98 protein-coding genes and 6 tRNA genes (2 of these 104 only partly in view) are annotated in these 115343 nt (G+C 35.9%); 78 read left to right on the top strand and 26 right to left on the bottom strand.

The window, feature by feature from the left end:
- The 8 genes in view from D1094_RS04830 to D1094_RS04795 are tightly spaced (at most 30 nt apart) and all read left to right on the top strand, a layout consistent with a single transcriptional unit that may run on beyond the window.
- Positions 1-89 carry the 3' end of a DUF4266 domain-containing protein gene (locus D1094_RS04830; protein WP_118958959.1) on the top strand. Its footprint begins 151 nt before the window's first position, so 89 of the gene's 240 nt are visible here — the last part of the coding sequence; its start codon lies off the left edge, out of view; its stop codon occupies positions 87-89.
- Complete coding sequence (locus D1094_RS04825; RefSeq protein ID WP_118958958.1) at positions 80-1363, top strand: DUF3570 domain-containing protein; 1284 nt, start codon at positions 80-82, stop codon at positions 1361-1363. Before D1094_RS04830 ends, D1094_RS04825 begins: the two co-directional genes overlap by 10 nt.
- Before the next feature lie 17 nt (positions 1364-1380).
- On the top strand, positions 1381-2280 hold the full coding sequence (locus D1094_RS04820; protein ID WP_118958957.1) for an FAD:protein FMN transferase: 900 nt from the start codon (positions 1381-1383) through the stop codon (positions 2278-2280).
- Positions 2281-2310: 30 nt separating this feature from the next.
- Positions 2311-2970 carry a response regulator transcription factor gene (locus D1094_RS04815; protein ID WP_118958956.1) on the top strand — a complete coding sequence of 220 codons (660 nt, stop codon included), beginning with the start codon at positions 2311-2313 and terminating at the stop codon, positions 2968-2970.
- Complete coding sequence (locus tag D1094_RS04810; RefSeq protein WP_118958955.1) at positions 2971-4284, top strand: ATP-binding protein; 1314 nt, start codon at positions 2971-2973, stop codon at positions 4282-4284.
- Entirely contained in the window at positions 4277-4630 is a 354-nt protein-coding gene (locus D1094_RS04805) for a cupredoxin domain-containing protein (RefSeq protein WP_118958954.1), read from the top strand. The genes D1094_RS04810 and D1094_RS04805 overlap by 8 nt, the downstream gene beginning before the upstream one ends.
- Complete coding sequence (locus D1094_RS04800; protein WP_118958953.1) at positions 4620-5426, top strand: hypothetical protein; 807 nt, start codon at positions 4620-4622, stop codon at positions 5424-5426. The genes D1094_RS04805 and D1094_RS04800 overlap by 11 nt, the downstream gene beginning before the upstream one ends.
- Positions 5416-6111: a hypothetical protein gene (locus D1094_RS04795; protein ID WP_118958952.1), complete on the top strand. Its 696-nt coding sequence runs from the start codon at positions 5416-5418 to the stop codon at positions 6109-6111. The genes D1094_RS04800 and D1094_RS04795 overlap by 11 nt, the downstream gene beginning before the upstream one ends.
- A gap of 21 nt (positions 6112-6132) precedes the next feature.
- Here the strand turns inward: D1094_RS04795 and D1094_RS04790 are convergent, their stop codons facing one another.
- The 4 genes from D1094_RS04790 to metG all read right to left on the bottom strand — a co-directional run bounded on the left by D1094_RS04790 (position 6133) and on the right by metG (position 10326).
- Positions 6133-6777: a carbohydrate-binding family 9-like protein gene (locus tag D1094_RS04790; protein ID WP_118958951.1), complete on the bottom strand. Its 645-nt coding sequence runs from the start codon at positions 6775-6777 to the stop codon at positions 6133-6135.
- Positions 6778-6826: 49 nt separating this feature from the next.
- Entirely contained in the window at positions 6827-7576 is a 750-nt protein-coding gene (gene tsaA / locus D1094_RS04785) for a tRNA (N6-threonylcarbamoyladenosine(37)-N6)-methyltransferase TrmO (RefSeq protein ID WP_118958950.1), read from the bottom strand.
- 30 nt (positions 7577-7606) lie between these two features.
- On the bottom strand, positions 7607-8026 hold the full coding sequence (gene rcsF / locus D1094_RS04780) for an Rcs stress response system protein RcsF (RefSeq protein ID WP_118958949.1): 420 nt from the start codon (positions 8024-8026) through the stop codon (positions 7607-7609).
- Between the two features lie 185 nt (positions 8027-8211).
- Complete coding sequence (gene metG / locus D1094_RS04775) at positions 8212-10326, bottom strand: methionine--tRNA ligase (RefSeq protein WP_118958948.1); 2115 nt, start codon at positions 10324-10326, stop codon at positions 8212-8214.
- A 90-nt stretch (positions 10327-10416) separates the two neighbouring features.
- Between metG and apbC the strand changes: the two genes are divergently transcribed.
- Entirely contained in the window at positions 10417-11604 is a 1188-nt protein-coding gene (gene apbC, locus D1094_RS04770) for an iron-sulfur cluster carrier protein ApbC (protein WP_259337819.1), read from the top strand.
- 52 nt (positions 11605-11656) lie between these two features.
- Positions 11657-12247 (top strand): dCTP deaminase, encoded by a 591-nt coding sequence (gene dcd, locus D1094_RS04765; protein WP_118958947.1) that lies wholly within the window; start codon positions 11657-11659, stop codon positions 12245-12247.
- A gap of 78 nt (positions 12248-12325) precedes the next feature.
- Here dcd and yvcK read toward each other — a convergent pair whose 3' ends face one another.
- A complete protein-coding gene (gene yvcK / locus D1094_RS04760; RefSeq protein ID WP_118958946.1) occupies positions 12326-13240 on the bottom strand; it encodes a uridine diphosphate-N-acetylglucosamine-binding protein YvcK in 915 nt (304 codons plus the stop codon).
- A gap of 398 nt (positions 13241-13638) precedes the next feature.
- Between yvcK and D1094_RS04755 the strand changes: the two genes are divergently transcribed.
- The 26 genes from D1094_RS04755 to D1094_RS04630 all read left to right on the top strand — a co-directional run bounded on the left by D1094_RS04755 (position 13639) and on the right by D1094_RS04630 (position 46592).
- Positions 13639-13714, top strand: a tRNA-Ala gene (locus tag D1094_RS04755).
- A 55-nt stretch (positions 13715-13769) separates the two neighbouring features.
- A tRNA-Glu gene (locus tag D1094_RS04750) sits at positions 13770-13845 on the top strand.
- Positions 13846-13983: 138 nt separating this feature from the next.
- Positions 13984-14059, top strand: a tRNA-Glu gene (locus D1094_RS04745).
- Between the two features lie 163 nt (positions 14060-14222).
- A tRNA-Glu gene (locus D1094_RS04740) sits at positions 14223-14298 on the top strand.
- A 167-nt stretch (positions 14299-14465) separates the two neighbouring features.
- A tRNA-Glu gene (locus tag D1094_RS04735) sits at positions 14466-14541 on the top strand.
- A gap of 250 nt (positions 14542-14791) precedes the next feature.
- A complete protein-coding gene (locus tag D1094_RS04730) occupies positions 14792-15481 on the top strand; it encodes a GntR family transcriptional regulator (RefSeq protein WP_118958945.1) in 690 nt (229 codons plus the stop codon).
- 27 nt (positions 15482-15508) lie between these two features.
- Positions 15509-16399 (top strand): methylisocitrate lyase, encoded by an 891-nt coding sequence (gene prpB, locus D1094_RS04725; protein WP_118958944.1) that lies wholly within the window; start codon positions 15509-15511, stop codon positions 16397-16399.
- A 97-nt stretch (positions 16400-16496) separates the two neighbouring features.
- Entirely contained in the window at positions 16497-17621 is a 1125-nt protein-coding gene (gene prpC / locus D1094_RS04720) for a 2-methylcitrate synthase (protein WP_118958943.1), read from the top strand.
- A 150-nt stretch (positions 17622-17771) separates the two neighbouring features.
- The gene (acnD, locus tag D1094_RS04715) at positions 17772-20375 is read left to right on the top strand and encodes a Fe/S-dependent 2-methylisocitrate dehydratase AcnD (protein ID WP_118958942.1); all 2604 of its coding nucleotides are present in this window, start codon (positions 17772-17774) and stop codon (positions 20373-20375) included.
- 109 nt (positions 20376-20484) lie between these two features.
- Positions 20485-21663, top strand: coding sequence for a 2-methylaconitate cis-trans isomerase PrpF (prpF, locus tag D1094_RS04710; RefSeq protein ID WP_118958941.1), 1179 nt, complete (start codon positions 20485-20487; stop codon positions 21661-21663).
- Positions 21664-21812: 149 nt separating this feature from the next.
- Positions 21813-22532, top strand: a complete 720-nt coding sequence (locus tag D1094_RS04705) for a DUF2057 family protein (RefSeq protein WP_118958940.1) — start codon at positions 21813-21815, stop codon at positions 22530-22532.
- Between the two features lie 25 nt (positions 22533-22557).
- Positions 22558-23373 carry an SIMPL domain-containing protein gene (locus D1094_RS04700; RefSeq protein WP_118958939.1) on the top strand — a complete coding sequence of 272 codons (816 nt, stop codon included), beginning with the start codon at positions 22558-22560 and terminating at the stop codon, positions 23371-23373.
- A gap of 219 nt (positions 23374-23592) precedes the next feature.
- Positions 23593-24033 (top strand): GAF domain-containing protein, encoded by a 441-nt coding sequence (locus tag D1094_RS04695; RefSeq protein ID WP_118958938.1) that lies wholly within the window; start codon positions 23593-23595, stop codon positions 24031-24033.
- 4 nt (positions 24034-24037) lie between these two features.
- Entirely contained in the window at positions 24038-24322 is a 285-nt protein-coding gene (locus tag D1094_RS04690) for a hypothetical protein (protein ID WP_118958937.1), read from the top strand.
- A 66-nt stretch (positions 24323-24388) separates the two neighbouring features.
- Entirely contained in the window at positions 24389-25060 is a 672-nt protein-coding gene (proQ, locus tag D1094_RS04685) for an RNA chaperone ProQ (RefSeq protein ID WP_118958936.1), read from the top strand.
- 48 nt (positions 25061-25108) lie between these two features.
- A complete protein-coding gene (gene prc, locus D1094_RS04680) occupies positions 25109-27154 on the top strand; it encodes a carboxy terminal-processing peptidase (protein ID WP_118958935.1) in 2046 nt (681 codons plus the stop codon).
- Positions 27155-27296: 142 nt separating this feature from the next.
- Complete coding sequence (gene nhaC / locus D1094_RS04675; RefSeq protein WP_118958934.1) at positions 27297-28754, top strand: Na+/H+ antiporter NhaC; 1458 nt, start codon at positions 27297-27299, stop codon at positions 28752-28754.
- A 92-nt stretch (positions 28755-28846) separates the two neighbouring features.
- Positions 28847-31456 (top strand): aminopeptidase N, encoded by a 2610-nt coding sequence (gene pepN, locus D1094_RS04670; RefSeq protein ID WP_118958933.1) that lies wholly within the window; start codon positions 28847-28849, stop codon positions 31454-31456.
- Between the two features lie 23 nt (positions 31457-31479).
- Positions 31480-31731: a DUF2835 domain-containing protein gene (locus tag D1094_RS04665; RefSeq protein ID WP_259337818.1), complete on the top strand. Its 252-nt coding sequence runs from the start codon at positions 31480-31482 to the stop codon at positions 31729-31731.
- A 424-nt stretch (positions 31732-32155) separates the two neighbouring features.
- Positions 32156-34240: a DUF1302 domain-containing protein gene (locus D1094_RS04660; protein WP_118958932.1), complete on the top strand. Its 2085-nt coding sequence runs from the start codon at positions 32156-32158 to the stop codon at positions 34238-34240.
- A 26-nt stretch (positions 34241-34266) separates the two neighbouring features.
- Positions 34267-35628 carry a DUF1329 domain-containing protein gene (locus tag D1094_RS04655; protein WP_118959117.1) on the top strand — a complete coding sequence of 454 codons (1362 nt, stop codon included), beginning with the start codon at positions 34267-34269 and terminating at the stop codon, positions 35626-35628.
- Positions 35629-35730: 102 nt separating this feature from the next.
- Positions 35731-36750, top strand: coding sequence for a YCF48-related protein (locus tag D1094_RS04650; RefSeq protein WP_118958931.1), 1020 nt, complete (start codon positions 35731-35733; stop codon positions 36748-36750).
- Positions 36751-36817: 67 nt separating this feature from the next.
- Positions 36818-39175 (top strand): RND family transporter, encoded by a 2358-nt coding sequence (locus D1094_RS04645; RefSeq protein WP_118958930.1) that lies wholly within the window; start codon positions 36818-36820, stop codon positions 39173-39175.
- Positions 39176-39568: 393 nt separating this feature from the next.
- Positions 39569-44434 carry an NAD-glutamate dehydrogenase gene (locus tag D1094_RS04640; RefSeq protein ID WP_118958929.1) on the top strand — a complete coding sequence of 1622 codons (4866 nt, stop codon included), beginning with the start codon at positions 39569-39571 and terminating at the stop codon, positions 44432-44434.
- A 123-nt stretch (positions 44435-44557) separates the two neighbouring features.
- Positions 44558-45568, top strand: a complete 1011-nt coding sequence (gene pyrD / locus D1094_RS04635) for a quinone-dependent dihydroorotate dehydrogenase (RefSeq protein ID WP_118958928.1) — start codon at positions 44558-44560, stop codon at positions 45566-45568.
- A 172-nt stretch (positions 45569-45740) separates the two neighbouring features.
- Positions 45741-46592 carry a transporter substrate-binding domain-containing protein gene (locus tag D1094_RS04630; protein WP_118958927.1) on the top strand — a complete coding sequence of 284 codons (852 nt, stop codon included), beginning with the start codon at positions 45741-45743 and terminating at the stop codon, positions 46590-46592.
- A gap of 113 nt (positions 46593-46705) precedes the next feature.
- Here D1094_RS04630 and asnB read toward each other — a convergent pair whose 3' ends face one another.
- Together asnB and D1094_RS04620 are read right to left on the bottom strand one after the other, a co-directional pair.
- Positions 46706-48370, bottom strand: coding sequence for an asparagine synthase B (gene asnB / locus D1094_RS04625; RefSeq protein ID WP_118958926.1), 1665 nt, complete (start codon positions 48368-48370; stop codon positions 46706-46708).
- 500 nt (positions 48371-48870) lie between these two features.
- Positions 48871-49989 (bottom strand): DUF3083 family protein, encoded by a 1119-nt coding sequence (locus tag D1094_RS04620; RefSeq protein ID WP_118958925.1) that lies wholly within the window; start codon positions 49987-49989, stop codon positions 48871-48873.
- A 203-nt stretch (positions 49990-50192) separates the two neighbouring features.
- Here D1094_RS04620 and D1094_RS04615 point away from each other — a divergent pair, with 203 nt between their 5' ends.
- From D1094_RS04615 to recD, 9 genes are all read left to right on the top strand, one after another.
- The gene (locus D1094_RS04615) at positions 50193-50453 is read left to right on the top strand and encodes a DUF5062 family protein (protein ID WP_118958924.1); all 261 of its coding nucleotides are present in this window, start codon (positions 50193-50195) and stop codon (positions 50451-50453) included.
- 197 nt (positions 50454-50650) lie between these two features.
- Entirely contained in the window at positions 50651-51709 is a 1059-nt protein-coding gene (gene aroG, locus D1094_RS04610) for a 3-deoxy-7-phosphoheptulonate synthase AroG (RefSeq protein WP_118958923.1), read from the top strand.
- Between the two features lie 103 nt (positions 51710-51812).
- Positions 51813-52790 (top strand): MoxR family ATPase, encoded by a 978-nt coding sequence (locus tag D1094_RS04605; RefSeq protein WP_118958922.1) that lies wholly within the window; start codon positions 51813-51815, stop codon positions 52788-52790.
- 9 nt (positions 52791-52799) lie between these two features.
- Positions 52800-53798, top strand: coding sequence for a DUF58 domain-containing protein (locus tag D1094_RS04600; protein WP_118958921.1), 999 nt, complete (start codon positions 52800-52802; stop codon positions 53796-53798).
- Positions 53799-53837: 39 nt separating this feature from the next.
- Positions 53838-55994 (top strand): DUF3488 and transglutaminase-like domain-containing protein, encoded by a 2157-nt coding sequence (locus D1094_RS04595; RefSeq protein ID WP_118958920.1) that lies wholly within the window; start codon positions 53838-53840, stop codon positions 55992-55994.
- Positions 55995-56338: 344 nt separating this feature from the next.
- Positions 56339-56725, top strand: coding sequence for a DUF4870 domain-containing protein (locus D1094_RS04590; RefSeq protein WP_118958919.1), 387 nt, complete (start codon positions 56339-56341; stop codon positions 56723-56725).
- Positions 56726-56872: 147 nt separating this feature from the next.
- Positions 56873-60328: an exodeoxyribonuclease V subunit gamma gene (gene recC, locus D1094_RS04585; RefSeq protein WP_118958918.1), complete on the top strand. Its 3456-nt coding sequence runs from the start codon at positions 56873-56875 to the stop codon at positions 60326-60328.
- Positions 60328-63966, top strand: a complete 3639-nt coding sequence (recB, locus tag D1094_RS04580; protein ID WP_118958917.1) for an exodeoxyribonuclease V subunit beta — start codon at positions 60328-60330, stop codon at positions 63964-63966. Before recC ends, recB begins: the two co-directional genes overlap by 1 nt.
- Positions 63966-65912 (top strand): exodeoxyribonuclease V subunit alpha, encoded by a 1947-nt coding sequence (gene recD, locus D1094_RS04575; RefSeq protein ID WP_118958916.1) that lies wholly within the window; start codon positions 63966-63968, stop codon positions 65910-65912. Before recB ends, recD begins: the two co-directional genes overlap by 1 nt.
- 119 nt (positions 65913-66031) lie before the next feature.
- On the opposite strand, the gene D1094_RS04570 is transcribed toward recD, so the two are convergent.
- Positions 66032-66772: an ABC transporter substrate-binding protein gene (locus D1094_RS04570; RefSeq protein ID WP_118958915.1), complete on the bottom strand. Its 741-nt coding sequence runs from the start codon at positions 66770-66772 to the stop codon at positions 66032-66034.
- A gap of 387 nt (positions 66773-67159) precedes the next feature.
- Here D1094_RS04570 and D1094_RS04565 point away from each other — a divergent pair, with 387 nt between their 5' ends.
- The 3 genes from D1094_RS04565 (at position 67160) to D1094_RS04555 (ending at position 68518) form a co-directional block, all read left to right on the top strand.
- Positions 67160-67423, top strand: coding sequence for a hypothetical protein (locus D1094_RS04565; protein ID WP_118958914.1), 264 nt, complete (start codon positions 67160-67162; stop codon positions 67421-67423).
- 88 nt (positions 67424-67511) lie between these two features.
- Complete coding sequence (locus D1094_RS04560) at positions 67512-68093, top strand: DUF3087 family protein (RefSeq protein WP_118958913.1); 582 nt, start codon at positions 67512-67514, stop codon at positions 68091-68093.
- 41 nt (positions 68094-68134) lie between these two features.
- Entirely contained in the window at positions 68135-68518 is a 384-nt protein-coding gene (locus tag D1094_RS04555) for a VOC family protein (protein ID WP_118958912.1), read from the top strand.
- A 135-nt stretch (positions 68519-68653) separates the two neighbouring features.
- Here the strand turns inward: D1094_RS04555 and infA are convergent, their stop codons facing one another.
- The 5 genes from infA to ald form a co-directional block, all read right to left on the bottom strand.
- Positions 68654-68872 carry a translation initiation factor IF-1 gene (infA, locus tag D1094_RS04550; protein WP_011043571.1) on the bottom strand — a complete coding sequence of 73 codons (219 nt, stop codon included), beginning with the start codon at positions 68870-68872 and terminating at the stop codon, positions 68654-68656.
- Positions 68873-69008: 136 nt separating this feature from the next.
- On the bottom strand, positions 69009-69746 hold the full coding sequence (locus D1094_RS04545) for an arginyltransferase (protein WP_118958911.1): 738 nt from the start codon (positions 69744-69746) through the stop codon (positions 69009-69011).
- Entirely contained in the window at positions 69746-70459 is a 714-nt protein-coding gene (gene aat, locus D1094_RS04540; RefSeq protein ID WP_118958910.1) for a leucyl/phenylalanyl-tRNA--protein transferase, read from the bottom strand. The genes D1094_RS04545 and aat overlap by 1 nt, the downstream gene beginning before the upstream one ends.
- A 21-nt stretch (positions 70460-70480) precedes the next feature.
- The gene (gene trxB, locus D1094_RS04535) at positions 70481-71428 is read right to left on the bottom strand and encodes a thioredoxin-disulfide reductase (protein ID WP_118958909.1); all 948 of its coding nucleotides are present in this window, start codon (positions 71426-71428) and stop codon (positions 70481-70483) included.
- A gap of 232 nt (positions 71429-71660) precedes the next feature.
- Positions 71661-72779 (bottom strand): alanine dehydrogenase, encoded by a 1119-nt coding sequence (ald, locus tag D1094_RS04530; RefSeq protein ID WP_118958908.1) that lies wholly within the window; start codon positions 72777-72779, stop codon positions 71661-71663.
- Between the two features lie 156 nt (positions 72780-72935).
- Between ald and lrp the strand changes: the two genes are divergently transcribed.
- On the top strand, positions 72936-73418 hold the full coding sequence (gene lrp, locus D1094_RS04525) for a leucine-responsive transcriptional regulator Lrp (RefSeq protein WP_118958907.1): 483 nt from the start codon (positions 72936-72938) through the stop codon (positions 73416-73418).
- 49 nt (positions 73419-73467) lie between these two features.
- Here the strand turns inward: lrp and D1094_RS04520 are convergent, their stop codons facing one another.
- Positions 73468-74013 carry a YkvA family protein gene (locus D1094_RS04520; protein ID WP_118958906.1) on the bottom strand — a complete coding sequence of 182 codons (546 nt, stop codon included), beginning with the start codon at positions 74011-74013 and terminating at the stop codon, positions 73468-73470.
- Positions 74014-74253: 240 nt separating this feature from the next.
- Between D1094_RS04520 and D1094_RS04515 the strand changes: the two genes are divergently transcribed.
- The 11 genes from D1094_RS04515 (at position 74254) to D1094_RS04465 (ending at position 88101) form a co-directional block, all read left to right on the top strand.
- Positions 74254-76782 carry a DNA translocase FtsK gene (locus D1094_RS04515; RefSeq protein WP_118958905.1) on the top strand — a complete coding sequence of 843 codons (2529 nt, stop codon included), beginning with the start codon at positions 74254-74256 and terminating at the stop codon, positions 76780-76782.
- 110 nt (positions 76783-76892) lie between these two features.
- Entirely contained in the window at positions 76893-77576 is a 684-nt protein-coding gene (gene lolA, locus D1094_RS04510; protein WP_118958904.1) for an outer membrane lipoprotein chaperone LolA, read from the top strand.
- A 79-nt stretch (positions 77577-77655) separates the two neighbouring features.
- On the top strand, positions 77656-79044 hold the full coding sequence (locus tag D1094_RS04505) for a replication-associated recombination protein A (protein WP_118959116.1): 1389 nt from the start codon (positions 77656-77658) through the stop codon (positions 79042-79044).
- A complete protein-coding gene (crcB, locus tag D1094_RS04500; RefSeq protein ID WP_118958903.1) occupies positions 79025-79426 on the top strand; it encodes a fluoride efflux transporter CrcB in 402 nt (133 codons plus the stop codon). The genes D1094_RS04505 and crcB overlap by 20 nt, the downstream gene beginning before the upstream one ends.
- Positions 79427-79461: 35 nt before the next feature.
- Complete coding sequence (serS, locus tag D1094_RS04495; RefSeq protein ID WP_118958902.1) at positions 79462-80742, top strand: serine--tRNA ligase; 1281 nt, start codon at positions 79462-79464, stop codon at positions 80740-80742.
- Between the two features lie 123 nt (positions 80743-80865).
- Positions 80866-81369 (top strand): redoxin domain-containing protein, encoded by a 504-nt coding sequence (locus D1094_RS04490; RefSeq protein ID WP_259337817.1) that lies wholly within the window; start codon positions 80866-80868, stop codon positions 81367-81369.
- Between the two features lie 137 nt (positions 81370-81506).
- Positions 81507-82649 (top strand): M14-type cytosolic carboxypeptidase, encoded by a 1143-nt coding sequence (locus D1094_RS04485; RefSeq protein ID WP_118958901.1) that lies wholly within the window; start codon positions 81507-81509, stop codon positions 82647-82649.
- A 154-nt stretch (positions 82650-82803) separates the two neighbouring features.
- Positions 82804-84309 (top strand): sodium:alanine symporter family protein, encoded by a 1506-nt coding sequence (locus tag D1094_RS04480; RefSeq protein WP_118958900.1) that lies wholly within the window; start codon positions 82804-82806, stop codon positions 84307-84309.
- 190 nt (positions 84310-84499) lie between these two features.
- Entirely contained in the window at positions 84500-84829 is a 330-nt protein-coding gene (locus D1094_RS04475; protein WP_118958899.1) for a hypothetical protein, read from the top strand.
- A gap of 2 nt (positions 84830-84831) precedes the next feature.
- The gene (locus D1094_RS04470; protein ID WP_118958898.1) at positions 84832-85176 is read left to right on the top strand and encodes a YeaC family protein; all 345 of its coding nucleotides are present in this window, start codon (positions 84832-84834) and stop codon (positions 85174-85176) included.
- A 39-nt stretch (positions 85177-85215) separates the two neighbouring features.
- Positions 85216-88101: a DUF349 domain-containing protein gene (locus D1094_RS04465; protein ID WP_118958897.1), complete on the top strand. Its 2886-nt coding sequence runs from the start codon at positions 85216-85218 to the stop codon at positions 88099-88101.
- 56 nt (positions 88102-88157) lie between these two features.
- Here D1094_RS04465 and ansA read toward each other — a convergent pair whose 3' ends face one another.
- Entirely contained in the window at positions 88158-89171 is a 1014-nt protein-coding gene (gene ansA / locus D1094_RS04460; RefSeq protein ID WP_118958896.1) for an asparaginase, read from the bottom strand.
- Positions 89172-89355: 184 nt separating this feature from the next.
- Positions 89356-91254: a signal peptide peptidase SppA gene (gene sppA / locus D1094_RS04455; RefSeq protein ID WP_118958895.1), complete on the bottom strand. Its 1899-nt coding sequence runs from the start codon at positions 91252-91254 to the stop codon at positions 89356-89358.
- 209 nt (positions 91255-91463) lie between these two features.
- Here sppA and D1094_RS04450 point away from each other — a divergent pair, with 209 nt between their 5' ends.
- Entirely contained in the window at positions 91464-92162 is a 699-nt protein-coding gene (locus D1094_RS04450) for a DoxX family protein (RefSeq protein WP_118958894.1), read from the top strand.
- A gap of 78 nt (positions 92163-92240) precedes the next feature.
- Here the strand turns inward: D1094_RS04450 and D1094_RS04445 are convergent, their stop codons facing one another.
- Entirely contained in the window at positions 92241-93161 is a 921-nt protein-coding gene (locus tag D1094_RS04445; RefSeq protein ID WP_118958893.1) for a DMT family transporter, read from the bottom strand.
- A 415-nt stretch (positions 93162-93576) separates the two neighbouring features.
- On the opposite strand from D1094_RS04445, the gene D1094_RS04440 reads away from it, so the two are divergent.
- Positions 93577-94170: a nitroreductase family protein gene (locus tag D1094_RS04440; RefSeq protein ID WP_118958892.1), complete on the top strand. Its 594-nt coding sequence runs from the start codon at positions 93577-93579 to the stop codon at positions 94168-94170.
- 95 nt (positions 94171-94265) lie between these two features.
- Here the strand turns inward: D1094_RS04440 and asnS are convergent, their stop codons facing one another.
- Entirely contained in the window at positions 94266-95666 is a 1401-nt protein-coding gene (asnS, locus tag D1094_RS04435) for an asparagine--tRNA ligase (RefSeq protein WP_118958891.1), read from the bottom strand.
- Positions 95667-95838: 172 nt separating this feature from the next.
- Here asnS and D1094_RS04430 point away from each other — a divergent pair, with 172 nt between their 5' ends.
- Positions 95839-96228: a hypothetical protein gene (locus tag D1094_RS04430; protein WP_118958890.1), complete on the top strand. Its 390-nt coding sequence runs from the start codon at positions 95839-95841 to the stop codon at positions 96226-96228.
- 239 nt (positions 96229-96467) lie between these two features.
- On the opposite strand, the gene bioA is transcribed toward D1094_RS04430, so the two are convergent.
- A complete protein-coding gene (bioA, locus tag D1094_RS04425) occupies positions 96468-97805 on the bottom strand; it encodes an adenosylmethionine--8-amino-7-oxononanoate transaminase (RefSeq protein ID WP_118958889.1) in 1338 nt (445 codons plus the stop codon).
- An 88-nt stretch (positions 97806-97893) separates the two neighbouring features.
- Here bioA and bioB point away from each other — a divergent pair, with 88 nt between their 5' ends.
- The 4 genes from bioB to bioD are packed head-to-tail and all read left to right on the top strand — an operon-like array spanning position 97894 to position 101643.
- Positions 97894-98961 carry a biotin synthase BioB gene (bioB, locus tag D1094_RS04420; RefSeq protein WP_118958888.1) on the top strand — a complete coding sequence of 356 codons (1068 nt, stop codon included), beginning with the start codon at positions 97894-97896 and terminating at the stop codon, positions 98959-98961.
- Positions 98962-98969: 8 nt separating this feature from the next.
- Positions 98970-100136 (top strand): 8-amino-7-oxononanoate synthase, encoded by a 1167-nt coding sequence (locus D1094_RS04415; RefSeq protein WP_118958887.1) that lies wholly within the window; start codon positions 98970-98972, stop codon positions 100134-100136.
- Between the two features lie 2 nt (positions 100137-100138).
- The gene (gene bioC / locus D1094_RS04410; RefSeq protein ID WP_118958886.1) at positions 100139-100933 is read left to right on the top strand and encodes a malonyl-ACP O-methyltransferase BioC; all 795 of its coding nucleotides are present in this window, start codon (positions 100139-100141) and stop codon (positions 100931-100933) included.
- Between the two features lie 5 nt (positions 100934-100938).
- Complete coding sequence (bioD, locus tag D1094_RS04405) at positions 100939-101643, top strand: dethiobiotin synthase (RefSeq protein WP_118958885.1); 705 nt, start codon at positions 100939-100941, stop codon at positions 101641-101643.
- A gap of 54 nt (positions 101644-101697) precedes the next feature.
- On the opposite strand, the gene D1094_RS04400 is transcribed toward bioD, so the two are convergent.
- Positions 101698-102144, bottom strand: coding sequence for a type II toxin-antitoxin system HicB family antitoxin (locus D1094_RS04400; RefSeq protein ID WP_118958884.1), 447 nt, complete (start codon positions 102142-102144; stop codon positions 101698-101700).
- 443 nt (positions 102145-102587) lie between these two features.
- Between D1094_RS04400 and D1094_RS04395 the strand changes: the two genes are divergently transcribed.
- The 7 genes from D1094_RS04395 (at position 102588) to D1094_RS04365 (ending at position 106490) form a co-directional block, all read left to right on the top strand.
- Positions 102588-103472, top strand: coding sequence for an alpha/beta fold hydrolase (locus D1094_RS04395; RefSeq protein WP_220452525.1), 885 nt, complete (start codon positions 102588-102590; stop codon positions 103470-103472).
- An 11-nt stretch (positions 103473-103483) separates the two neighbouring features.
- The gene (locus D1094_RS04390; RefSeq protein WP_118958883.1) at positions 103484-103957 is read left to right on the top strand and encodes a CreA family protein; all 474 of its coding nucleotides are present in this window, start codon (positions 103484-103486) and stop codon (positions 103955-103957) included.
- 2 nt (positions 103958-103959) lie between these two features.
- On the top strand, positions 103960-104757 hold the full coding sequence (locus D1094_RS04385; RefSeq protein ID WP_118958882.1) for a hypothetical protein: 798 nt from the start codon (positions 103960-103962) through the stop codon (positions 104755-104757).
- Between the two features lie 49 nt (positions 104758-104806).
- Positions 104807-105409, top strand: coding sequence for a CAP domain-containing protein (locus D1094_RS04380; RefSeq protein ID WP_118958881.1), 603 nt, complete (start codon positions 104807-104809; stop codon positions 105407-105409).
- 18 nt (positions 105410-105427) lie between these two features.
- Complete coding sequence (locus D1094_RS04375) at positions 105428-105796, top strand: hypothetical protein (protein ID WP_118958880.1); 369 nt, start codon at positions 105428-105430, stop codon at positions 105794-105796.
- A gap of 40 nt (positions 105797-105836) precedes the next feature.
- Positions 105837-106088 (top strand): hypothetical protein, encoded by a 252-nt coding sequence (locus D1094_RS04370; protein WP_118958879.1) that lies wholly within the window; start codon positions 105837-105839, stop codon positions 106086-106088.
- A 114-nt stretch (positions 106089-106202) separates the two neighbouring features.
- Positions 106203-106490 (top strand): hypothetical protein, encoded by a 288-nt coding sequence (locus D1094_RS04365; protein ID WP_118958878.1) that lies wholly within the window; start codon positions 106203-106205, stop codon positions 106488-106490.
- Positions 106491-106543: 53 nt separating this feature from the next.
- On the opposite strand, the gene D1094_RS04360 is transcribed toward D1094_RS04365, so the two are convergent.
- The 3 genes from D1094_RS04360 to D1094_RS04350 all read right to left on the bottom strand — a co-directional run bounded on the left by D1094_RS04360 (position 106544) and on the right by D1094_RS04350 (position 108743).
- Positions 106544-106620 (bottom strand) — tRNA-Pro (locus D1094_RS04360).
- Positions 106621-106757: 137 nt separating this feature from the next.
- Entirely contained in the window at positions 106758-108491 is a 1734-nt protein-coding gene (locus tag D1094_RS04355; RefSeq protein WP_118958877.1) for a DUF3413 domain-containing protein, read from the bottom strand.
- Positions 108492-108536: 45 nt separating this feature from the next.
- A complete protein-coding gene (locus D1094_RS04350; RefSeq protein WP_118958876.1) occupies positions 108537-108743 on the bottom strand; it encodes a DUF1414 domain-containing protein in 207 nt (68 codons plus the stop codon).
- An 88-nt stretch (positions 108744-108831) separates the two neighbouring features.
- On the opposite strand from D1094_RS04350, the gene yejK reads away from it, so the two are divergent.
- The 4 genes from yejK (at position 108832) to D1094_RS04330 (ending at position 112784) form a co-directional block, all read left to right on the top strand.
- Positions 108832-109881: a nucleoid-associated protein YejK gene (gene yejK, locus D1094_RS04345; protein ID WP_118958875.1), complete on the top strand. Its 1050-nt coding sequence runs from the start codon at positions 108832-108834 to the stop codon at positions 109879-109881.
- Between the two features lie 107 nt (positions 109882-109988).
- Positions 109989-111035, top strand: a complete 1047-nt coding sequence (gene pyrC / locus D1094_RS04340) for a dihydroorotase (protein ID WP_220452524.1) — start codon at positions 109989-109991, stop codon at positions 111033-111035.
- Positions 111036-111055: 20 nt separating this feature from the next.
- Complete coding sequence (locus D1094_RS04335) at positions 111056-111943, top strand: 6-carboxytetrahydropterin synthase (protein ID WP_118959112.1); 888 nt, start codon at positions 111056-111058, stop codon at positions 111941-111943.
- Positions 111936-112784: a M23 family metallopeptidase gene (locus tag D1094_RS04330; RefSeq protein WP_118958874.1), complete on the top strand. Its 849-nt coding sequence runs from the start codon at positions 111936-111938 to the stop codon at positions 112782-112784. The genes D1094_RS04335 and D1094_RS04330 overlap by 8 nt, the downstream gene beginning before the upstream one ends.
- Positions 112785-112831: 47 nt before the next feature.
- On the opposite strand, the gene D1094_RS04325 is transcribed toward D1094_RS04330, so the two are convergent.
- The 3 genes from D1094_RS04325 to D1094_RS04315 all read right to left on the bottom strand — a co-directional run.
- Positions 112832-113740, bottom strand: a complete 909-nt coding sequence (locus D1094_RS04325; protein WP_147361052.1) for a tyrosine-type recombinase/integrase — start codon at positions 113738-113740, stop codon at positions 112832-112834.
- A 262-nt stretch (positions 113741-114002) separates the two neighbouring features.
- The gene (locus D1094_RS04320; RefSeq protein ID WP_118958872.1) at positions 114003-114956 is read right to left on the bottom strand and encodes a M20/M25/M40 family metallo-hydrolase; all 954 of its coding nucleotides are present in this window, start codon (positions 114954-114956) and stop codon (positions 114003-114005) included.
- Positions 114957-115002: 46 nt separating this feature from the next.
- Positions 115003-115343: the 3' portion of a tetratricopeptide repeat protein gene (locus D1094_RS04315; RefSeq protein WP_118958871.1), read on the bottom strand. The gene runs 844 nt beyond the window's last position; only the last 341 of its 1185 coding nucleotides appear in the window; its start codon lies beyond the right edge, outside the window — the gene reads right to left on this strand; it ends in the stop codon at positions 115003-115005.

The raw sequence follows: 115343 nt of genomic DNA, 5'->3' as shown, positions 1-115343 counted from the left end.
ATGCATCGTTAGATGACCATATTTATTTTAGTAAAGAAGCGACTAGCGGCGGTCGTAGTTTTGGTGGTGGAGGTTGCGGATGCAATTAAAAGTCAATAAAACTAATCTAAAAGCGATGCTAACTACGGCAAGCTGTGCTTTATTAGGAAGTACGGCGAACGCCTCTACTGAAGAATCTTGGCAGTTTGATACCGCAATAATGCATTATGCAGAAGTGGATCGTGTTTCGGCCACAGAAGCGATTATCGCAGGGACAAAAACATTCAATAATGATGAAGTACTTAACTTAAAAGTAACCATTGATGCCTTAACGGGAGCATCACCCAATGGCGCTACTGCTCAACCAACCCCACAAACATTTACAAGGCCGTCAGGCAATGGTCAATATACAGTTAACGCGGGTGATACACCGTTAGATGATACCTTTCATGATACGCGGGTTCAGTTAACGGGACAATGGACGCAACCTTTGTTAAAAGACTATATCGTGAGTGTAGGGGGGAATTTTTCTAAAGAATATGATTATATGTCAGCGTCATTAAATGGCAATGTAGCAAGAGATTTCAATAAAAAGAATACAACGTTATCTGCGGGAATGTCTTTCGCTTATGATGTCATCGAACCAGAAGGTGGTATTCCAAAACCTTTATCTGCGATGGTTGTGGGTGATGCTGATGATCCAAACTTTGAAGATGACTTTAATAAAACACGAATAGGCAGTGACGAGTCAAAATCTACCATTGATTTATTATTTGGTGTAACCCAAGTTATTAATCGACAAATGATAGTGCAATTAAATTATTCCTATTCAACGGTAAGTGGTTACATGACTGATCCGTTCAAAATAATCAGTTCTGTTAATCATAACGGGGAAGCTCAGGCCTACTTGTATGAGAATAGACCTGATGAAAGAACCAAGCATGCTTTTTTTGGGCAAACTAAATATCACTTCGACAGCGGCATACTTGATGCTAGTTATCGCTTTATGACTGATAATTGGCAGATAGATTCTCATACGTTTGATTTTAGGTATTTGATCCCCTTTACTAATGGACATTTTATCGAACCGCATTTTCGTATGTATACGCAAAGTGCAGCAGAGTTTTATCAGCCCTTCATAGCACAAGATGAAGCAAAACCGAATTTTGTTAGTGCTGATTATCGCATTGGAGAACTAGACACCTACACAGTAGGTCTAAAATACGGCATGCCAATGGGAGATGGAAATAATTTATCTTTTAGGTTGGAGTATTATCACCAAACCCCTAAGAGTAATGGAATTCAAGCTATTGGTGTATTAAAAGAAGTTGAATTATATGAAGAAGTTGATGCTATAATTGCACAAGTAACTTATTCATTTTAATTGGTTTTATGTCAAATATGGACAAAGCGACCAGGGTTGTTAACTGCTTGGCTAGGGAAGGAGGGTTTACACTTTCCTTCTTTGCTATGGCAAGTTTGTGTGAAGTCTTAATCGATACAGATAACGAAGCATTAGCCATAGAAGTAGGGCGTATTGCGGCTAATGAAGCGTGGCGTATTGAAGATAAGTATTCTCGATACGACAGCAAGAGCCTTTGTTCTGAAATTAATAACAAAGCAGGGCAAGTTATTGAAATTGATAAGGAGACTTTTAACTTATTTGAATTTGCCAACCAATGCTATGACATGAGTGAAGGGGCTTTTGATATAACTTCGGGAATATTACGAAAAGCATGGCCCTTCGATGGAAGTGACAACGTACCGAGTAAAAAAAGTGTTCAGGCCGCTCTTCAGTTTGTTGGATGGGATAAAGTCAGTTACTCTGCGAACTCATTTGTGATGAAAAAGGGTATGGAAATTGATTTTGGTGGTTTAGGTAAAGAATACGCGGTTGATCGTGCAGTATTATTGATAAGTCAAAAAACTAATGCCCCTTTTCTAGTGAATTATGGTGGAGATTTAGCTGTGTACGGCACCAGAGAATATGATGCCCCTTGGCAAGTTGGCATTGAACATCCATCTTTCGATTCAAGCCAATCTACCCTTGTTACATTAAGAACAGGGGCCGTTGCGACAAGTGGTGACGCAAATAGATTTTTGTTGAAAAATAACCATCGGTATAGTCACATACTTAATGTAAAAACAGGCTGGCCAGTGATTAACCCACCTAATTCTATCACGGTAGCTGCACCACAATGTATTCAAGCAGGATTTTTAGCAACATTAGCGCTTATTCAAGGTGTAAATGCTGAAAACTTTCTTAAAGAGCAGAATATATTGCATTGGTCAATTAGATAGATGATTCACGATAAAAAGGCTTTTTAAATTATGAGGTTATTACTTATAGAAGATGATGTACACCTTGCTAATGGTTTAAAAGAATCTTTAAGAAATGAGGGGTATAGTACAGATGGTGTGTTAACAGGTAAAGATGGCGTTTCTGCAATTAGAACAGGTGATTTTGATTTAGTTATCCTTGATTTAGGTTTGCCAGATATTGATGGATTAGATGTATTAAAGCACATTAAAAAGATAAAGAACTCGCTTCCCGTGTTGATTTTAACGGCACGAGACGGTATTGAAAACAAAGTAAAAGGACTAGATTTAGGTGCTGATGATTATTTAGCAAAACCGTTCAATATTGAGGAACTGTTAGCAAGGTTAAGAGTAATAGAAAGAAGGCTAGGTACTCATACTTCGTCTGTCATAAAGCATAATCATGTAGAACTAGACACGCAAGGCCACACTATTTTTGTTAACGAAATTGAAAAAAAATTTTCTCGAAGAGAATATATGATCGTTAAGTCATTACTTGAAAATGTAGGAAGAATTCAATCTAAAGAACAACTGGAAAGTAAGCTCTATGAATGGGGTGAAGAAGTTGCCTCAAATACAATTGAAGTACACATTAGTAATATAAGAAAAAAACTCCCTAAAAACTTTATTAAAAATGTTAGGGGTGTAGGTTATGTTGTGAGTAAAACATAAATGAGCATACAACGATATTTGCTCATTGTTATACTATCGGTCGTTACATTGGCATCATTCGGAGCAGCTCTACAAGGGTATAAGGCAAGTAAAACCAAACTCAATCAAGTGTTTGATGAAGAAATGCGATCCTTTGCTATTGCCTTATTGCATAGCCCAATTAAAGAAGCATCAACCAATGTTGTATTACACTCTGTTTTTGCCTATCAAATATGGCTAAAAGATAAGTTACGTTTAAAAAGTGATAACTCCCCAGAAGCAATTATTACCAATACCGAGCATGGGTTTAGTGATAGCAGTTTTTTAGGGAAAAGGTGGAGGGTGTTTGTTTTGGTTGAAAATGAAACCAAGGTAATTATTGCACAACCCATCAATCAGCGATTTGAATCAGTTGAACAAGTGTTACTAGAAGCCATACTCCCGATTGTTTATGCTATTCCTCTCATCGGTTTATTAGTTTTTTTTGCGATAAAAAAAAGCTTAAAGCCATTAACCATCTTATCAAACCAACTCACCAAAAAAAATGCTAGAGACTTAACGCCTATTACCGTTAAAGAAAATTCTGAAGAACTAAAACCTATCGAACAAACACTCAATAACTTACTTGAACGATTAAATAATGCTTTTGAGCGAGAAAAACGTTTATCAGGTGATGCTGCGCATGAGCTAAGAACCCCTATCAGTGTGTTAAAAATTACTGCGCATAACTTAATGATTGCCTTTGAAAGCAATCGAATTGAACGTTACCATATTGATGAACTCAATGAAAATACAGTAAGAATGGCTCATGTCATTGAGCAGATAATTGCGCTCAACAGAACAACACCGGAAAATTTTGAACAAAACAAAGTTGAATTAGATTTAAGAGCGTTGTTACAGGACGTTATTTCCGATAACTTTGAAAAAATTGAGCAATCACAACAAACTATTTCATTGAATGCAAAGCCAGTACACATATTAGGGGATAAATTTTCGCTTGAAATATTATTCGATAATCTGATTAAAAACGCGAATAAATACAGTGGAAAAAATACAAATATCCTTATTTCTGTTGAAGATTATGTAGATAATGTACAAGTGGTCGTAGAGGATTCAGGTGCTGGTATACCTAGTGAGCAGTTAGAAAAAGTATTTCATCGGTTTTATCGAGGTAAACAGCATACTGAAACAGGAAGTGGTTTAGGGCTATCTATCGTGAAGCATATAGTTGATTTACATAATGCCGAAATACAATTAATGATCTCTGAATTGGGTGGATTAAAGGTTGTTATCAACTTAGCTAAAACGAATACTGTGGCGCTTAATAATGACTAAGTTTTTTCGTCTAAGGTTGATTTTTGCTATGTTTTGGCTGTTTGTATCACACAGTTCAAAAGCGCAGACAAAAGAGTTTTATCTAACTTTAGAGAATCATGTTTTCACTCCATCTGAATTAAAAGTTCCGGCAGATAAAAAAGTAAAATTAATCATTTTTAATAAAGATATGGTAGCAGAAGAGTTTGATAGCTTTGATTTAAATAGAGAGAAAGTTTTATTTCCTAAAAGAAAAAGTACGATTTTTATCGGCCCATTAAAGCCAGGTAATTATGAATATTTTGGAGAGTATCACCCAAACTCTGCAAGGGGAGTGATAGTAGTTGAGGTGAAAGATGCTAATTAATACGGTGATTTTATTTATTAAAGATTTATTGCCTATTTTTGTCTTACTTTGCTTAATTAGCACTTGTATTGCGCCAAATAGAGTAACTAATAAAAAACGACTTTATGTTTGTTTATCAAGTGTCGTTGGTATCTTTGCCACATTTTATTATTTACCCATGATGGGAGAGCTATTTGATGGAATGGGTATAGAAATTATAAAAACACTTGAGTTGGGCGTGGTCTATTTTTTCCTTTTAATTGGTTGTTCTTCTTTATTGAGTCAAAACACTATAGCAGCACATCAAAGTAATTTAACTATTGTTGGACTGATTATTTTTACTGTTATTAATGCAAGTGAGTTTATTACCTTTCTCGATAGTTATTTGACAAGTCGCCAATCTATTAAGGATGTTGTAGCGGGGTTATCTATTGGGCTAGGTATTTGCTTGAGTTTTAGCGCCTTACTCTATTTATCATTACATTGGTTTATCAAAAAAGAATTTTTCATCTTTGTTTACATTGCATGGGCATTATTTTTATCCGGACAAATAAGCCAAGTGGTAAATCTTCTCCAACAAGTAGATATTCTTAAAAGCAGCGGAGCGCTTTGGGATAGCACTAAATTCGTAAAAGATAGTTCTGAGTATGGTCATCTTCTAAAAACACTCTTTGGTTATGAAGCCAGCCCTTCATTGCAGTTTATTCTGTTATACACAGCAAGTTTATTACTATTTATAGTGATTTTTTTTATCAAATCATCAAAAAAACATCACTGTGATAATGATAGTTTTTTGGAGAACCAAAATGTGGTCTAGATTATTAGCTGTAATGTTACTTATTTCTTCTAGTGCTGCAATTGCAGATGGTATGGTCGTTGATAAAGTTTACCATCCTTATGTGCTTCCTAATGAACAAGAATTTGAATGGCGATTAATGTCTAGGCAAACAGATAGTAATACCTTAATTGGCCAGAGGATAGCTTACGGCCAATCATTAAGTGAAACGGTCATGGTAGAAGGGTATCTAATAGGTGAGAAAACTAAAACTGAGGATTTTGGTTTACAAGCTTATGAAATTGAAGTCCGCTGGATGATGACAGAACAAGGTGAATTTTGGGCTGATTGGGGAATGTTATTTGAAGTAGAAAAGCAACACAAACAAAATGATTGGGAGGTCACTACAGGCATAATTTTTGAGAAAGAATTTGGTCGAACTAGCCTTACCATGAATTTGTTTGGGATCTATGAGTGGGGTGAAACGATTCAAGATGAAATTGAAGTAGAATTTAGGCTTAAATATCGCTACCGATGGATGCCACAAATTCAACCTGCAATTGAAATCTATACTGGTGAGGATTATATTGGTTTAGGTCCTGCTTTTATGGGGATTCAGCGTTTTGATGGACAAAAACAACTTAAATGGGAAGCAGGATTTATAACGGAAATTTCTAACTCAGGTAAAGATCATAGTCTAAGAGTTGCTTTAGAGTATGAGTTTTAACTTTTAGGTTCGGTCTGTTTTTTAGTCTTCAAATACTAATTTGCCAAAGTACTCTGGTCGATGATAATCAGGTTGTGGCACGTCAATAGTATTCCACACTGCATATTGCGGTTCAATCCTACCACCACAACGATAAAAATTTCCAAACCAAGTTTTCAGGTTTACTGCTTTAGATGTTAGTTCTTCAATAACTTTAAACGGAATAACTAGTTCAACTTGCCAACTGTTATCCTGTGCTTGCTCAAGCTTTATCGGTGAAGAGATACTCGTTAGGCAGGAGATTTTGCTAGCTGATTCAAGGGAAATAAACGCACGTTTATCTCGATTTGGACCATAAGCAATATGCAAAGTGCCACAACAATTCACTTCGATATTGATATAGTCACTATCAAGCTCTCCGCTTGGACTAAAGAAAAACTCGACGCATGAATCTTCACAAATAAGCATATGGTTTAATTGTGTTTGTATGGCATAGCTATGGTTATCTTGTGCGACGATTTGCATATATAAGTGCGTAGGACTTGCTGCAAGCTTCACCACCGTTGTTTGTTTTGAGCCTTGCTCAAACCACGGGTAAGTATCTATATGTAGTGCAGGTATATGGTGCCAATCTATTTCATTTTGTTTTATCTTATTTGACAGAGAGGAGATTGTGTAGTGCTTCATTAAAGGCTCTTTCATCTTATTTATGGCATTAAGTTATACGTTTTATGTGTTAATTCTGTGAAATGTTAAACACTTCAATCATAGATAAATCTATCATTTTCCACTGAATATTTAAATTGTATAAGGACATACCATATTCTTTTGCATCTAACTTACTTTGCTTGTACGCAGGTCTTGGATCTTGACAAAGTACTTGCTCTATCAGTAGTTCTAGTTTGGGATATTGAGCACAATAATGTTTTAATTGTTCTGCTGCTTGTTTACTAAACTGAATTTTACTCGTTCGAGTAGGCTCTGCTTGGGCAAAGCCTGCTTCTGCCTGAGTAACGGCATCAGAGTACGGTATATAAGGTTTAATATCGATTATAGGAGTGTTATTAACGATATCAACGCCAGATATATGTAGAATTACTTGTGATTTACCTGCTATTTTTGTTAACTCAACACGTTCAAGTTTTACGACAGACATACCGATGGGGTTAGGTCTAAATGTTGAACGTGTGGCTAAAACCCCCATTTTTTCGTTACCACCCAACCGAGGTGGTCTAACTAAAGGTTTCCAACCTTGTGCTAGTGTTTCATGAAAGACAAAAATAACCCATAAATGTGAATATTGCTCAATACCTTTTATTAAATCCTGATGATTGTATTTGTTTGTTAACAATATCTTTGCATCAGCAGCTGAAACTAAGCCGGGTTGTCTCGGTACAGCAAATTTTTCTTGATAGGGCGATTCAACAACACCAATAGGGGTAAACTCAAATAGAGTATTTGGGCTGTGTTTGTTGATTTTAGACATATTATAAGGAGCTCTATTACTACTAAAATTTTATTTAAGATCGTTTATTTTAAAAGCTCTCGCATAACAAATGATTATAGCGTGGCATTGCTTTGCATCGTTACTAGCATTTATTTTTGCTAACTTTTCATTATCAAGTAATGCACAACCAGAAAACACAACGGCATTTGCATCAAGTTGATGCGCTTGCTGTCTCGCTTGTGTTCTTGCATTAATTTTATCTGGTTCAGCTTGATGAGGCATTGATTGACAATCTTGACCTTCGACTAAGCTGACAAACTTATAAGGGCCTGGTAAATCACCCTCTTTGTTATATATCTCAACGTTACTTGCTGAAAAGTATTGGTCAATATTTTCTTTGTCAAAGTTAGTTGAAACAACATAGTTTGATGAACAACTTGTGAGAAAGGTGGTTATAGTTAAAACGGCTAAGGCTATGTGATATTTCATTATTTTCTGCTTGGTTCTGATGTTTTTGCTTATGTTTATGTTTTTTTTGCTTATTAATTATCTTGAGGTTTAGGCTTAATCCCCGCTATCAATAATCAATAATCAATAATCCATAATCAATAAATGAAAAAGGCATCGAACAATCGATACCTTTTCTGGGTAGTTAATCTAGTACAGCAACTAAACTATTTAACTCGCATGCCTGCTTTAGCACCGTCATCAGGATTTAAAATCCAAAGATCTTCTCCACCAGGGCCGGCAGCTAAAACCATCCCTTCAGACATACCAAAACGCATCTTTCTTGGTGCTAAGTTCGCAACCATAACAGTATGCTTTCCTATTAAGTCTTCTGGTTGGTATGCTGATTTTATGCCAGCAAAGACTTGTCGTGTTTCACTGCCATCTTCATCAAGGCCAAGGGTTAATTTTAATAATTTATCTGCTTTTTCAACGTGCTCTGCGTTAATGATTTTAGCTATTCTTAAGTCTATTTTTGCAAAATCATCAAATTGAATTTCTTCAGAGATAGGATCTGCCGCAAGCGGATTTGCCAATGCTGCGCTATTATCAACATCATTTTTAGCTTCCGTTTTTTTGTTATCTTTATCACTTGTTAGGCTTTCTTTTGAGGCCTCTGTCATGGCATTCACTTTATCCATGTCAACCCGTTGTAATAACGCTTTAAACTTATTAATTTTGTGGTTGGTAAGTAACGTTTTGTGTCCTTCCCATATAAGTTCATCATTTAAAAATGTTGCGGTACTATCGGCAAGTACTGGCAGTACTGGCTTTAAGTAAATCATTAACGTACGGAACATGTTAATGCCTAATGAACAAATATCTTGCACTTCCTGCTGCTTGCTCTCGTCTTTAACTAATTGCCACGGTTCTTTGACTGCGATGTATTCATTTACTTTATCGGCAAGTGCCATGATTTCACGCATACCGCGACCAAAATCACGTGATTCATAATGCGCGGCTATACTATCACCTGCATTCATTACTTCGTCAGCTAATGCTTGATCATCAATATTTGTTGATAACATGCCATCAAAACGTTTGGTGATAAAACTTGCACAACGTGAAGCGATGTTAACTACTTTACCCACTAAATCTGAATTTACTCGTTGAGCAAAATCTTCAAGGTTCAAATCTAAGTCATCAATGCGATGGGTTAATTTTGCGGCGTAGTAGTAACGTAAATATTCAGGGTTTAAGTGTTCTAGATAAGTACGACCTTTAATGAAAGTGCCTTTTGATTTAGACATTTTCGCGCCATTAACGGTCACAAAGCCGTGTGCGTAAACAGAAGTAGGTTTTCTAAAACCAGCACCTTCGAGCATTGCTGGCCAGAAAAGACTATGGAAATAAATGATATCTTTGCCAATAAAGTGATAAAGCTCGGCTTCAGAGTCTTCTGACCAAAAGCTATCAAAATCAATCTCTGGCTTTTTATCGCATAGGTTTTTAAAGCTACCCATATAACCAATAGGTGCATCTAACCAAACATAAAAGAACTTACCTGGTGCATTCGGAATTTCAAAGCCAAAATAAGGTGCATCACGGCTAATATCCCATTGCTGCAACCCTGATTCAAACCATTCAGCTAATTTGTTGGCCATTTCTTCTTGTAAAGCGCCACTGCGAGTCCAGTCTTTTAACATTTGCTCAAAAGCAGGTAAATCAAAGAAGTAATGCTCAGAATCTCTTAAAACGGGTGTTGCACCAGAAACAACAGAACGAGGGTTTAAAACTTCAGTAGGTGAGTATGTAGCACCGCAATCATCACAGCTATCGCCGTTTTGATCTTCGCTTTTACACTTAGGGCAAGTTCCTTTGACAAAGCGATCAGGTAAAAACATGCCTTTTTCTGGATCATATAATTGCGAGATAGTACGCGTTTTAATATGTCCACTTGCATGTAATTTATTATAAATCTCTTCTGCAAAGGTTTTGTTCTCTTCACTATGCGTTGAATGATAGTTATCAAAGCTAATATGAAAGTCTGCAAAGTCTGCCATATGCTCATCACGAACTGCATTGATCATTTCTTCTGGAGAGACACCCATTTCTTGTGCTTTAAGCATGATAGGTGTGCCATGTGCATCATCAGCACAAACAAAGTAAGTTTCGTTGCCGCGCATACGCTGAAATCTTACCCAAATATCCGTTTGGATATGTTCGAGTAAATGACCTAAGTGTATTGAACCATTTGCATATGGCAGAGCACAAGTGACTAAAATTTTACGCTTTTTATTGTTCGCGTTTGATGAAGTTTCAGATAAAATAGGATCAGACATGAATAATTAATGTTTATGATGGTAATAATGGCTGCAATAGTACAGAATTTACCGCTTATACTCAAATGATTAATAGCCTAGGTAGTTGCTATGTTTGGTAAATTTTTTTTCCGAGAAACTTCAAGTAAATCTAACCGTGAGGCAAATGAAAGTTTGACTCAAACAACAATGGATAATCAACAAAGTGCATTATCAGATAAAAATGATGATATTTCTGTTTTAAAAAATACGTTATCACAGTATCGTTCACAAATTTTTCCGCAAGGCGTGCTAGATAAAGAATCGAATTTGACGGTGAAACAACATTCAAGTGATATGTTGCAGGTAAATTTATTTGTACCATTTCCGTGTCAAGGTGAATTAAATGAGATTGCAACCAGTTTGTCTAATGCTTTATCGAAAACGGTCATTATTAATGGCGAACTTAATATAAAACCTGTACGACAATTTGAGTTAACGGGTAGTGGCAACAACATAAAAAATATTATTGCAATAGCCTCTGGTAAAGGCGGTGTTGGTAAATCAACCACCACCGTTAACTTAGCTTATGCGCTTATGTGTGAGGGGGCAAAAGTGGGCATTCTTGACGCTGATATATATGGACCGTCTATGCCAACGATGCTGGGTTTAACAGACAAAAAACCAACCTCAACTGACGGAAAGTATATGACTCCGTTAAATACCCATGGCCTTGAAGCTATGTCGATAGGTTTTCTTGTCGATAAAGATGATGCCACGGTTTGGCGCGGCCCCATGGCTAGTTCAGCCTTTAATCAACTACTTAATGAAACCGCTTGGTCAGAGCTTGATTATTTACTCATAGATATGCCACCGGGTACCGGCGATATTCAGTTAACATTGGCGCAAAAAGTCCCTGTTGCGGCTGCTGTTATTGTTACGACACCTCAAGACATTGCTTTAGTAGATGCAGGGAAGGGGGTGGCAATGTTTGATAAAGTTAAGGTGCCAGTTTTAGGTATTGTAGAAAATATGAGTTATCACACCTGTGAAAACTGCGGCCACAAAAGCCATATTTTTGGTCACGCTGGGGGTGAAAAAATGGCAACTAACTTTGATACACCTTTACTTGGTCAATTACCTTTAAATATTAATATTCGTCATGATGCCGATTCTGGTAAATCTGATATTATAGAAAATAGCACTGGTGAAATAGCACAACAATATCGTAAGATAGCGCGAAATATTGCAGGGCAGTTATATTTACAATGTGATAATAACAGTTCGCAAACGCCTAATATCGACATATCACTTGATTGATAGCCTCAGGCGGTATAGGCGTAGTCATTAACTAACCATAAGAAAAATTATCATGAGACTTTGCGATAAAGACATAGAACAATATATAAAAGACGGGCAAATAGTGATAACTCCTGCGCCTGATAGCTCGATGATATCAGGAGTGAGTGTTGATATTCGTTTAGGCAATGAGTTTAGAGTTTTCAAAGATCATACCGCACCCTATATTGATTTAAGTGGTCCAAAAGTTGAAGTACAACAAGCAATGAACTCTGTAATGAGTGAAGAAATTTTTATTGAGGATGGCGAAGCATTTTTTCTTCATCCCGGTGAACTTGCCTTAGCTGTAACTTATGAGTCAGTGACATTACCAGATAACATTGTAGGGTGGTTAGATGGTCGTTCGTCGTTAGCGCGTCTTGGTTTAATGGTACATGTTACGGCACATAGAATAGATCCTGGTTGGTCAGGCCAAATTGTTTTGGAATTTTATAACAGTGGGAAGTTACCCTTAGCGCTGCGACCTAAGATGAAAATAGCTGCATTAAATTTTGAAACAATGTCTTCAAGTGCATTACGACCTTATAATAAGCGTGGTGACGCTAAGTACAAAGATCAAAAAGGTGCTGTCGCTAGTCGAATTAGCCAAGATGAAAATAGTTAACGATTAAGGCGTGTTGATATAGCAAACTAAAAAGCATAGCTATCGCTATGCTTTTTTGATCCTAGGTTGTAAATGCCGTTATTCTTTTTCGCTGGCGACTTTCGGACTAGCAAATTTATTAAAACAATTTTCTAACGCGTTAATCAGTTTTTCTTTATCATGATGATGCGCCACTTCGTTATGTACTAAGTCTTGATGAAGTATGTTTACTCGTTCTGATTTAGCTTGTTTATCATGAGTGATAGCACTATCTATAGGTAAACTACCGATATTGTCTTCAATCCAATTGAATTTCTCATCTAGCGACAAATTAGCTGCTGGGCTTTGTTCAGGTACAATATTGTCGATAAATACGCAATGGCCTTTGCGCTCAATTATCGCATTGCTTATATCTCTAACTAATAAAGGTGGTATAACGCTAGTTAAGAAACTACCAGGGCCAAGAATTATCAAATCTGCATTTTTGATCGCGTCAAGACAGGAAGGGCTTGCTTTAACTAAAGGCGCTAACATTAAGTTTTTTGGCATAATAGGCATATCATCAACAGATAACTCTCCTAATCGACATCGCCCTTCAGGATAAAATGCCATAAGATCGGTGGGGGTCTCAGACATAGGCAGTAATTGCGTTTTTACACGGAGAATCCGACGAACTAAATTGATAGAATCAAGCGGTGACGATTGTAAGTTTTCTAATGCATAGAGCATTAAGTTTCCAAGGTTATGACCACCTAGGTCATCTTCACCATCAAACCTAAAATCAAATAATTGGCTACCAATAGCATTTTTATCTGCTAACTGGGTAAGGCAGTTTCTTAGGTCACCCCAAGCAATAGTGCTTTTTCTTTTTCTTAATCGACCCGTAGAACCACCATTATCTGTTGTGGTTACAATACCGGTGAGTTTGTTTCCCATAAAAGATAAGGTAAGAAGTACACGACCTAAACCGTGTCCGCCACCTATAGCCACAATGTTTAATTTTCTTAACTGCATATGTATTTTGAGTATTTTACTAATGACTTATCAGTAGCGTTAAAGCACCATACCGATAATGCCAAATTAAATTAATGAATATAATAATATTGTAACATTAACATTGATTGATGATATGTATAAATAAAGGTGACATTTTTAAACTGTTAAGATAATTGAAAGTGGTTATATTTTCGTTTAGTGATGGAATTACTATGCAATAAATAAACAAGTTGCTGTTTAAGTAATCAGAATGTCAATTTATTGAAAAAAACAGTAAAAATTTTAAAATAACAGTTGACAGTTTAAGGGGTGCTGCTTAGAATGCGCCTCGTTTTCAGCAAGTGTTAGGTCCACTTGAAGAGAACGATTTATTTAATTGCTATTAGGCCAGTGATTAAATATACCGTTTATAAAACGGGGCTATAGCTCAGCTGGGAGAGCGCTTCGCTGGCAGCGAAGAGGTCTGCGGTTCGATCCCGCATAGCTCCACCATAGAGTTTGCATCTATGATGCAAAATTTGGAGTAATCCAAACGATAGTATAATGTGTCCCTATCGTCTAGAGGCCTAGGACACCGCCCTTTCACGGCGGTAACAGGGGTTCGAATCCCCTTAGGGATGCCACTATTGATGGTTTGTTTTAAGCTACTGCGTATTGTTTACAGTGCGGGGTGGTGATTTAGAGCTTTAATGGTTTTTATTTACTTTAAAGCATCGAACGTATTACGTTTGATAGATAGTACTCTGGTGTAACCAGCTTGTGTCCCTATCGTCTAGAGGCCTAGGACACCGCCCTTTCACGGCGGTAACAGGGGTTCGAATCCCCTTAGGGATGCCACTTATTATATTGTGTTTTTGATCTAATAGGTAAACAGTTGTTAACTACTGTGAGTAATACTTGAAAGTTAATTAGACTGCTAATTTATTAAGGATTTAATAATACTTATTAAATTAGTAATACCTGTAACAGGGTAGATAGTTACTGGAAATATCCAGCATGTGTCCCTATCGTCTAGAGGCCTAGGACACCGCCCTTTCACGGCGGTAACAGGGGTTCGAATCCCCTTAGGGATGCCAATTTATTGATTAAGTGATTAATTAATAATGATAGTTATTATTCTATTTAAAAATATGTACTAGAGTTTTAATTTTTATTGAGATATTTAGTTAGTTTAACTATATTGAACCATATAAAATTAATCCTTTGAGTTAATCGCTCAAAAGATAGTTAGATTTATATCTGTGTCCCTATCGTCTAGAGGCCTAGGACACCGCCCTTTCACGGCGGTAACAGGGGTTCGAATCCCCTTAGGGATGCCACTCTTTACTGATGAATAATTATAGTAATAGAGTGAACATAAGTGATAAATAGAAAACCTACGTAATAGATACACTATTACGTAGGTTTTTTTTTGCCTAAAATTTATTTATATTCATAAAAACACCATTATTGTCGACAATTATACTTAGGTCTACTTGTTATATCTTTTAAATAAGATATTATTAGCTTTATAATTTTAATGTGTCGACAATTTAATGTGTCGACAATTTAATGTGACTGTTTTTTCTTATGTATATAGATAATCCAACCAAACAAGCCATAGTGACTACCGCTGATAAAGTATTTGAAAGAATGCAGCATGCCATCGTTGAAGGTGAAATTCCTGCAGGTAGTAAAATTAGCGAGCCAGAGCTGGCTAAAAGTTATCAAATTAGCCGTTCTACCTTACGAGAAGCCTTAAACCGTCTAGAAAAATGTCATCTCATTGAGCGTAAAGCCAATATAGGTTCAAGAGTTGTCGATTGTACAATTGAAGGCCTATTAGAGCTTTACATTACGCGCGAAGCACTCGAAGGTATGGCTTGTCGACATGCCGCTATTAATATGACAGATGAAGAAATATCTTCGATGAAGCAAATGTTGGTAAGTCACAGTCAAGAAAAAGCATTGCAAGAAGGTGTTGCCTATTATCAAGAAGAGGGTGATTTAGATTTTCACTACAAGATTATCCTGGGTAGTCATAACCAACAACTAATCAATCTTATTTGTGGCCAGCTTTATCACTTAGTACGCATGTACCGATTTCAATTTGGTATGCAGAGTGCGAGGGCAAGTCGGGCTTATGATGAGCATTTACATATTTTACAAGCAATCAGTGATAGAGATGGCGAGTTAGCTGAAATACTTATGCGTCGTCATATAGCCGCATCAAGAAAAAATATTGAACAAAAAATTGCAGAACAAACGCTTAAACCTTAAGCAGAAATATAAACAGGGGAACAAAACATGTCGAAACCATTATCACCAGGCGCTAAATTTAGACAAGCGTTAGCAAACAATAAGCCATTACAAGTTGTCGGTACTATCAATGCATATTGCGCAATGATGGCTGAGCAACTTGGACATCAAGCGATTTATTTATCGGGTGGCGGTGTCGCTAATGCATCATATGGTTTACCTGATTTAGGCATGACATCACTTAATGATGTTATTGCAGATGTTCAACGTATTACTTCTGCATCGAGTCTGCCTTTACTGGTAGATATTGATACGGGTTGGGGTGGGGCATTTAATATTGCAAAGACTATTCGTGATATGGAAAAAGCTGGGGCAGCAGCGGTTCATATTGAAGATCAGGTTGCACAGAAAAGATGTGGTCATCGTCCAAACAAAGAAATTGTTTCAACTCAAGAAATGGTCGATCGAATAAAATCTGCTGTTGATGCTAGAACAGACAGTGACTTTTTTATTATGGCCAGAACCGATGCGTTTGCACAAGAAGGTTTAGAAGCAGCGCTAGAGCGCGCTAAGGCTTATGTTGCTGCTGGCGCTGATGGTATTTTTGCTGAAGCGGTTAAAACTGAAGAGCATTACAGAGCATTCACTGAAGCACTAGATGTACCTGTATTAGCGAATATCACAGAGTTTGGTCAAACAGAGCTTTGGAATAAAGAGCAATTAGGAGAGTGGGGATGTGCCATGGTGCTTTATCCTTTATCAGCGTTTAGAGCAATGAACAAAGCTGCTGAATCGGTCTATAAAACGTTATTAGCCGATGGTGATCAAAAAGCTGAAATTGACAACATGCAAACCAGAATGGATTTATACGATTACCTTGGTTATCACGATTATGAGCAAAAATTAGATTCATTATTTGCTGAAGGTAAAAACAAGTAATCAACAGTGACAGTATTGTTAGATATTGTCATCGAATAGTCATGTAGACATAGTAAAAGACATAAACATAATAAATACAGAATATGAGGATTGAGAGATGGTTGATAAAAAATTAAGTGGTGCAGGGCTTCGTGGTCAAAGTGCAGGTGAAACGTCTTTATGTACAGTAGGAAAATCAGGCAGTGGTTTAACTTATTGTGGTTATGATGTTTCAGACTTAGCTGATAATGCAACATTTGAAGAAGTTGCTTATTTACTTTTTAATGGTGAATTACCAACCGTTGACCAATTAGCTAGCTATAAAGCAGAACTTAATGGTATGCGTGATTTACCGCAAGCATTAAAAGAAGTATTACAAAAAATTCCAGCCGATGCTCACCCAATGGACGTTATGCGTACCGGTTGTTCTTTTTTAGGTAACCTGGAGCCAGAAGTTGATTTTTCACAGCAAAATAAAGCCGCTAATCGTTTACTTGCCGCTTTTCCTGCCATCATGTGTTATTGGTATAATTTCTCTCATGAAGGTAAAGAGATTGATTGTGTAACGGATGAAGATTCACTCGGTGGGCACTTTTTAAAATTATTAAATGGTGAAACACCGTCAGAGCAACATCGACGAGTTATGGATGTTTCGTTAATTCTTTATGCTGAGCATGAATTTAATGCCTCAACTTTTACTGCAAGAGTTTGTGCATCAACATTATCAGACATGTATTCATGTATCACGGGAGCTATTGGTACTTTACGTGGTCCTTTGCATGGCGGTGCTAATGAAGCAGCTATGGATATGATTGAGCGTTTTACGTCACCTGAAGATGCTAAAATACAAATGGCGGGAATGTTAGAGCGTAAAGAGAAAATCATGGGGTTTGGTCATGCTATCTACCGTACTTCAGACCCACGTAATGTCATTATTAAAGCATGGTCTGAAAAATTAGCTCAAGAGAATGGAAATACGTCGTTATATGATATCTCTGTGGCGTGTGAAGAATACATGTGGGATACCAAGAAACTTTTCTGTAACGCAGACTTTTTCCATGCATCAACATACAACTATATGGGAATTCCTACCAAGTTATTTACCCCTATTTTTGTCTGTTCACGTTTAACGGGTTGGGCTGCACATGTTATGGAGCAACGCTCTAATAACCGCATTATTCGTCCAAGTGCTGACTATACTGGTAGCGAACCTCGTACTGTTACACCAATAGAGCAACGCTAACGCTTTACAGTGCCCCTGATTATTAAAGCTTTATGGTTGATGTCAATGACTTTAATTAATGATAGGGCTTTAAAGCAATCAATAGTGTGTAGCGTTTTATTTATCCTTAGATATTAGCGTGTTTTTACCCCAAATTTTGTGGAAAGAATTATGAATTATGAACATCGCAAGCCATTACCAGGCTCGAATATAGATTATTTCGATACTCGTGGTGCGATCGAAGCAATAAGCCCAGGTAGTTATCAAAAATTACCTTACACCTCACGTGTTCTAGCAGAACAACTGGTACGTCGGTGTGATCCTTCAACCCTTACTGAATCGCTTACTCAAATTATTGAAAGTAAGCAAGATCTTGATTTCCCTTGGTACCCTGCACGTGTTGTTTGTCATGATATTTTGGGACAAACTGCATTGGTTGATTTAGCAGGTCTTCGAGATGCTATAGCCGATCAAGGAGGAGATCCTGCCAAAGTTAACCCTGTAGTACCAACTCAGTTAATTGTTGACCATTCGCTAGCGGTTGAACATGGCGGTTCTGATCCTGATGCGTTTGATAAAAATCGTGCAATTGAAGATCGCCGAAACGAAGACAGATTTCACTTCATAGAGTGGACAAAAACGGCCTTTAAGAATGTTGATGTTATTCCTGCAGGTAATGGCATTATGCATCAAATTAATTTAGAAAAAATGTCTCCTGTTATCCAAGCAAGAGATGGTGTCGCTTTTCCTGATACTTGTGTCGGCACAGATTCACACACTCCTCATGTAGATGCATTAGGCGTAATTGCCATTGGTGTGGGTGGTTTAGAAGCAGAAACGGTCATGTTAGGTCGCCCATCAATGATGCGCTTGCCTAATATTGTTGGGGTTAAATTAGTGGGTCAGCGTCAACCGGGTATTACTGCAACCGATATCGTTTTAGCGATAACAGAGTTTTTACGTAACGAGAAAGTTGTCGGCGCTTATCTAGAGTTCTTTGGTGAAGGGGCTCGCAGTTTATCTATTGGCGATCGCGCTACAATTTCAAATATGACACCAGAATATGGTGCTTCAGCAGGTATGTTTTATATCGATGAACAAACCATCGATTATTTAAAAATTACCGGGAGAGAGCCAGAGCAAGTCGCCTTAGTTGAAAATTACGCTAAACAGACAGGGCTTTGGGCTGATGATTTAAAGGATGCACAATATAAACGTGTATTGACTTTTGATTTATCTCTTGTGGGTCGAAATATGGCAGGCCCGTCTAATCCACATAGACGTTTAGCGACATCTGATTTAGCGTCTAAAGACATTGCGAAAGATTTAGCGCAATGCAAAGCACAAGAAGAGCAGGGTGAAATGCCTGATGGTGCCGTAATAATTGCAGCCATTACGTCATGTACCAATACATCAAACCCACGTAATGTTGTTGCTGCTGGCTTAGTGGCTAAACGCGCTAATGAATTAGGTTTAGTACGTAAACCTTGGGTTAAATCATCTTTTGCGCCAGGCTCTAAAGTTGCCAAACTATATCTAGAAGAAGCTGGTTTATTATCAGAAATGGAAAAACTAGGTTTTGGCATTGTAGCCTATGCATGTACAACCTGTAATGGGATGTCGGGTGCTTTAGATCCTAAAATCCAACAAGAAGTTATAGAACGAGATCTTTACGCAACGGCTGTGCTTTCTGGTAATCGTAATTTTGATGGCAGAATTCATCCATACGCAAAACAAGCCTTTTTAGCTTCACCACCACTTGTCGTTGCATATGCAATTGCCGGTACTATGCGTTTTGATATTGAAAAAGACGTTTTAGGCCAAGATACTCAAGGTAATGACATAAGGTTGATGGATATTTGGCCATCAGATGAAGAAATTGATGAAATCGTTAAATCGAGTGTAAAACCTGAGCAGTTCAAAAAAATATATACACCAATGTTCGATTTAGGTGCTTTTGAGCCAGCAGAAAGTCCGCTTTATGATTGGCGAGCACAAAGTACGTATATCCGCAGACCACCATACTGGGAAGGTGCACTTGCTGGTGAACGAACAATGAAAGGTATGCGTCCTCTTGCAGTACTCGGCGATAACATCACAACGGATCATCTTTCTCCGTCTAATGCCATTATGTTAGATAGCGCTGCAGGAGCCTATTTAGACAAGATGGGCTTGCCCGAAGAAGATTTCAATTCGTATGCAACTCATCGTGGCGATCATTTAACGGCTCAGCGTGCAACGTTTGCTAACCCTAAATTATTTAACGAAATGTGTTTAGATGAAAATGGCGAAGTTAAACAAGGCTCTTTAGCACGTATTGAACCTGATGGTACTGAGTCACGCATGTGGGAAGCTATAGAAACCTATATGGAGCGCAAGCAACCATTAATTATTGTAGCAGGTGCTGATTACGGTCAAGGCTCATCAAGAGACTGGGCTGCTAAGGGAGTTCGCTTAGCGGGTGTTGAAGTAATTGTTGCAGAAGGGTTTGAACGTATTCATAGAACCAACTTAATTGGTATGGGTGTTCTACCACTTGAATTTATTAATAATGAGACACGTAAAACTTACCAAATTGATGGAACGGAAACGTTTGATGTTGTTGGTACGACATCGCCTGGCGGTGAAATGATTGTTGTGATGACAAGAGCCAATGGTGAGGTAGTTAATATCAGCGTTAAATGTCGTTTGGATACAGCTGAAGAAGTCACCGTACATGCAGCGGGTGGCGTGTTACAAAAATTTGCTCATGATTTCTTACAGTCTAATGCGTAATTGTTTAAAACGTTATTACATATCACTGTAATTTACTGTTAAAGCGGCTCTTTGATTTTCTTAGCGCCGTTTTTTTTGACTAGTTTATTTATGAAAATAGGTGAGAGCCATGTCTAATGTTCCTCAAATAAAAATTCCGGCTACGTATATGCGTGGTGGTACCTCTAAAGGTGTATTTTTTAACTTAACTGACTTACCTCAAAGGTGTCAGGTACCAGGAGTTGCCCGTGATAATATGCTACTTCGAGTTATTGGTAGTCCTGATCCTTACGGTAAGCAAACTGATGGTATGGGTGGTGCCACATCAAGTACAAGTAAAACGGTTATTTTAGCCAAATCGGAACAAGAAGATCACGATGTTGATTATTTGTTTGGCCAAGTAGCTATTGATAAAGCGTTTGTTGATTGGAGCGGTAATTGCGGTAATTTAACGGCGGCCGTTGGCGCTTTTGCCATAATGTCAGGTTTAGTGGATAGTAATAAAATTCCAACTAACGGTGTTTGTACGGTTAAAATATGGCAGAAAAATATTGCTAAAACTATTGTAGCGCATGTTCCAATAACTAATTCACAGGTACAAGAAACAGGTGATTTTGAACTTGATGGCGTAACTTTTCCTGCTGCCGAAGTACCTGTAGAGTTTATTGCTCCGGTAGATCCGTCTGAAGCAATGTTTCCAACTGGGAATATTGTTGATGAACTTGAAGTGCCAGGTATCGGTACCTTTACAGCGACAATGATTAATGCGGGCATTCCAACCATTTTTTTATATGCAAAAGACATTGGCTATAGTGGTATTGAGTTACAAGAAGCAATTAATAGTGATAATGATGCTTTAATGCGTTTTGAAACTATTAGAGCTTATGGCGCTAAAAAGATGGGCTTAATTTGTGATGTTGATGAAGCTAAAGCAAGACAACATACGCCAAAAGTTGCTTTTGTATCTCCATCTCAATCATTTACAACATCAAGTGGTAAAGAGATCACAAGTGATGCATTAGATTTACATGTACGGGCTTTATCGATGGGTAAGTTACATCATGCAATGATGGGAACTGCCGCCGTAGCTATTGGCACTGCTGCAGCCATACCTGGCACCTTAGTTAACTTAGCTGCTGGCGGAGGTGAACGAGGATCTGTCACGTTTGGACATCCATCAGGATCATTAAAAGTAGGCGCTCAAGCGTCTAACGAGTCAGGAAGTTGGGTTGTTAATAAGGCGATAATGAGCAGAAGCGCACGAGTATTAATGCAAGGTTGGGTATTTATACCTGAAGATTCATTTTAACATTGAAATAAGTATTAACCCTATGGAAAAAACCTGAAGTCTAGTTCAAGTTTTTTCCAACTACTTTTTGAATTTGTCTTTAACTTGATGTACTTAAAGAGTATAAGTGGTAATCCATATATTTGATTTTAAACCACAAGGAGTAAATTTTGATCCGTTCTTTTTTACCAAAATTATTAATCAGTGTTAGTCTTTTTATCAACTTCTCATCAATGGCAATTACCATTGAAGTAGCTGAAAATTTAGAAATAAAAGAGGTTAATGATAGCTCCTTTAACGAAGGTTTTTTTTCAAAGAACAAACTTATTCACATAACACCGGAGCAACTGAAGTTAAAAAGCACACAAACAATTGTTGTTCGTTATAAAGATGTATTTGAGGACTTTGATTTAGGTCAAGATAGAGTCATTGAGACTGAGTACTTTGTTATAAAATTTACACCGAACAGTGCACAAACCTACCGACTTAAAACAGTATTAATAAATGATATCAGTGATGCTGAAGCCTTTGTCTATAAGCCAGAAGTAATGCTAGTAAGTAAAACTGGGCAGTCGATTCCTTTAGAATTAGAAACATATGCAGATTATAAGTTGGCAAGAGAAGTAACGAGGGTTGTTTCAACATTGCCTGCAGATTCTTTAGCTGGTTCTCAAGTAACCATTGATGATGAGAAAATAGCTGTTGCTGTTGATAATGATATCGCTGATTTAGAAGTAGAAACCACTTCGAAAATTAATGATACTCGATCACAAGAATTTACCCATAAAGTTATTAATAAAGTAGATACTCTGCCTATGCTTAAATATTGGTGGCAAAAAGCGACAACCAAAGAAAAAGCAGCCTTTGTTGAATTTATTCAAAAGCAATAGACAAACAAGTTGAGAAGATAAACCTATGATTAATTTATCTAAGTTATGTATGTATTTTAGTGTGATTCTAAGTATGTTATTAACAGTATTTTCAGTTGAAGTAAACGCTGAAAATAATGTCATTGAAGTATCAGGAGAAGGCAGCGTTCATGTAGCCCCTGATAAATTTAGCTTATCACTTACTATTAGTGAGCGAGGTAGGGTACCAGATAAGTTAAAAGCATCGGTTGATAAAAGAAGTGATATGGTGATAAACGTTGCTAAATCATTAAAAATAGCGAACAGCGATATTAATTCTGCCAGAGTTAACTTACGTGTTATAGAAGAAAAACCAGCAATAAAACTCCATGGTGTTGAATTACAAAAAAAGTTTCCCTCTTCAAGCAATAAACCTATCAAGGGTAGTGTTTATATTGATGGCAATGAAGTCTCTACAAAAAAGAATGAAAAGCAAAAACCTCCTTTATTTGAGTTAAACCGAAGAATTTCTGTGAACTTTTCATCGATAGATGCTTACGATAAGTTTTTATCTAAGATAGTGAAAATTCAGGTAAACCATATATCATCATTGTCCATGACAGTTAAAGACAGTGATAAATATTATCAACAAGCGTTAACACGGGCAATATCACAAGCAAAGAATAAGGCTTCTTTAATTGCTAAGCATTCAGGTATTAATTTAGGTAAAATGGTTTATTTAAAGGAACGTTCAAATAACCATTATCAGCCTCAATACAGTATGGCAATGATGGCCGATGATAACTCTGCGAGACATCAAAGCTTCACTGGCACGAATAAAGTGTCAGCGAGCGTGGTCGTTAAATTTGCAATAATTAAGTAACATAAGCGTGCTATAAAGCTAAAAATCTTTAAATTTAGCTACTTCTCAGCTAATAGTGTCTTTATTGCGTGATAAAAGCTTTAATTATGCTGACTTTTTAGGTATGTTATGCGCTTTTTGATATCAGTAAAAATTGACGTGGGTATGTGTTTGCAAAAAGAGAACATGTTCCACCTCTTCATGGAATAACCATTGAACAATAAATCAACATTATATTCTATGCTTCTTGAGCAAACGAATGCGCTTATTCACGGCGAATCAGATCCCATTGCTAATATGGCAAATATTAGTGCTTTACTCTTTGAACATCTTGAAGAAGTTAATTGGGTAGGATTTTATCGTGTTATTGATGAAGAGTTAGTGCTTGGTCCATTTCAGGGGAAGGTCGCTTGTATTCGTATTCCATTATCTAAAGGAGTATGTGGAGCTGCTGTAACGAATGCTCAAGTACAACGAGTTGCTGATGTCCATGAGTTTTCTGGGCATATAGCTTGTGACGCAACGACAAATTCAGAAATAGTACTCCCATTAACTATAAATGGTAAAGTAACAGCAGTACTTGATATTGACAGCACTGTATTTGATAGATTTGATCAAGAAGATCAAGACGGTTTAAACGCAATAGCCAATTTACTGGCTAAGCACTTAACAGTAAGCTAAGTTAATGAAAGAGTTTGTAGTAATATACGATTATTTGGTCACTGAAGCCATTGTAGGCGATTGGGACGGCCAAGAAGAAGTTGTAGCAGAACGAATTAATGAGATTTATCACACTATTTATGATCTCGCTGAAGAAGATATTGAAACTGAAGTACTTGAAGGATTACTTGCATTAGTATGGGACACATGGATTGGTCAAGAAGCATTAGCTGAAATAGAAACTGACGATATATATGATTGGTGTCGACATGTGCTCGACAACAGAGAACAACATCTTCAACAAGAATAGTCATTAAAGGCTAAACCGAAGATATTTTTTAACAAGAACATTAACAGAACTTTAAAAGTTGTATTTATGGAAACTGAACTTAAACGTACAAGTACAAAAGAAATCATTGCTTATCTTACCGAGAAATTCCCTGAATGTTTCTCAATTAAAGGTCCCGTAAAACCTTTGAAAGTTGGTATATTCCAAGACTTAGCAGAACGATTAGAAGGCGATGAAACCGTTAGTAAAACTCGTTTACGCCAGGCATTAAGACACTACACAAGCAGCTGGCGTTATTTAAAGTCTGTTAAGCTTGGTGCTTTTCGTGTTGATGCTGATGGAAAAGAAATTGCTGAGATAGATGAAGAACAAGCAAACTATGCCAGTAAAACCTTAAAAGAAAGCCAAGAAAAATTTGGTAACAAAAAAACGACAGACAAAGAACAGCAAAAGTCGTATAAAGCTAAAGAAGGTGCTAAGAATACTAAAGGCAATAAGCCTGAGGGTTCAAAGCGAGAATCTAATAAGTCGAATAAGTTTAAACAAGTTAAGTCGGCTAAAAATTCAAGCACTAAAGCTGAGTCTGCACCATTAAAACCAGTAGAAGCGACTACAATTAAAGTTGGTAACAAAGTAAGAGTTCAATTGGGTAACTCTCCAATGAATGCCACTATATCTGAAATTTCAGGTAATGACATTAGTGTACAGCTTGACTCTGGTATGGTAATCAAGACTCAATTGAAAAATATATTTTTATAATAAGCAATTTAATTACGGTTTATTATGTTCCCATTTTGGAGTTAATGCATGCAAAAATTTTGTCGTATCGCACTTGCTGTTTCATTATCAATTAGCTTTTCATTTACCAGTGTTGATACATTGGCATTTGAGAAAAAATCTGTACCTGAAGAATTGCCTGTGTTGAGCCCAGAAAGTCAACACGCAACAGCAAGTAAACGAATATCGGCAAGGTTTACTAGAGCACATTATAAGAAAGTTAAAATAAGTGATGAGTTATCAGCAGAGGTGTTTGACCGTTATATCAGACAACTTGATTATGCACGCAATGTTTTTTTAGCTTCTGATGTCGAAGCGTTTTCTAAATACCGTAAAGATTTTGATAAGGTAATAGCACGAGGAAAGCTCGATGCGGCATACGATATTTTTAATGTCAATTTGCAACGCCGTTTAGAGCGTTATGAGTATGCTATTAGCCTTTTAGATGAGCCATTTGATTTTACCAAAGATGAAGTTTATCTTTTTGATAGAGAAGATGCTCCTTGGGCTAAAACTGAAGCTGAACTTGATGAATTATGGCGTTTAAAGGTTAAGTCTGATGCGCTTAATTTGACCCTGACGGGTAAAAAATGGGACAAAATAAAAGAAGTGCTAACAAAGCGTTACAGCTATGCTATTAAACGTTTAAAGCAAAGTGAAAGTGAAGATGCTTTTCAAATTGTTATGAACAGCTTTGCTCGTGTAGTTGAACCGCACACATCTTATCTATCTCCTCGCAATGCCGAACGCTTTCAAGTTGATATGAACTTATCCCTTGAAGGTATCGGTGCAGAGCTTCGCGCAATAGAGGATTACACAGTAATACACAGAGTTGTTACGGGTGGTCCTGCTGATAAGTCTAACCAATTAAAAGCAAAAGATCGGATTGTTGGTGTTGCTCAAGGTGAAGATGACTTTGAGGATGTTATTGGTTGGCGTTTAGATGATGTGGTTGAACTAATAAAAGGCCCTAAAGGCACTACTGTTCGATTACAAGTTTTATCAGGTGAATCTGATGATGCCGCCAATATTAAAATTGTATCTATTATAAGAGATATTATTAAGCTTGAAGATAGGGCAGCCAAATCTGAGGTATATCAAGAAAACCCTGAGCAAGCTAATTCTAAAAAACTTGGTGTAATAACCATACCTAGCTTTTATAACAATCTTTCTCGCGATGTAAAAAATGAAATCGCCAAACTTAAAGAGCAGGATGTACAAGGCATTATTGTAGACCTACGTGGTAATGGTGGTGGTTCATTAACTGAAGCCACTTTATTAACAGGGTTATTTATTGATAAAGGGCCGGTTGTACAAATTCGTGACGGAGCAAATAGAGTACAGGTAAATCGTGATAAAGATGGCATTAGTTATTATGATGGACCATTAACAGTCATGGTAGATCGATACAGTGCATCAGCTTCTGAAATTTTCTCAGCTGCGATTCAAGACTATGGGCGAGGAGTTATTGTTGGTGAACATACTTTTGGTAAAGGTACCGTTCAGCAACACCGTGGTTTAGGCCGAGTATATGATTTATATGAAAAACCTTTAGGTAGTATTCAATACACTATTGCGAAGTTCTATCGAATTAATGGCGGTAGTACGCAGCATCGTGGTGTATTACCTGATATTGCCTTCCCAAGTGCTGTTGACCCTGAAGACTGGGGCGAAAGTAAAGAAGAAAACGCGTTACCTTGGGACCAAATCAAAAAGGCACAATATACACCGTTAAATGATATCTCTACCGATATTGATTATTTAACATCATTGTATCAGCAAAGAATTAAAGAAAATAAAGAGTTTAATTATTTACTTGAAGATATTGCAATCTATAAAGAAGAAAAAGATAACAAAAGCGTTTCCTTAAATTTAGCTGAGCGTAAAACAAAAAGAGAAACAAATAAGGCTAAACGATTAGCCAGAGTTAATGAACGACTAGTTAATTTAGGTAAAGAGAAGGTGGAAGATTTAGATGATTTAGGCGAAGAGCTAGATGATCTTGACCCGTTTTTAGATGAGACGGCACGAATAACCTTTGATTTGATCTCTCTTGGAAAAGTTGCTAAAAAGTAACAATCAATAACATTAAAAGCCGCCCACAGAGGCGGCTTTATTATTTTATTCACTTTATATTTTTATCTACAATTTTTATATAATTATCTAGTGAATAGAAGCACTTTTAAATAATAATAACGATAAAAGGTTTACTACCCACATGTCAGAGTTAACACAAACTAAGTCTCCTTCGATGTTAGATGCATCAATTCCTGTCATTTGTCTTGTCGGCTTGTTAGCTCTTGCCGTAACATTCTTTGCTGACAATTCTTCATACGGACCTAATCAAATTGCTTTACTCATATCAATGGGCATAGCGATTATAATTGGTCTAAAAAATGGTCATAAATGGTCTGATATGGAGAAAGCGATAGTTAATGGTATTTCACTATCGCTAGGTGCAGTATTAATTCTTTTTGCGGTAGGTTCCTTAATTGGTACTTGGCTTTTATCAGGCACAGTACCGACCATGATTTATTATGGTTTAAAAATCCTTAATCCTTCTTGGTTTTATGCCGCTGCTTGTATTATGTGTGGTGTAGTTTCAATGAGTATCGGTAGTTCATGGACAACGGCTGCGACCATTGGTGTCGCTTTGATTGGCATTGCGCAAGGCTTAGGTTTAGAACCAGAAATCACTGCAGGTGCGGTAATTTCAGGTGCGTATTTTGGCGATAAAATATCACCTTTATCTGAAACCACTAACCTTGCACCTGCGATTGCAGGTAGCGAGTTGTTTGCGCACATTAAATATATGCTTTGGACAACAGCGCCTTCAATAATTACCGCACTTGTGCTGTTTATTTTTCTTGGTTTTAATGGTACCTCTGAAGTTAATACCCTTGCCATAGATCAACTGAGTCAGCAATTAGCTGAGCAGTTTGATATTTCAATATTAAACTTAACGCCATTAGTTATATTATTAGCGTTGGCAATTAAAAAAGTACCCGCATTTCCTGCGGTAGCCATTGGCGCGCTAGTGGGAGCTCTTTGGGCCGTTTTATTTCAGCAAGACTTGATATTACGGTTAGCTGAAGCGGGTAGTGATAATTTAACGGCTAATATCTTAGTTATTTGGACTGCTTTTTTTGACGGTGTGGTTATAGAAACGGGCAATGCTGAATTAAACGATTTACTAAGTGGTGGTGGCATGTCAGGCATGTTAAATACTGTTTGGTTAATTATGTGTGCATTGAGCTTTGGTGCCGTTTTAGAGTATTTAGGTATGTTGAAAAAGTTTGTTGATGCTATTTTGTCAGCAGCAAAATCAACAGGTAGTTTAATTGCAAGTACTGTTGCAACCTGTATTGGAACAAATGTTATAACAGCAGATCAATACATATCTATTGTAATGCCAGGTAGAATGTATAAAGAAGAATATAAAGCTCGAGGCTTAGACCCACTAGTATTAAGCCGTACTTTAGAAGATGCAGGAACAATTACTTCGCCACTAGTTCCTTGGAATACTTGTGCTGTTTATATGTCAGGTGTTCTACTAGTGAACCCACTTGATTACATCTTTTATTGTTTCTTTAACTGGATTAACCCAATTTTGGCTGTAATATACGGTTTTATAGGTTTTAACATTAAAACCCTGGCTAAAAAAGCTACTGCGTAATTATTAACTATTTATACTATTGTTTAGAATAGCGATGTATTTTAATGCCTGCTTTGCAGGCATTTTATTTTATGACTTTTAAAGGTTTCAACATGACTGAATCATCTCCTCGTTTTTTATCTGATTACTCACCATCAGACTTTACTTTGTCTAATGTAAATTTAACCGTTTCGTTAGAAGATAAAAAGACCGAAGTAATCAGCGAACTAACAGTGAATAAAATAAATAAATCTTCATGCGAACTCATACTAAATGGCGAGCATTTGAAGTTAGTTTCTGTAACATTAGAAAATACAGTATTGACAACAGCACAATATGAATTAAGTGAAACACATCTGATTTTACCTGCTAAGTTGTTTGATTCATTAAGTGATGAGTTTTCTTTAGTGATAATTACGGAAGTAAACCCTGAAGAAAATACAGCATTAGAAGGGTTGTTTAAATCAGGAGATGCTTTTTGTACACAATGTGAAGCTGAGGGCTTTAGACGTATTACTTATTATTTAGACAGACCTGATGTTATGGCGACATTTACGACAAAAGTCATCGCTAATAAAGATGAGTACCCTTATTTACTCGCAAATGGTAATAAAATTGATTCAGGCGATTTAGAGCATGGTAAGCATTTTGTTACTTGGTATGACCCTTTTCCTAAACCATGTTATTTATTTGCATTAGTTGCGGGTAACTTTGACTTACTTACCGATCACTTTGTTACCGTATCTGGTCGAAATGTAACGCTTGAGATCTTTGTTGATCAAGGTAATTTACATAAAGCGGAACATGCCATGACGTCTTTGAAAAAGTCGATGGCATGGGATGAAGAAGTGTACGGTCTTGAATATGATCTTGATATTTATATGATTGTCGCTGTCGATTTCTTTAATATGGGAGCTATGGAAAATAAGGGCTTAAACGTATTCAACTCTAAGTATGTTTTAGCCGATTCTGAATGTGCTACCGATAGTGATTATTTCAATATCGAAGCGGTAATCGCTCATGAGTATTTTCATAATTGGACAGGTAACCGCGTAACTTGTCGAGATTGGTTTCAATTAAGCTTGAAAGAAGGGTTGACGGTATTTCGTGATCAGCAATTTAGTGCAGATATGCATTCAAGTGCTGTTACTCGTATTCAGAATGTGAGGTTATTGCGAGCTCAACAATTTGCTGAAGATGCTGGCCCAATGGCACACCCAATCAGACCAACTAAAGTACTCGAAATGAATAATTTTTACACTTTAACGGTATATGAAAAAGGTGCTGAGGTGATTAGAATGCTTCATACCTTAGTTGGGGCAGCTAACTTTAGAAAAGGTATGGATTTATACTTTAAGCTTTATGATGGCATGGCGGTAACTTGTGATGACTTCATCAACGCGATGAGTTCTGCAAGTGGTAAAGATTTATCACAATTCAAATTATGGTACAGCCAATATGGTACGCCAACAATCAAAGTCAATGAGTTATATGACGCTTCTACAAACTCTTACCATTTAACGTTAAAGCAAAGTTCGCCGGTAACCAAATCACAACCAGCACCTCAACCACTGCATATTCCGATAAAATTAGAGTTATTAACCGTTAACGAAAAGAATGACACGATCAGTACCGACCATATGATTGAGTTAACTGAGGTTGAACAAACCTTTGAGTTCAAAAATGTAGAAAGTAAACCAATTACTGCACTATTAGCAGACTTCTCAGCACCAGTAAAATTAGATTTTGCTCAAGATGAACTCTGTTTATATAGCATCATTAATCATGCGCGTAATAGTTTTTGTCGTTGGGATGCAGGACAGCAATTGTTGATTTCTTATGTGAAACAGTTAACCAATGATGAGCAATTTGCATTACCACAAGCATTAATAACAAGCATTAATCATTTATTAACAAGTAATAGTGAACATGCCTTTATTGCTGAGCAATTAAAATTACCCAGCTTTGATGAAGTTGCAGGTCTTATAGACAACGTGTCTCCTCAACGTTTAGTTAGTGCAATTAAAACCTTAGCTGAATTTATAGCACAAGGGACACAAGAGCATTTATTGTCAGTTTATCAACTTTGTAAAGAATCAAGTAAGCAGACAAATAATGTAGGCACTCGATCTTTAAAAAATGTGTGCCTTGAATATTTATCTTTGTTGTCAAAGACTAAAACATTATCTGAAAAACAATATGAGCAAGCGAATAACGGTTTGGCTGAGTATGAAAACATGACAGACAGTTTAGCAGCTTTGACTTGTGCAGCTAAAACCAACTCTCCAGCATTAATAAAGCAGCTAAATCACTTTGAGAATAAATGGCAAGATACAACGCTGGTAATGGATAAGTGGTTTGCTATCAATGCCACCATTGAGTCAGAAAATATATTCGAACATTTACAAGGTTTGTTGGAGCATCCGTTGTTTACATTAAAAAATCCTAACAGGGCACGGTCATTAATTGGTGCATTTGCGATGAATAACCCCAAATATTTCCATTGTTTATCGGGGCGTGGTTATGAATTTTTAGCTGAGCAAATTGCTAAATTAAATACAATAAACCCTCAAGTCGCTTCACGATTAATAACACCACTAATACAATATAAGAGTTTTGAAGCGAGTCATCAAAGCTTAATGAAAGCGCAATTAGTTAAACTTCATCGTCTTACTAATTTATCTAATGATCTAAAAGAAAAATTAGATGCAGCATTAAAATAATAAATATCAGGGTCTTTAATTATATGTTGAAGGCCCATTTTTTATCGGTTTTAGCAATGAAATATTACTTCTATCTTTCTTTGTCTGTTAAAGAGTTTATGCCTTATTATGAAGGTAAAGCATCAAGTATTGTCGTATTAAGCGATCAGGGAGAGCGTGTGCAATTTCCCGCGATGCATTTACGAAAGTTTCTCGCAAGTAACGGCGTTTATGGTCGGTTTTGTCTTGAAACACAAAATAATAAATTTTTATCATTAAAAAAAATAAATATGTAAAAATTTATCACCTGCTTAGAGTATTTGCTTTAAACAGTGGTCAGACCATGTTGGCCTGCTTAATTACTCGTTATATTTGTTAAATAAGTGTTATATCAGGAACTTATAAGTAAACATCTCCGACCTGTTACAAGAAGTTTTAAACGCTAGTTTTAAACGTGATTTTAAAACTTCACTTTGTATATCCAAAAGTCATTTAAATACAGTCCCTTTACATTAAATTTTTGCTCTTGCCCCGAAGCTAAAATGATGCAATTATTGTTTAATCCACCTTGAATTAATGAGCTATGCTCATAAAGTGGTCAAAAAGAATAAAAAGAGCACAATCAATAAAATCATGACATTAACTCAATAATAAGAATGTGATTTATTGCGATTATTGACAGTATTACTTCGCAGTAAGTTATGACAGGGGAGAGAATAAATGAAACACAACCCTCGCAACAGCTTTAGCAAAAAACCTTTAGCTGCTGGTATCGCGGCGGCACTTTCGATGACCTTATTAGCAGCTAATCCTGCTCAGGCTGCCAGATTTGAACTCGGTGATGTACAAATTAGTTTTGACTCAACATTTAGTCTTGGTACAAGTATAAGAACTGAAGACAGAAATTGGGATGCTAATGTAGGTAAGTCAAATAACCTAAACAATGGTTTTGACTTCAGTCAATATCACCCCGTAATGAACCCTTACCCAGCAAGCGATACTATTTGGCAAGGTGCAGGTAGCTACTCTAATAATGGTGATAATGGTGGCTTAAACTTTGATGCAGGAGAAAGTTTCTCTCAATTAATTAAAGGTAGCCATGAGCTTGATATAAATTATGGTAATGTCGGTGTGTTCGTTCGTGGTATGTATTATTACGATTTTGCTATGATGAATAATGATCGTGCATGGACAAATCAGTTGACAGGCGAAACGAGCGACCCTTGTGATGATAAGAAAGCTCGTGAACAAGTCTGTAAAGATGTTAGGTTATTAGACGCCTACGCTTATGGTGATTTTGATATTGGTGATATGCCTTTTTCTATTCGTGTAGGTAACCAAGTAATCAGTTGGGGTGAAAGTACCTTAATCTCACACGGTATAAGTGAAATTAACCCTGTAGATATAGCGCGATTAAGAGCTCCTGGCTCAGAGTTAAAAGAAGCATTTATTCCTTTCGGTGCTGTTTGGGGATCTTTAGGTATTTCAGAGAACCTAAACATTGAAGCTTTCTATCAATACAGTTGGGAGCAATCAATTTTACCACCACCAGGCAGTTATTTTTCAACAAATGACTTTGCTGGTGACGGTGGTCATGCAAATAATGTTCAGCTTGGTTTTACAGGAAACCCTGATATTGATTTAGATTATTTATTAATGGGTTTAAATCAAATAGGCGACATGGTTAGAGCTGGTGATTTAGCAGCAGCGTCACAAGCTTACTTAGCATACCCGACAAAAGTAACATTAAGAGCACCGGGTGCTAAAGCAGAATTAAGACCAGATGATGGTGGTCAGTATGGTTTAAGACTAGCGCTATATGTTCCTGAATTAAACGATACTGAATTTAGTTTTTACTATGTAAATTATCATAGTCGCAGACCGTTATTCTCAGGTAAAATGGCTGATTTTACTGCTGCTTCTATTGGTACGGATTTGGCTTATATGGGGCAAACTGAAATTACGGAAGAAAATTACTCTGATAATCTTTCTGCATTTTCTCAAGTAAAACTTGCTTATCCTGAAGATATTCAAATGTATGCATTAAGTTTTAACTCCAATGTAGGTACAACATCTGTTGCTGGTGAAGTTAGCTTTAGAAAGGATGAACCACTTCAAATTGACGATGTTGAGTTATTATTTGCTGCAATGCCACAGCAATTAGCTAATACAGGCAATCCTAAATATGCCAGTTTAGATGGTTTGTCTCAGTTTAAAGATGCTAATGGTAACCCTTTCGGACCAGGCGCAACACCAGATGGTTTTATTCTTTCTGATACACTACAAGCGCAATTAACATTAACACATTTATTTGGTCCAACCCTTGGTGCTAACCAATTTGTTGGTTTAGTGGAAATTGGTGGTATCAATATTAATGATATTCCTGCTCAAAGTGAATTGCGCTTAAACGGACCAGGTACCGCTCGAAGCGGTGAAATATATATTGATGGTCGCCATGCATGGGAAGTTGAACAAGCCGTTCAAAACGGCATTGAGACAAACCCATTCCCGACAGAGTTTGCTTGGGGCTATAAAGCTGTTGCTAAGTTTGAATACAATAACTTGTTCGCAGGTGTAAACATGAACCCTCGTATTGTATTTTCACATGATGTAAAAGGGGTAACGCCTGATCCACTATTTATGTTTATTGAAGATCGAAAATCAGTTGCAGCAGGTATTAGTTTTGATTATCAAAGTAAATGGTCGGCAGATTTTACATACAACAGTTTCTTTGGTGGTGTAGGCACTACGAATAAGATGGAAGATCGCGACTATGTATCTTTCAGTATTAAGTACTCTATTTAAGAAAGGCGCTAATAATGAAAACAACTATGAAAAAATTACCTCTAATATCTTTGGCAGTATCAATTGCCTTATCAGGTAACGTTCTAGCAAAAACATCTCCAGAACAAGCGGCTAAACTTGATAAAGAGCTTACGCCAATGGGGGCAGAACGTGCAGCGAATAAAGATGGTTCTATCCCAGAGTGGACAGGTGGTATAACGGAGTTACCTGCGGGTTATACGCCAGGAGATCATCATATAGACCCTTTTGCTGATGATAAAGTTAAATACACTGTTACATCAAGTAACATGGCAGAATACAAAGATTTATTGACTCCTGGGCAAGTCAAGTTATTCGAAACCTATCCTGAAACGTTTAAAATGAATGTTTATCAAACTAGACGAAGCGCATCTTTTCCTGAACATGTTTACAAAGCAGTAAAAGATAATGCGACGCGTGCTGAGTTAATTGAAAACGGTAACGGTATTAAACAAGCTGCTGTTGGTGTACCTTTCCCAATTCCAGAGAATGGATTACAAGCTATTTGGAACCATACTTTACGATATCGCGGAGAGCAGGTTGAGCGTCAAGGTGGCCAAGCAGCACCCACAGCTTCAGGCAGCTTTACCTATATTGGCTTTAACGAAACCTTAATGTTGCCTTACGGGACAAAAGGCGCTTCACCAGAAGAACTTGAGAAGTCTAATATCTTATTTAAGTTTAAACAAAAAGTCACTGAGCCAGCGCGTCTAGCTGGCACTGCATTATTAGTTCATGAAACAATGGATCAGATTAAAGTTCCTCGTCAGGCATGGACTTATAATACAGGACAACGTCGTGTTCGTCGTGCACCAAATGTTGCTTATGATGCACCTGGTACAGCGTCAGATGGGTTACGTACTACCGATGACTTTGATATGTATAACGGTGCTCCAAACCGTTATAACTGGGAGCTTAAAGGTAAGCAAGAGTTGTTAATTCCTTACAACGATTACCGTTTACATAGCAATCAAGTTAAGTACAGTGATATTTTAAAAGCGGGTCATATTAATCCTGAACTAGTTCGTTACGAGAAGCATAGAGTATGGGTTGTTGAAGCAACGTTGAAAGAAAATACTCGCCATACGTATAAAAAACGTGTTTTCTTTATCGATGAAGATAGTTGGCAAGTTGCTATAACAGATATTTATGATAACCGTGATGAATTATACCGTGTCGGTGTAGCTCATGGATTAAACTATTACGAAGTTCCAACACAGTGGTCTACACTTGAGGTATATCATGACATTCAATCACGTCGTTATTTGGCCATTGGGTTAGATAACGAAGCTAAAATGTATGACTTCTCTGTAGAGTTAAAAGACAAAGACTTTACACCGTCTGCATTAAGACGAGAAGGTCGTAGATAAGTCATCTAGTGAAACGGCTGACTATGTCAGCCGTTTTTGTTTCAACCTGTTAATGTATATAAATTTTATAAACAATTTTGTTTTAGTTGAGTGCTTTCTATTATGCGTTTTTTAATAATCACTGTAGCTTTTTTTGTTTGTAGTTATAGTATCAATAGCTATAGTTTTCAAAATGAAATTCCTACCCCTTCAATTCAAGCACCTTTAGCTGATAAGTCTTTATTATTAGATATCACTCAAGTAGGACAAAAAAAACTCGTCGCTGTAGGGGAGTATGGTCACATTCTACTTTCCAAAGATGGCAAAAAATGGCGACAAGCTGAAGTTCCCGTTCAATCGACACTCACCAGTGTTTATTTTCATACGACAGAATTAGGTTGGGCTGTTGGTCATGATGCAACTATATTGCATTCTAAAGATGGTGGTGAATCATGGGCAATCCAACATTATGCCCCAGAATTAGAAAAACCTTTATTTGATATTGTATTTAATAATACAAAAGATGGCATTGCCGTTGGTGCATATGGTCAAACTTTTAGAACCTCTAACGGTGGTAAAACATGGCAAAGTGAGTTTCATCAAGAGTTTTTGTTAGCCGATGATATTGATTACTTAGCAGATCTTAAACGTGAAGACGAGGAAGCATACCTTGATGAAATTGCGTTTATACTGCCTCATTTTAATAAACTTGTTAAAGATGGTCGTACGTTATTTCTTCTAGGTGAAATAGGCATGTTAGCAAAAAGTAATGACTTTGGTATGACATGGCAGAAATTTGATGACATTTACCAAGGCTCTTTTTTTAGTTTAGCTCGAACAAAATCAGGCAACTTAATCGTTGCAGGTCTTAGAGGACATGTTTTTAGAGGGATTAAAAATGGCAGTACGTGGTCTGAGGTAAATACAAACACTACTGCACTTTTAAACGAAATAATTATTTCAAATGATGATCGCGTTATCATACTTGGAAATAATGGTGTGCTTTTAGAAAGTAATGATGATGGTGTTACCTATAAATTACACGCTCAAAAAGATGGTAAAGCTTTAATTGCGGGTGTTTTATTTCAAGAACAATTAATTGTGGTTTCTGATGTAGGCATTAAGCATATCTCTTTAAAGTAATAAATTAGTTGTAAATTACTTATTCGTTGTTGTTATTGTTAAAAATTAGTGTGGAATAATAAATACTATGAAAATCTCCCTAGCTAACCGCATAGAAGTGGGTCTCTTTCGTCATCGACTTTTTGTGTTGGTACTTTTCTTTTTAACAAGTGCATTCTTGTTATTCCAAGCAAGCCAAATAAAACTTGATGCCTCGTTTACTAAAAACATCCCGTTAGAACACAGTTACATGAAAACCTATTTAAAACATCGAGCGAACTTCGGTGGGGCAAATAATATTTTAATATCGGTGTGTGATAGTGAAGGGGATATCTTTAATCCTGAATTCTTTACTGCATTAAAGGGGGTGCACGATAAATTATTCTTTATCCCTGGCGTAGATAGAATTCAAGTTAAATCATTGTTTTCGCCGAGTACCCGTTTTGTTGAAGTTGTTGAAGATGGATTCGCGGGTGGCCCTGTTATACCTGCTGACTTTCAGGCAACACCTGAAGGTTTAGCTATTGTAAAAGGAAATATCGAAAAAGCAGGTATTGTTGGCGGAATTGTTGCTGACGATTATAGCTGTGCAATGGTTAAAGCTGCGTTATTAGACATTAACCCTGAAACAGGTGAAAAATTAGATACACTGAAAATTGCTGAGCAACTAGAAAATGAAGTGAGAAAAAACTATGAGCAGAATAATATAACAGTTCATATTATTGGTTTTGCAAAAATGGTTGGTGATGTTGCTCAAGGCGCTAAAGGGGTTGTTCTATTCTTCGCAATAGCTATCGCAATTACTGCTGTGATGGTTTATATCTTTTGTCACTCAGTGCGTTTAACCATGCTACCAATTTTTTGCTCATTAATTGCTGTAGTTTGGCAAATGGGGATGTTATCAACACTTGGTTTTGGACTAGACCCCATGTCTATTTTGGTTCCATTTTTAGTGTTTGCTATTGGAGTCAGTCATGGCGTACAAATGATAAACTCTGTGGTTAAAAAAGTTGGTTTAGGCATGTCCTGTGCAGCTGCAGCACAAGCAAGTTTCAGAGCATTATTAATACCAGGCGGAATCGCATTATTATCTGACACTGTCGGTTTCTTAACTCTTCTGTCTATCGATATCGGTATTATCAGAGAGCTTGCAATAACAGCTTCCTTGGGGGTAGCGATGATAATACTCACTAATTTAATATTGTTACCCGTATTATTGTCGTATATGTCAATAAAACAAAGTGCAACAGTAGGGCAACTAAAAGAAGAAAGCTCCGTTTGGGTTGTTCTTTCGAGCTTTGCCACCAAAGGACCAGCAATTGTCATTTTAACCATTACGGCTGCGCTCTATATAGTTGGATTTTACAAAGGTCAGGATCTAAAAATAGGTGAACTACATGCTGGTGCGCCTTCACTGCACGAGACATCGCGATACAATACCGATACATTTTTAATAACAGATCGCTATGCAATCAGTGTTGATTATATGTCTGTGATCATAGAAACCACACCTGAAGCCTGTACTTATTATGACATCATGTCGACTATAGATAATTTTCAATGGCGTATGGAGAATGTTGCAGGTGTTCAATCAGCTGTCAGTTTGGCTTCTATCTCTAAAATTGTTAATGCCGGATATAACGAAGGTAATCCTAAATGGCGTGTTATCCCTCGAAATCAACAAACATTAGTACAATCTATTGCTCGTGTGCCTTCTTCAAGTGGGTTATTAAATAGCGACTGTAGTGTCATGCCAGTCATTTTGTTCCTTGAAGATCATAAAGCAGAAACTATCAATGCGGTGATAAGTGCAGTAGAAGCGGCATCAAGCGAGTTAGAAAGTGAGCAAGTTCAGTTTAAACTAGCTTCTGGTCCTGTTGGGGTGATGGCTGCAACGAATGAAGCAGTATCAGAAGCTCAAGTACCTATGATGATATATGTTTATAGTGCCGTCATTTTACTATGTCTTATCAGTTTTAGAAGCATAAGAGCAACAGCGGTTGTTATATTACCTTTATATGTCGTATCTACACTCGCACAATGGCTAATGACTGCATTAGATATTGGCTTAACGGTGTCTACGTTACCTGTTATCGCACTTGGGGTTGGTATTGGTGTTGATTATGGTATTTATATTCTTTCAACGATGAGTACTAAGTTAAATGAAGGCGCCAAAGTACAAGATGCTTATCTTGCTGCCTTAAAAGAGAGAGGAAGTGCCGTTCTTATTACAGGGTTAACATTAGCTATTGGTGTTTCGACTTGGTATTTCTCAGATTTGAAGTTCCAAATGGATATGGGCATTTTATTAACCTTCATGTTTTTAGTTAATATGTTAGCCGCCATAATTGTTCTACCCGCTCTGGGTGCATTTTTCTGGCCGAACAAGCCAGAAGAAAAAGACCAGACTAAAAAAGTGCAAATCGCTGGCAAAACAGGTATATAAATTAACCAATAAGTTATTTTTCGAAAAAAAGTTTGTTTAATTTGATATTAAACAAACTTTTTTTTATTCATGAAACATGTTTTATTTGTGCATAAATAAACATGATAACTACTGATTAACCAGTTTCTATTTAGCAATAATGCATAAACATAGATTGCTGTAAAATAAACAGGTCATTTCTTTCCTAAATCGCGTAGTTTTGCGTGAGTTTTATAGAAAAAAAGACTCGCAAAAGCTTAGATTTATTCATAAAATCCATTCCATAGTCTATTCTGATAGACAGATATAAAAAAATAATATAAATCTTGTGTTTTTATGTATTTCAGAGCGCAAGATGTTTAATTTAATTATTCAAGCTTTCTTTTTAAAACTTTAAGGCAAAAGGAAAACGGCATGGCGTTAGTAAACGGTTCACCCTCAGTGATATTAAAAAACGTATCACAGTTAATTCATCAAAAAGTTCCAAAAAATAGTGCTTCATTAGTAGAGCAGTTTGCTAATTTACTTTACGGTAATATTTCATCACTTGATTTATCGCACAGAAATGACAGTGATATGTATGGTGCAACCTTAAGTTTATGGAGTTCTTTGAACGAACATAAGGATGAAGAGCCCGTCATACATGTATTTAATCCTTCTGTTAGTAAAAACGGTTGGAAATCTAGCCATACCATCATTGAAATCATTGTAAAAGATATGCCATTTCTTGTTGATTCTATTCGCATTGCATTAAATCGACTTGGAATCCCGGCTCACTTGATGCTTAATTCGCCAATAAAAGTTGCTCGAACCAAAGATCTTGAAATTGCTGAGTTAGCCTCTATTGTTGATAACAAAATAAAAGCAACATCTGAGGAAACTATCTTCTTTATCGAAGTTGATCGTCAATCTAACCAAGACGAACTTGATGCGATTAAAGCTGAATTGTTATCAGTAGTTGAAGATATACAATTGACCGTTGACGATTGGCAACCAATGCTTAAACGATTAAACGACGTTGTAGCCGATGTAAAGAAAGCCAAATTGCCTGGTTCAAAAAAAGCAAAAGAAGATACATTAGATTTCCTATCATGGATTGCTGAAAACCATTTTACATTAATGGGCTATCGCTCTTATGACGTGAAAGCGGTTAAAGGTGATATTTCTTTGGAAGCTAACTTAGATTCTAGCTTAGGGCTTATGAAAAACTCTAATGGTAAGAAGTCTAGACTTGTTTCAACATTAAGTGAAACTGGTAGAGAAGTGGCATTAGGAAGTAATCATCTGATTTTAACCAAAACAAATTCTCGTTCACGAGTTCACCGTCCAGCACAACTTGATTACATTGGCATTAAGCGTTTTGATGATAAAGGTAACGTTATTGGTGAGGAACGCTTTATTGGCTTATTCGGGTCTGCTTATTACACGAATAGTGCTTTAAACCTTCCGTTGATTAAATCTAAAGTTATTGATGTTTGTGATTCTTCTGGTTTTGCTAAAGGAACTCATGCTTACAAAGCGTTAATCAATATTTTAGAAACTTATCCTAGAGATGAAATACTACAAAGCTCTGTTGAAGAACTATTAAAAAATGTTACGGGCATCTTACAGATGCAAGAACGTGATTACACAGGTCTTTTTGTAAGGCGAGACGCCTTCGATCGATTCTACTCTTGTATGGTTTATGTGCCAAGAGAGCGCTATAACACTAAGTTGCGTGTTGAAACGCAAAAGTTATTGAAAGAAGTTTTTAACAGCAAAGAAGAAGTTGAGTTTACTACTTTCTTCTCTGAGTCTGTTCACGCAAGAACTCATTACATTGTCAAAGTAAACTCTACTAAAGCAGATATAAATGTGAAAGAAATAGAAAAGAATTTAAATGAAGCCGCAAGAAACTGGGATGACAAACTGGTAACGGCACTTGCTTCAAATCTAGGTGAAGCAGATGCTAAAGCATTAAGTAGAAAATATTCAAGCTTTCCACAAGCTTACAAAGATGAAGTTTTACCTGGCTCCGCTATTGTTGATATTGAAAAACTAGAAAGTTTAACAGCAGATAACAATTTAGAAATGCTTTTCTATCAGCCACTTGAAGAAAAGCCAGATAGTCGCTTTGTTAAATTAAAGCTATTTCATAAGGGGGAACCTATTCACTTAAGTGATGTTCTTCCAATGTTAGAAAACTTCGGTTTGCGCGTAATCGGTGAAAGCCCATATGCGATTAAAACACCTGGTGAAACAAGCTGGATCCTTGATTTTTCAATGTATCTTACCGGTGAGAGTAACTTTGATTTATATAAGGTACGTTCACTATTTCAAGATGCATTTGCCAAAGTTTGGCGTGGCGACCTAGAAGATGATGGCTTTAACCGTTTAATACTTGGTGCAGGGCTTGAAGGTAGAGCTGTTTCTATATTACGTGCATTTGCTAAATATGAACGTCAAATTGGCGGTCGTTTCAGTCAAAATTATATCGAAGATACATTCTCAAGATACCCTAATATTGCCGAGTTACTAATTAACTTGTTTGGTTTACGTTTCGACCCGCATAGTAAATCAACGAAATCTTCAAAAGAAAAGGCTATTGATAAAGTTTTAAACGAAATTGAAAGTTCTTTAGATAATGTTGCTAATTTAGATGACGATCGCATTATTCGTCGTTTTGTTGAAATGATAGAAGCAACAATCAGAACAAATTACTACCAATTAGATGACCATAATAACCAGAAGTCTTACATCTCATTTAAGATTGTCCCTGAACAAATCAGTGAGATACCTCTGCCTGTACCTAAATTTGAAATATTCGTTTATTCACCACAAGTAGAAGGTGTCCATTTACGTGGAGGAAAAGTTGCACGTGGTGGTTTACGTTGGTCAGATAGACGTGAAGATTTCAGAACAGAAGTGCTTGGTTTGGTAAAAGCACAACAAGTTAAAAATACAGTGATTGTGCCTGTTGGAGCAAAAGGTGGTTTTGTCTGTAAACAGCTACCAGAAGGCGGTTCAAGAAATGAAATTTTTGAAGCGGGTAAAGAGTGTTACCGTACGTTTATTAGAGCGCTTCTTGATATTACAGATAACATCATTGCAGGTGAAATTGTTCCACCAAAAGATGTAGTTCGATTGGATGAAGATGATGCCTACTTAGTTGTTGCTGCTGATAAAGGTACTGCAACGTTTTCTGATATTGCTAATAGCATCTCAGAAGAGTATGACTTCTGGCTAGGCGACGCCTTTGCCTCTGGTGGTAGCGTGGGCTACGATCATAAAGCGATGGGTATCACGGCGAAAGGTGCGTGGGAATCAGTAAAACGTCATTTCAGAGAGATGGATATTGATTGTCAAACTACAGATTTTACCTGTATTGCTATTGGTGATATGGCCGGTGATGTATTTGGTAATGGTATGTTGTTATCTAAGCATATTAGATTACAAGCTGCCTTTAACCATATGCATATTTTTATAGACCCTAATCCTGTTGCTAAAACCTCTTACCCAGAACGTGAACGTTTATTTAATTTAGCTGGCTGTACCTGGGAAGATTATAATACTGAGCTAATTTCTAAAGGTGGTGGTATTTTTAGTCGCCATGTTAAGTCAATTAAATTAACGCCTGAAATAAAGAAAATGATTGGTACGCAAAAGCAAAGCATGGCACCTAATGATCTTATTCAAGCAATCTTAACGATGAAAGTTGATTTACTTTGGAATGGTGGTATTGGAACTTATGTTAAGGGTAGTAAAGAAACACATCTAGAAGTGGGCGATCGTGCAAACGATGGCTTACGAATTAACGGAAAAGATTTAAAAGCTAAAATTGTAGGTGAGGGTGGTAACCTTGGTCTAACACAATTAGGTCGTATTGAGTATGGAGCAAAAGGTGGCAGAATTAACACCGACGCCGTTGATAATGCAGGTGGTGTAGATTGTTCAGATAATGAAGTTAACATTAAAATTTTATTAAACACACTTGTACAAAATGGTGATCTTACTGTTAAACAGCGTAATAAAGTTTTATATGATATGACTGACGAAGTGGGTGATATTGTTATTGAAGATTGTTATCGTCAAACACACTCTCTTTCAATCACAGCCGTTCGCAGTGTTAGTCAACTGAAAGAACAAGTGCGTTTTATTCATGAATTAGAAAGAACGGGTAAACTTGATCGTAGCCTAGAATTTATTCCTGATGATGAAGAAATTGCAGAACGCTTGTCTGAAAATAAAGGCTTAACTCGTCCTGAATTATCAGTGTTACTTGCGTATAGTAAAATGGTACTGAAGGAAGATTTAGTTCATGAAGAAATTATAGATAATCCTTATCATAATAGACTTCTCATTGAAGCCTTCCCAGCTCAATTACGAGAAACATACCAAGCTGAAATGCAACAGCACCCTTTACGAGCTGAAATTATCGCGACCAAACTTGCGAATAAAATTGGCAACGATATGGGCTTTAACTTTGTTAACAGAATGCAAGAAGAAACAGGTGCTAGCGTTGCTGAAATTGCTAACTGTTATACTATTGCGAGCGAAGTTTTTGAATTGCCTTTATTTTGGCAAAAGATTGCTAGTTTAGATAATCAGATTTCAACAGCTATTCAAACAGAAATGTTGTTTCAATACCGTAGAACTATTAGACGAGTGACTCGTTGGTTCTTACGTCATAGAAACAAGGCATTATCAATTGAGCAATCTATTGCGCTTTATCAGCCAACGTTTAAGCTTTTATCTTCTAAACTTGCTGACTTTATGATTCCTGAAGAGATCAAAGAGCTTGAAAGAATTTCTGATGATCTAATTCAAGCAGGTGTACCAAAAACCATTGCTATTCGAGTTTCACAGTTAAGTACTTTGTTCTCGGCAATGGATATTGCTGAAGTTGCAAATGATGACGGTAAAACTATTGAACAGGTCGCACACCTTTACTTCAAGTTAGGTGTACGTCTTGAATTGCATTGGTTCTTAAATCAAATTACTAATCAGCCTGTTGCAAATCACTGGCAAGCATTGGCTAGAGCCTCATTTAGAGAAGAGCTTGATTGGCAACAACGTTCATTAACGTCTGTAGTACTAAGCTGTAAATGTGATGCTAAAGTTGCCGATCTTGAAACCTTATTAGATGAATGGATTGTAACAAATAAACAACCGCTAGATCGTTGGAAGCATATTTTGTCTGACTTTAAAGTGGGACAAACACATGACTTTGCAAAATTCTCTGTTGCACTTCGAGAGTTAATGTTACTGAGCTTAAATTGTAGTCCTGTTACAGTAAAATAATTTAACGTTAAATTATAAGGGAAGTTGTAATACTTGCCTTAACTGATAAAATCCTCGCCTAGCGGGGATTTTCTATTTTTACCCTTTTATATTATTCAATAAACGTCAATCATTAGAGGCTCTATGTTCTATTCAGTAATACGAAAAGTATTTTTTCAGTTTGATCCAGAGAGAATTCATGAATTTACTATAAAGAGTTTAAAAGGAACGGGCGCATCTCCTTTTAATTTTTTATATAAGCAGTCGGTAAAAGATAAGCCTATTAATGTCATGGGAATTAATTTTCCTAATCCTGTTGGTTTAGCTGCTGGGCTAGATAAAAATGGTGAGTGTATTGATGCGTTTGCAGCAATGGGCTTTGGTTTCGTAGAAGTGGGAACTGTCACACCTAAACCACAACCGGGTAATGACAAACCGCGTATTTTTAGACTGCCTCAAGCTAATGCTGTTATTAACCGAATGGGGTTTAATAATAAAGGTGTTGATTATTTAGTCGATCAAGTTCGTGCCGCAAAATTTAATGGCGTTTTAGGAATAAATATAGGTAAAAATAAAGCGACACCTGAAGAGAATGCAAAAGATGATTATATTCATTGTATGAGAAAAGTGTATGATTTTGCGACGTATATCACGGTAAATATATCCTCTCCTAACACACCTGGTTTGCGCTCTTTACAATATGGTGAAGCATTAGATGAGCTTTTATCGGCGTTGAAGGCAGAACAAAAAGTTTTGAGTGAAAAGTTTGATAAATATGTTCCACTTGCTGTAAAAATTGCCCCTGACTTAAATGAAGAAGAAGTAAACTCAATTGCTGATTCATTAATATCAAATGAAATTGATGGTGTAATAGCGACTAATACAACATTATCAAGAGAGGGTGTTGAAGGATTAGAGCATGGTAATGAACAAGGTGGTTTAAGTGGAGCACCCGTAAAAGATAAAAGCACTGCCGTCATCAAATTACTAGCAAAAGCATTGGATAATAAATTACCCATCATTGGTGTTGGTGGTATAGCATCAAGTGATGATGCGAATGAAAAATTAGCAGCAGGAGCTAGTTTAGTTCAAGTATACACAGGCTTTATTTACCAGGGGCCGGAGCTTGTTAAAGACATTGTTGACGGTTTATAACCTCTAAATATCAACATGTGATAGTTGTAGATAAAAATATACCTATCAAAGAGTAATTTTTGATCTATTAAGAAAATTAGTAAATCCTATCTATACTTATAAAGTCAAGTGTTAGCACTTGGCGTTATAAATACTTGATTGCTTTTGACCATTAAAGTTTTAGGGTGCAGGTTTGCTACAATTACTATTTTTCTTACTTGTATTGTTCACTGTTAACAGTTTTGCTGATGATAGACAAACCATTATTTGGCTGTCTGATAGTGAAAACTATGTGAAAAACTTCCGTCAAGCTAATGCTGATAACATTGATTCAGACACTAATAACTTATTATTAACTCAAATAAATAATTATAAAATAGAGCTTGAATATACCCCATTAGCTCGAATCGAAAAGCTAATGAAGTCAGGTGAAAATTACTGTATAGCGAATAGGTTAAAGACAAAAGAAAGACTTAAGAATAATTTATTTAGTTTACCTCTTAACTTGTATTTGGGGTTACGCGTCTATTCAAAGAAAAAGCTAGCCCAAAAGTATTTAAACATTAATGGTGAATTAACGTCGATTACTGACCTATTAACTGAGAGAGAAAATAAATGGTTGTTAGTGAGTAAGGGACGCTCATATAGTGATTTGCTTGATCAACAAATAACTCAAGTTGATAAACGCTTTATCTATGTACTTTCTAAACAAAGCTATGCTGAGGCTGCTTTTGATATGTTGGCTAAGGAAAGGGTTGACTATATTATAGAGTACCCAGCTGAAGTTGCGTTAATGTCAAAGAAACGCTCTAAACCGTTGCCTCTTTACTCAGTAAGTGTTACCGACAGTGAAAAGTATGTTATAGGTTATTTAGCATGTAATAAGTCAGCTATCGGAAAACAGTTTATAGATAATATTAATCAAGTATTAACAGGTGTTTATCAACAAAAAGGTTTTTATCTTGCTCATGTTAATCATTTAAATAAAAGTGATCTCATCATATTTAACTATTATTTTAATCAAGTTTTCTCTACAAATTATTAATAAATTACAGTGCAGTAGCAAAAAAGCCAAATCACTAAGATTTGGCTTTTATTAACAAAAGAGCATTGATTATATTATTGCTTTAAAGCAGAGTTAATCAGTTAAATACTAATCTAGTAGCTTTCATTGTGAACGCTAAGTACAGCACGGCCAGATGGATCGGCATTATCTTTAAAGCTTTCATCCCAAGCTAATGCTTCTTGTGTACTACAAGCAACAGACTTTCCGCCAATGACGCAATCAGCAGCCGTAGCTAGTGGGAATTTTTCCTCAAAAATACAACGATAGAAATACGCTTCTTTGCTGTCAGGAGTATTAACAGGAAACTTAAAACTTGCACTGGCTAATTGTTGATCGGTTACCTGTGATTCAACGTAATCTTTTAATCCGTCTATCCAAGAATATCCTACACCGTCTGAGAATTGTTCCTTTTGACGCCATAAGATTTCTTTTGGTAAGTAACCTTCAAAAGATTCACGTAGAATAGCTTTTTCCATTTTGCCATTGCCACACATTTTATCTTCAGGGTTAATGCGCATTGCAACATCCATAAAGTTTTTATCTAAAAATGGAACGCGAGCTTCAATTCCCCAAGCAGACATAGATTTGTTAGCTCGTAAACAATCAAACTTGTGTAATCTATCCAGTTTTCTATTCAATTCTTCATGAAACTCTTGTGCATTCGGTGCTTTATGAAAATACAAGTAACCGCCAAATATTTCATCTGCACCTTCCCCTGACAGTACCATTTTTATACCCATGGCTTTAATTTTTCTAGCCATTAGGTACATAGGGGTAGAGGCTCTGATCGTAGTTACATCGTATGTTTCAAGGTGGTAAATTACTTCACGTAACGCATCTATACCTTCTTGCTCGGTAAAAATTACGCTATGATGAATTGTACCAATACTATCAGCAACAGTTTGTGCAGCGATTAAATCTGGAGAGCCTTCTAGACCACAGGCAAATGAATGTACTTTTGGCCACCATGCTTCGGCTAAATCGTTATCTTCTATTCTTCGTGCGGCAAACTTTTGCGTAATTGCAGAAATTAAAGAAGAATCTAAACCACCAGACAAAAGTACGCCATAAGGTACATCTGTCATTAAGTGACTTTTAACCGATTCTTCTAGTGCTTCTCTTAATTTGTCTTTACTTGTCGTGTTATCTTTAATTGCACTGTATTGTTGCCAGTTACGTTTATAATACTTTTCAATTTTACCGACACGGCTATCTAAAATATGGCCTGGAGGAAATTCTTCTACCGTTTTACAAATAGGCATTAAAGCTTTCATTTCTGAGGCAACATAAAAGTTACCATCAGCATCATAGCCAGTATATAGAGGAATTATTCCAATATGATCTCGTGCAATTAAGTAACTGTTATCATTTGCATTATATAAGCAAAAGGCGAACATACCTTGTAACTTATCGACGAACTCAACACCATGCTCTTGGTATAAGGGAAGAATGACTTCACAGTCAGACCCTGTTTTAAAGGAGTAATCTACAGAAAGTTTTTCTGCGAGTGTTTTATGGTTGTATATTTCACCATTAACTGCGAGTACATGGGTTTTATCATCATTGTATAGTGGTTGAGCACCATGCTCAGTATCAACAATAGATAAACGTTCGTGAACTAAAATAGCACTATCATTATTGTAAATACCTGACCAATCAGGTCCACGATGACGTAATAAGCGAGAACATTCTAATGCTTTAGGGCGAAGTGCATCAGCACTAGTTTTTATGTCTAATATACCAAAGATCGAACACATTGAAGCGCTACTCCTTTAAATAATATAGTTAAGGTCAAATTGTGAATTCAAGCCATTAAGAATTGGTAATGACTTGAATGTTGGCAGGTTAGGAAGTTATATTTAATATGAAAAATATTAAATATGTAGTAGTACTGCAAGTTTACATCAATTTGATTTTGCTTAGTCAAATTCTATATAGACTATTTACTCAAATTGCTTCTGTAGACACTTTGACAGTTTTTTATAAAAGATCAACAACATTTTATAAAATAATAATAAATATGGTTATAAGAAGATAATAACTTTTACTGGGTTAGGGTAGGCTATATATAGTATTTGAATTCTATATCGCTATCATTATCTTAGTTGTCTGTATGGGTTGTATAAACTTAACTCGCCTTGGTTCCAGCTGTAATTAACGTTATTTTATAATTATTTAAGAGGTTTTTAAGTGAGTATAAAAAAGCCGCTAATGTTATGAGCGGCTAATAAAAATTACTTAATAAAGAGCTATAAGACTATTTTTCAGGATAGAAACCAATGTGTTGATGTAATCTTAAAATCAACTCTTCTTTTTCAGCGATATAATCTAACTGCTTGGCAAATGACGATAATGCTTGTTGAATTTGATTAACAAATTTGCCATACCCATACGATGTTTTATCTTGCTCAGTCGCGACAAAGATCAATTGAATGCTATCAACTAACTTGTTGGCATCCCACTTACACGTGTAGCCACCAGAAGAATGTTTAGGGTTATATCCTAGCATCAACAATTCACCATCAGTAATGACATTTTCATCTTCGCCACGTCTTACGATAGGTACTAGACCATTAGCGATGACAGCACCGTTATGCAAATTATGCTGTTTAGCTGAGCTAATGAACGCATCAGCGATAAGATTATAAAGTTCGATATATTTATCAGAGGCTTTATCATCAATAGTCACTAAAGAGCGGATTCTTCGGTTTAGTGGTAAATCTACAACAGCGTAGGTTAGCGCATCTGCTGATTCAGGTAATTGTAATTTATCGGCTAAATATCGATCTGTCATTGAACGGAATTTATGTGATTGACTCCCTTCAACACCTTTATTTTTGGCGAATAAATCGTAAGTTAAATGCTGATGATCGCAAATACGTATTTTTGTCACGTCAAGTTTGGCTTGTTTGGCAAACTCTTCTAAGACACCTTTTACTTCACTATGAAATTTGGCTGATTCAACTCGAATATCGTCACCATTAGCTAAAAAGATTAAGGTGATTTTTTTCGCTTTGTTAGCACCGTTAACGAAAGAATTACGACTAGTATGAAATTTGGGATCATAAAGAAATAGCACTTGTTGTTTTGTTTGTGCTGTTAACTTTTCAGGACTGTAGCGTACTCTTGGAAACTTATCATTGGCAATAAATTGAACACTTTCAATCGTTGAATTATCTGCTGCGGAAAAAAAAGTATCACTTAAATGTTGATACAATGCGTCGTATGGTTTTTCAGTTCCGTTGGCAATTAATGAGTCAAAATTTTCTAATAATTCATCAGTTAATGGAAGTTTTGCCATTAAATATTGGTTCTCTCTTGCTGAAGAGGGGATATAAACTTTATGTTGTAAATTTCTAGTTCTTGATACAGACATATACTCACCTTTATAGTGATAAAATGGTTAAAATTTGATTGTGATAATTATAGCTAATAGCAGTGGATTAAATCTGATGTGAATCAACTTATAAAGTGAATACTTAGGCTATTTTGTAATTAAATGTAACTTATTGTTGTATAAAGGGTAAACTGTTCATATCGTAGTGATAAACTCGTGCAATCTTAAATCAAGGAATCTTAATGAAAAAGATTAAAAATGAAGCAGAATTAGTTAAAAAGGCTATTTTAATTGGAGAAAAATATGCGATTAATCGTGGATATAAGGGGTTTAGTTCAACTAATGCAGCAAAAGACAAAGTTGAAAGCCTTTATCGATTACTCGTCAATGATAAATTAATCCAGCCTTTACCTGTTGATCAAGAAAACCAAGTAAACATGAAGCATAAATTAGCTTTGTGGATTGCTAAACAGTTACCTCAAGATCATGCGTTATTAAAATAATAAAGAAAAATTACTACAAATTGTACAAATAGAATATTTATTCTAAATAATATCGTTTTTTAGTATTTTTTCATAGAAATCCATGGTTAACACTGCTAGATTGTCATTGGGATTACCTATATAGGCGTCTAGCCGTAAAGAATTAGACAAAAAATACAATTATGCCATCAACAATGGCAAAGAAAAGAGAACGACTTATGTACCAAACTGACGATGTACGCATCAATAAAATTAAAGACTTATTACCTCCTATTGCATTACTGGAACGATTTCCAGCGTCAGAAGAGGCAACAGCATCTGTTGTTGCTGGTCGTGCTGCTATTCACAATATTTTAAAAGGTAAAGATGATCGCTTATTAGTGGTTATTGGCCCTTGCTCAATCCATGATCCTAAAGCTGCAATTGAATATGGTCAGCGCTTAGTTGCACTTCGTGACAAGTATAAAGATACTTTAGAAGTTGTTATGCGAGTTTATTTTGAAAAACCTCGTACTACCGTGGGTTGGAAAGGATTAATAAATGATCCTTACTTAGATAATAGTTTCAAATTAAACGATGGTTTACGCATAGGGCGTAAATTATTGTTAGATTTGAATGAGTTAGGTTTGCCTACTGCAGGTGAGTTTCTTGATATGATTACACCGCAATATATGGCTGATTTCATGTGTTGGGGGGCGATTGGCGCAAGAACCACCGAATCGCAAGTTCACCGTGAACTAGCGTCAGGTCTATCTTGTCCCGTTGGCTTTAAAAATGGTACTGATGGAACAATTAAAATTGCGATTGATGCTATTGGCTCAGCTGCCGCTTCGCACCATTTTCTTTCTGTTACTAAATTTGGTCATGCTGCCATTGTTGAAACAACGGGTAATAGTGATTGTCATATTATTTTGCGTGGTGGGAAAACCACAAACTTTGATGCAGATAGTGTGCAAAAAGTGACTTCACAGTTGGAAGATTCACAGTTAAATACTAAAGTTATGATTGATTTTAGTCATGCCAATTCAAATAAAAAATTCGAAAACCAAATGCTAGTTTCTACTGACGTCAGTGAGCAAATTAGCGAAGGCAACGACAATATTTTCGGTGTTATGGTTGAAAGTCACTTAGTTGAAGGTAATCAAAAACTCGTTAACGGTAAAGCACAAGTGTATGGACAAAGTATCACTGACGCATGTATTGGTTGGTCAGATACTGAGAAAATGCTTGAACAGTTAAATCAAGCGGTATTAAACCGAAGAGAAGCTAAAAACTAGATATTCCTTTATTAAATTTTTCGTGCTAAAACGTCTATTAAGCTCTGCTTTTAGACGTTTTTTCGTTTAGCGCCAGTTAAGTCACTAGTTTTGGAAGTTTATTGTGCAACATTTAATTGAAAGTGTATTAAATCAAATAGAGTCGGTCGTTTTAGGAAAACCAAGGGAATGTCGATTAGCTTTAGCCTGTTTATTAGCAAAAGGGCATTTGCTGATTGAAGACTTACCTGGCATGGGAAAAACCACATTAGCCCATCAATTAGCTATTTCGTTAGGTTTAAGCTATCAAAGAACACAGTTTACTAGTGATTTACTCCCTTCTGACGTTATTGGTGTCTCTATCTTTAATCAAGAGTTAAAGAATTTTGAGTTACATAAAGGCCCTATTTTTAATCAAGTGGTTTTAGCGGATGAAATTAACCGTGCTAGTCCTAAAACGCAAAGTGCGTTATTAGAAGCAATGGCTGAAAATCAAGTGAGCATAGACGGTAATACCTATAATTTACCTGATCCTTTCTTTGTCATTGCTACACAAAATCCATTGTTTCATTCGGGGACATATCCATTACCTGAATCGCAACTCGATCGCTTCATGATGCGTTTATCTCTTGGCTTTCCAGACTTAAAAGCAGAGAAGAAAATATTACAAGCTAATCAAGAGTTATCAACAAACATTCATACCAATGTGCTTAACCCCGAACAATTACTTGAGATGCAACAGGCAGTACAAAGTATAACTGTTTCATCTGATGTTATTGATTACGTGATCGCTTTATGTCAAGTCAGTCGATATCAGTATGCTATGGATAAAAAGCTTACACAAAATAAAGCGGTGCTATCATCTGGCTTGCAATGTAATCCCTTATCACCAAGAGCTGGAAAAGCATTATTAGCGGCTGCTAAAGCTTGGGCCTATATAGAGGATAGAGATTATGTTTTACCAGATGACGTGCAAGCGGTTTTTTACGAAGTATGCCAACATAGATTAGAGCCACAGCAATTTCAACCTAATCAAAATGAAGTGTCAGCCGCTAAACAAATACTGGGTTTAGTTGATGTATTAAATCCGTTAGCTTATTAAGAGTAGCCTGTGAAGATCAAAAAGTTTATTCTTCAACGCTTTGAACGGTGGTTGTCTCAGCGGATCCCTGCACAAAAACATCATACCCTAACAAGTAAGAACATCTTCATTCTGCCAACGCGTTTTGGTTTTACTTATTTACTTTTTGTTTTATTGCTTTTTTTACTTGGAACAAATTATCAGAATAATTTAATTATTCTATTTAGTTTTGTGCTAGCCAGCTTTTTTATTACGGTAATGCTTCATAGTTTTTTTAATTTTTCAAAGATATCTATACATTCAGAGTCTTTGGTTACAGGGTATTGCGACAAAAATATTAATATTCCTTTTTATATTACTGCACATAAAGAACATTTCTACATTCAATTAGATTTTAACGATCAACAGTGCAATTCTTTGTTAAAAGTAACTCCAGCCACTTTGCTGCAAGTAAATAACGGAAATAATACTGTTAATCTTTCAATTCAAGCGCCCAAGCGCGGTAAGTATCTATTAGGTCGCTTAACAGTTAAAAGTGAGTATTCATTTGGTTTATTTAAGAGTTGGTCTAAGTTAGATTTTGAGCATATGCTCATCGTTTATCCATCGCAGCGTGTATTAAATGCAATAGACTCTTACCTTTGCTCAACAAATGACGAAACTCATTTGTCAGGTGTGTCTCAATCTAACCAATTAGGCATTGATGAATTCTCAGAATTAAAAAATTTTGTTAGAGGTGAATCATTAGCTAGAACAGCTTGGAAACAGCTAGCTAAAGGGCAAGGACACTATACTAAACATTATCAAAGCCAACAGGGTGAACCCGTTTGGTTGACCTTTGATGGGCTACCCAATAACCAACTAGAAATTAAATTACAATACTTGAGTTATTTAGTGACGACTCTCTCGTTAACTAATCAAGAGTTTGGTTTATTATTAAAGTTACATGGTAAAAAGACGATTAAAATCCCACCGTCATCTGGTTTAGAGCACAAAGCAAATTGTTTACATGCTTTAGCTACTTATTAAGATTAAATATGCAATTAACGTTAATGGTTATATTACCCAGTGAAAATTAAATACCCTTTAAGAAAGCGAGCTAGTAAACAAACAATACATAAACCTACGTTTTGTTTATCTAAGTCCAATGCATGGTTATTGTGGCTTTCTCAAGTACTTAATATTTCGATGTTAGTTTTTGAGCTTTCAAACTGGATGATAGCGATAGTTGTGCTTTGTTTTTGTTTGCAAGCGGTACGTATTCACCAAAATATGAAACCCGATCACGGTATTAGCCAAGTAAATTCGATTACATGGGTTTCCTTTAACACTATTTCACCGGTATTGTTATTAATGTTTGCTTTGGTGGGGTGTATTGCTATAGCTCTAACGGCTAAAGGGTTAGGTGTATTGATAAGTATGATACATTTATTATGCTTTTCGTATGTTTTAAAAGCCTTTGAATTACGTAGTCGTAAAGATTTTTATCAAGTCACTTTACTTGGTTTTTTTGTTTTAGCTTCCTCATTAATTTTTACACAAAACTTATACTTTAGTGTGTTTGCTTTCATGGTGTTAATGCTTAACCTTCTTGTGTTATATCAATACTTTTCTGTTGTTAAAACCGTACCGAACAACCTGAAAACGATTTTATTTTTGTTATTGCAAAGCGTAATTTTGGCTGTAGTGCTTTTTGTGTTCTTTCCTAGACTTTCGCCATTTTGGCAAGTTCCACTTGCTAAATCGGCACAAACTGGTTTGTCTGCTACGGTTCAACCGGGTGATATTGCCAAGCTCGCCCGCTCAAGTGAGTTGGCTTTTCGCGTTGAGTTTACTCAAAACACCGTACCGTCATACGATAAGTTATATTGGCGTGCTTTAGTGTTAGATAATTATGATGGTCGTCAATGGAGTAAATCAACACGAAATAATATTTGGGGGCTCGCTTTATTTCAAAAAGAGTTACAACGTTTAGCATCATTACCAACAAGTGAAGCCATTGAATATCGAGTGACTGTAGAACCCAGTTTTCAACAATGGTTGTTTGCTTTACCTGTGGCTAACTCTTTTGACTCTAGTATAAATTTAACATCAGATTACACCTTAAAAAGTAAAAAAATAATTAGTCAAACACAGAGTTACCTTGTTAAAAGTTATCTTAATGAAAACAAGAATAGACCCCTAACAAAATCTGAATGGGAGCTTAACCTGAGTTATCCTGAAAACTCTAATCCTAGATTGGAGTCGTTAGCAAATCAGCTTAATAGTCAATTCAATACACCTGAAGAAATAGCGAAGGCAGTTTTACGTCGTTTTAATAACTTGGATTATTTTTATACATTAGAGCCACCTTTACTTATTAACAACAGCTTAGATCAATTTTTCTTCGATACAAAAGCGGGTTTTTGTTCACATTATGCAAGTGCTTTTACCTTTTTAATGCGTGCTGCGGGTGTTCCTTCAAGAATGGTTACAGGCTATATGGGCGGAGAAGTTAATCGCTTAAATGCAAAAGCAGACTCTCAAGGGCATCTTAATATTTATCAGTATGATGCCCATGCATGGTCAGAAATTTGGATTGCAGGACAAGGGTGGGTTAGATTCGACCCAACCGCATCTGTAGATCCAAGTAGGGTAAACCAAGGATTTTCTCAGCGTTTGTCTGACCAACGTGATTATTTAGATAATAACTTTTTCAGTTTACAGTCAATGAAACATTTTGCTTGGATAAATAATTTACGATTAACCCTCGATTTACTCGATTATCAATGGACTAAACTAGTCATAGGTTATTCTGCTGAAAAACAATATGAATTAATTAAGCGCTGGTTCGGACAAGTTAAGTCGTGGCAGTATGGCTTAATTATTGTGGGCGCTATTATTTTGGTCATGATGGTACTTTTTTTTATTAATGCCTATTCACCAAAAACTAATAAAGTACAAACACCAAAAAAACCTTGGGGATTTTTATATAATAAGTCATTAAAATTACTCGCTAAAAAAGGAGTGAATAAATCACCCGATTGCTCTGCTAATCATTTTGTAAAGCAAGTAAATAAAGAGGTTCCTGCAATAGCAAAAACATTTGCTAGATTCAGCCACTATTTTGTTCAGTTATCTTATCAACAATTATCTAAGCAACAGCAATCTATTTTGTTCACTAAAATGAAAAATGAATATCGTAAGCTTAATCAACAAGTTAATAAAGTGAGTTATAAGAGGTGAGTATTTTTAAGTAAAATATTCTTTATAGGTTTTCTTCATACAATTGAAATAATTAAGGAGTATTTTAAATCTATGGGTAAATATTTAGCTTGTAGTCGCGGTATATTTTTCCTAAGTTAATAACTAGGGCGTGTTTATTTTTGTTTAATCACTCAGCCGAGAGATACCTCCTTTAATCAAGGCCAAATTTGCGTAATTTAGCTAGCTAAACCAGCAGATTTTAACGCAGATAAACGGGGGAAATCTCATTGCTGAAAGTATCAGCAAAGGTGAACAAGCCCTAGGTAGAGAACTATTTCGTTTAAACCTTATTGTATGTGCAGAAGATGATGGAGAATCAATTTATGCGTTATAAAACAATGGATAAACAACATGATTCACTTGTAAATAGTCAAGTATCAAGTTCTGGTAATAATGGAAAAGCAATTGACTATATTGATATGAATAAAGTGATAGCTGTGATGAGTTATCTAACGTTATTTGGTTGGTTAATTGCTATGTTTCTTTACGGACAGCAAAAATCTGATTTCGCACGTTTTCATTTAAGACAAGGCTTAGGGTTGATCATTACAGTCGCACTCTTAACACTTATCCCTTTAATAGGCTGGTTTATTAGTATTGGTCTCTGTTTGATTTGGTTGGTTTGCATATACCAAGCGATAATAGGTAATCAATATACCTTGCCTGTATTAGGGCACTTCTTTCAAAAGCACCTCGACTTCATAGAATAAACCCCTTGGTTTATTCTTAATTCACTAACGATATTTTAACCGCTTGTAATCTTAGCAAAATTCTACATTTATTTTAGTAGAGATAAGTGGCTCCATGTGGTTAAATTTAACTAATAGTTTCCGCTTTAATCTTTCATAGGCCTCTCTTTGATTTACCTTTATCCAGCCAATAAAATGGAGCATTTATTAGCTCTTTTTAACAAAGTTTCTCAAGTGTCTCCTGTAGGTGTATTTGAACAAGAGGTTGTTGTTGTTCAAAATGCGGGCATGCAACATTGGCTTAACTTAGCGCTAGCAAACGAGCGCAGTATTAGTATGAATATACGTTACGCGTTACCTGCTCAGTTTTTATGGAAGCTAATAAGAACAATAGCTAGCGATGATAAGGTGCCTGAGCAATCTCCTTATTCACGAGAGGTCCTGACATGGCGTATTTATGACATATTAGCGCTTGAGACTATCATTAATGATAAAAACTTATCTGAAGCCACTCATTATTGGAATAGTCAATATTCACTTGAACATAGTGAAAAGCGTGATGATTTTAAACGTTATCAACTTGCTAAACAGTTAGCCGATTTATTTGAACAGTATTTGATTTTTAGGCCTGATTGGTTAGATGCATGGGAGAAGGGCAAACCCATTGATGGAATCGATTCTAAAGAATATTTATGGCAGGCAAAAATATGGCAAATGCTTGTTAAACATTTACCCTATAATCCTGTTGAGCTACTCGAAGATGCTATCGCGAATATTCAAGATAACCTGCAATCAATACCAAAGAAATTGAGTTTTTTTGGTATTAATACCATGGCACCAATGTGGCTTTCTTTTATCAATGCGTTAAGTGAGCATATTGATGTTCACTTTTACCATTTAAATCCTTGTTTTGATTACTGGGGCGATATCAAAAGTGAGAAACAAGCATTTAAACAGTTAAGTTTGTGGACAGACGGAGCACAGCATCTTGACAGTTTTGTTGGCAACCCGCTACTTGCTAATCTAGGGCAGCAAGGAAGGGAGTTTATCTCAATGCTGCAAGAGTATAGTACTGTTAATGTTGATGCCTTCGATGATATTACAATCGCAGAGCAACAACTGACTCAACCTGTTTTACAATGTGTTCAACAAGATATTCTTAGCTTAACTGATGCCAGAGAATCACCTAGAGAAGTATCAGAAGATTATATAAATGATAATTCTATTGTCGTAACTAGTAGCCACAGTGTACTTAGGGAAGTGCAAGGATTACATGACTATCTATTGAACTTATTTAATGAAGACCCGTCTCTTACTCCTAAAGATATTTTGGTTATGTGTCCTCAAATTGAGCAATATGCGCCTTTTGTTAATGCAGTATTTACCCATGGTTGGCAGGATGTTGACAGTAAGCTGCCACCTTTACCTTGCTCAATAGCTGATAGAAGTGCATTAAATAGTGACCCCATTGTTTCAACCTTCATTGAGTTGTTGTCTTTACCCGATAGTCGTTTTCAAGTTTCTCAAATTGTCTCTTTATTGCGATTACCCGCGTTAGCTGATGCTGTTAATATACCTTTTGACTCTCTTGATAAAATCAACCTATGGCTAAACAAAGCCAGTGTCCATTGGGGGGTTGATAAAGCGCATAAAGCGCAATATGTTGGCGAGGTTACCAATAATAGCTTTACTTGGCAGCAAGGGCTTTCTCGACTTATTCGAGGTTTCGCTTTTTCATCAGAAGATACCGTATACCAAGATCAATTATTATTAGGACTTGTTGAAGGTGAAGATGTTGTTTTATTGGGCCAGCTAATTTTGTTTATTGAACAGTTACAACAATTTAGCCGATTGTTAATAAAAAATCGCACACCAGCAAAATGGCATCAATTTTTATTATCACAGCTCGAGAGTTTATTTGATCAACAAAATTCAAGTCATCATGAACAAAGCTTTACGGTTATTACTGATGCGATTGTTGCTTTAGTTGAGAATTGTGAAAAGGCAGGGTTAACCGAACCGTTGCCCTTAGCGATTGTAGTAGAGTTTCTAACTGAACATTTCAATCAAGGTGATTCAAGTAAGCAATTTATGGTTGGACAGGTAACATTTTGTTCTATGTTACCTATGCGTAGTATTCCGTTTAAAGTAATTGCGGTATTAGGTTTAAACGATGGTGAATATCCAAGGCAGCGACAACCGTTAGGGTTTGATTTATTATCAATTTCAGCAGCTAGGATGGGAGATAGGTCTCGTCGTGCGGACGATCGTTACTTATTTTTAGAAGCGATTATTTCTGCAAGAGAAGTGCTTTATTTAAGTTACCAAGGGCGAAGTATTCGTACAAATAAAGAGAAGCAGCCTTCTTTAGTCTTAAAGGAGCTGATGGAGTACTTATCAACAGGTTATGGTTGGCATTTCACTACAGACGAATCAGATACAGATGATAGCTCAACGGCTAACAAATTATTTCAATTGCCTATGCAAGCTTTTAGTCAAGACAACTATCATGGTGAAAGGGCGAGTTTTGATCAACACTGGCTGACACTTGCTTTATCTAAAAACACTCAGCTTGAAGGTAATAACTTAGTTATATTTCAAGAAGATACCGCTTTTAATTCACTAACTGTTGATGAGCTGGCAAGGTTTTATCAGCACCCCGCTAAATATTTTGCTCAGTCACAGCTTAATTTGTATTTTCAACAAAACAGCGTAACCGTTGATGATGTAGAACCTTTTACTAACGATTACTTAGAAAGTTATCTTCTCAAGCAAACCTTAGTAAGTAGTTATTTAAACAGCAATGAAGGGTTATCAAGTGAAAAGATAGTACAACAAGCATTATTGTCGGGAAAGTTTCCTGACTTACCGATAACTGTTGAATTAATATCAAGCTGGCAACAAGAGTGTGGTATGTTCGCAACAATGCTAGATTCATTTTATGACAGCAAAAATAATGTCACTGTTGATTGTAATATTGATATTTTACCTGATGCTACAAAGCATAAATCTGAAAAAATAACGTTATCCTGCCAATTACAAAATAATGGTGATAGTCATGTTGTTTATCGTTACTCTACGGCTAAAGCTAAAGATCTCTTTACGCTATATTTACAACAGTTAATAGTGCAAATATGGCAACTTAATCCTTCTAATAATGATTCACCTGAAGAGGCTGTTTTACAATCTATTAAGCGTTCTACCGGTTTCTATTTTAATACCAAATCGCAAAAAATAGAACAATATACTTTCTGCCATTTAGAGAACCCATTACAGCAACTATCTGTCATTATTGATGTTTTTAAGAAGGGCAATCAACAAGCACTGCTTTTAAATGGTGAACTTGCCCATGCTGTATTTCAAAAAAAGCGTGGCAAAGTAGAAGAGTTAAGCCAAGAGAAGTTTATCTCAATATGGCAAGGGAACCATTTAACGCCAGGTTTAGGTGAAGATGAGTATATTCATTACTTTTGGCAAAACTGTCCCGATATTAGTTTATTTGAAGAGGATTTATGTGCAGTTTATCAAGCAATGTACCAACAAATATCAAAAGAAATCTATGATATTGATGATTCTAGCGCACCGTTATCTCATAACAGTCTGAACAATAAAGGGGAATCATAATGGAGATGAAAAACCTTAACGCTCATACTATCCCACTGACAGGTAAACACCTCATTGAAGCGAGTGCTGGTACCGGTAAAACCTATAATATTACTCGTATTTATTTAAGGCTTATACTTGAGCAAGAATTATCAGTAGAAGAGATCTTACTGATGACGTTTACAAAAGATGCAACGCAAGAGTTAAGAGGGCGAATCGATGTGTTTATTCGTCAAGCATTAGCGCATTGGCATGAACTCATTGAAACGGATGAATATTTTAAAGCGATAAGTGAAAAAGTTAATGATGATAAAGCTCAATTTCTGCTGAAAAGGGCATTATTGTTATTAGATGACGCTGCTATACATACCATTCATGGTTTTTGTCAAAAAGTACTTAATCAACATGCGTTTACTAGTGGTTTAACTTTTGATACGACCTTATCGACAAATACTAATGATATCACTTTACAAGCTGCACAAGATTGGTATCGTCAATTGGCTAAGAGTGATGAAGTATCATTTAGTTTATTGGCTCAATTTTGGCAGACGCCTACAAGTTTTATTGCCAGTTTTAGTAAAGCTATCTCGCATAATAGTGATATAGCTTTAGTCTCTGTAGAAAGTGTAGAAACCAATTTTGTTCAATTAGTTTGTGAAGCATTGTCGAGCTTAAAAACAAATACTCAACTGCTGGAAGATTCACTGATCTTAAGTAAAAAAGGCAAAGAACAGGGTGTTAGAAAAGAAGAATTTAATCAATTACTATCGTGGCTTGAAGAGGTAAAACAAGTCGAATTAGGCCAAGATGCTTTATTAAACTTACCTTATTTTCCCGATGCATTTATTGATGGCAGACGCTTTAGTCGCTCAAAAGAAAAGCTTGCTATTAAACAGGCATTTGAAGCAGTAAATAAAGTTAAGAGCCAGTTAAAAAGTTTACAGAGTAATATCACTAAAGCTAAAGCATTTCAGGTTGTGCGTACTGGTATTTATAAAATACGTCAACAATGTGCTGATAGAAAAGAGCAGTTAAATGTGCTTGATTTTGATGATTTAATTAATACTTTAGCACAATGTTTAACCTCAAAAACTCCGAATGCTCAAAACTTAGCTAAAGCGTTGTTGCATCAATATCCAGTGGCATTAATTGATGAATTTCAAGATACAGACCCCAACCAATTCTCTATATTACAAGCCGTTTACTATGAGCAAAACTATCAGCATGATAAACGGGGTATCTTTTTAATTGGTGATCCTAAACAAGCTATTTATGGTTTTCGAGGTGGTGATATTTTTGCTTATCTAAGTGCTAGAGCAGGGTGTGATCATCATTGGTTAATGGATACGAATTGGCGATCTACACATGAAATGATTTCTGCTTATAATCAAGTGTTTACTGCACCGAGTGAAAATACACAAAAGAGTGTTTTTGGATTTGGTATTGATTACTTACCAGTGCTTGCAGGTAAAGAATCACTCGAAAAAGCACCATTAAAAGGGAGTGATCAGAATGATGAAGCTTTGCAGATAATTCACTTTTCTCATCAAGAAGATCCTCAGGCTAAAGTGAATCAAGATGTCAGAGTGAATATGGCCTACTGGTGTGCTAATGAAATTCAAACATTATTGGCTCATGGTGATATTAAACCAAAAGACATTGCAATTTTAGTCAGAGATGGCAGTGAAGCGAGAGATATTAAGCTCGCACTGTCTCAAGCGCAATTAGATAGCGTCTTTTTATCAGAACGTGCTAACTTATTTCACAGCACACAAGCAAAACAGTTGTTAAGTATACTTACGGCGATTAATGATTTAGAAAATGATTATCTATTCATTGCCGGGTTATGTAGTGGTTTATTAGGAATTGATGCTAACAAGTTATACGCATTGCAGCAAGATGATGAAGCTTATCAAAAAATTAAATTTGATTTTATCACCCTAAGGCATGAATGGAGCAAATATGGCTTTATTTCAATGGCGATAAAGTTAATGCATCAATACTTTGACGTAGCACTTGAAACTAAAGACAGAAGTCTAACTAACTTAATTCACTTATTTGAGTTATTACAAGCGGCAAGCCAACGATACGCACAACCTCATGAACTACTGCATTGGTTTGAATTACAAACCACAATGGATAACCCTGAAACCGAAGCAGAATTAAGATTAGAGAATGACGGCGACTTAATTAGAATCATTACACAACACGGCTCTAAAGGTCTTGAATATCCCATTGTCTTTGTTCCGTATGCTACCCGTCATAAAGATCCTTTACGCTTTGGCAGTAAATCTGTTAACTATATTGAATATCATAATGCTGATGGACAGTTGATGCTAAGCCTTGATGGTAGTGATGAGGCTAAATTAGCAATGAGTAATGAAGCCTATGCTGAGGCGATCCGGTTATTGTATGTCGCTATAACAAGAGCGGAACAACGCTGTTATATCTTTACCTGTGCATTTGATAAATATCACCTTTCACCATTAGGAAAAACTCTTCAATGGCAAGAAGGACAGGATATACAGCAAGGTATTGAATCGCTACGTCTAAGAGATGAGCAACATATTGCTGTTCGCAACATTGCTATTGAGGATTACCCTCAAGGTAATGAAAACAGTCTTAATAAATTATCTCATTCATCAACAGCAAATGAATTAGTTTTAGAAGCTAAAAAATTTAAGGGTCATATTGAAAGAGATTGGTGGTTAAGTTCGTTTTCTGCTTTAAGTCGCAATATGCGACATGTTGGCGTTTCTTCACCAGATAGAGATACACAAAGCCTTGATAACTCACAATCAAATGAACGATCATCAGCGCATTTATTACGTTTTATGTTAACTAAAGGTGCTCATAGTGGGAATTTATTACACGATATTCTAGAGCAATGTGATTTTTCTGCCCCTAACTGGCAAGAAGCAATCCATTGGCCACTAGTAAAGTATGGAGAATTACCTGAAGGTTTTGAAATGGCTGATTTAGTCAATTGGCTAGAGCAAATTATTTTATGTCCTTTAACGCCAACTATATGTACAGAAAATAATTCACAAGCAGAAAAAGCGTTAACGCTATCCAGTCTTACTTTTGATAAAACTTTACGAGAAAGTGAGTTTTATTTTCCGATGACAAATGGACGTATTGAACAATTAAGTTATGTGTTAACAGAGCATCGAAAAATGGCCACTTGCTGTGAAGGAATCCCTTATCAGCGTGCTATTGCACCAGTGTATTTGCCTGAATATAAAAAACTGACAGGGATGATGCATGGTTTTATTGATTTAATCTTTCAACATAACGGTAAATACTTTGTTTGCGATTACAAATCAAACTATTTAGGTGATGATTTTTCTGACTATACCCATGAAACGATATTGGAGAATATAGAATTACATCATTATGATTTGCAGTATTTAATATATTCCGTTGCACTTCACCGATACCTGCAAGACAAAGTTGAAGGATATCAATTTGAAAGAGATTTTGGTGGTGTTTATTACCTCTATTTACGTGGCATGACAAATGAGCAAGCTGTTTCAGGAAACGGTGTCTACTTTCGAAAAATTCAAGAGTCTGAAATGAAAGCCTTAGATAACTTATTCAATGGAAATAATATTATGACCTCAAAATTAACTAACGCTGATGTTAAAGGTACTTGTTAATGTTATTAACTTATAAATCGTTTTTCGAGGCCAAAGCTCAAATAGATGACATACTTGCCATTGATTATTACTTTGCCAAAGAGATTATTGATGCTTTAGCAATAGAGCATGATGAAGCATTATGTTTTCATTTTCTTGTCGTTTTAAACAAAAGCTTACGAGAAGGGCATAGTTGTTTACCATTACAAGCAGTGGCAGGAACTCAATGTACTTATAGCACACCACCTACTGAAAATGATAATGAATTGGGATACTCCTTTCCTAATCTTACTGAGTTAACAACTTACGTTGAACAGCTAGATATATCGCCTGAGCAGTTAAAGCCTATCGTGTATTGGCAAGGAAATGTTTACTTACGACGTTATTTTCAATTTGAGCAAGACTTAAAAGCAAATATTATGGCAAAGCTATCAATAAAGCCTTCAGCAAGTCATAGTCAAATTAACGCGATTTTAATGCAGTTATTTCCTGAACATTATCAAGGTAATGAATCGGATATTGATTGGCAACTTGTTGCTGTAGCCAATGCGTTAAACAAAAAGTTTGCTGTTATTGCAGGTGGCCCTGGTACAGGTAAAACCTATACAGTAACCAAGTTATTAGCGGCTAAATTAATGATGGAACAATCATTGTCAGTAGGTACTAATGACTCAAATTTGCTTAATATTGCTTTGGTAGCACCAACGGGAAAAGCAGCACAAAGATTATCAGAATCAATTAACAATGCAGTTTCAGGGTTTAAAGGTAGCATTGATGATGCAATATTAGACCAAATCCCTTTAACAGCCCAAACGATTCATCGGTTGTTAGGTGTTATTCATAATCAACCTAATTTTAAGCATAATGAACATAACCTACTGCCTTATGATTTATTACTTATTGATGAAGTGTCTATGGTTGATTTACCGCTAATGTTAAGGCTAATGAAATCATTAAAATCAGACTGTACTATTATCTTACTTGGTGATGCTGACCAACTTCCTTCTGTCTCTACTGGCAGTGTATTAGCAGATATAGCACCAAGACCTTTACCTCAATACAGTACTGATAATAATGCGTATTTAGTTGATGTTACGCCATATGAAAAACAACAATTACTCAACCAAGCAAAACCAGAATCTTACTCTTTAGATTATTTAAGCTTCTTAAAGAAAAGTAGACGCTTTGATGGCGAAGGGGGTATCGGCTTATTAGCCGCCGCTGTTATTGCTGGAAAGGTTGATGAAAGTTGGCAATTATTACAAACTGAAAATAATGAACAACTCACTTATGTTGAGTCTGCAACGGCCGGTTGGCTTTTACCCTTGATTCAACAATATTATGTACCTATAGCTAAATCTAGTTGCCTTGAACAAGCTTTTCAGCGGTTAACAAAATTCAGAGTATTATGCGCTAGTAGAGTGGGGGATTTAGGTGTTGAATCATTAAATAGCTTTATAGTAAAGCAAGTTCAAGCCACACTAGGGAATAAAGTAGCACAAATAAGTTACGGTCTTTCAAGTCAAACGATAAATCATAATAATTTGTTTCATGGTCAACCTATTATGATCACAGAAAATAATTATCAATCTGGTTTGTTTAATGGCGACATTGGTTTAGTCTGGAAAACTGATGAAGGTAGTTTAGCGGTATATTTTGAAGATACTGTGGCCATAGATAATGATAAACCGAAATTTAGAAAATATATTCCATCAAGGTTACCTAAATACGAAAGTGTCTATGCAATGACAATACATAAAACGCAAGGCAGTGAGTTTGAACATGTTGCAATGGTTTTACCTAAGCAAGGCGCTTTAGGCGAAACAAATAAGCTTTTATCAAGAGAATTACTCTATACCGCGATTACACGTGCTAAACAGCGGTTAACTATTTCAAGTGATTATTGTACATGGCAAGAAGGTGTGAGTAGAAAAGTAAAACGTTATTCAGGCCTTACATTAAAGTAATAGCAACCCGTATAAGGTGCGTAACAATTACCTTAATAATTCGAAGTCTGGAGCATTCAACGTTTAGTTTTAAAATGAAGTTATGGATGGGTTTTAAGGATTGATTTTAAGAATTAGTTTTATGGGTCAGTGTAATACACTTTATCAAGTTTACCTGTTGCCTGTATCTGTTTTATAAAAGTTGATATTTCGTCTCGCTGTTCATACAAATAAGATTTTTTAGAAACCGCGATATAGCCATTTACCGGTACTTCATATTGATACTGTGAAATTGCTAGTTTTTGATAATTGTTGTTGCTGATGAGCGGTTTTATTGATTCTTCGCGAGCGATAAAGGTATCAATACGACCCTTTAGTAACATTTGAACTAACTGACCACGAGAAGTCACTTCTATCGTTGACAATGAAGTATTATTATCGAACTCTTCAAAGTAGCGAGCGCCACGTATTTTCCCAATAAGCAACGAATGTAAATCTTTAAAAGAGGTCACTTTAAACTTTTTTGACTTGAGTGTGTAAAAAACTACAGGCATTTGTTGAATTCCAATTGCGGGTTCAATATATGACATAAACTTTTCACGCTGTGGTGTTTTCAATACCGAGAGTATCATATCTGTTTGACCAGACTCCATCATCATAATACATCTAGCCATGGGACAACGGATAAAGTTAATTTGTTTATTTAAATGGCGGGCTATTTGTTTACTTAATCTGATATTTCTACCAACATATTTACCTCCAACATTGTCTGCGAAGGGGGGTTCTATATAAGTTGCTACATTGATAATATTTGAAGCCAACACGGAAAATGGAATAAGGGAAAGTATTAAAGATATAAAATAAATGGGTAAAGATTTCATGTATTATTTCTTTATGGAAATGAGGTTAACAACTCCTTTGTATTGACATTAAATATAATATAACAATAAAGGGGAGTTAATCGCTAGTAGTATATGAATAATAATTTACTAATGTATAAGATTTATTCTTAATAAATCTTAATGATTAACAGAGTAATATTGTCTAAAATTTTTACAAATGTTGTTTTTTAGTACATTTACTATCCATAGTAAAATGATAATAGGCTGTTTTATAAAATGAATATATTATAGGTATAGTAAATGCATCAATAAACTAATGACTATAACACTTTCAGAACAGTAGATTTTCTAATGTAGTTTGTGGTTACTGGATTGAATATTTAATGAGCAGTTTTTTGGTTCTTCATAAATATTTTAGGATGCATAATGAGTTTAAAGGCCTTTAAAAATTCAGTATTTAATATAACTCGCCGCCGCAAAGCACTAGAAAGTTATGCTTGGTGGAATGACTTAAACTATGCTCAAAAATTATCTGCAACTTCACTATTTAACTATGGCTATAACATCGAGTTTATTAGAAAGGAAGATGACACTACTATTGTAGTGATGACTTTAGATAATACCACCGTTACTATCAACCAAGATGGGCTTATCGATACACACCCAGATATAAAAAAAAGAAGAAATTAAAGTTATTCAAATTGTTATCTAAGCTTTCATCCATGTAACCTGTCTTGATATAATCTAATTAAGCTAATGCAAATTTAAGGGTTGTTTAATGCAACTACAGAATATAGATAAACAACAATATAGAAAGCATTTAAACATTGTTATTGTTGGCTTTATCGTAACATTGTTAATTTTATCACTTGCTTTTGGGCAGTTGCTTATAAGTGCTTTTTCTAATGTCTCTTATAGTTCATCAACGTTTGATGTGTCGGTTTCGCAAGCTCAACAACAAGCTCCTAGCGATGAGGTTAATCAAGCACCAAGCAATTTTAAATACAACTTATTAGGCGTTATTCTGGCGTTACTTGCCTGTGCTAGCATATTACACAGCTTAAAAAACAAAGCATTTTTTAATGAAATTTATTATGTATGGCAATTAAAACAGCTTCAAAATCTTATTTATCGAAAATTAAAGAGAATAGAAACTAAAGCCACACAAGGGGATGTAAACGCACTTATTACATTAAGTTATTACTATCAGGGTTTAAAACAAGTTTATACTTTAGATGATAATACGATTACGCTGAGTAAAGTTGAAAAGGACATTCAAAGAATAGAAACACTTGCTGAAGATCAAAACGTGACGATTGAACTGTCATCGTTTGATAAAGCATTATTAGCTAACTTTTAATAATAAATAAACTGTTTAAACACAAACATAAGGATTATGAAATGATCGGATACGTTACTTTAGGTACGAATGACTTAACTCGTGCAGTGAAATTCTATGATGAACTCTTTCAGAGTATTGGTGCTAAGCGCTTTATTGAAACAGAACAGTTTGTTGCTTGGACCACGGGTCCTGATGAAGCAGGTATTTCAATTACTAAACCTTTTGATGGTGAAAAAGCAACGGTAGGTAATGGCACTATGGTGGCTATTATGTTGAAGACTAATGAAGAAGTTGATGCTTTTTACAATAAAGCAATTAGCTTAGGAGCTCGTTGTGAAGGAAAACCCGGCCCCAGAGGTGAGATGTCAGGTTTTTATGCAGGTTACTTTAGAGATTTAGATGGTAATAAATTAAATGCCTTTCATATGAGTATGCCTATTTAATCTCAATTCAGGATAGTCAAGGCCACTTAGTTATACCAATCAGTATAAGTAGATGAACTCTTATATTAAGAGATAAAAACATTTAGATATAAAAAAACCAGCTAAAAGCTGGTTTTTTCTTTAATAAGGTAGTGATTATCTAGCGCGGAAAATAATGCGGCCTTTTGATAAATCATATGGTGTTAATTCAACCGTTACCTTATCACCAGTTAAAATACGAATGTAATTTTTACGCATTTTACCTGAGATGTGAGCGGTGACCACATGGCCGTTTTCTAGTTCAACTCTGAACATAGTGTTAGGTAAGGTATCTAATACCGTACCTTGCATTTCAATATTTTCTTCTTTCGCCATGGGGCGCTAAACCTCTAATTTTTTGCAAGTAAACCATAAAATAATGTGTAGTGTTTATGGCCGATAAAAAAAGCTGCGCGAATGATGCCTAATTGCTACGCTAATGTAAAGCTTTGTGCCTATTTATTTGTAAATTTTACTCATTTTTATTCTTTACGTTGTCAGTTCGATACCAGTGGCCATTAATAAATTTTTCAAAGGGGAAATATCTATTTTTATAATTCATTTTCTTACAATCATCTATTTGATAGCCAAGATATAAGTATTCTTTGTGAAGCTTTTGACACTCTTTAATTTGCATTAAAATAGAATAAACACCTATGCCTTTGTTTCTCAGACTTGGAGAATAAAACGTATACACTGCAGAAAGTGCATTTGATAGAACATCAGTTACAGCAACACTAACTAAAAGAGAATTACCATCTTCTGTTTGTTGCCATATTTCAATAAATAGCTGTTGAGTTAATGAACTTGATAAAAAACTTTCAAATTGTGAATAGGTAGCGGGGTACATGGTACCGTCTTGATGACAAGTATTAATGTATTCTTCAAACAGAGGATAGTACTCACTTTTTAACGTATTTGAAGTTTTTAACGTTAATTGTTGATTACGTTTTAGGTTACGCCGCTGACTCTTTGATGGTGAAAACTCACTTGCAATAACTCTTAATGATTGGCATGCATTACAGTGTTCGCAATGGGGTCTGTATGCTTGGTCACCACTGCGTCTAAACCCTTGTGTCATTAACCAAGCATAACTTTTACTATTATGAAGTCGTTCATCAACAGCAATTAATAACCGTTCTTCTTTTTGGGGGAGGTAATTACAAGGAAAGGTTTTGGTAATACCTAATTTAAAATCGGAACTTGTCATTAGTATTTTAGTGTTAATTCCCTTGGTAGCCAAATATCTTTATCTAGCTCTAATTGTAGCGCTTCTTTCAGTAAGCCATTAAATATTGGGCGATTTATTTCTATTGCACCCATATCAGCTAAAAAAGGGTTAATGATTTGGCAGTCTATAAACGTTATACCACTACTTTCTATTAACTGAATAAGTGCAAGTAAAGCAAACTTAGAGGCATTGGCTTTACAATAGAACATGGATTCCCCTGAAAAAAAACCATTAATAGCAACACCATAAAGACCACCGACAAGTTCATTTTCATGCCACACTTCAATTGAATGCGCATAGCCAAGTTGATGAAGTGCTAAATATGCTTGCTGCATGTCAGGGACTATCCAAGTCTCTTCATTCCTAAAAGGTGCTTCTGCACATAGTTGACTCACTTGTTCAAAGCTTTTGTTGACCGTGATAGCAAAAGGGCTGCGTTTAATCGCTTTTTTAAGTGTTTTATTAATTCTTATATCAGCTGTTTTAATTATCGCACGAGGGCTTGGTGACCACCACATGATTGGGTCGTCTTCATTAAACCATGGAAATATGCCACGAGAATAGGCATTGATAAGTCTTTGAGGGGTTAAGTCCCCACCAACGGCCAATAGTCCGTTAGGGTTGTTAAGGGCAAAATTATCAGAGGGAAAGGTCAAATTATCATTTTCAAGTTGATATAAAATTTGCTCCATTTTTCCCTCTGAAATAATAGCTTATAATGCGTCTAAATATCTTTCTGCATCTAGAGCTGCCATACAGCCAGCACCCGCTGAAGTAATTGCTTGACGATAAATATGATCAGCAACGTCACCCGCAGCAAAAATTCCTTCTACACTGGTTTGGGTTGCATTACCCTGAGTACCACTTTGAATAGTGAGGTAACCATCTTTCATATCCAGTTGGTCTTTAAAAATATCGGTATTTGGCTTATGGCCAATAGCAATAAATACACCTGCTACAGATAACTCTTGCGTCTCATCTGATTTAGTATCTTTTAAACGTACACCAGTTACACCCATATTATCACCTAATACTTCATCGAGAGTACGGTCAGTATGAAGGGTGATATTGCCATTTTTAACTTTCTCATATAAACGATCTGTTAATATTTTTTCACTTCGAAAGCTATCACGACGGTGTACTAGGTGTACTTCACTGGCGATATTTGATAAATAAAGTGCTTCTTCAACCGCAGTATTTCCACCGCCAACAACGGCAACTTTTTGGTTCTTGTAAAAGAATCCATCACATGTAGCACAAGCAGAAACACCACGACCCATAAAGGCTTCTTCAGACGGTAACCCAAGGTATTGTGCTGATGCACCAGTACAAATAATAAGCGCATCACAAGTATATTCGTTACTGCCAGTTAATTTGTAGGGTTTTGAAGAAAAGTCTACTGATTCGATATGATCAAACACTATTTCAGTATCAAACTTTTCGGCGTGTTTCTGCATGCGTTCCATTAATGCAGGACCTGTTAAGTCATCAGCATCACCAGGCCAGTTCTCAACGTCAGTTGTCGTTGTTAATTGACCACCTTGTTGCATGCCTGTGATCATTACTGGTTTTAAATTTGCTCTAGCTGCATAAACAGCCGCAGTATAACCAGCAGGGCCAGAACCCAAAATTAACAGTGGGCAATGTCTAGCTTCACTCATGATTACTCCAATTAGGTAAGATATGTATTTATTTATAAGTTTGGGATGATATGTCGTTATATCAAGTCTGTATAGGTGTTTAGTTAAAAACATCACTGAATAAGTGTAAAGATATCTTATAAGTTATAAGAAATTTAAAACGAATATACGGTTAAAGATAAAAAAAAAGTGCAAGTATAATACTTGCACTTTGATATTAATTTTAATATTTAGTCGATTATGACCTAGTTGATTATGCGTTTAATGCAACTTTTGCATCAACATATTCATAACCTAAAACATCAGCAACCGGTTTGTAAGTAATCTTACCGCCAGCTACGTTTAAACCAGCCAATAAATGCTCATCATCTAATAAAGCTTGTTTAGCACCCTTATTAGCAATGGTAACTGCGAACGGCATTGTCGCATTGGTTAATGCCATTGTTGATGTTCTTGCTACACCACCTGGCATATTAGCAACACAGTAGTGTACAACTCCGTCTACAACATACGTTGGTTCTTGATGAGTTGTTGCTTTTGAGGTTTCAAAACAACCGCCTTGATCAATGGCAACATCAACAATAACAGCACCTTGTTTCATCATTTTAATGTGTTCTTTAGTAACAAGTTTAGGTGCCGCTGCGCCAGGAATAAGTACAGCACCAATCACTAGATCAGCTTCACCAATTAATGTGTCCATGGCATCTGCGGTTGAGTAAACTGTTTTTAATCGGCCGTCAAATTCTGTGTCTAATTGACGTAAGCGGGGTAATGAACGATCTAAAATGGTTACATCAGCACCCATACCTACTGCCATACGTGCTGCTTGAGTACCAACAACACCACCACCTACGATTAATACTTTAGCTGGAGCTACACCTGGAACACCACCGAGTAAAGCGCCTAAACCACCTTGTGCTTTTTCTAAAGCATGTGCGCCCGCTTGAATTGACATACGGCCAGCAACTTCAGACATTGGAGCTAATAAAGGTAGGCCACCCGCAGCAGATGTCACTGTTTCATAAGCAATACAAGTGGCGCCTGATGCGACAAGTAATTCTGTTTGTTGTGGATCTGGTGCTAAATGTAAGTAAGTAAATAAGATTTGACCTGGACGTAACATTTTACATTCAACAGGTTGAGGTTCTTTTACTTTAATGATCATATCAGCAGTAGCAAAAATCTCAGCAGCACTATCGATTATTTTTGCACCTGCTGTAATATACTGTTCGTTGTCAAAACCAATTGAAGCACCACCGTTATTTTCAACAATGACTTCATGACCATTTACAATTAACTCTTTAACACCTGCAGGTGTCAAGCCAATACGGTATTCGTGGTTTTTGATTTCTTTTGGTACACCAATAATCATATTTTTCTCACTCTACTTATTATTGCGTTATTTTTATGCAACGCGTGTTGTAATATTTGCGACTAGTATAATGACATTTTTATAGAATAACCTGTCGTTATTCTGGATAACTCGATATATAATGCTATTAAAAATGATTTAAATGGTTTTATATAAATGAGTAATTACTCTAATAAAAGTCTAGATAGGATAGATAAAAATATCTTAGACGAACTTCAAAGAAATGGTCGGTTATCTAATGTTGAGTTATCTAAACGGGTAGGGCTCAGTCCAACGCCGTGTTTAGAAAGAGTGAAAAGGTTAGAAAAAGAACAGTATATTTTAGGTTATAAAGCAATGTTAAACCCAATGAAACTTGATGCTGCCTTATTAGTACTTGTTGAAATTACTTTAACTAAAACAAGCCCTGATGTGTTTGATGACTTTGCGAAAGCGGTGCATGAACTTGATGTTATCCAAGAATGTCACTTGGTATCGGGAGATTTTGATTTTCTGTTAAAAACACGGGTAAAAGATATGTTGGCCTACCGAGAATTGCTTGGAGATACGTTATTACGATTACCAGCAGTGAGTGAAAGTAGAACCTATGTAGTCATGGATGAAATAAAATCAACAAATTTGTTACCAATTAAACGATAGGCATTAAGAGATATAAAAAGAGCTACTAAAGCTCTTTTTTATATTTTATTTAGAAAATAGATCTAAAAGAACCACCACTTCGGCGACTACTTCTTCTATGTCGAATACGGCTATGTAATTCACGACGTTTTGAGTCTAACCAATCTTCACGAGTTATTGTGGTGTCACCCGCTCTGTCTTTTTCTCTCTCTCTGTATTGACAAAACTCTTCATAAGCTTCGATATCAGGTTGTAATTCTTCAGCAACAAGTTCAATCATAATGGCGTCATCTAAAAAGCCTAACACAGGAATATGATCAGCAACTAAATCTTCAGGATCACTAAAGTAGGCTAGGGCACTGATAACATCTGATCTTTCTGGTTCTGGAATCTGCCATTCACTGTCTTCAATCATTGCGACAAGAATCTCTAACTTGGCTAAACGAAGCCTTACAAATTCAGGTACATTATCTTTTACATCTAAGCTTAGGCTTTTAGCATGCGCTAAGATGTCTTTCTCAGACAATTTCGATGCTTCTGACTGAGCTTTTCTCATTACATCTCTAAAATGTTCTAGATCTGTTTCTTTTAATTCAAAGGTAACTTCAAATGCCATTATCCACTCCTGTATTGACATAAATATGATGTACATAAATAAATCTACCAGATAATCATGACAAAGCCAGTATCTTCTTTAACTTAGTAATTGTTTCTTTTACTTTCTTTATTAAAAATAGTTTTGATAAGTTTACATAGGAAAGTATTTTTAACTTAGTCGATAATTTGCTATTTTAGCTCATATCATAATGACTATTTCCCACGGTACGTTTAATTGTCGTCAGAATTTATAAATAATATGGATGAATCTTCAAACGAAGAAAGCAATAAACAATTAACAGGTGTGCAACGACTTTTAGAAGCGGGCTTGTTATTTTTTAGCGTTTTTGCGATGTTTTTAATGTTAGCACTGTTTAGTTTTGATCCAGCGGATCCCGGCTGGGCTCAAACAGGCTATCAAACACCAGTAAGAAATTTAGGTGGTGCTGTTGGTGCTTATTTTTCGGATTTATTACTGAATCTTTTCGGCTTCATTGCCTATACCTTACCATTTGTTGTTGCCATTGTTGGTTGGTTATTATTTCAAAAGTTCCATCAACTCATGGAATTAGACTATTTAACATTGGGTTTAAAGCTGATTGGTTTTTTTATGTTTTATCTTGGCATCACGTCGATTGCGAGTATGAACTTTGATGACATTTTTTATTTTTCGGCGGGCGGAATTTTTGGGGATGTACTGAGTAATACATTATTACCTTACTTTTCATTTGTTGGTAGCACATTAATATTTTTACTGTTTACTTGCGCAGGCTTTGTATTATTAACTGGATTTTCTTGGATCAAGTTTATTGATGCAGTAGGTCAATATACTATTGCAGGTTGTATTGCTTTATTTCACTTTCCAAAATGGTTACAAACACATTTTGGCACAGCAGCAGAAGACAAAGATAATAGTTCAATAAGCTCTCAAGTTGAGACAGATGAAGATATCGATAAGGCGTTAATACATAAAGAGACTGAATCAAATAAAGAAAGCCTTACGACTGATGAGTTAGTTGAAAAACCAAGTATTCAAAAACATTTGGCTAACGATGCTGAACATGAGCCGTTTGTTGATATCGATGAGTTATTATCTGAACCATTAACTATTAATGTTCAAGAGCATGTCAGTGAAGGTGAAATAACCGCCGCTTTTGCAAATATTGATAAACCCGATATTGCTGATGATGCACAGCCATACAAACCAGAGGCTCCAGTATCACAAGTCAATGCCAATCTTGTGGCTGACAATGGTCAAGTAAATCTCGTTGCCGATGAAGAAATTTTCAAAGGTATGCCATCGATTGACTTACTCGATAGACCAGATAAAGCACAGAATCCAGTAAACCAAGAAGAGTTAGACCAAGTTAGCCGACTGGTAGAAGCTAAGCTATTAGATTTTGGTGTTAAAGCGCAAGTTGTGTCTGTGTATCCTGGGCCTGTTATTACCCGATTTGAACTAGACTTAGCACCCGGTGTTAAAGTTAGCAAAATTACTAGTTTATCAAAAGATTTAGCAAGAGCACTGTCAGCAATTAGTGTCCGTGTTGTTGAAGTCATTCCTGGTAAATCTGTTATTGGGTTAGAATTACCCAATAAACATCGTGAAATAGTCCGCCTAAGCGAAGTTATTGCGTGTCCTGCCTTTGAAGAATCAAATTCAGCTTTAACCATGGTATTAGGTAAAGATATTGCTGGCGAACCCGTTGTGGTTGATTTAGGTAAAATGCCTCATTTATTAGTCGCTGGTACTACAGGCTCTGGTAAATCTGTTGGTGTAAATACCATGATTGTTAGTTTGCTGTATAAGTCTACGCCTGAAGATGTACGCATGATAATGATTGACCCGAAAATGCTTGAGCTAAGTGTTTATGAGGGCATTCCGCATCTATTAGCTGAAGTGGTTACCGATATGAAAGATGCAGCTAACGCTTTACGCTGGTGTGTTGGTGAGATGGAACGTCGTTATAAAGTCATGTCTGCTGTAGGTGTTAGAAACTTAAAAGGCTACAACAAGAAAATATTCGAAGCGAACGCTAAGGGCGAGCCGATTATCGACCCGCTATGGCAACCAAGTGATGGGTTAGATCAAACAGCCCCAGTACTAGAGAAACTGCCAAGTATTGTTGTTATTGTTGATGAATTTGCTGATATGATGATGATAGTGGGCAAAAAAGTCGAAGAGCTGATTGCTCGAATTGCCCAAAAAGCCCGTGCTGCTGGTATTCATTTAGTACTCGCAACACAACGACCTTCTGTAGATGTTATCACGGGTTTAATTAAAGCAAACATTCCTACCAGAATGGCATTTCAGGTTTCATCTGGATTAAACTCGAGAACAATACTTGATCAACAAGGCGCTGAGCAATTATTAGGTATGGGTGATATGTTATACCTACCACCAGGTACTGGTGTTCCTACCCGTGTTCATGGTGCTTTTATTGACGATCATGAAGTTCATGCTGTGGTAAAAGACTGGAAGAACCGCGGTGAACCTAACTATGTTGAAGAAATACTTTCTGGTGAGAATGAGCAAGATATTTTACTACCCGGAGAACAAGCAGAGGGAGCAGAAGAAGAGGAGTTAGATACGCTTTATGATGAAGCAATATCGTTTGTTACTGAAACACGTCGTGTGTCAATTTCAAGTGTGCAACGCAAATTTAGAATAGGATACAACCGTGCAGCACGAATTGTAGAACAAATGGAAATGCAAGGTGTTGTTTCTCAACCTGGTCATAATGGTGCTCGTGAAGTTTTAGCGCCACCTCCTATTAAAGATTTTTAACAGATAGTAAAGACTGAGCAGTGATGTTTAACAGATCGTTTTATTCAGCTGCTGTTCAGTGTTATTTATTTACCTTAGTATTATAATTTACGAGTTTATCAAGTACGCCTATGAAAATTTCCCAATATTTTAGCGCAAGTCTTTTATCAGTAACCTTACCATTAACCCTGAACTTTCCTGTAATAGCAGAACAGCACGTTGCATCGACTACGGTAACCAATAATTCAACTAAGCAAGCATTAATGACTAAATTAGCTAGTGTTGATTATTTTTCTGCTTCATTTAAGCAAAATATTAACAGTGTAGACGGCGAGCTATTACAAACGGGTGTTGGTAAAATATCCATTAGTAAACCGAGCCTCGTGTACTGGGAAACGACAGAGCCTGATGAAACTCTCATTGTAAGTGATGGCTTAACGTTATGGTTTTACGACCCGTTTATTGAACAAGCCACTGCATACAGTTTAGATGCTGCAATCAAAAATACGCCAATCTTATTGTTAACGAATAATGATGAAGCATTATGGCAGCAATATGATGTATCAGAATTAAAAGATGCTAAAGGTGACATCATTAAAGAGAGTTATTTAGTTAAGTCTCGACAAGAAAATAGTCAGGTTAAAACGTTAACGTTAACATTTAACGGTAAAGCGCTTTCTAGGTTTTCTTTTGAAGATGCAACGGGACAAATCAGTGAAATAATTTTATCTGATTATGATATGTCTACTAAACCTAAAGCCAACTTGTTCACGTTTACATTGCCAGAAGGTGTGAGACTTGAAGACAAGCGATAACGGTCAATCGGACAATCAACAACAAATAACAGAGTCTTTAGATTTTGGTGAAGAGTTTTCTTCATCAACAGGCTCTACTGTGAAGCAGGTTATTCCAAATAGTATTTATCAACCTCTTGCTGCGAAATTACGGCCAATCAATCTATCACAATACATTGGCCAACAGCATATTCTGGGAGAAGGAACACCGTTACGCCAAAGTATAGAACAAGGGCATTGTCATTCTCTTATATTTTGGGGGCCACCGGGTACTGGCAAAACCACGTTAGCCGAAATTATTGCTCAACATTCTAATGCAGCAATAGAAAGAATATCTGCGGTTACCTCGGGCATTAAGGATATTCGATTAGCTATAGATAATGCCAAACAGCGCATTACTGAAGGCAGCTCAAATAAACAACGTAAAACAGTGCTATTTGTTGATGAAGTTCATCGTTTTAACAAAGCTCAACAAGATGCCTTTCTTCCTCATATTGAAGATGGAACGATTATATTTATTGGTGCAACCACTGAAAACCCAGCGTTTGAGTTAAATCGCGCTATTTTATCTCGGGCACGAGTTTATACATTAAAAAAGTTAACACATGATGAATTGTTAGCGGTGTTATTAAATGCCATAAACTATTATCAAAATGAACAAAACGTTTGCTTGAACGTATCAGAAGACGCTAAACAAAGTCTTATTAAAAGAGCTGATGGTGATGCAAGACGATTACTGAATTTGGTAGAAAACTGTTTAGACAGTTTACTTTCAAGTATTACTTGTCAAACACAAGATAGTGAAGCTGAAAAGCAAATATCGTTATCAAGTGAGTTAATAAGCCAAGTTTCTGGCAGTAAAATTGCTATTTATGATAAAGGTGGCGATGCATTTTACGATTTAATCAGTGCTTTTCATAAATCTGTAAGGGGCTCAAGCCCAGATGCTGCCCTTTATTGGTATGCACGAATATTAAATGCGGGTGGCGATCCGCTTTATGTTGCGCGTCGTTTACTCGCTATCGCGAGTGAAGATATTGGTAATGCCGATCCAAGAGCAATGCAACTAGCGATTAATGCATGGGATACCTTTCAACGTGTCGGTCCAAGTGAAGGGGAAAGGGCGATTGCTCAAGCTGCAATTTATCTTGCTTTGGCTCCTAAAAGTAATGCCGTTTATACCGCGTTTAAACAAGCACTGGTTATAGCAAAACAAACCAGTGAATTAGATGTGCCTGCTCACCTAAAAAATGCCACCAGTGAAATCACCAAGTCTTTAGGTCATGGTCAAGAGTATCGTTATGCTCATGATGAACCCAATGCTTACGCCGCTGGTGAAGAATACTTTCCTGAAGCTCTAGCGCAAAGTAATCCTGAATACACTCAGTTTTACCAACCCACAGATAGGGGCTTAGAAAAACAACTTAAAGAAAAAATAAACTATTTGAAGCAGCTAGATGAGGGCAGTAATGAGCAACGCTATAAGTAACTTCACTTTATATGCCTTTGTTGCACTTGGTGGTGCATGTGGAGCAAGCTTAAGGTTTTATATTTCACAATTAGTGTTAAATTGGCTAGGAAAGGGGTTCCCTTTTGCTACATTGCTGGTTAATATCACGGGCTCGTTTATAATGGGTGTGCTTTATCAGTTAATCGAACATGAAATACTTGATATTAGTGTGCACAGAACATTAATAGGGATAGGTTTTTTAGGTGCGTTTACCACTTTTTCAACCTTCTCTTTAGATACCTTGCTTCTTTTACAACAAGGTGAAGCAGTTAAGGCTGCATTAAATATACTGCTTAATGTAAGTTTGTGTATTGCTGCCGCAGGATTTGGTTTATATCTTGTCACCACCTTAGCTAAATAACTTTTAAAATTAATAAATAATTTACGTGAACAATTATGCTTGATGCAAAACTTCTTAGAACAGATCTAGAAAATGTGGCTACTGAACTAGCCAAACGTGATTACCAGCTTGATACACAATCGTTAACCTTATTAGAAGAGCAACGTAAAGCGATTCAGGTAAAAACTCAGGAATTACAGAATGAACGTAACACACGTTCAAAGTCTATTGGTCAAGCAAAAGCGCGTGGTGAAGATATTGCGCCGCTTCTTGCTGAAGTAAGTCAACTTGGTAATGAGTTAGATGCAGCAAAAGCCGAGCAAGACGAAGTACTTGCTAAAATAAATGATATTGTCAGTGCTATTCCTAATTTATTACATGAATCAGTACCTGTGGGGGCTGATGAAAATGATAATGTTGAAGTCAAACGTTGGGGAACACCCAAGGAGTTTGATTTTGAAGTAAAAGATCATGTCGATTTAGGTCTTGCGATTGATAAAGGCTTGGATTTTGAAAGTGGTGCTAAACTAGCAGGAACACGCTTTACGGTAATGCGTGGTAAAATTGCTAAATTGCATCGCGCATTAGCACAGTTCATGTTAGATATGCATACAGAGCAGCATGGTTATCAAGAAATGTATGTTCCTTATTTAGTTAATGCAGACTCTTTATTCGGTACAGGTCAATTACCAAAGTTTGGTGAAGATCTTTTTCATACTGAGTTATCAAATAAGCAATTTTCACTTATTCCAACGTCTGAAGTCCCTTTAACAAATTTAGTACGTGATGAAATCGTTGATGAAGCTGATTTACCTATTAAGATGACAGCACATACCCCGTGTTTTAGATCTGAAGCAGGCTCTGGTGGTCGTGATATTCGTGGTTTAATACGTCAGCATCAATTTGATAAAGTTGAAATGGTTCAGATCGTTAAACCAGAAGATTCTTTTACTGCTTTAGATGAGTTAACGGGACACGCTGAAGCTATTTTAGAAAAGTTAGAATTACCATACAGAACCATGGCACTTTGTAGTGGCGATGTGGGTTTTAGTGCAACGAAAACGTTTGATTTAGAAGTGTGGTTACCAGCACAAAACACATACCGTGAAATTTCGTCATGTTCTAATATGGGTGATTTCCAAGCGAGACGAATGCAAGCGCGTTTTAGAAATAGTGAAACAAATAAACCTGAATTACTTCATACCTTAAATGGCTCAGGTTTAGCTGTTGGGCGTACGTTGGTTGCTATTCTAGAAAATTACCAACAAGAAGACGGTAGTATTAAAATACCTACGGCACTTCAACCTTATATGGGTGGAGCTACTCAAATAGGTTAATGATTTTTATTAAAGCAACAAAAGCCGGTAACTATGTTACCGGCTTTTTTTTACTGTAAAAGTTGTGCAATTTAAATGCGTATAACTTGGTCTTTGTGTTTGCATGCTTTAAAGGAGGTTATTTTGTTACGTAGTTTATTTTTACAAAGCTTATTTTTTATCACGGCTTTTATTTTACTTTCTTCATTAAGAGAGATGAGTATGCTTTCTAAGGATACAGTTATTGAAAATAACAGTGTCGCGGAAGGTATAAAATATCAAACAACAACAGGTGAGCTTCGCTCCGTAAGTGCTAGCGGTAAAACAACAATACTTTATTTTTTTGCACCTTGGTGCCAAATATGCCATGCAAGTATTAGTAATTTACAGTCTGTTTTTGAAAATAATGCTCATATAGATGTTATTGCAATCGCATTAGATTTCTCCTCAGAAAAAGCTGTCTATAATTTTATTAGCCAACATCAATTAACTTTTCCTGTTGTGTTTGGTACAGAGCAATTAAAACAACAATATGCTATTACTGCGTATCCTAGTTATTACGTACTAGATATGAATAATAAAATCACGGCGCGTTCATTGGGGTACAGTACAGAACTGGGCTTATATTTACGAACATTAACCCTGTAACTATATATTTACTCTTCGTTGTATATTTACTGTCCATAAAGTTACTTCACTGCGCATATAATAGCTGTTGCTGTAGTGATCTATACAGTGTTTGTGTACACTATTACTTTCATTATTAACATTGTGAACGTAAAAACATGCAAATTTCTGATAACTTCGATAGTGGTAATATTCGTGTCATCGATGCGACATCACCAGATAACATTCAACTTGAAATCAAACACGATAACCAATCTGAATTCTTTCAATGGTTCCATTTTAAATTACAAGCCGATATAAGCGCCGATAATGAAGCAGTAGAACATGTTATCCATTTAAATAACGCTGGAAAAGCGGCTTATGTTGAAGGATGGGAAGATTATCAAGCGGTAGCATCATACGATCGTGATCATTGGTTCAGAGTTCCTACTTCGTATGACGGCGAAAAATTAACAATTACGTTAACACCAGAATATGATTCTGTATATTTTGCTTACTTCTCTCCATACAGTTACGAAAGACACCAAGACTTATTACATAGCGCTCAATTGCAGTTAGATTGTCGTTTACAGGTTTTAGGTCAAACCCTAGACGGTAGAGATATGAGCCTATTGAAAATAGGTGAAGAAGGTGAAGGAAAACGCGTTATTTGGTTAACAGCTCGTCAACACCCGGGTGAAACAATGGCTGAATGGTTCATTGAAGGTTTTATTGACCGATTACTTGATGAAGATGATGGTGTTGCTAGAGCCTTATTAAATAAAGCCGTTTTTTATATTGTGCCTAATATGAATCCTGATGGCAGTGTTCGTGGCCATTTAAGAACAAATGCAGTGGGTGCAAATTTAAACCGTGAATGGTTAACACCGACTATGGAGCGAAGCCCTGAAGTCTTTCTTGTGCGTGAAAAAATGCTAGAGACAGGGGTTGATATGTTTTTAGATATCCACGGCGATGAAGCGCTTCCAGTTAACTTTGTTGCAGGTTGTGAAGGTGTTGTCGCTTATGATGAACGTCATAAAGCACTTGAAGATAAGTTTAAAGAAATTTTGGTGGCGATAACTCCAGAATTTCAAGATGAGCGTGGCTATGATAAAGATGAGCCGGGTAAAGCTAACCCAACCGTTGGTACTAACTGGGTAGGGAATCAATTTAAATGTTTAGCATATACTGTTGAAATGCCATTTAAAGATAATGACTTATTGCCTGATTACAGTGTGGGTTGGTCTGATACGCGTAGCAGTTTACTTGGCCGAGACTTTTTGACAGGTATCTATCACATGGTAGATGAACTCCGTTAATCGTTACATTGCTATTTAGTTAAATAAGCGATATAAAAAGATAAAAGCAATAGGTTTTAAATTTGTTAGACCTGTTGCTTTTTTGTTTACGCTTTAGGTCAACATACTGTAAGTAAACAACAATAATAAAAATATAAGATAGTGGGAGTTATTTGTGCAAGAGATTGTAAATACGTTAAATGGGTATATATGGAGTTCTGCTCTGATATATTTATGTTTAGGGGCTGGGTTATTTTTTACCGTCGTGACGCGGTTTGTTCAGATACGACATTTTTCTGAAATGTGGCGATTATTGATGTCAGGTAAAAGCTCAGAACAGGGGATATCATCATTTCAAGCGTTAGCCGTTTCTTTATCTGGTCGTGTCGGTGCTGGTAATATTGCTGGTGTTGCTGCTGCTATTGGCTTTGGTGGGCCAGGTGCAGTATTTTGGATGTGGGTTGTTGCCTTTTTTGGTGCAGCAACAGCTTATATAGAGTCAACTAACGCTCAAATTTATAAAGAAGAACATGACGGTAAATACCATGGTGGTCCAGCGTATTATATTGAAAAAGCCATGGGGCAGAAATGGTATGCATGGATTTTTGCTATAGCGACAATTCTAGCCACAGGTATTATGTTACCTATGGTTCAATCAAACACTATTGGTACTGCAATTGAACAAGTATTTGGTAGTGAAGATGTTATGTCTACTGCATTTGGCGTAATCAGTTATGCAAAACTTTATACGGCAACAGGTATTGTATTATTACTCGGCTTCATCATTTTTGGTGGCATAAAACGCATTGCACACTTCACACAAGTGGTTGTACCGTTTATGGCATTAGCCTATATTCTGATTTCTATGGTTATTATTGGTTTGCATATTGATCAACTTCCGCGTGTAGTTATGCTAATTATTGGTGATGCATTTACACCGATGGCTGGTATTGGTGCTGCAATAGGTTGGGGAGTGAAACGTGGCGTCTACTCAAACGAAGCTGGACAAGGTACTGGGCCTCATGCGGCGGCGGCGGCAGAAGTTGAACATCCTGCACAACAAGGATTAGTTCAAGCGTTTTCCGTTTACATTGATACACTTTTCGTCTGTTCAGCAACTGCATTTATGATATTAATTACAGGTACTTATAATGTCCATGGCGCAGGTGAAACCTTTATTGTTCAAAACTTGGCAGCTGATGTTATAACGAATGGTCCCGCGTACACTCAATATGCCGTTGATAGTGTATTTACTGGTATTGGTAAACCTTTTGTTGCAATCGCTTTATTCTTCTTTGCGTTTACAACCTTATTAGCTTATTACTTTATCGCTGAGAATAATGTTTACTATATAAAACGAACGTTAAAGCTACCTGCAGGTATTTTTATTCTTAAAGCGGTACTTATCAGTGCGACTTTTTACGGCACAATTAAAGCAGCAAATATCGCTTGGGGTATTGGCGATATTGGTGTTGGTTTAATGGCTTGGCTGAATATTATTGGCATTATCATTATATTCTTTATGTCTAAACCTGCACTTAAAGCACTGAAAGATTACGAACGCCAGCAAAATGAAGGCGTTGAAAAATTTACCTTTGATCCTAAATCGCTTGGCATCGACAATGCAACGTTTTGGGAAGAGAGGCTAGAAAAGTCTAATGCTGATAAAAGTCAATCTTAGCGAGAGTATGTAAATAATCGCTACAAAAGCTACTTCACTTGAAGTAGCTTTTTTTTGTTTAAATTCTGAAGGAGTTACACAAGTTTGACTTTAAATAAGCATTTATCGATCGTCTATTTTTCGCTAGTGAAATGGGATAAGTACTCAGGTATAATCTTGACAAAATATATGCGTAATTAAAGGTGGCAATATGGCAGTAATTAATTGTCCTGGCTGTAAAAAGAAAATTTCAGATAAAGCAAAGGTTTGCAATCATTGCGATCTCAGTTTGCAAGGGCTTGATGCAGACAAAATGGCCGCATTAAAAAAAGTTGAAAAAATTAATAAAGTACAACAGTTAATGAATTATTCATTTATCGCAATGATTTTATTTTGCGGTGGCTTTTTTATGATGTACTTCGATAATGTTGAAACAGGTTCACTGCGACATAATATTGCAATGGGTTGTGTTGCGATCGGTTTTATTATGTACATTATTGTTAGAATTATGCTGTTACTTACCAAACGAAAAAGTAGTTAACTATGGACTTATTACAAACAATTGATCACATGTCTGAAGATATGTATTTACGCTTAAAATCTGCTGCTGAAACGGGTAAGTGGCCTGAAGGAACAACGGTTGATGAAGCTCAGCGTCAAACCGCATTGCAATTAACCATGGCTTATCAAGCAAGACATTTTGATAATGATCAAATGCTTACCATTGGTTCAAATGGTCAAATTGTTGAAAAAAATAAGCGTCAACTTAAAGCCGAGTTTTCAGAAAATAATAGCAGCGGTGAAATAACGCCGTGTGAAAAACCGAGTAAACCTGAAGATGAAGTTTATCTAGCTAAAGATAGCATCGCTCGATTCACCGACATTTAACTCTATATCATTCATTCTCTATCAAAGTGACCACAACTTATGATTTTTTCTTCACTATTCAAAAATAAAAATAATTGGCAAAGTAAAAACAGTACAACACGTATAGAGGCAATTCAACATGAGCTTTCTTGCTGTAATGATATACAAAGGCAGGTGTTATGTGACTTGTACACTAATGATGAAAGTGAACTGGTAAGAAAAGCCGCTTTAATAAAATTAAATTCCTTTATCGAATATTTAGCAGCTTACGAACAAAATTCAAATAAGAAAATAAATGAGTTTGCTAAAAAGCAGTTGTTACTTATTTTACAGAATGAGCACGATATTAAGTTAAGTAGCGATGAGAAAATTAACTTTATACAAATAAAGCCTATTCTTTCTGTTGCTGAATTAGATCGTTGGTTAACTGTAGAGCAAGATACTCAAGTTGTTCTTGCTTTATTTAACTATTTAAAAGAGAAGAAATCTCAACAAGGCAAAAGTTATCAACAATTTGTTTTACATGTGTTTACTCAACATCAAGATGAAGAGCTTCAAAAACAGCTTATTGATGAATGTAATGACTTGAATGCCTTAGAGAAAATGTTGAAGAAGTCTTCAATCACTTCAATTTCAGAAGTCATTTCACAAAAAATTACCGCATTACATTCTGCTACAGAAAAACCAATAAAAATTAATAAGCATTTAAATTTACTTGTTTCAAAGTTTTTAGCATTAAAAGATATTGTCTTATATGAAGAATACTTATCAAAAAGAAATGAACTTGAAGCTCAATGGCAAAAAGCGCAAGTAGATCTTGCCTTTTTAGATGATGAAAGCCAAAAGTTGCTAATTAATAAATTCAATGATATTGATAGGCAGTTAACGCAAATATTTGCTGTAAAAGCAGAGAATTATCTACAAGAACAAATTGCAAAAGAACTTCAAGTAACAAAACAACGGCAAACTACGCAAATTAAAGAACGTATTACCCACTTAAACAAAGCAATTACGAAAGCTGTATTTGAAAGTGAATCGATTGAAGACGATTCTGAGCAGAAAAATTCGTTTAAGAGCTCTCTTAGTGAGACTGAAAAGGAAATACTTCAATCAAGCTTAAATAGTAAAGAACAGTCAGTATTACTATCAGAGCTTAATAACATCAAGCAAAAACTAAGTGATTTACCTAAGATTGCCGAGTCTGTTAGTCAAGCAACGCAGTTAATCTCTAAAATGTCTCAAGTTGTAGCTCCTAATCATCTTAATGAATTAAACGATAAGCAGGCGTTGTTTTCACAATGGTTAACTGACTGGAAGCGAGTAGTTATTATATCTTCAGGTGTATTGCCTGATTCAATCGTTGAAGCTTATCAAGAAATAAAAAGTACTTGGGATAAAGCATTACGTCCTTTACAACAAGAACAAAAGCAAATTTTGTCACAAGTGCGCAAAAAACTGACTGATATAAAGCGTCTTCTATCACAAGGTAAATATAAGGTTTGTTTTGGTTTATTCAAAGGAGTAAACCAGCAATATGTTTTATTATCAGAGAAGCAACAAACGCAACTACAACGCGATTACAATGCAGTAAGCGAAAAAATCTCAGAATTGAATGATTGGGAACACTATATTGCTACCCCTAGAAAACAAGAGTTACTCGATCAAATACAATTACTTGTAGATACACCGTTAGACAATCCAAATGAACAAGCGGCAAAAGTTAAAGCGTTTAGAAAACAATGGAATATGCTTGGCCATGCAGATGAAGTGTTAGATAATCAACTAAATGATCAGTTTAACAACGCATGTGAAATAGCGTTTAGTCCTTGTAGGCAGTTTTATGCTGAGCAAGAAAAGCTTAGAGCTGCGCATTTAGAAAAACGCCAGAGTATTTTAACGCTTGCTCGCGAGCTTGCGAGTTCTGTTCCTGAAAACGATCAAGAAGTCGATTTCAAAGCATTAGATGCCCAAGTAAACAAATTACAACAAAGTTGGTTAGATGCCGGTGAAGTAGACAGAAGTGTTTATCGTCCATTAAATGATGAATTCAAAGTTATTATTGGGCCTATTAAAAAGATAATTAAAGATTTTCAACAACGTAATCTAATTGCCAAAGAAAACTTAATTGAATTGGCCGAAAAAGCATTAACGAATGACGATGTATTTCAATCTATAGATCTTGTTAAGCAATATCAACAAAAGTGGCGAAATATTGGTTTTGCGGGAGCTAGTAACGAAAACAAGTTATGGCAACGTTTTAGAAAAATAAATGACGCCATATTTGCAAAACGTGATGATGTCAAAACTGAGCAGCAGCAAGCTCAGCAGGCTGTAGAAAATGATTTACTTGAAAAGTTATCTGAATTAGAAAGTGCATTCAAGAGTAAATCACCCAGTGAAATAGATAGTAGCCATGTAAATGCTTTAAAAGTAAAAGCAACAAGCTTACATGATGAGGTGTTATCAATTAAACCCGTTTTAAAAATCGTTTTAAGGAAAGTTGAAGACTTAATTAAAAGTTTGAACGAAACGTTAAACTTACTTAATGCACAAGCTAAGCAGCAGAATTGGCAATCACTTTTTGTGCTCTTAACTGAGTATATTGGTGCTGGTTACAGTGTAGAGCAAATTAATGAACACCCATGTTTTGATAATTTACTGCCTCTTTGGCAAAAGCGTTTATCTGAATGTTTATCTCAAACAAATGAAGTTGATTACAAACAACGTGCAAATAAAACCCTTGAAATTGAAGTGTTAGCCCAAGTAGATTCACCTGACGAGTTCAGCAGCGAGCGAATGGCGGTACAAGTACAGTTAATGCAACATCAAATGCAATCAGGTGCCGTTATAGATTTAGAGAAGAGTTTTGTAGAATGGTTACAGCTTGGAAAGTTAAGTGTTGATGATACCAGCTTATTAAACCGATTAAAGCCAGTGTTTTGTTAGTTATTTGAACCGATTTAATTAGCGAGAAGGGAGCATTTATTATGCTCCCTTTTTATTTAATGTGATAATTCGCCACGTAAATCTTGTGTGATCAGATTTCTAACTTCATCAAATGTTAACTCTAAACTGAGTAAATAATGTAATTTTGTTAATGTAGCTTCTAATGTCATGTCATTCCCGCTAACAACGCCCACTTCACTCAATGCATTGCCTGTAGCATAACCAGACATATTAACTTTACCTTTTATGCATTGACTGCAATTTACAACGATGATTTCGTTTTCTTGGGCTTTTTTTAAACAAGCAAGTATTGCTTTGTCTTGTGGGGCGTTGCCAACACCGTAGCTTCTGAGTATTAATGCTTTAACAGGCTGTCTAATGACATTGTCGATAACTTCACTCGTTATTCCTGGGTATAAATGAACGACACCTATTGGTTGTGGAGTAATATTTGATAGTTTTAACGTGTCTGTATTTGATTCGTTATTGGTAATACTGCCAGCAAGTAAAGTGATGTTTATACCAGCCTCTAATAAAGGTTGCATATTTGGAGAGTCAAAAGCATTAAAACCGTCTGCATACGCTTTTATGCAACGATTACCTCTAAAGAGTTTATTGTTAAAGAATAAACTCACTTCATTAATAGGGTAGTTAGCTGCGATATATAAAGCATTCAGTACGTTAACCTGACCATCTGATCTTAATTGACTAAGTGGTATTTGTGAGCCTGTAACAATAACGGGTTTAGACAAGTTCTCAAACATAAAAGATAATGCAGAACTTGTATAGGCCATGGTATCGGTTCCATGTAATACCACAAAACCATCGTAGTCATCGTAATGTGCTTTGATGTCGTTTGCTATGCGTTGCCAATCAGCGGGTGTCATGTTTGATGAATCGATTAATGGTTGATATTCATTAATGGTGAATGAGGGCATTTCGCTTCGATGAAACTCAGGTAAGCTCTCTATCGATTTTGTTAAGTGACCCATAACAGGCACAAAACCTTGATCACTTTTTTTCATGCCTATAGTGCCACCCGTGTAGGCAACATAAATTTTCTTTTTCATAGCTTTAAGACTTATAAATTACAGACGGTATAGTAGGGTTGTTGTCTTTGTTTACATTGTTATTTAACAAAGATAAACATGGCCTAGTGTAAGGTATATTCACTTTATTAAAAACAAAATAAAACGACACGCTAATATTAGTTTAGCGTGTCGTTCATTATTAAAAGGTGAACACAGGTTAGTTTTATAGTGCTTCGCAACTAACGCATAGGCTGTATATCCCTTTAGGATCATTAAATTGATTAAGCTTTGTTAACTCAGTGCTTAATGTATCAACTAATTGGCTCATTGGTTGATGAGAAACACTTGGTACTGAGACATCAATAACATCAGAAGTTATAGCTGTGCCGAAAAGGTTAGCAATAAATGTATTTCCATTAAATAATTTTTTGATAAATATATTCTTATTAGACGATTCTTTTTCAATGAGCAAAGTATCGTAATTTGTCAGATTAGCTAATTTCGCTGCTGCAACCGTCGCATCGGTTAAATTACCTAGCTCATCAACAAGCCCCAACTCTTTGGCTTTTCTTCCAGACCATACACGACCTTGTGCAATAGCATCTACTTGTTCAAAGGTCATATTTCTATTAGTCGCAACCAAGTTTATAAAGTTTTTATAACCTCGGTTTATGCTTAGCTGTATTAATTGTGCCATATCGTCAGATAAAGGTTGTGTCGGCCCAAAACCAGCGATATCAGTTGTACCAACGCCATCTGTATATATTCCGAGTTTGCTTAACGAATCTTCAAACGTCATCATCATACCAAAGATGCCAATGGAGCCGGTTATGGTTGATGGGGCTGCATAAATTTTATCTGCTGGAGCAGAAATCCAATAACCGCCTGATGCGGCATAAGTTCCCATAGAAGCAACGACGGGTTTACCTGCTTGTTTAAGTAACTCAACTTCTTGACGAATAATTTCAGATGCATAAGCACTACCTCCGGGGCTATCAACACGTAAAACAACGGCTTTTACATTATTGTTATAACGTGCTTTTCTTAATAGTTTTGCTGTACTGTCGCCGCCGATAGTCCCTGGTTTTTGAGTACCATCTAAAATAGTTCCTTTAGCAACAACTAGCGCAACTTTATCCGATGCTTGGTTGGTTAAAGTGGGGAGAGTAGTCGTGGTTGCAAGATAATCTTTGTAGCTAATATGACTATAACTATCACCTTTTTTATTTTTACCTACAAGATCGATAAGTTCAGATCTCATTTCTTGACGTGTTTTTAATTGGTCAACCCAGTTATTATTTAAAGCATAATGCGCAAAGCTGGCATCTGCTGCTGAAAACTTGGTTAACAAGCTAGTGATTGAATCATCAAAATGAGTTAACTCTAACTTTCTATATTGAGCTACATCTGCTTTATATTGAGACCATAAATCATCCAACCATAATTGGTTTGCTTCTTTTGCAGCATCAGACATATTATCTCGTATATAGGGTTCAACAGCAGACTTAAAAGTGCCAACACGAAATATATGTTGATTAACGGCTAGTTTCTCTAAGGCAGATTTAAAGTACATTCTATATCTACCGTAACCATCTAAAAGCATAAACCCTTCTGGGTTTAACCAAACTTCATCAGCAACACTAGCAAGATAATACTGATCTTGAGTATATTGATCGCCTAGGGCAATTATTTTTTTGCCTGATGATTTAAAGTCATTTAATGCTAATGCTACATCTTGAAGTTTGCTTAACCCTGTACGATGCATCCCTTGTAATTGTAGAACGATTACTTCTACTCGATCATCAACTTTAGCTTTCGCTATAACATTGACCAAATCTGATAGTAAAATTTCAGGACGATCTTCTTTCTCATCAAGCGCTTCAGTTAGAAATGCTTCCATGGGATCAATTTCAAACTTTTGCTCAACGATATCACCTACTAGATTAAGCACGAGTGCCGTTCGTTCAGGGACAATAATTTGTTCAGAATCACTAGTGATAACGGCGATAAAAGCAAATAAAACGATAAAAAACACGACATTTACTATTACTTGTCTCGTTAAAGACACTAATCGCCATAAAGCAGAAAAAAGTCTTTTAACAATATTCGGTTTACTACTCATAAAAACATCTTAATATTTAAACACTGATTTACCGCTATATTACCTTAATAAGCAGAAAACCTTAACATTTCAGATCATTTACATTGTAACTTTTTAATACATCGTAGATATTAACTTTGTTAAAAATATTATCTTTTGCGAAATAAATTATTTAAAAGTATGTTCTTATCTGTATCGATAGAATAAGACAGACAGCAACCGAGAATTTTATGAATAATGTGCTACAGAAGTTTACCCAATATCATCAATGTTTTTTGAATAAACTACCATCCTTCGATGGCATACCTGCTTTATTTATTCGGCTATATATTGCACCTATTTTTATCATGGCGGGCATCAGTAAAATGGCGGTGTTTAATGATGATATTACTGGTATCGCTAAATTTATGGCTGATCCTAATATTGTTAGTTGGTTTGGTAATAGTGAGTGGGGGTTAGGTCTACCATTTCCTGCTTTATTAGCTAACTTAGTGATTCTGGTTGAATTTGCTGGTGGTTGGCTTTTAGTTGTAGGGTTATTTACTCGCTTAATATCAATTCCTTTAATGTTTACTATGATAGTAGCGGCAACCTCTGTGCATAGTGAAAACGGATGGTTTGCCATAACGCCAACTAATTCTGATATTAGCCCAGCAAAAGTTCTCACATGGTTAGGAAGTGAGAAAGCCGAGCAAAGTTTAGTAAATAGTGAAGAAACCGCTGTTCGATTAAATAAAATGAAGGCATTGCTTGAAGATAATGGCAATACAGATTGGTTATATGAGAATGGTTCTATTGTTGTATTAAATAATGGCATTGAATTTTCAGTCACTTATTTTATTTTGCTCTTAGCTTTATTTTTCATTGGAGCAGGGCGTTATACTAGCATTGATTATTATCTTTTAGCTGCGATAAAAGCCAAATCATAACCCTAATATAAAGGGCAACTTATTTGTTGCCCTTTTACAGTTTGATTGATATTTTTTAATGAAATAACACCTTAAAGATCAACACCGTTTATTAATTTTCTTTCTTGTACTGTGTTTGTTTTTTAAATGAGCGATGACATTTTCTCCCCAGTGATAGCATGTTAACCCGAGTAATATAATTAAAGCACCATAAAGCAAACTAGCACTTAATACTTCATTATTGAGAAAAATGCCTAATGTAATTGCAATAACGGGTGTCACTAATGTAATTAACGTTACGGTACTAGCTGTCAATTTTTGTAATACATAAAAATACGCATAGAAACCAATTAACGAACCAAAAACACCTAAGTATAAAGTTGCCCATACCGACTTACTTTGCCACTGCTCTATATTTAAAGAACCATCTAAAACTAACCAAGTCATTAAAAATAATGGTAATGAAAAGGTTAATGAACCAATCGTTGTTGCCAAGGGGTGAATGGCTAAACTAACACTTTTAACCAATACACCACTTAAACTAAAAAAGAATACAGCCAATAAAATAAAGATGTAACCTAAATAACTATTGCCTTCAATCGTTATATTTTCAGAACAAACAATAGCTAAACCAAGTAAAGCTATAATCATAGCGACTTGTTTAATTGCTGAAATTTTAGCTTCTTTTAATATTTTACGCGCTAATATTGCCGATAAAATAGGAGATAAACCAAAAACCAGTGACATGATGCCTGAAGATAAGTAACTAGCCGCTAGATATGAACACATCATGCCACCAAATATACCCAATGCAGAATAACTATAAAGCTTAAATGCCATACCATGCCATGGAATAGTGATGTGTTTAATCTTTATGATTATGCCGCCTAAAATAATGGCGATAATCATTCTTAGCAATACAGCTAAGCTCGGGGGAATTGACTCACTACTCCATATGATACCAAGCGGTGTCGTAGACCATATTAACAATACAGCTAAGTAGGCAATAATCACTGGCACTTTATTCTCCTTTTATTTTTGGGCATGTTGCGTATATAACAATGAAGAAGAAGAGTTGTTAGCGTGTTAGAAACAAAACAGCCGCAAAATCTGCTTCTTGCGGCTGTTGAAACTAATATATGTATTAAGTTCAAATTACCGCGTTAAAATGCCAAATACGCACAACAATATGCTGACAATTATTGACAAATTGCTGCATTGTTGAGAGTAGGCTAATCGCGGTAGTTGATTTCATACTAATGAAGTTAGTTATATTAAATAGTTAAAAATTGAACTAAGAAATCATAGTCGCTTTATCCATTAACTAAGTCAAGGCCAGTCTGTCGATATTTAACTTAAAATATGAAATAAAAGTAATGCACATACTTTAAGTTGCTTATAAACTTAGCACATCTTAATTTATGTAGTTATCAATATGAACGTTATTGAATTTTTACAGCAACGCCAATCAACGCCAATGTTAACTGGGCCAGCGCCAAGCGTTGATGACTTAAACAAAATATTAGCCGCAGGCATGCGAGCTCCTGATCATGGCGGAATAAAGCCATGGCATTTTACCGTTATTACAGGAACTGGCTTACAGCGTCTTAGTGACATCTATGTTGAAGCAATAAGCAATGAGGCATTATCAACGGGCGAACTTTCTTCAACAGGGGATTGCACGGTAGAGTTTGAAGCTAAACGCACAAAAACTAGTAAGATGCCTTTTAGAGCGCCGTTAATTATTGTCGTCAGTACAGTAAAAAAAGACCATGATAAAGTCCCCATGATAGAGCAACAAATTGCTGCGGGTTGTTGCACACATGCTATGCAAATGGCAGCTGTTTCACTTGGCTATGGCGCTATGTGGCGCACTGGTGCTTTAGCTTATAATGAAACGGTAAAGCAAGGTCTAGATATTAACCTTAAAGATGACATTATCGGCTTTTTATATGTTGGTACTCCCTGTAAAAAACAGGGGATTAAGCCAGCGAAAGCCCTAGATGGACATGTAACATTCTGGACTTAGCGAAAGGTGGAACTAACTTTTGTAAAGAAAAAAAGCGCCAACAGGCGCTTTTTGTTGATATCACTAAAAAGTAATATTTTTCATATAACGAAAGCTTAAAAAGCGGCGTTATTTGGTGTTCTTGGAAATGGAATCACGTCACGTACATTTTGCATACCGGTTGCGTATGCAACTAGACGTTCAAAACCTAAACCGAAACCAGAATGTGGCACAGTACCATAACGACGTAAATCACGATACCAACTGTAATCTGCAGGATCTAAATTCATTTCTTCAAGGCGACTATCTAAGACATCTAAACGTTCTTCACGTTGACTACCGCCAATGATTTCACCAATGCCTGGAGCAAGGATATCCATTGCCGCAACAGTTTTGCCATCATCATTCAAACGCATATAGAAAGATTTAATATCTTTAGGATAATTCTGTAATACAACAGGGCCATTGAAGTGCTCTTCAGCTAAATAGCGTTCATGTTCAGAGTTTAAGTCTACCCCCCAAGAAACCGGGTTTTCGAATTTCTTCTCACACTTCTCTAAAATAGTAATAGCATCGGTATAATCTAAACGAACAAATTCAGAATCAATAACACTGTTCAAACGGTCAATAACCGTTTTATCAACACGTTGTTGGAAGAATGCCATATCATCAGCGCGTTCATCTAATACCGCTTTTAATACATACTTAAGCATTTCTTCAGCTAAATCAGCGGCATCAGCTAAATTAGCAAAAGCAATTTCAGGCTCTACCATCCAAAATTCAGCCAAGTGTCTGCTGGTATTTGAGTTCTCAGCTCTAAACGTAGGGCCAAAAGTGTATACCTTAGATAGGGCATTACAGTATGTTTCAACGTTTAATTGGCCAGATACCGTTAAGAATGTTTCTTTACCAAAAAAATCTTGGCTATAGTCAACTTGACCATTTTCACCACGAGGTAAGTTTTCCATATCTAATGTGCTAACTCTAAACATTTCACCAGCACCTTCACAGTCACTACCTGTAATTAATGGTGTGCTGATCCAGAAATAGCCTTTTTCATGTAAGAAGCGATGAATAGCTTGAGCTAAACAGTTTCTAACACGGGTAACTGCACCACCGATATTAGTACGGGGGCGTAAATGTGCTTGTTCTCTTAAGAATTCAATACTATGACGCTTTGCTGCCATTGGATAAGTATCAGGGTCTTCAACAAACCCTAACACTTCAACACCTGTCGCTTGAATCTCAAATGATTGGCCTTTACCCGGTGATTCAACCAAAATCCCTGTCGCTTTAATTGCACAACCTGTAGTTAGCTTTAACACTTCAGACTGATAATTAGATAGGTCATTAGGTACTATCGCTTGGATAGCATCAAAACAAGAGCCGTCGTGAATGGCTAAAAACGAAATTCCGGCTTTTGAATCACGGCGAGTTCTGATCCAACCATGTACTGTAATTGTTTCATTAACAGGGTACTTTCCTGCTAATACATCAGTAATTGCTATAACTGACATTTAATGACCTCTTAAATTGCACAAATTCTGAAAAATTTGGTTTAATACTGAAAATGGAGTGATATGTTACCTTGACAAAGTATAATTGCAATGCCTAATTAACCTGATATATAACAATATTGTCACTTAATAAAATAAATTCTACTTTGGACATTTAAACTAGGTCATTTTGATGAATAAAACACAAAAGAAAGTATGGGTAGAACGTCGGCAAGCTGTGGATGGCTGGTATTATATTAAAAGCATATTGGCTGTTATAAGTTGGCTAGTTTTTCTCTTTGCTTTAGTTATGTCTTATTATGCCGCACCTGAAACTAATTACGGTGTTGTTCGCTATTATGATTTAGAAATTAGACAATTTTGGTTAACTCCCTTAACAGGCTACTTATATATATTGTTATGGCTAAGTGCATTAGGGAGTTATTTATCGATGATAGTTGGTAAATACCGTAGTAGACGAAAAATTGATCATGCTGAGTATAATTTGATCTTTCTATTAAGCATAAATTTAATTTGGCTCAGTTATTTGCTGTATCAAATACATCTTGTAAAGCAATCATAATGATTACGAATGCTTTAGTTAACCTCAGCTCGGGATAATAAATAGCTCCCTAGCAGCTATTTTTACTTACTTCTGTGTTAAATTCATAAACAATAGCATAACTATTCTTAATGAATTTGCCTTGAATTAAGAAAAACTATCAAGCTAGTGAGTTGCTTAAACCACAAGTCTAACAATTTCAAACGATTAACTTATCTCTTAACCCGAGCTGAGGTTAGTTAACTTTAGCCATTTAGTTTTTAATCATTTTCACCATTAAAACAATTATCTTCTTTTAAAACAGTCGCGATGGCATTAATGAGCTTGTCTATTTCATCTGCTTTTATAATAAGTGGTGGAATAATGTAAATTAAGTTACCAAAAGGTCTGATCCATACCCCAAGTTCAACGAATCTTTTTTGGATGTTTGCGACATTAACACTTTGGTTGCATTCAACCGCACCAATTGAACCTAAAACACGAGTGGCCTTTACTCGCTCATTTTTAGCTAAAGGTATTAGTTTTTCTGAGAACTGTTGTTCGATAAAGCTGACTTGTTCTCGCCAATTATTGTCTAATAATAGCTTTATACTTGCCACTGCGACACTACAGGCAAGTGGGTTTGCCATAAAGGTTGGCCCATGCATAAAGCATCCAGCTTCACCTTGACTGATAGTGTTGGCAATATGTTCAGAACAAAGTGTTGCTGCAAGGGTAATATAACCACCAGTAAGTGTTTTACCTAAACACATAATGTCAGGGGAAATACCTGCCCATTCGCAGGCAAATAATTTACCGGTTCGACCAAAGCCTGTGGCAATTTCATCGGCGATTAATAAAACATCATATTGTGAGCAAAGTTCACGGCATTTCTTTAAATAGTTTGGGTGATAAAATCGCATACCCCCAGTCCCTTGCACGATTGGTTCTATAATAAAAGCTGCTATCTCGTTATGATATTGCTTAAATAGTGATTCAAGTTCATGAGTTTCTTGCTCGTCCCATGGTTCATCAAATGCTACATTTGGGGCAGGGGCAAAAATATTTTTAAATAGTACTTTTTCAAAAATTTGATGCATTCCTGTAACAGGGTCGCAAACTGACATCGCAGCAAACGTATCACCATGATAACCCTTTCGCACCGTAAGTAGCTTTGTTTTAGTGACATCAGCATTGGTTTGATGACATTTCGCGTGTTGATATTGCAACGCCATTTTTATAGCAACTTCAACAGCGACAGAGCCACTGTCAGATAAGAAGACCTTATCTAAATTGTTTGGTGTTAATTCAATTAGCTTTTCACATAAGGTAATAGCGGGTTCGTGGGTTAACCCACCAAACATAACATGCGATACTTTTGAGGCCTGTTCTGTTAGTGCTTTATTCAAAGTAGGGTGATTATAACCATGTAATACCGACCACCAAGATGACATACCATCGATTAAGGATTCACCACTGGCTAAATTTATATGTACACCATTTGCATCTTTTACTAAGTATGAGGGTAGCGGAGAAGACATTGATGTATAAGGGTGCCAGATACTCTCTTTATCAAAATTAAGTAATGCCTTTAAATTGTTTGTTTGTTTATTGTTCATTTGTTAACTAATGTAAGCTTTTATTGTTGACAACATTCTCATGCTGGCTAGACTACCCGTTAAGTTAACACTATGCAATTGAGTAATTATGTCACAAGCTGTTTTTTCAACGAGTCAAGAATCCAATATTCGTCATAACTGGAATGTAAAAGAAGTAGAAGCTTTATTTGCTTTACCTTTTAATGATCTAATGTTTCAAGCCCAAACCGTACACCGCCAAAACTTTAATGCTAATGAAGTTCAAGTAAGTACTTTATTGTCAATTAAAACAGGTGCTTGTCCAGAAGATTGTAAATATTGTTCACAAAGCGCTCGAAATAAAACAGATCTTGAAAAAGAACAATTATTAGCCACTGAAAAAGTCTTAGAAGCCGCAAAAAAGGCAAAAGAAATGGGCTCTACACGTTTTTGTATGGGCGCTGCATGGCGTAACCCAAAAGAGCGTGACATGCCTTATGTCGTTAATATGGTAAAAGGCGTGAAAGAATTAGGCATGGAAACATGTATGACATTAGGGATGTTATCAAAAGATCAAGCAGATCAATTACAAGATGCTGGCTTAGATTACTATAACCATAACTTGGATACTTCTCCTGAGCATTATAATCAAATTATAACCACCAGAACTTATCAAGATCGCTTAGATACACTTGATAACGTGCGCTCTGCTGGCATGAAGGTTTGTAGTGGCGGCATTGTTGGCCTAGGTGAGGAAGCCGTAGATAGAGCATCATTACTGATGCAACTTGCTAACTTAAGTCCGCAGCCTGAAAGTGTTCCTATTAATATGCTCGTTAAAGTTGAAGGTACGCCATTAAGTGATGTTGATGATTTAGAAAGTTTTGATTTTATTCGCTGTATTGCAGTTGCTAGAATTATGATGCCTAAGAGTCATGTCAGATTATCAGCAGGGCGTTCATCAATGAATGAACAAATGCAATCGCTTTGTTTCTTAGCAGGTGCAAATTCTATTTTTTATGGGTGTAAACTACTTACAACAGAAAACCCTGAAACTGACCATGATATTGCTTTATTTGAAAAGTTAGGCATCAATACCGAAACCATTGATGATGATAACAAAGACGTTGAGTTAAAAATTAAGACCGCTGTGATTGATAATCAGCACAGTGATTTATTTCATAACGCTGCGCAATAATATTCTCAATGGCTTTTACTTTTATTCGTGAGCAGTTATCACAACAACAGCAACAAGCGCGTTATCGCCAACGAGTTTGTACAACAAGTAGTAGTGAAAATGAAAACCTGATCACGATAGAAGACAAAACCTATGTAAACTTTTCATCGAATGATTATTTAGGATTAAATAATCATTCGTCAATAAATGCTGCGATGCAAGAAGGTGTTGAACGATTTGGCCTATGTGCGAGCGCATCGAGTTTAGTCACGGGTCATCAGTATGCACATCAATCCTTAGAAGAAACAATTTGCCAATGGTTAAATAAACCTAGCTGCCTGCTGTTCTCTAGTGGTTTCTCCGCTAATTTAGCTTTATTTCATGCATTGGGTTCTACTCAAAAAAAATCGTCAAATAATGTGTCTTTCTTTCTTGATAAATTAAGCCATGCCTCAATGATTGATGGTGCTTATCAAAGTCAAGCCCGCATTAAACGATTTGCTCATAATAATACCGAGCAATTAACACAGTTTTTGCAGCAAGAGCCTAGCGATTCTAACAAACTAATTGCCTCTGAAGGCATATTTAGCATGGATGGCGATATTGCAGAAATAAATAAATTAAAAGAATTAACAGAAAAGTATAAAGCTTGGCTATATTTAGATGACGCGCATAGTATTGGTGTAATAGGTGAACAAGGACAAGGCAGTAATGCTCATGCTCGTATCGATATAACAATGGCAACATTTGGTAAGGCTTTAGCAAGTAGTGGTGCATTTTTAGCTTGTGAAGAACAGTTAAAAGAATATTTAACCAATTTTTCAAGACACTATATTTACTCTACTGCCATGTCACCAGCAATTGCTTGGGCGACTCAAACAAGTATTAAGCTTGTACAAGATGAACAATGGCGTCGTGATAAAATAGTCGAGCTAAGTGAATTATTTCTTTCATTACTAGATGACAACATTAACGTACTGCCAAGCAACTCTTCAATTCATGCTGTTATTATTGGTGATGAACAAAAAGCTTTAAATATTAGTAAAATATTGAAAGAACATGGTCTATGGGTCACTGCTATTAGACCTCCTACCGTTGCGAAAGGTTCTTCCAGGTTACGCGTTACAATATGTGCAAACCATAGTGTTAATAATATCAATAGCTTAGCAAGAATTCTAAATAAGGCGTTAACCTAACAATGCAAAAAGAAGAAAACTGGCAATTAAGAGAAAATATTGCTAAAACCTTTGGTTCAGCAAGCCAATCTTATGATGTTTCAGCTCGTTTACAACGTTTTTCTGGTAAACATTTAATGCCTTGGCTACCTAAGAAAACAGATCTTACTGTGTTAGATTTAGGCTCTGGTACAGGATTTTTTACCGATTTATTAGCTGGTAATTATCAGCGAGTCATCGGGTTAGATATTTCAAAAGACATGTTACGTTTTGCAAAATCAAAGCGCGATGAAGATATTTTATGGATTGAAGGCGATGCGCATAAAATACCATTAGCTAATGAAAGTGTTGATTTAATCTATTCAAATTTAGTTATTCAATGGTTTAATCCTCTTGATGTTGCTATTAACGAAATGCTGAGAATTTTAAAGCCCGGAGGATTGATTATTTTCACCACGTTAATTGATGGCACATTACATGAGTTAAAATCTTCATGGAAGCAGGTAGATAACGATCAACATGTTATTGACTTTAAATCTGAAGAAGAGTTAAACACTTTATTTAATACCAACAAATCAAAACTACTTGAACAAAAGTGTCAGGATATAGTGTTGGAATATCAAAATGTGATTCATTTAGCTAGGGAATTAAAAGGGTTAGGGGCTAACCATTTACCACACAAAAAGAACCGTGGCCTTTCAGGAAAAGATAAATGGTTCAAAATGACAGAGTATTATCAAGATTTCTTAGAGCCCAACGGTATATACCCAGCGACGTATCGTTTATTTTCTGGTTTAGTAGTCAAATTAAATAATTAATTATTATGAAAAAACTATTTATCACTGCGACTGATACTGACGCAGGTAAAACTTTTGTATCGTGCGCCATTATTCAAGCATTAGTTAAGCAAGATAAAAACATTGCGGTGTTTAAACCTATTTCAGCGGGATGCGACCTTGTCGATAATGTTTTGGTCAATGAAGATGCAAAATTATTACATGAGCATGCAAATTGTCAGCAAACTATTCAAGAAATAAATCCAATCGCATTCGAACCTCCGATTGCGCCACATATTGCAGCGAAGAGTGTTGGAAAACAAATAACCTTAGACATCATCGCTAATTATTTTCAAGAAATTAAAAATAGAGATGCGGACTATGCTTTAATTGAAGGTGCAGGAGGATGGCAGTTACCTATAGGTTTCGATAATGGTAATGCAAAGTTTCTGTCTGATTTTGTTGCTACAGAAAGACTACCCGTAGTACTTATTGTAAATATGAAATTAGGCTGTTTGAATCATGCATTATTAACACTTCAAGCAATAAAGCATTCTGGAACAAACTGTATTGGTTGGATAGCAAATTGCGCTGATAGTAATACCATGGACAATTTGCAAGATAACATTGCAGCTTTAGATCAATTATTGCAATTACCTAAGATAGCTACAATACCTTATTTTGATGGCGAAACTTCTTTAGAAGATAAAATTCAACAAGCATCCTTGCTTATTAATACCTCTTTTTTGTAAGTATCCTGTTTTAAATTGCACGTAACATTCTTTGTGAGGTTATTGCGTGCATTATTACTCTTCTTTTTCTAATGCTGATAAACATGCTGTTGCAATAAATCCTGAGCGTGTTTTGTGTTGTTCACATTTACTGACCCGATCATCTATTTGGTTAATCAAAAGCTCAGGTAGTGTCACGTTTATTTTATGACTTTTACCTAAATAGGGTGTTATATCAAAATCAATTAACCCCCAAATACACTCAACTAACCTTTGTTCTGCATTTACAAGGTGCTTATTATGCTCCCACCATAAAGCACGTCGTTTTTCTATACTGGTCGCATTAGGCACTTTTTCACCGTACTCCGCTAAAATACTTAAGTGACCTTTTATCATTTCTATACTGGCACTAAAACCTTGATCAATACTGTCAGCTTTACCCTTACAACCTGGTAAATCAGGCACCGTTACAGTGTAGGTTCCACTCTGATCATTCTTTTCTATTAATACAGGATATTTCATTAATTTTCACTCACTAGCTACAACCCTAATAACTCTACAATACGCGTATTGGGTAACCCTGGCAACCCCTAAAGCAAAAACCAAGAACAACCCTGGTAACTCTTTGAGTGGGTTCAATCATAACTCCAGCAACCCTGTGTGGCATAAAGCAAGTATTCACTACAATTAATAGCGCTATATAGTGGGGGTAGATGTAAATTATGTAAAAATGCGTGTTAAGGGGTTATCAGCGCTGTAATTAGTTTGGTTATAGTCATGTGTTATTAGGCAAAAAACGATATTTTGTAAAAAGTATGTGAAGCCAAATATTAAAAGTGGCCATGGAAAAGCTTTAGTAGTAGGAAAATATTTAACGTTTCTTGTTTAACATTGCACATCTCCTTGTGGTCTAACCACTTATTCGTTATGGTGTTTTAATCTATTTTTTGATCAGAATACTGCTAATGAAACAAGAGTCTCTTTTTATTCATGCTGGACACCACCAGCTTCACCTTAGGCATATTTATAAGGTTAAAGGGGGAGCCCCTATACTGATGCTTCATGGTTCAATAGAGAATGGCAAAATATTTTATACGGAAAAAGGTAAAGGCCTAGGTTGCTATCTTGCTGATCAAGGGTTTGATGTATTTATCGCAGATTTTAGAGGTAAAGGTAAAAGTTTACCGCCAATACATGAAGATACTAATCATGGCCAATTTGAGATGATTACCCAGGATGTTCCCGAGTTATTACAATATGTTCACGATAAAACAGGTAAGAAAGTTCATTTGATATGTCATTCTTGGGGGGGCGTTATTTTAGCTAGTTCACTGATCAGAAAGCCTCATTTAGCTGATTTGATTTCTAGTAAACTTTGTTTTGGTACCAAACGTAGCATTCGAATTAAATCTTTTGAAAAATTTATTAAACTCGATTTATTATGGAATAAATTATTACCTCATATCGCAAGAAAAACAGGTTATGTGAACGCTGAGAAACTTAAATTTGGTGCTGATAGCGAAACATTATCTTTTCTTCAGCAATCTTCACAGTGGATCAATAAAGGTGAATGGCAAGACCCTGTAGATAAATACGACTATATAGGACAAGTAAGTCAGGTTAACTGGCCAGCTACGTGGCACATCACAGGCATTAAAGATAGCCTATTAGGTAATGTACATGATGTGCGTGGTTTTATTGATGAATATAACAAAGACTCTAAATTCAATTTATTATCAAAGGAAAATGGTAACAAGCTTGATTATGATCATATTAATATTTTGACTCATCCTGAAGCGATTAATGATCATTTTCCTGATATAGTTGACTGGCTCAATAAACACACATAAAAGAGTCAGTTATGAAAGTTCTTTCAACAGCGATTTGTACGTCGTTATTTTTATTTGGTTGTTCAGATAATGCAGGCCAAGTAAGTTTAGGGTTATTTACCACCAAAGATGTTGTTATAAAAGCGATGCTTGACCCCAAAATAACAGGGGTGACCTGTCATGTAAGTTATGTTGAAGCAAATTTAGACTTATCAGATCCATCAGATATGAGTATTGCATGTCGTCAAACTGGGCCAATAACTGCTGAGCAGCTCAAAGATGTCAGCTTATCTAAAAATGGTGAAGTGGTATTTAAAGAGTCGTTAAGTATTTTATTTAAAAGCCTAAAAGTTCGACGAATTTATGATACTAAGCAAAAAACAATTATGTATTTATCTTATTCGACAAAAGAAACATCAGGTAGCCATCACCACTCGCTTTCAACCGTGCCCTTATTTAATACACAAGCATGGCAGTGGGCTACTGAACTTAAAACAGGAGAATAATTGTGTTTAGCCAGTTATTTAAAAATACACCTATAGTTGATGACGGTACAAAAGCATGGATATACGATAGCTTCTTGTGGTGTTTGCAAAACTTTGATGTGGATTACTTTAAACAGAAATCACAAATTATTTTACCCAGTAATGATTTTTATCCGGGTAAATGTTCAAGCCCACAAGAAATGGCACAAACGATATTTACTAACACCTTAAGCTATGCAGGCATGAGTAATTGGCCTATTGAGCTTGTTGATATAAGTAACTACCGTAATGAATCTATGACTCAATTAGCATTATCTAAGCCTATAAGAGGAGAGAGTAGCAAGATACAATACTTAATACCTTCAAACACGATTAAAATACCTTACCAAATAGACCAAATACGCCAGCCTCAAGACTTTATTGCGTATTTAGTTCAACATTTAGCCAGTATAATGTTGGCTCAACTTAAATTAACTGTGCCAGGGGGTAATGATTTACAGCCACAAGCTATTGACCTTATCGCATGCTTTTTAGGGTTTGGTGTTATCTTTTCAAACACTGCATATCAATTCAAAGGGGGGTGTGGCTCATGTAATATAAAAGCATTAAACAGACAAAATGCTTTACCTGAAGTTGAAACCGTTTATGCATTAGCGCTATTTTGCGCGAGTAAAGGCATTGCTGTTTCAAAAATAAAGCCACATTTAAAATCTCATTTATTTAAAACATTGAAAAGTGCTCATAAAGAAATAACTTATAATTTAAAAGATAAAAACACACAGGAATATCAGTTGTTTTTTCAAGTAACTAACCCAGCTTAACCTTAAAACATATTTATAAAAATCAATTAACACAGAAAAGGATGTCTCTATGTACAAATACCTGCTTTTATTTTTTCTCTTAGCATTATCAATAGAAGCAAATGCTAACAATTATGAAGATTGTGGTATTTCAGATAAAGCACAACAACTTGCAAAACTTATTATCACTGATGATGAACAAGTTAGGCCAGTAATACGTTGTAATAAGTTACTTTCAGAAATTGCCTTAATTAAAGCAAAGAAAATGCTAGAGTTTGGTTTAGTTACTCATAATTTAGGCGGTAGCCCTAATTCATTACTGCGCAGTTCAAACTATGAATTACCCGATTATTACGGTAGTAATTTTAATAGCAATCAGGTTGAAGCAATAGCAGGTGGATATACTTCACCAGAAGAAGTTTGGAGTGCTTTTAAACACTCGGATGCGCACAGAGTTCATTTACTTGGCGAACATACTTTTTATGCAGAACAAGATGAACTTGGTATTGCATTTATTTCAGAATGGAGTTCTCCGCATGTTGAATATTGGGTCGTTTATTTGACTAAAGGCTATCAAAAGGATCAAACCTATAGAAACGATATAAATGACATTCCCAATAAGCCTACTTTTATCTTGCAAACCCCAAAAATGAATAGTGATATTAATAAATGATTTAATGAGGATAATTATATGAAGATAATAATTCTAGGTGTTGTTTATACGCTATTGATAGGCTGTTCTTCAGGCTCTTTTAATACAAATGTAGATAGCCATGTTGATCGTGCTATCAGGTCTAGTGTTGTAGAAGAATATAGCCATAGTGAAATATTTGCGATGAATGCAAAAATATTAGGGCCTGTTGAAACAGACTACTGCCAACTCTTCGTTGATGGGCCAATGCCATCACAAAAGTCACTACATAAAACATTAAAGGTTGAAGCTCAATATTTAGGCGGAAACGCGATAGTATATGATGAATGTAAAAACAGCAGTTTTTATTTTGACTGTAAAAAGTACGTTCGATGTCGTGCAACAGCCTATGTAGTTTCATATCCATAAATGTTTCTTATTAAAATGTTTTTTCGTAAAAATTAAATTTATGGCAAAACCCAATAAAAAAGGCCCTGTTAAAACCGTAGATATTTACTGCAAGCTTTGTAATCAACCATTGTTTAAATATCGCAAAGCAGGAAAGGGGGCTTTGGTTAAATGTTTTCTTGAAAGAATAACTAAAGACTATACCGTTAAGCCCTGTATCTGCCCTAACTGTGAAAAGCAATTTGCTCGTGAAACGCTCATTAGAGGTACTGCAGCGTATAAATTTATCGGCGGGAAAGTATGGTTTAAGTAGCATGATGCTTTTGATATAAACTATTAAATCATTACAAAATAGAACAAGTTGCTAAAGAAAATAACAGTCAGTTTCTCTACAATAAATTAACAAATTTTGTAAGAGAGATATTTTATGATCAAATACTCAATTGATGGTGTTCAGCAAGGTGAAACTTCATTGCTACAAATTAAATGCCTTAATAGCTATCTTGAAGGCAATACGAACTTAGATAACAAAGCATCAACCTGTACTTCATGTACTTTAGATTCACATAAACTCATGATGTATGCATTTGAAGAATTAGACATACAAACACAAGATGCATTTAATAATGCGTTAGAAAAAGTATTAGCCGATGAATTAAATACTGACTGTGCTGTTGAAATAGAATCAGCGAGATCTTTAATTTTAAATCATTAAAAAATAATCTGACTAAAACAAAAATGGAGCCAATCGGCTCCATTTTTTTTATATGGTCGGAGTAGCAAGATTCGAACTTGCGACCTCACGTCCCCCAGACGCACGCGCTACCAAGCTGCGCTATACCCCGAAATACTTTCACTTTCATAAACGAGTAAACATAAAGGAGGGGGAATGTTTACTAAGGATTGTATAATAATAGAAACAATAACTAATGCAATGCTATTTAACTATTAGAATCAAAAATAATGTTTGTTTGCTTAGTTATTAATCATTTAGCTTACTACTTGCTGTGTTACCAAACTGTTTAATATAGTGAACACCATCAATCAGTAAAGGGAAATCAGCATTTACGGTGATCGGTGCTTCTAATTGCCTTGAATAACTCTGAAAATTACCATTTTGATCAACAAACACAGATTTATCTTTATTAAATACCATCATTCCTTTGGCAGTCGTGTTTGCTATAACCCGATCCCTTTTTAAGGTTAATAAATCATGGCCAGCGGCATAATTTTTTGGCGTATTAAAGCAGTTAAGCCAGTTTTTCATTAATGTTGGTTGTAAATCCATATGACTTGTTAAATGGGTAAACTCTTTTAACTGTGCTGGTTGGCTAGAAGGGTATACTAATAAGGCTGGTTTAGTCGATAAACGTGTATCTTCATGCTTATTATTTATAGAGCTTATCCATATATAATCTTTGAGCTGTTTTTGCTTTTGGGCAAGTAACAAGGCATCTACAAATAATTCAAAGTTATAGTTGTCTTGGTTATTACCTTTATCACTGCTTGAAAAATAAAAAACATGTAACCCTGCTGAAATGGTATTTAAGTTATCTGCGAATAATATCGTTGAAATACCTTCCAAAGAGTTATGTTGATTAAATAAAGATTTATACCAAGTCTGGTTTGCTTCTTTTAAATCACCTTTTGTTGCTGAAATGGTTGTAAACGTTGTATCTAATTTATGATGTTTAAGTGCTTGAAACAACATAGGAGCTTGTTCTTGACTTAAAATACCATCTTGGTAAATGTTCGGTAATGAGTAGAAAAAATTAAACCAAGAATCCGCATTTAGTCCTGTATCAATATGATTTTCTAATAATAAACTACCCGTACTAGAACGTTGCTGTAATTGCTGAAGCTGTTCAACACTTAACTCGTCGTCTATTAACACGATAAATGTTGATGCTTGTTGGTTATCAATAGCGCCTAGCATTGGCTTGCATTGTGATGTGTTCAATACAGGGTAATCAGGTATCGTAGAGGTAAATTCTAGTGGGCTTGTTTTTCTTTCTAAATAGTCATTTAAGTTAAATAGCCCGTATTTAGTTAACAACGTTTTAGCGGTAGCAGGGTATGATAACGGCAACATAGTGTCTTGCTGTAAAATATCATAATCTAAATTTGCATCAGCCCAAATATGACTTAAATGACTAAAAAAGAAAGACATTACTAGAAAAAGCACCACAAATCGTGCAAAAACGGTTTTTTGTAATTGTAGTAAGTGTTTCCAGGCAAAGTTACTTATTACCAATTGAAAAGCTAAAATAACTAACGCTAAAACACTGCTAATTAAATAAAATTTTGTTGTGTTATCGTTTATTTGTTCTGTAATTAAATCGATAATTTGACTACTTGAAGAGGCATTCAAATGGTAACCGAGGCGGTTATATATAAATGCATCTAACACTAACAGTAATAATCCAACCGTAAATATTATAGACCCCGAGGTTCTAATAAACTTGGTATGTGGAAAAATAAGTGTCAGTGGAAAAAGTAACAGTACAAAGCTAATAAAGGTTAAAAATGCAATATGGCTTACCCATGTAGTAAACAAGTAAGCTTGGCCAAGAAGTGTTTCTGGTATCGATTCATTTATTAAATAAAAAGATGAAAAACCTATCGCGGCTAATATATTGAAAAAAGTGAACCAATGGCCCCAACTAATAAGGTGTAATAATTTTTTGCTATAACTTTTATTATCAAACGAAACCATTGATATATTTTCTTCTCTGAATAAATGGAATTAATTACGTAATTTTTAGATTGATTGTTTCAATGCTCGGGTAAAATTGTCTACAATAGCAGAACGTTGTTCTTCTGGAACCTGAGAAACTACGTTTGTTACCGCATTACCTAAGCACATTAATGCTAAATCGGGTGTTGCGGATTCAGTAACAAGTACATCCATTAATTCTTGGATGATTTTTTCTATACGTTCGTTGGAATATTTCGATACAATTGGCATGAGTTGATATACGCGTAAATTTATAATTTTCGTAGTTTATCAAATGCCTGCACAATATACTATATAAGACAAAGACTGACTTTTATCTATGAGTTTAATAATTTCAAATATCGCACTACATTTTCTTTCTAAAATAGAAGAAACAGGAGAGGTTCAATTACGATTAGGGCCTGAAGAAATTGAACAAAGTCAGAAAATAACTAACTTTGTTGATGGTTTACATGGTATTTACAATGCCAAAGGTAGTAAAGCTTACGGTAGTTTTACAACATCACCTGCTGAGGGTGATGCTGCACGATTTGTAGACTTAATGGAAAGCTACTTAAATGAACAACAGAGTTTTTATACGTTTAGTTGTCAGGCGGGTAATGTTCTTAAAAATGAAATTGAGAAGTATGATTTAGCCGAAACGGGCTATTTAATTATTTGTCACTATGAATACATGGGTGGTAGATATTTACTCGCTGCTATTATTCCCATTACAGAACATTATAGTGTTGATGGTGAATTAAATATTTCAGCGGATCAACACCTTGATACTAATAAGCTACAACTTGCGGCTAGAATAGATTTATTTGATTATCAGCAAAATGCCCAAGGCAACCGCTATATATCTTTTATTAAAGGTCGTGCAGGTAGAAAAGTATCAGATTTTTTTCTTGATTTTCTTGGGTGTGAAGAAGGGCTTAATGCTAAAGAGCAAACGCAAACTTTAGTTCAAGCCGTTGAAGATTATGTTTCAGTCAATCAATTGGATGCTACTGAAAAGCAAAAGACTCGTAAAGATCTACTCAATTACTGTAAAGATCAGAAAGCAAGCTCACAAGATGTTTCAATACAAGAGTTAGGGAAGGTCATAGAGCCTGCTGGTGCAGAGTCAGATTTTTATCAGTTTTGTCAGGAGCAGTCTTATCCGATTGAAGAGTCATTTCCTCATGAGCAGGCGGTGGTAAATAAAATCACTAAATATTCTGGTTATGGAAATGGTATAAGTTTGAGTTTCGAACGTAGTCATTTGGGTGAGGATGTGGTCTATAATCCGCATAATGACTCTATTACCATTTTCAAAGTCCCGCCTAATTTAAAAGAACAATTATTAACACTTTTAGCAAATCAAACTGAAGATAATAGCGAATAAATTAAAAAGTCACGTAAGAAAAAGCCCAGCCACAAGTAACGCGTAACTATTGAAAGCCCTATAATTACAATAGGTTAATAAAAAATTTGATATACAGGAAATAAATAATGTCTAGTAATGCAATAAACGAACTGACTATCACCAGACCTGATGATTGGCATGTACATTTAAGAGATGGTGATGTACTTACCAATACTGTTGAAGATATAAGTCGATATTTTGGTCGAGCTATTGTAATGCCAAACCTAGTGCCACCAGTAATGAATGCTGAACAAGCAACTGAATATCATCAAAGGATTATGGCAGCGAAACCTGCCGCTCATTTTCAACCACTGATGGTTCTTTATTTAACAGACAATACGACAGCGCAAGATATTGTTAAAGCAAAAGATTCAGGTTTAGTGTTTGCGGCTAAACTTTATCCTGCAGGTGCAACAACTAACTCTTCATCAGGGGTAACTGATGTTGACAACCTATCTGATGTTTTTGCCGCAATGGAATCTGTTGGCATGCCTTTACTTATTCACGGTGAGGTTACGACTAACGATATTGATATTTTTGATAGAGAACAGGTGTTTATTGATAGTATCCTTAAGCCTCTTGTTAAAAAATACCCAACCCTAAAAGTTGTTTTAGAACATATCACCACTAAGAATGCTGTCGATTTTGTTAATGCCGCAAGTGATAATGTTGCAGCAACCATAACCGTACATCATTTATTATTTAACAGAAATCACATGTTGGTTGGTGGTATTAAACCTCACTTTTATTGTTTACCTGTTTTAAAGCGAAACATTCATCAACAGGCATTAATCGAAGCTGCAACAAGTGGTAATGCTAAGTTTTTCTTAGGTACAGATTCAGCACCTCATGCTAAACATGCTAAAGAATCAGCATGTGGTTGTGCGGGATCATATACAGCTCATGCAGCAATTGAGTTGTATGCTGAAGTTTTTGAAAATGAGAATGCACTAGATAAATTAGAATCTTTTGCGAGTTTAAATGGACCTGCATTTTATCAACTACCTGTTAACACAGATAAAATAACGTTAATAAGAAAAGATTGGACTGTTCCCGCCACAATGTCATTTGGTGAAGATATTGTTGTACCAATTCGTGCCAATGAAACCATTCAATGGCAAATAAAAGATTAATCCAAGGTAAATTTGAACTAATGCAATTATTTGTAGATGACTTAACGGTAATAGACTTCTCTTATTTATGTCCAATTCGTGGAATTGTAGGAGAAAGTTGGATAGTTGATGTATTGCTTGATGGCTCATTAAATGAAATGAGCATGGTATTAGATTTTGCGGTTGTTAAAAAGCAAATTAAAGCCATTATTGATGAAGCAGTTGATCATAAATTACTACTGCCTATTTTATCGAAATCAGTCACGTTGAAAGAATCTTCACATCAAGTTAATCATCAAACGATTGATTTCTTTAGTGAGGTGGCGAGCTATCATTTGCAATCACCGGCGTGTGCTTTTGCCAGTGTTGAAACTGAAGCCATTACCATTGAAGCCGTAACCCAACATTTAACTGACGTGATCCTTGAGCAATTACCAGAAAATGTGAAAGGGTTAACACTTACATTAAGAGCTGAAAATATTCCTGGGGATTTCTATCACTATACCCATGGATTAAAATTACACGACGGTAATTGTCAGCGTATAGCACATGGTCATCGTTCAAAAATTCAAATTTTCGTTGATGGTAAAAAAGATAGAACGCTTGAACATGAATGGTGTCAACGTTGGGAAGATATTTATATTGCCAGTGAAGCTGATAGAGTTCCACGTGAAGAAATTCAGTTATCAGATCATATTGACGAGTATTTGAAACCCGATCATCAATTTTTTGCTTATTGGGCCCCGCAAGGTCGATTCGATATTGCGGTATCTTCTAAAATACTTGATGTAGTTGATTGTGATTCAACAGTGGAGTTATTGGCAGATTTTATCTTAAGACAATTAGTAGCAACTCACCCTGAATTAGAAAATAGATTAAAGGTAATTGCTTATGAAGGTGTCGCGAAAGGAGCAATCGTAAATGGATAAAAAGAAGCAAGTTTATAAGCCTTTGATGACCGCAGCTTTACTTAGTACATTTTTATTGGCAAGTGCAAATGCAAAAACAGTCAATGATATTAAACTTGCTGGAGAAATTAAGCAGGGCGGTTTAGTTGTCGGCAAAGCAGCTAAAAAAAGCACTGTTACATTAAATGGCAAACCGCTGAAAGTATCTGCAAATGGCGAGTATGCTTTTGGCTTTTCACGCGATGATAAAACTGAATATACCTTAATTGTTTCTTCACCAAACGGTGATACTCAACGCAAAATATTTACACCGAAACCGCGCACTTATAAAGAGCAAAGGATTGAAGGCATAAAGAAAAGTATTATGCAGCCTAACCCCAAAGCAATAGAACGCTCAAGAAAAGATAGCAAACAAGTTAAAGCAGCTCGAAAAACATCAAGTGATTTGACACATTTCGCTACAGGCTTTATTGCGCCAATAGATGGCACAATTACTGGTGTTTATGGTAGCCGAAGAGTTTATAACGGCGTACCAAAAAGACCCCATTATGGTCTTGATTATGCAGGGAAAATTGGTGACCCCGTTAAAGCTCCAGCATCAGGAAAGGTCTTACTTTGGGTACCCGATATGTTTTACTCTGGTGGCACTATGATCATTGACCACGGACACGGCGTTAGCTCAACTTTTTTACATTTAAGTGCTTCTTCAGTTAATGAGGGAGACTATGTAGAGCAAGGTCAAGTTGTTGCATCTGTTGGAAAAAGCGGTAGGGCTACTGGGCCTCATTTAGATTGGCGCATTAACTGGTTTGATGTAAAAATTGACCCTGCGTTAGTATTAAAAATAGCGCCAATCAATTAGATTTGTCATAAAAAACAAGGCCTTGCAGCACAAAATTAGCAAAAGCATTAAAATGGTAATGCTTTTGCTGCCTTAGTCTTTGCCTTATCAGCACGTCTATCATAGTTTTTAGTCGTTTCAACAGACGAATGACCCATTAAATCTTGTACAAGAAAAACATCTTCACCATTTTCTAGTAATTTAGTGGCGAAAGTTCTTCTTAAATCATGTGGTGTTAAACGCTTTAGGCCTGCTTCTTTATAACGTCTAATAATAATGTCATAGATTGTTTGACCAGAAATAGGTTCATTGACAAGTCTGTTTCCTTTTCTCGCTCGAAGAAATAAAGGACCTGGTGCTAAACCTCGCTCATCTAACCACGTGTGAATAATATCTAAATTACGATCGTGCAGGGCGTTAACTCGTTCTTTATTGCCTTTACCAAGAACTTTTATTGTACCTTCTCTAGTATTTAAATCAGATAACTGCAATCCTGCTGCTTCATGACGCCTTAAACCTGCGCCATATACTAAAGCAATTACAGCAGCATCACGCATAGCAATAACGCCATCTTGTGCCATGCAATAATCTATCAGAATATTTAACTCATCTAGTTCTAATGCACGGCCTTTGATACTTCGTGTACCTTTAATCCGTTTAATCTCTTTGATATGTTGATACGTTTCAACATCAATTAATTTTTTTCGCCACGCTTCTTTAGCCACGCCTTTAAGTGCAGAAAGATAAACGTTAATCGTAGCAGGAGATTTTCCTTGTTCAGAAAGATATGAAAGAAACATAAGAATTCTTTCATAATGTAAAATGGACCAATCAACATCTTGATGGTTTTTCTTTTTAGCAAAGTGAAAAGCAACTACATTTAATAAAGATGCCATAGTAACTCGACTTTGCTTAGACTGTAATGATAGCAAATAGATATCTGAAGCTGTTTTTCCTTCGAACATTGAATAGGACACTGATTACCATTACTGTATTAGATGAATTGTTAGAGTTAAACAAACCGCAACGCTACGTGAAAAATAGACATCTTTTGGCTAACTTTACTCACAGAATTTACACAGCGTCGCGTTTCAAAATAACTAAACAACTGATTAATCGCTATATTAACATATATTTATAACTTATTAAAATACATATTTTAAAAGACTATAAATTTAAAGACTTAATTTGTAGACCTTTTACTGTTTAGTTAATTACTGCCTACGATAGCCTTAGTTATTACTTAGTTATTGAAATATTATTATCTAAAAAAACAAGGTGCTTAAAAATTATCTGTGATGCCGCTACAACAAAATCTTTATTTATATTTTCATAAGTATCAGAAACTGAATGATAATTCTTATGAGTACCAACGCCATAATACAAATATGGAATATTATGTTTAGCAAAAATACCATGGTCACTTGCCATCTTCCAATTAGTTCTTCGATCTTGAATACTATAGCGACCCAATTGCTTAAAGCCTTTTTTAACTTTAATCTTTTTAGATTTCATCGATGTGAATTGTGTTACTAATTTTTTATTTATGAAGTTATCGAAGTTTCCATATATATAATGAAGTTTTTTCGTTTTACTGTCACCAGCTATCATATCGATATTAATATTGAGCTTAATACCATCTATGATTGATTCATTCTCTTTAATAAAACTTTTAGCGCCAAGTAAATTAATTTCTTCACCATCAGTAAACAACAAAATTACATTGTGTTTTAAAGGGGTTTCTTTAATTTGCTTTCCAAAAACTAGTAATGCTGCAACGCCTGATGCATTATCGTCCGCACCGTTATAAACAGAATTCCCTTTAGTACCCAAATGGTCATAATGTGCCGTTAGAACAATATATTTATCCGAATATTGATAACCTGGTATAAATCCAATGACATTTGCGCCCTGCTTATTAGTAAATAAATTCTCATGCATAAAACGGTGCAAATACTTACCTTTAAAGGGCTGTATTCTATATGTTATTAGTTCGTTAATAATAAAATCACTTGCTAAATGACTAGTGCTAGATGCAAATTTTCTTCCATGCATAGCATCACTAGATAAGGTTTCTATGTATTGAAGAAGTGTTTGTGGTTTAAGGGTAAACCGAGAGTTTATTTCATCACTTGCTAAAGAAAGCGAGTGATGAAATATAAAGGTGGTAATTAGAAATGCAAAACGTATCACGTAAGACCTATTGTAATTCAACTATTATAACAAGCTAATTTATCTATTATAGTTTCGTTTTAGGTTCTCTTAATAGGTTTAATTTAGCAAGGTACAAACGATCAACATCTTTCGCTCTATTTAATGTCATTGCCATTTTCATTGCACGTTTAGCTGCTTTCAATCGTTCAAGTTTATAGTAAACTTTTGCTAAACCAAAATAGAACTCATGCTCGTTATCATCTAGTTTTATTGCATCGTTATAATGTATGAGCGCTTGTTCATAATTACCAATATAGAAGGCTTCATCAGCTAATACCGCATGATAATAAGGGTTTTTAGCTCTAATTTTAACAATATAATTTTCTATTTTGTTTGCTTCATCATATCGGTTTTGCTTTTTAAGCA

Source organism: Colwellia sp. RSH04 (assembly GCF_003545765.1).
GTDB lineage: Bacteria > Pseudomonadota > Gammaproteobacteria > Enterobacterales > Alteromonadaceae > Colwellia.
This window is presented reverse-complemented; position numbering and strand designations above follow the sequence as displayed.

Bases quoted from the DNA above. Each gene is read 5' to 3' on its own strand.
- D1094_RS04640 (WP_118958929.1), top strand. From the start codon at position 39,569: ATGGCGTTAGTAAACGGTTCACCCTCAGTGATATTAAAAAACGTATCA.
- D1094_RS04400 (WP_118958884.1), bottom strand. From the start codon at position 102,144: ATGAAATATCCTGTATTAATAGAAAAGAATGATCAGAGTGGAACCTAC.
- D1094_RS04330 (WP_118958874.1), top strand. From the start codon at position 111,936: ATGGATAAAAAGAAGCAAGTTTATAAGCCTTTGATGACCGCAGCTTTA.
- recB (WP_118958917.1), top strand. From the start codon at position 60,328: ATGGAGATGAAAAACCTTAACGCTCATACTATCCCACTGACAGGTAAA.
- bioC (WP_118958886.1), top strand. From the start codon at position 100,139: ATGCAAAAAGAAGAAAACTGGCAATTAAGAGAAAATATTGCTAAAACC.
- D1094_RS04665 (WP_259337818.1), top strand. From the start codon at position 31,480: ATGTTGAAGGCCCATTTTTTATCGGTTTTAGCAATGAAATATTACTTC.
- infA (WP_011043571.1), bottom strand. From the start codon at position 68,872: ATGGCGAAAGAAGAAAATATTGAAATGCAAGGTACGGTATTAGATACC.
- D1094_RS04650 (WP_118958931.1), top strand. From the start codon at position 35,731: ATGCGTTTTTTAATAATCACTGTAGCTTTTTTTGTTTGTAGTTATAGT.
- D1094_RS04450 (WP_118958894.1), top strand. From the start codon at position 91,464: ATGAATAATGTGCTACAGAAGTTTACCCAATATCATCAATGTTTTTTG.
- D1094_RS04695 (WP_118958938.1), top strand. From the start codon at position 23,593: ATGCTTCTTGAGCAAACGAATGCGCTTATTCACGGCGAATCAGATCCC.
- serS (WP_118958902.1), top strand. From the start codon at position 79,462: ATGCTTGATGCAAAACTTCTTAGAACAGATCTAGAAAATGTGGCTACT.
- metG (WP_118958948.1), bottom strand. From the start codon at position 10,326: ATGTCTGATCCTATTTTATCTGAAACTTCATCAAACGCGAACAATAAA.
- D1094_RS04380 (WP_118958881.1), top strand. From the start codon at position 104,807: ATGTACAAATACCTGCTTTTATTTTTTCTCTTAGCATTATCAATAGAA.
- aat (WP_118958910.1), bottom strand. From the start codon at position 70,459: ATGGAGCAAATTTTATATCAACTTGAAAATGATAATTTGACCTTTCCC.
- pepN (WP_118958933.1), top strand. From the start codon at position 28,847: ATGACTGAATCATCTCCTCGTTTTTTATCTGATTACTCACCATCAGAC.
- D1094_RS04590 (WP_118958919.1), top strand. From the start codon at position 56,339: ATGCGTTATAAAACAATGGATAAACAACATGATTCACTTGTAAATAGT.
- rcsF (WP_118958949.1), bottom strand. From the start codon at position 8,026: ATGAAATATCACATAGCCTTAGCCGTTTTAACTATAACCACCTTTCTC.
- acnD (WP_118958942.1), top strand. From the start codon at position 17,772: ATGAATTATGAACATCGCAAGCCATTACCAGGCTCGAATATAGATTAT.
- D1094_RS04620 (WP_118958925.1), bottom strand. From the start codon at position 49,989: ATGTCTGTATCAAGAACTAGAAATTTACAACATAAAGTTTATATCCCC.
- bioA (WP_118958889.1), bottom strand. From the start codon at position 97,805: ATGAACAATAAACAAACAAACAATTTAAAGGCATTACTTAATTTTGAT.
- D1094_RS04365 (WP_118958878.1), top strand. From the start codon at position 106,203: ATGATCAAATACTCAATTGATGGTGTTCAGCAAGGTGAAACTTCATTG.
- D1094_RS04440 (WP_118958892.1), top strand. From the start codon at position 93,577: ATGAACGTTATTGAATTTTTACAGCAACGCCAATCAACGCCAATGTTA.
- prpF (WP_118958941.1), top strand. From the start codon at position 20,485: ATGTCTAATGTTCCTCAAATAAAAATTCCGGCTACGTATATGCGTGGT.
- sppA (WP_118958895.1), bottom strand. From the start codon at position 91,254: ATGAGTAGTAAACCGAATATTGTTAAAAGACTTTTTTCTGCTTTATGG.
- D1094_RS04570 (WP_118958915.1), bottom strand. From the start codon at position 66,772: ATGAAATCTTTACCCATTTATTTTATATCTTTAATACTTTCCCTTATT.
- tsaA (WP_118958950.1), bottom strand. From the start codon at position 7,576: ATGTCTAAAATCAACAAACACAGCCCAAATACTCTATTTGAGTTTACC.
- D1094_RS04355 (WP_118958877.1), bottom strand. From the start codon at position 108,491: ATGGTTTCGTTTGATAATAAAAGTTATAGCAAAAAATTATTACACCTT.
- D1094_RS04545 (WP_118958911.1), bottom strand. From the start codon at position 69,746: ATGACAAGTTCCGATTTTAAATTAGGTATTACCAAAACCTTTCCTTGT.
- lolA (WP_118958904.1), top strand. From the start codon at position 76,893: ATGAAAATTTCCCAATATTTTAGCGCAAGTCTTTTATCAGTAACCTTA.
- D1094_RS04555 (WP_118958912.1), top strand. From the start codon at position 68,135: ATGATCGGATACGTTACTTTAGGTACGAATGACTTAACTCGTGCAGTG.
- ansA (WP_118958896.1), bottom strand. From the start codon at position 89,171: ATGAAAAAGAAAATTTATGTTGCCTACACGGGTGGCACTATAGGCATG.
- D1094_RS04475 (WP_118958899.1), top strand. From the start codon at position 84,500: ATGGCAGTAATTAATTGTCCTGGCTGTAAAAAGAAAATTTCAGATAAA.
- trxB (WP_118958909.1), bottom strand. From the start codon at position 71,428: ATGAGTGAAGCTAGACATTGCCCACTGTTAATTTTGGGTTCTGGCCCT.
- prpB (WP_118958944.1), top strand. From the start codon at position 15,509: ATGTCGAAACCATTATCACCAGGCGCTAAATTTAGACAAGCGTTAGCA.
- yejK (WP_118958875.1), top strand. From the start codon at position 108,832: ATGAGTTTAATAATTTCAAATATCGCACTACATTTTCTTTCTAAAATA.
- D1094_RS04655 (WP_118959117.1), top strand. From the start codon at position 34,267: ATGAAAAAATTACCTCTAATATCTTTGGCAGTATCAATTGCCTTATCA.
- nhaC (WP_118958934.1), top strand. From the start codon at position 27,297: ATGTCAGAGTTAACACAAACTAAGTCTCCTTCGATGTTAGATGCATCA.
- D1094_RS04805 (WP_118958954.1), top strand. From the start codon at position 4,277: ATGACTAAGTTTTTTCGTCTAAGGTTGATTTTTGCTATGTTTTGGCTG.
- apbC (WP_259337819.1), top strand. From the start codon at position 10,417: ATGTTTGGTAAATTTTTTTTCCGAGAAACTTCAAGTAAATCTAACCGT.
- recD (WP_118958916.1), top strand. From the start codon at position 63,966: ATGTTATTAACTTATAAATCGTTTTTCGAGGCCAAAGCTCAAATAGAT.
- D1094_RS04690 (WP_118958937.1), top strand. From the start codon at position 24,038: ATGAAAGAGTTTGTAGTAATATACGATTATTTGGTCACTGAAGCCATT.
- D1094_RS04350 (WP_118958876.1), bottom strand. From the start codon at position 108,743: ATGCCAATTGTATCGAAATATTCCAACGAACGTATAGAAAAAATCATC.
- D1094_RS04825 (WP_118958958.1), top strand. From the start codon at position 80: ATGCAATTAAAAGTCAATAAAACTAATCTAAAAGCGATGCTAACTACG.
- D1094_RS04645 (WP_118958930.1), top strand. From the start codon at position 36,818: ATGAAAATCTCCCTAGCTAACCGCATAGAAGTGGGTCTCTTTCGTCAT.
- prpC (WP_118958943.1), top strand. From the start codon at position 16,497: ATGGTTGATAAAAAATTAAGTGGTGCAGGGCTTCGTGGTCAAAGTGCA.
- dcd (WP_118958947.1), top strand. From the start codon at position 11,657: ATGAGACTTTGCGATAAAGACATAGAACAATATATAAAAGACGGGCAA.
- yvcK (WP_118958946.1), bottom strand. From the start codon at position 13,240: ATGCAGTTAAGAAAATTAAACATTGTGGCTATAGGTGGCGGACACGGT.
- D1094_RS04335 (WP_118959112.1), top strand. From the start codon at position 111,056: ATGCAATTATTTGTAGATGACTTAACGGTAATAGACTTCTCTTATTTA.
- D1094_RS04790 (WP_118958951.1), bottom strand. From the start codon at position 6,777: ATGAAGCACTACACAATCTCCTCTCTGTCAAATAAGATAAAACAAAAT.
- D1094_RS04375 (WP_118958880.1), top strand. From the start codon at position 105,428: ATGAAGATAATAATTCTAGGTGTTGTTTATACGCTATTGATAGGCTGT.
- lrp (WP_118958907.1), top strand. From the start codon at position 72,936: ATGAGTAATTACTCTAATAAAAGTCTAGATAGGATAGATAAAAATATC.
- D1094_RS04560 (WP_118958913.1), top strand. From the start codon at position 67,512: ATGCAACTACAGAATATAGATAAACAACAATATAGAAAGCATTTAAAC.
- D1094_RS04660 (WP_118958932.1), top strand. From the start codon at position 32,156: ATGAAACACAACCCTCGCAACAGCTTTAGCAAAAAACCTTTAGCTGCT.
- asnS (WP_118958891.1), bottom strand. From the start codon at position 95,666: ATGTCAGTTATAGCAATTACTGATGTATTAGCAGGAAAGTACCCTGTT.
- D1094_RS04700 (WP_118958939.1), top strand. From the start codon at position 22,558: ATGATTAATTTATCTAAGTTATGTATGTATTTTAGTGTGATTCTAAGT.
- D1094_RS04795 (WP_118958952.1), top strand. From the start codon at position 5,416: ATGTGGTCTAGATTATTAGCTGTAATGTTACTTATTTCTTCTAGTGCT.
- pyrC (WP_220452524.1), top strand. From the start codon at position 109,989: ATGTCTAGTAATGCAATAAACGAACTGACTATCACCAGACCTGATGAT.
- bioB (WP_118958888.1), top strand. From the start codon at position 97,894: ATGTCACAAGCTGTTTTTTCAACGAGTCAAGAATCCAATATTCGTCAT.
- D1094_RS04565 (WP_118958914.1), top strand. From the start codon at position 67,160: ATGAGTTTAAAGGCCTTTAAAAATTCAGTATTTAATATAACTCGCCGC.
- D1094_RS04470 (WP_118958898.1), top strand. From the start codon at position 84,832: ATGGACTTATTACAAACAATTGATCACATGTCTGAAGATATGTATTTA.
- D1094_RS04815 (WP_118958956.1), top strand. From the start codon at position 2,311: ATGAGGTTATTACTTATAGAAGATGATGTACACCTTGCTAATGGTTTA.
- D1094_RS04415 (WP_118958887.1), top strand. From the start codon at position 98,970: ATGGCTTTTACTTTTATTCGTGAGCAGTTATCACAACAACAGCAACAA.
- D1094_RS04800 (WP_118958953.1), top strand. From the start codon at position 4,620: ATGCTAATTAATACGGTGATTTTATTTATTAAAGATTTATTGCCTATT.
- pyrD (WP_118958928.1), top strand. From the start codon at position 44,558: ATGTTCTATTCAGTAATACGAAAAGTATTTTTTCAGTTTGATCCAGAG.
- D1094_RS04430 (WP_118958890.1), top strand. From the start codon at position 95,839: ATGAATAAAACACAAAAGAAAGTATGGGTAGAACGTCGGCAAGCTGTG.
- D1094_RS04820 (WP_118958957.1), top strand. From the start codon at position 1,381: ATGGACAAAGCGACCAGGGTTGTTAACTGCTTGGCTAGGGAAGGAGGG.
- bioD (WP_118958885.1), top strand. From the start codon at position 100,939: ATGAAAAAACTATTTATCACTGCGACTGATACTGACGCAGGTAAAACT.
- D1094_RS04730 (WP_118958945.1), top strand. From the start codon at position 14,792: ATGTATATAGATAATCCAACCAAACAAGCCATAGTGACTACCGCTGAT.
- crcB (WP_118958903.1), top strand. From the start codon at position 79,025: ATGAGCAACGCTATAAGTAACTTCACTTTATATGCCTTTGTTGCACTT.
- prc (WP_118958935.1), top strand. From the start codon at position 25,109: ATGCAAAAATTTTGTCGTATCGCACTTGCTGTTTCATTATCAATTAGC.
- D1094_RS04810 (WP_118958955.1), top strand. From the start codon at position 2,971: ATGAGCATACAACGATATTTGCTCATTGTTATACTATCGGTCGTTACA.
- D1094_RS04615 (WP_118958924.1), top strand. From the start codon at position 50,193: ATGAAAAAGATTAAAAATGAAGCAGAATTAGTTAAAAAGGCTATTTTA.
- D1094_RS04520 (WP_118958906.1), bottom strand. From the start codon at position 74,013: ATGGCATTTGAAGTTACCTTTGAATTAAAAGAAACAGATCTAGAACAT.
- aroG (WP_118958923.1), top strand. From the start codon at position 50,651: ATGTACCAAACTGACGATGTACGCATCAATAAAATTAAAGACTTATTA.
- D1094_RS04515 (WP_118958905.1), top strand. From the start codon at position 74,254: ATGGATGAATCTTCAAACGAAGAAAGCAATAAACAATTAACAGGTGTG.
- D1094_RS04390 (WP_118958883.1), top strand. From the start codon at position 103,484: ATGAAAGTTCTTTCAACAGCGATTTGTACGTCGTTATTTTTATTTGGT.
- D1094_RS04395 (WP_220452525.1), top strand. From the start codon at position 102,588: ATGAAACAAGAGTCTCTTTTTATTCATGCTGGACACCACCAGCTTCAC.
- proQ (WP_118958936.1), top strand. From the start codon at position 24,389: ATGGAAACTGAACTTAAACGTACAAGTACAAAAGAAATCATTGCTTAT.
- ald (WP_118958908.1), bottom strand. From the start codon at position 72,779: ATGATTATTGGTGTACCAAAAGAAATCAAAAACCACGAATACCGTATT.
- D1094_RS04465 (WP_118958897.1), top strand. From the start codon at position 85,216: ATGATTTTTTCTTCACTATTCAAAAATAAAAATAATTGGCAAAGTAAA.
- asnB (WP_118958926.1), bottom strand. From the start codon at position 48,370: ATGTGTTCGATCTTTGGTATATTAGACATAAAAACTAGTGCTGATGCA.
- D1094_RS04370 (WP_118958879.1), top strand. From the start codon at position 105,837: ATGGCAAAACCCAATAAAAAAGGCCCTGTTAAAACCGTAGATATTTAC.
- D1094_RS04485 (WP_118958901.1), top strand. From the start codon at position 81,507: ATGCAAATTTCTGATAACTTCGATAGTGGTAATATTCGTGTCATCGAT.